This window comes from Lachnospira sp. CLA-JM-H23, from assembly GCF_040096425.1.
Classification (GTDB): Bacteria; Bacillota; Clostridia; order Lachnospirales; family Lachnospiraceae; genus Lachnospira; species Lachnospira rogosae.
This window is the reverse complement of sequence record NZ_JBBMET010000001.1, coordinates 1-115,343: the sequence shown is the minus strand read 5'-3', so window position 1 is coordinate 115,343 and position 115,343 is coordinate 1. Positions and strand designations below refer to the sequence as shown.

Genomic DNA, 115,343 nt, shown 5'->3' with positions numbered 1-115,343 from the left:
AAGCTGTGGGAAGAATGATACGAATAATCCCATCTTAAATATGTTCTTCTCACACTCATACTTTCCCTGATATACATCAATTGCATATGATACAGACTGGAATGTAAAGAACGATATTCCAAGTGGCAGTCCCATTCCAAGAAGACCTATTGGTTCTTTACCTATAAGTCCAAGTACGGAATTAATATTCTCTATTGCAAAATTACTATATTTTACAACTGCTAACATTCCAAAATCCAAAAGAAGTATAAGGAACAACACCCATCTTTTCTTTCTTCTAAGGCTTTCTTTATAAGCCTTCTTATCTTCTCTTGAAAGTGTTTCTTTATTATCTTTTAAATATCTGTCACCTGTATTCTGTATATTTTGAAGCCAAATGCCTCCGAAATATATAGTTACAGTTGCAAATACCATAAATAAAGAAGCTTTAATACTAAATGTAAAATAATATATATAACTTAATATAAGAAGCCATATCCACTGTACATTCTTGGGAAGAACATAATAAACAACTATTCCAGCTAATAAAAATACAAAAAAGGCTACTGTTGTGAATGACATTTATTGTTCCTCCATCTCTTTATACATCTCATCAAAGGTATTATAAAAATACTTTGTTTCATCTAATGTTCCGTTAAAATGTCCTTTTAACACTTCTGCTAATACTTCTGAATATTCTTCTGCAAGTTCTCCACCCATATGACCTTCTTTATCTCCATAATCAAGATCACTTCTGTCAAGAACTGATAATCTGGCTTTGTTAAAATTATAATAAGGTACATTCTGTTCTTCAAAGAACTGTGAAAGTACATCATTAACAGTTCCCATTCCAAGCTTCTGCATAACGCTTGGTGTTATTGGTGATGTAACACATATAAGCTCAATACCATTATCATCACAGAACTTCTTTATCTGCTTGAACTTGGTTACAGCCACCTCTGAAAGACCATCATTCTCTCTGCCTACCCAGCCATCAACATAAGCATCACCACCAGGCTTAAGTCCGCTTACCTCACGATAGAAAAATCCCTTTCCAATATATGGGCCATTGGCATCTGGTACCTCTATTGAGTAGATATCCGCATCCTTATATTCCTGCGAACGCTTCTGTGAAATATTAGTCTTTACTGATGATGGAGTACAAAGATATACATTTCTCTTCGTAAATGCATTCCTAACATCAAGATTAAGCATATTCTCTGCCATATACTTCCACTTTACTGGTGATGACCAGCTAAGCTGGTTGTATATGAATGGTTCCTGAAAATATCCTTCTGCCTGAGGTTCCATCCAATACTGGTAATCCACATCAAATATAAGTGTCTTAATCTTCTTACTGCGGCACGCTTCCTGTAACACATAATAAGAATCCTTTACCATCTCACCAGGTATTGCAAGACTGAATGAATTCGTGTCGTTAACATCATCTATCTTCTGCGGGTCAATTGCACTTCTTGCATGCGATGCACCTAATACAAGTGTATCTATATCCTCATCTGAATTCTGGAAATATGTAAGCACATATCTTACATATCCTGTCTGTGCAAACGCGTAATCAAATATTGCTACCAGTACAACAAGCCCAACAATAAATCCAGCCACTCTTATCCATGGCACTGCCCTTTTCATAATTATTCTTATCTCCTCATCTTAAATGTGTAATTCCCACTTGTGTGGAATTCTTGTAACGCCAACATCTGTTATATTAGATACAACCTCAAACTTAAGAGCCTGCTTATAATAATCAACAGGTATACCCTCTCCATATTCAATAGTTATATCTACCCAGTAATTACCAGGTATAAGATTAAGATCTTCAAGTTCTACCTTATATCTTCCGTCTTTATCAATGTCAAAATTCTCTATTCTGTCTATTCTTGTATTAGTACCATAGCACCAGAGAGCATCATTTCTGAATATACCAAATCCAAATACTGCATCTGTAACTTTATTATCAACGTGATAACCAAGATCAAGTATAACTTTCTCTCCTGTCTTGAATATTCTGCTCTCCTCGCCAGCCTCATTATACATATGAATATCTGTAAATCTTGCGTCTTCACTTCCGTATCTTGAATTAACCTTCGCACGCTCTTTCTTGATACGTTCTTCTTCTTTCTTCTTCTCCATCTGCTCACGTTCAAGCTTTGCCTGACGTAGCTGCTCTTTCTCAGCCTGTTCCATTCTCTCCTGATTCATATAGTCAAGATATTTAAGATGGACATCTTTTGGAGTTCCTTCCGCTTCTATAAGACCATTTTTTATCCATATAGAACGGTCACATATCTGCTCAATCTGACCTAATGAATGAGATACAATAACGATAGTTGTTCCCTCAGCCTTAATCTCTCTTAGCTTATTGAAACATTTTGCCTGATAGTTAGCATCACCAACGGCAAGGATTTCATCAATAAGAAGAATATCAGCATCTACATTGATAGCAACTGCAAAAGCAAGTCGCATATACATTCCTGAAGAATAAGTTCTTACTGGATTATCTATGAAATCTTCAAGTTCTGAAAATGCTATAATATCATCAAGTCTTGCATCTATCTCTTTCTTGGTAAGTCCGAATATAGAAGCATTAGTATATATATTCTCTCTTCCGCTCATATCCGGGTGAAAACCTGCTCCAAGCTCTATAAGGCTTGATACTCTTCCACGCATCTCAATTGTTCCTGAGTCAGGGTATATAATCTTAGTAAGCATTTTAAGTGTTGTACTTTTACCACAGCCATTCTTACCTACTAAACCTATAGCCTCACCTCTCTTAACATTAAAGCTTATACCATTAAGAACATGTCTTTTCTCATATCTGTTGCGCTTCCAGAAAAGCATTTTTTCCTTAAGTTCGCTTCCCTTATCATAATACACTTTAAAATCTTTAGTTATATTTTTTACTTCAATTGCATTATCTTTATCCATCATAATCCTCATTTCTGCTTATATATCTAATTGTCTATACTATTCTAATTAGAATTCTTCTGCAAAACCTCTCTGAAGCTTCTTAAACAGAACTTCTCCGACAACTATAAATACAATACCTATTATTAATGCAAGAGCCAGCGAACCAAGTTCTGGAACTTGTCCATAATAAATAATCTGTCTGTATATTTTAATAATAGGTGTCATAGGATTTAAGTTAAATATTAAAATAAGCCAGTCACCAGCACCAGAATTCTCTACCATATCAACGCCATACATTACCGGTGTCATATACTGGAGTGCCATAACAAATATTCCAAGAATATACTGTAAATCCCTGAGATATACTGTAAGTGATGATACTATAAGTGCAATACCAAGACAAAGTACATACTCTACAACCATAACAACAGGAAGACATAATAATGCAAGTGGATTAATACCTCTTCCTGATACAATAACAACTATAAATACAACAACAAATGTAAGTATCATATTAACAAATGCACTTGTAACTGTTGATATTGGAAGAACCTCTCTTGGGAAGTATATCTTTTTAACCATATCCTTCTCTTTTAATATACTTGCCGCACCGTCAGTTACACTTGATGAAAAGAACATCCAAGGCACAAGTGCCACGAAAAGAAACAGATAATACTGTTCATAGCTTGCCCTCATTATTATTGAGAACACAATTGTATACACAATAAGCTGTAATAAAGGGTTGACAAATGTCCAAAGAAATCCAAGAACCGAACCCTTATATCTTCCTCTTAAGTCTTTTCTTACAAGACTTATAATCATTTCCCTATATTCATATAATTCTTTAATATGTTGCATCAGAAATTTCTCCTCTATATCTAAATCCTGCATATTATAATAACAATCATTTTCTTTGTCAAACGAATAATTTAAAACCCTTAAGACTTTGAATGAATCTGTCTTAAACGCTCACTCACAATATCCGCTGAACGTTTGTATGCAAGATGTTCTCTGGCATATGCTTGTCCATTAACTACCTTGGTGTTGTAATACTCTTTGTCTTCATAGAGCCTTACCATATAATCAGCAGCTTCATCAATGTGTGCATCTGCCCACACATTGCCCTTCTTAAATACATCATAGTCCTTATCAAGTTCTATCATATCGTATCCAACCATACACGCCGTATGATCATTCATAAACTCTGTATTACCCGACCACGCCGTTGCTATAACCGGTGTTCCAAGATACATAGCCTCCGCCATTACAAGCCCGAAGCCCTCTGAGCGGTGAAGTGATACATATACATCTACGTCTTTAAGAAGAGAATTAACTTCTGTCTTATTAATCTGTCCACACATAAAGTAAATATTATCTTCTTTATCTACAATAGAGCTTATAATCTTCTCATCGTCTGCTGAAAGCTCTGACTCACTTATCTTAATTACAAGACCTACATCCTTATACTTGTTCTTAGTTGCTTCATCTTTCAGGAATGCCTGCTTAAATGCTTTAATAGCTGCCAATGGATTCTTTCTTTCCATAACACTTCCACTATTAAACATTATTAAAAACAGGAACTTGTCTTCTGGAAGATTAAAATGCTTCCTGCCATACTGTGCACTTGCAACAGGTTCTATACAATGTGGAACCGTAACCACAGGCTTGTCAGTATATTTCTTAAGTGTATTAGTAACAAAATCCGATGGTGTCCACACTTCATCGACAAGCTTAAATGCCGGAAGCCATTCCTCTGGAAATGTCTCTAATTCCCACGCCCAGTAACCTATATTATATCTGTAATCCCATACATCTTTGCCAAGGCTTAAATATGCTACCATAAACTCACTTGCATTAACATGTATTATGTTAACATCATATGGAAGCTGTGTTGTAAGCCTGCTGTCATACATATCATTGGTTCTTGAGCCTCCCGGTGGAACAAAGAAATCCCTTATAACGTGTGGCTCATTATTCTCATCAAGCAGACTGCACATAATACGTGCACTCTGTCCTAATCCATTATCCCCCTTTATATTGCCTATTATATTAGCACCTTCCTTGTATCGTCCCGGTACATACTTTTCTATAGTATCTGCCGACAGCTTTTCTGTTGCATTATTAATAATTCCCGCCTTCAGCTTACTTAGCAGTTTCATCGGAAGCACTTTTACAAGAACTGGCCTTAACGCTTCACCTGCATTTAAAAATAATTTGGATAACGCCATTGTATACCTCTATTCTTCTATAATTTAATAATCTGCCTATCATTATACTGTTATAAATAACATTCCCATTATAATAGATATTTAATCGCGTAAATTGCAATAGCTGTATAATTTTACCACATTATTAATATAATTACCATATATCTTTACATATAAATAATCCTGCATCTTTAGTAATCTTAAAAGGCTTCCTTGCAAGCTTATTTCTTATAAATGCTTTAAAATCGGAATATCTGTCAAGAAGATACTGGTTCTGGTTGCCGTGGCAGGAAAGAATATATTCAATAAGCGGCTCTGCTTTATCAACTAACAGGTGATCATTATATTTTCTGACATCTACATTATTAAAATGCTTAATCAATATATCCTCTCCATTATCCAGCCCGAATTTATCATACAGATTATCCGCAGCAAGAACAATTCTTTTATCAAACTCTGTTACAAGATCACTAATCTCTTTCATGTGCGAAGCCCCATAAGTTGCACATATAAATACTCCACCCGGTTTTAACACTCTTTTGACTTCTTTTAGAACGCTTTCTATATTATCACAGTAAAATAATACATGATTAGCAAGAACTATATCGAAATAATTATTCCTATAAGGAATATCCGCACAGTCAAATGTATTAAACTTAAATGATACAGACTGTCCTGTCTTATGTGCAGTACTATCCGCCCCATTCTCGTTAGCATATTCCGCTTCTATATTTCTTCTTGCATCATTCACCATACCATCGGATATATCGCTTAAGAACACCTGTAGCCCTGAAAGTTCTCTTACATTATTCTTATTATCAACCCACAGTCTTCCATCACCACAGCCTATCTCCAGAATACGCTGTCCGGTCTGTATATTGCTCTGTTCATATATCCAGTTAAACCAACCCTGCTTATTAACTGAATATTCTGCATGAAGATTAATTCTTGCGGTTATATTTCCAGCATTAAGATACTGTGTCTTTAAAGTGCTTTCCATATTAGTAAGGTGGATAAGCGAAAGCATATTGCTCCAATCCACTAATTTGTTATTTTTAAATGTATCTATCGTGTCTTCAATTGCATTCTTTACAAGCTCCATCTGTGCTATTTTGTCCTGAATAAGCTTAAACTGCAAATTAAGCGAATTAAGAAGAATGTTATAATCTGAATCACCTATAGTCATATTTCTTATATCCTCAAGTGAAAACCCCAGATACTTAAACAACAATATCTGCTGCAGCCTCGTAAAATCTGAATCCGTATAAAACCTCACTCCGTCCTCTGTAAGCAGTGACGGCTTTAAAATATTCTGTTTATCATAATATCTTATAGTTCTTACTGTGACATTTGCTTTCTTGGCAAACTCACCAGAAGAATAATAACCTTCTTTATGCATAACTTCCTCTTTTCTTTATGGTATATTTTACTGTAATCATACCTGAAATTCTGTTTAAAAACTTATTGCAAATCCTATTTGAAAGCTTATTTGAAATTATATTTTAAGGACTATTAAAATCCTATTTGAAGATCTGTTTGAAACCATAAAAATCATAAATAATGATAAAATTTCTTCTTGTATCACAAAAAATACTTGAAGATAACGTTACGTCACCTTTTATTATATATATATCAAAACAAAAAGCAAATATCAATTTACTAAAAAACTATAATCTGCTTAGTAAGCACTAATCTGCTAAACAGGTATTAATTTATTTAAAACACACTATTTATTAAGAAAAGAGGAATGACTATGAAAGGTATTATTCTCGCTGGTGGTTCTGGCACACGCCTTTATCCACTCACAATGGTAACAAGTAAACAGCTTCTTCCTATATACGATAAGCCTATGATATATTATCCTATGTCAGTTCTTATGACTGCTGGAATTCGTGATATTCTTATAATATCTACTCGACAGGATACACCTAGATTCAAAGAGCTTCTCGGTGACGGAAGCCAGTTCGGTGTTAATCTTTCTTATGCTGTACAGCCATCACCTGACGGACTTGCACAGGCTTTCATTATCGGTGAGGAATTCATCGGCGATGACACTGTTGCTATGGTTCTTGGCGATAACATATTCGCTGGCAACGGACTTAAGGAACGTCTCAAAAATGCTGTTAAAAACGCTGAAGAAGGCATAGGTGCTACAGTATTTGGTTACTACGTTGATGACCCTGAAAGATTTGGTATTGTAGAATTTAACGAAGCCGGCAAGGCTATATCTATAGAAGAAAAGCCAGCTAAGCCTAAGAGCAATTACTGTGTAACAGGTCTTTACTTCTATGATAACAAGGTTGTAGAGTATGCGAAGAATTTAAAGCCATCTGCAAGAGGTGAGCTTGAAATAACAGACCTTAACCGTATATATCTTGAGAACAACAACCTCAATGTAGAACTTTTAGGTCAGGGCTTTACCTGGCTTGACACTGGTACTCACGAAAGCCTTGTTGAAGCTACTAACTTCGTTAAGACAATTGAAACACATCAGCACCGTAAAATAGCCTGCCTTGAAGAGATAGCTTATCTTAACGGCTGGATAACTAAAGAGGACGTACTTAAGACTTATGAAGTCTTAAAGAAAAACCAGTACGGACAGTATTTAAAAGATGTGCTTGACGGCAAATATATTGACGTACTTCATAGCTAGAATATATTATCATTTGGTGTGTAGCGCACACTGCACCATTTTAATTATTAATATGTGCACAGAAACGAGGATTATATATGAATATTATTGTTACCGGCGGTGCCGGATTTATCGGAAGCAACTTCATTTTCCATATGTTAAAGAAATATCCAGATTACAGAATTATCTGTCTTGACTGCCTTACATATGCGGGCAATCTCTCAACACTTGCTCCTGTAATGGATAATCCTAACTTCAGATTTGTTAAGGAAAGTATTACTGACAGAGAATCTGTATACAAGCTTTTTGAAGAAGAACACCCAGATATGGTTGTAAACTTTGCCGCCGAGTCACACGTTGATCGTTCTATCGAGAACCCGGAAGTATTCCTTGACACTAACATCAAAGGTACTGCTGTTCTTATGGATGCATGCAGAAAGTACGGAATTAAGCGTTATCATCAGGTATCTACTGATGAAGTATATGGTGACCTTCCACTTGACAGACCTGACCTTTTCTTCACAGAGGAAACACCTATACATACATCAAGCCCATACAGCTCATCAAAAGCTGGTGCTGACCTTTTAGTATTAGCTTACCACAGAACTTATGGACTTCCTGTAACTATAAGCAGATGTTCTAACAACTACGGACCATACCACTTCCCAGAAAAGCTTATTCCTCTTATGATTGCCAATGCTCTTAATGATAAGCCACTTCCTGTATATGGTGAAGGTCTTAATGTCCGTGACTGGCTTTATGTTGAAGACCACTGCAAGGCTATTGACCTTATCATTCACAAAGGACGTGTCGGTGAAGTATACAATGTCGGTGGACATAATGAAAAGAGAAATATTGACATCGTTAAGCTTATCTGTAAAGAACTTGGCAAGCCAGAATCACTTATCGTTCACGTTGGCGACCGTAAGGGACACGATATGCGTTATGCTATCGACCCTTCTAAAATCCACAACGAACTTGGCTGGTTACCAGAAACTAAGTTTGAAGACGGCATAAAGAAGACAATCCAGTGGTATCTTGACAACAAGGAATGGTGGGAAACTATCATCTCAGGCGAATACCAGAACTACTATGAGAAAATGTATTCTAACCGATAATTAATATATTTTTATATACAACCTGACAATTTATTTTTATCTGTCAGGTGGCAGTATTTTTAGATTAATCAAAGAAAGGTAATAACTATGGGACAGATTAAAGTAACTCCTTGCGATATTGAAGGACTTTATATAATAGAACCTACTGTTCACGGCGATAACCGCGGATATTTTATGGAAACTTACAATCAGAATGATATGCACGAAGCCGGTCTTGATATGGTATTTGTTCAGGATAACCAGTCACGCTCTGTTAAGGGTGTTCTTCGTGGCTTACACTTCCAGAAAGAATTTCCTCAGGGAAAGCTTGTACGTGTAATCAAAGGAAGCGTATTTGATGTTGCTGTTGACCTTCGTGCAGGTTCTAAGACATACGGCAAATGGTTTGGCGTAGAACTTACAGAAGAGAACAAGAAGCAGTTCTATATAAGCGAAGGCTTTGCACACGGCTTCCTCGTATTAAGTGACGAAGCTGAGTTCTGCTACAAAGTAACTGACTTCTATCATCCTGGTGATGAGGGCGGTCTTGCGTGGAACGACCCAAGCATTGGCATTGAATGGCCACAGGTTACAGGCAAATATCCAGGCAGTGCTGACCCATCTGGATACAAGCTTGAAGACGGAACCCCACTTAATTTCAGCGAGAAAGATACCAAGTGGGAGACACTTGAGAATACATTCAAGTTCAAATAAAATAAAAAATGCGGAAACACTCTACTATATCGGTGTTTCCGCATTTTCACTATCAACCCATAAAGCAATACCTTTCACCCTTTTTTAACTGAACTGCAACGCATTTACTTTCATTTTCCTCACCAATATACGCCTTATTATTAAGCACAAGATTAAAGCTTGTGTCCCGTAATGCAGTTAAGTCTGCTTTTACATTTCTCTTATCAACATCCCAGCTTAAATAATCAACTCTCACACCAGCGCGTGTTAAAAGTCCGCTTATATTTCCTGCTGGTATATTACTGCTTAATGCAGGAAGCAGTTCTACCGTATTCTTATCCGAATACACTAGCATTTCATTAATAATTCCAGCTATTCCATATAATGTATCTGTGCAGGCGACACCCTTAGCCCTGTTCGTATTATGGTCGGTAAATAATGTTGAATAAAATATATCGCTATGCACAAGCATATTTAATATATTATACACTTCCTCTGAATTCTTAAGCCTTGCCTCAACAAGTGCCTTATGAATCCAGCCGTGTGATGCCGTGTCATCTTTTCCGGAATTCTCCTTATTACGGTTTAATATAGCCTGTCGGCAGGCGTTGGCAAGCTTATTATTATGCTGTGTCTGATATGCCGGCCATGCACAATAAAGATGGCTTATATGCCTGTGGGCATTATTTTCCTGATACTCTTTCATAGCCCACTCTCTTATTGCACCGCTTTCATCATATTGATAATCCGGAAGCTCATTATTTAACTTTTCAGCCTTCTTAATTCTTTCCTTGTATCCTTCATTCTGAAGTTCATTTTCCATATCAATATACATAGCTATAATATCTTTTGCCGCAGCTATATCCATTGAAGCATTGGCTGTTATTGCACTCTTATAGCCAAGCGGCTTGTTCTCTGGTGAAAATGACGGAATTATAAGATACTTCTCACCAGTAAACAAATGTGTCTTACCCTTTTCATATCTTGCATTGCCCTCAATATCTGTGAAGTACTCAGGTGTGCAAAGCTGCTCCCAGAAATTATAAGTTTTTTGAAGAAGCGGCATAAGAATATCTTTCTTTACATTAAAGACCTCTTTGTTATACTGCTTTATTATCTTTTGATCAGTTGTTGTAATTGACACATCACCATAGCAGTCAACCCATTCTGCTATAGGAAGTATCATCCAGCTTGCACCCGTATTCCAATACTGGAACGGATAGTTAATGTCATACTCAACCATCATTGCCCTCTGTCCGTCAGTATTGATAGGTGCTAACAGGGCATTTTTCATTCCATATACCTTTTTAGCATTAATCTCCCAGTCTTTAAGCTGTCTTAATACGAACCAAATATACCCAACGCCAGCTTCATACATATTGCCGCTGTTAATTCCCGATACCTGAATATTAACATTAGCATCCATGGTATACGCATTACGCCACATCAGATTCCACTCTCCAACACCTGGTCCATTAAGCCTTGGTGCTGTATAGCCAGCCCCTGACATAAGCCCATATCTTGCATTATTATATATTCTTTCAAGAAGCGGAATAAGAATATCTGGAACTTCTTTCTGCTTATCTAGAAGCTCCTCATTAGCTACCATATTATATATATTGTACCTATCTTCATTATCAGCTATTGTGCATTTACTATTCTCATCAACTTTAGAGACATTATCACAATATTTCTTTTCTTTATCATTTTTATTAGATATACAATCAGTATTATCGTATAAATATAATGATACCCTGTTATATCTTTCAGCACTTTTAATACTATGTTCTTTGATTGCAGCATCATAGAAAATTTCTTTATTATTAAAAAACACTTTATCAGCTGTGCCTAAACTATCATTTACCTTTGCAAAACATTTTCTAATAAGCTCTGTATCAAATATACTGCCACTCTCACATTCTGACTGGAAATCTTCAAGCCTGCCAAGCTTATCTGTCCAATCAAGATATGTTATAAGAATAATCTTGTTCGATTTATTCAATTGAATAATTGGTACTATATTATCTATACAGGTATATGCCTTGTCTGATTTATTCAATTCTATCATATTGACTATACCATCTGTAATAAATCTGGTTGCACCTGCAAACCCTCCATTTGCAAGCTCACTTCCCTCAAATGAAGGATAATGTGCCACAACACCAACTATATCATCTTTAACAAAACGCGAATACTTCATTCCTCTCTCTGAGGTTGCCTGTTTATTCTTATCCATACCAAACTTATGCATTGCCTCAAAATCATCAACTGAAATATTAACGATAAAATCCTTCGCTCCTGTAATCTCTGTAATAACAACATCATCAGTCAAGGATGCAAAAGTTCTTTTAGTTATAGTTCTTCCATCTGCCTTATATTTAACAACAATCTCAGACCTGTTAAAATCTGTATATCGTTCATAATCCGTAATATTTATATCATCATTTCGTGTCATATGATGGTGTTTTGCAGCTTCTGATATTAATGCGTTAGTATCTGTTATATCAGCACTCCTGCATAATTCCACCCTGAGCTGGTGTCCTGGATGATGACAATACATATTGGTACGTTTTCTGTTGTGTATATCCCAGGTATCGTCCATATTAATTACTGACTGCCTTGCCTCATCCAGCTGTCCTCCAACCTCTAAAGGCACATATCTTGGCTCTTCTGACGGCATAATATACTCAACATTCTGGAATATAAAGCTGTCATTTAAAGGTGCACACGATGTAATTACCCCTATGTGTCCATCTGCCGCTGACATACCATCGTGCCACGCAACATCATACATACCATATTCCTCATATGGTATAATTTCTTTATATATTTTTGAATATGACCAGTTATTATCTCCCATAATTACCCTCATTTCTGTATACATTAATCTACAAACATAATTATATTATAATGTATAATTCTCATCTGGATTGATTAAAAGCTTTACCCCTATGTTAAATACACCATCTCCATTTTCCGCAAATAACGAGAACAATGTACCCGTAAATGTCATTGTCCGCGTACCCTCCGTGCTAAGTCCTGCATTAAGTCCTGAACCTATCTGCCTGTATGCCACCCTTGCACCAAGATTAGCAGTGTCAGCTATTGCATAAGAAAATGTATACTTTTCCCTGTCTGTATCTATTTTTATCAAAAGCTTTGAATTCATATCTTCATTATTAATGGGAATTCTTTCAAGCTCAACACCCATATCGTGTATATGTTTATAAAATCCTATATACCTGCCATTATCATCATTGCCTATGTATATCTCATAATGATAATCGTTATTGTAATATGCCGCAACGCCACATCTTTTTGCATTACATCTGGCTATATCAAGACATGCATATAAAGTTGTCGTGAATTCCGGCTGTTTAAATGACACAATTGTTGGCGATTTGCCAGCCGTGTTAAGTGTTATATCTGTTCCCTTAAGTGTAAGCACAGCATTTTTATTATCATATATATACTTTGACGTATCAGGATTTCTTGTATATTGAAGCCTTTTATCAAGCAATTCATCTGTAAAATCTATATCCACACTGTGGTCTGCGTACAGAATTGGCTGTCCGGACTGCTTATCAATACGGATATTGGCAGAACTCTCTTCACAATCAAGTCCAGGCAGTGGTGCATCCATTACAAGCTCAATTGTTCCATTGCCATTATAACCAACAACCGGCCAGCCATTTTCCCACTTTACTGGTGCAAGAAATGTTTCTCTCCCAAGATTATGAAGCAAAGCATGGCTGAATCTTCTTATTCCAAGAAACACAAGCCACCAGTTACCATTCTCATCCTCTAATAAATCCGCATGTCCTGTCGCCTGAATCTCTGATTTCTTATATTCCTTATGAGATATAACAGGATTATCCGGACAAGCCTCATATGGGCCATATACATTATGCGAACGTTGAATTGTTTCACGGTGTGCATATTCCGTTCCGCCTTCTGCTATCATAAGATAATACCAGCCATCCTTCTTATAAATATGTGGACCTTCCGGACACTGTCCACCACAACCTTCACTTATAAGCTTCTTCTCAGATAATATCACACCTGTAAGCGGATTTATCTCAAATGCAACAATTCCACGTACACCGTCAATTATTCCCGTTGAACAATAATAACATTTGTCATCATCATCAAAGAATAATGATGGGTCAATTCCCCCCTGGTCAATCCACGCTGGCTCAGACCATTCGCTGTTAATATCTTCTGTATGAACAACAAAATTACCTTTATCAGTAACATTTGTTGTTATCATATAAAACATACCTTTATGATATCGTATCGTTGGTGCATATATTCCTCCCGAATTACGACAGTCCTCAAGTTCTAACTGTGAACGCCTGTCCAGACAATATCCTGTAAGCTCCCAGTTAACCAAATTCTTACTATGATATACAGGCACTCCTGGGAAGAATTCAAATGTGGAATTCACAATATAATAATCACTTCCTACACGGCATATGCTTGGATCAGGATTATATCCCGGAATAATTGGATTTTTAAATAACATATGGCACCTCCGACTTTTATAAACTTATTTTATAAATGTATATTATAATTATTATTGTATTATTTCAAGGTGAAATATCGCTGTTTCATATTATTTTACAGAAATAATGCCTATAAATATTCAAAACGAAACAATCAATATAATATTATAAAGACAGCATTAATCTGACAAAAAATGTAATTATTATATAAAAGCTATCTGTGTCGGAAGAACCATAAATGTATCATTGAAATATCAAATTATATATATTATAATGGGGGTTAGTATTCTAGGCACTTAAATAACAATATACATCAGGAGGTACTTATGCCTATCAAAATCAAAAGAGAAGTTCCCGAAATGGAACGAAACAATCGTGTAGCTATGCTAGCACACTTAATAGAAGTGCTTGTTATCAGCCTTCTTGTTTTTATGCAGACAGCAGTTGGTATAACATCATTCGCCTACGCAATTATTATCTTTGCTATCGGAATGGCACCTGTGATTGCTGAATTTATTTTCTGGAACAAGAACCACGAAACTAATGCAATCAAGCACTTAGTAGCTATAGGATATGCTGTTTTCTATACCTGCAACATATTTACAACAACAAGTATTACTATGTATGCCTTTGCACTTCCTATGGTATTTATTGTTTCATTATATAACGAATTCCGTCTTATGTTTCTTGTCAATTTTGGCGTAGTTATTGAAAATATTATCACTATTATTATCGGTGCAAGAACTGGCAGAATGGGCTATCTTGGAACTGATGCCGCCGTTATACAGCTCATAATTGTATTAATAACTGGTATATATGCCTGTATGCTTGCTCTTGCAACTAAAGCTAATGCAGACCAGAAGATTAATAACATTTCTAAATCAAAAGAGCAGAGTGATGAGCTTCTTAGTCAGATATCAGAAATGTCTGCTACAATGCAGAATGGTATTTCTGAAGTATATGCTGATTTAGAAAAGTTACAGGAATCTTCAAAGATCACACAATCAACTATGTCTGACGTATCCAACGGTGCAACTGATACAGCCAATGCCGTACAGAACCAGCTTACACAGACAGATGCAATTCAGAAAAAAGTTGAACTTGTAGATATGTCCGCTAATGAAATCTCTGCAAGTATGGCAGAAACCCTTGATATCCTTACACAGAGCAGTAAAGATATTGAGCATCTTGTTACTACAGTTGATATATCTGTTAAGAACGGAGAAATGGTTGCTGATAAGCTTACTTACCTTAACAACCATATTTCACAGATGCATTCTATTATTGTTATGATTGAGGAGATTGCTTCCCAGACAGAACTCTTAGCATTAAATGCAAGTATTGAAGCCGCAAGAGCTGGTGAAGCTGGAAAAGGTTTCTCCGTTGTTGCTTCTGAGATTTCCAAAATGGCAACACAGACAGGTGATGCAACTGAGAATATAACAAAGCTTATACATAATATGTCATCAGCTATTGAAGATGTTGTATCAGTTATCTACACTATGATAGACGGAATTAATACTGAAAAGTCTTCTACTGAGAATACAGCCAAAAGCTTTGATAATATTCAGACTAATACATATACTGTCCGTGATAATGTTTCAAGACTTTCATCAAGTATTGATGAACTCAAACAGGCTAACAGCGTAATTGTTGACTCTATACAGACAATATCAGCTGTATCTGAACAGCTCTCTGCACACGCTGCTGAAACCACTAATACAGAAGATGCCAATATGAAGATTCTTGAATCAATCAATACAAGAATGCATAGTCTTATAGACACTATTAAGCACAATAATCAATAATCAACATATTACAAAATACCCTGTTATGTAAGAATAAACTTGTTGGAGTTAATCCTTACATAACAGGGTATTTTATATTATATAATATTCTTTAATTATTCCGTCTGCATTCATTGATTGAAGCTGTCATAAGCTCCCTGCTGTTAATAACTTCTGTCACAGAATACCGGTGTTTCAATATATTTCTTAATATCTGTAACTGCATTTTTACCAAAATGTGCCAATGCCCACATAAGCTTCATAACAACCGCTTCTGTCGTCATATCAGCGGCTATAATAACATTTTCTTTAGCCAGCTTCTTTCCCACCTCATATATATCAAGATCAACACCCTCATAATTGCACTGTGTTGTCACAACAACTGCAACACCAGCCTCTATAAGCTTGTGAATTTCCTCTACAATATTGTTATCTATATTCGGAATTCCACCAATCCCAAAGCTTTCAATAACAACACCTTTATAGTGTCCCTTAATAAATTCAAATATCTTATTATCTATTCCCGGAAACAGCTTAATAAGCATCACATCTGAACATAACTCCGGCTCTATTCCGCTGTTATCAGACTTATTATAGTCACCCTGCACAGCCTCATTATGTGTTATCCTGCTATGCTTAATATGTGCAACAACTGGATAATTAACACTCTCAAATGCATCATAACTGCGTGTCTTAACCTTTCTTGCATGTGCACCATTAATTATGCACCCATCAAATGCCACATATACACCAGCCCTTCCCTCACACGCATATATTATCGCATCTGATAAATTCTTCTTCGCATCTGTATATTCTGCTTCCATTGGCAGTTGTGATCCAGTTATAACAACAGGCTTATTAAAGTTCTTCAGCATATATACAAGTGCCGCAGCAGTATAACCCATTGTATCCGTTCCGTGTGCCACGACAAATCCATCATAATTATCCCTGTATTCTTTTATTGCCTTTGCAATATTCATCATAAGTTCAGGATTCATATTGGTACTGTCGATATTCATTATTGAAATTCCTGAAAGCTTACATTTTTCTTTAATATGCGGTATATATGAAAGCAGTTCGTTGACATTAGCTGATGGTGTAAGCCCTTCATCAGAGGACGAACAGGCTATTGTTCCGCCAGTAGCTATTAATAATATATTCTTCACGCCAGTTCTCCTTATCTCCTGCCGCCCATTCCGCAGCTTATGCCTGAATTATCATCAGGAATTTCAGAAATGTATCTTGCTGTAAATGCTGCATTGACCTCTGAAATCTCCTTAACTCCGTCAATATAATCACGGAAGAATTCCATAAGATCTATTCCACTGCTCTCACAGCCCTCACTTTCCTCCCACTGCTTAACAAGCTCTATTCTCTCTGATTTAGTTGTATCCTTAATTAATGTACTTTTCATACTACTCCTCTTTCCTGCACATATATTTTATTTATCAGTATGTTCCCCGATGAGCTTTTCCATCCAGACCATATTGTACCATCTTTTAAATTTATATCCGCAGTCATAGAATTCTCCTACAAGCCTGTATCCTTGATGACTATGGAACTCTATGCTGTTTCTGTTAAGGTATTCATCTTCTTTCTTAGGGCAGGCTATACAGGCGTACATATTAAGAAAGCCATCTTTCCTTAACTCATCTTCTAATGTCTTATGAAGTATTCCACCAATGCCCATATGCTTCATATTATTATCAACATATATAGATGTTTCTACACATCTGCTGTATGCTTCTCTTTCGTGGAACATTCCAGCATACGCATAACCAACGATTGTGCCATTATTCAACGCTACAATATATGGATACTTTTCAAGTGTATGTCTGATTCTTTCAATAAATTCTTCCAATGTTGGTACATCATATTCAAATGTTATTGCTGTATTCTCTACATATGGTGCATATATCTCAAGAAGTCTTTTTGCATCTTCAGGCACAGCATAGCGTGTTGTTATCCCATTTGACAATTCACCTTTTGACCGTATATCATCTATCGCTTTATTTAATTCCTGCATATTATCTTACGCCTCTTTTTCATACTTATAAACTTATATAACATTTTATTGTTCTTTTCCTATTATAATCTTTATAAGTTCTTTATCAATCATAAGCGTCTTATTCCAAGGGTTAATTATAATGCCGCTAATCTCATCAACCTGCAAAGCTGAATTCAACAGCTTATCTATATCTGTTAAAAACGTCGATTTAATGTTATCTGCACCTTTTAATTCTTCATCAAAGCTTGTGTAAGCTATCCACCACATCTGTCCGTCTTCTGTCTTTATAACCTTCAAATTAAGCTTACCATCTGGCAATGGCGGCTCTACTGCTATTATCAGCTGACCTTTATCATTCATTCTGTGCCTTACTATAGACAATGCTCTTACAAGATTTTCCTCTGTCGGTTCTTTCTGTATGTTAACAATTGCTTCTTCTATTTTGTCATTACCAATTAATGAAACATCTATCTGCTCTTTATTCCCTGACATGTGCTTTCTCCATTCTGTTTACATTCGTTATTAAAATGCTATATCAACATACCATTAGAATGTGGGCAAGTCAACTTTAATCAGGCAGCCTGGTAAAGTATGTTTATTTATATATTCTTATCAAGTGCCCTGAACACATCACCCATCGCACAATTAAACTCTATGTCTTTATTCATATCCAGCTTGAAATCCAACGGCTCTTTATTCATTACGACAAGATGCTTTCCAGCAAATTCCCATACAAGTCCTGCCGCTGGATATACCTTTAATGATGTTCCTGCCACTATTAACATATCAGCCTTTCTTATAGCCTCCACCGCACTCTCATATGCACCTGCTGGAAGCTGTTCACCATACAAAGTCACATCTGGTCGTATCATATGGTTACACTCAACACATCTTGGAATTGCTTCCCTGCTCTCAAATATATAATCTGCCGGATACTTTTTACCGCATTTTTCACAATAATTTCTTGTAGTTGCACCGTGAAGTTCAATCACATTAGTGCTTCCAGCCATCTGATGAAGTCCATCAATATTCTGTGTAATAATCTTATCCAGCTTTCCAAGCTTCTCTAATCTGGCAAGCATATAATGCGTTATATTAGGCTTTACATTTCTTGCATCCATTTTCTGTCTGTAAAATTCAAAAAATACCTTAGGCTTATGATGAAGACACTCTTCACTGAGCAGATATTCTGGCTCATACATATCAAATTCAACATCGTGCTGGTTATATAAGCCGTCCTTACTACGAAAATCTGGTATTCCAGACTCTGTCGATACCCCAGCACCTCCAAAGAATACTATGCTATTACACTCATTAATAAAATCTGTAAGCTTGTTTATTTTATTATCAAATTCATTATCATAACCCATAATAAACCTCTTTTCCAAATACATTACTGTATCACAACTCTGTCCTGCACTAACGGATTTTGTCTGTGCTCATCTGTTATTATAATCATTCATTCCGCAGTGTACGTATAAGAACGCTTAGCTAATCTAGCTTATAGGACAGTCTTTTATATGACAGTATACCACATTTCCTGTGCTTATCCACTTGATTTTTTTAATTCATTCACAATACACTTGACTTTAAGCTGACTCTAAGTGTTAATATAACAATATAATAATCAGCTAAATAATCGGACAGGAATTAAGTAATAGCGTGAAAATAATTTTCATACCAGGGATTTGTGTCTGTGCGCACCTGACACAAACCCGATATGCGCAAAAATGTGTGCAGAAATGAGGATATTATGACAATCAAAGAAGTAAGCCAGAAATATAATATTTCACAAGATACACTACGATACTACGAACGTGTTGGTCTTATACCAACTGTTGCCCGCACTTCCGGCGGCATAAGAAATTACACAGAAAATGACCTTGGCTGGGTTGAAAATGCCATCTGTATGCGTAATGCTGGAGTTCCTATTGAAGCACTTATTGAATATGTGAAACTCTATCAGGAAGGCGATGAAACATTTGAAGCAAGAAGACAGCTTTTACAGGAACAGCTTGATGCCCTTAAAGAACAGCATGCACAGATTGAAGCAACTATGAAACGTCTGAAATATAAAATTTCAAGATATGAAAACGCCGTAAAAACTGGTGTATTAAGCTGGGATGACTGTCCTGAAGATATAAATATCAAACATAGCTGATATAAGCTTATACAGCATATAATTTAATCAATATTCGGCATATTACACGACAAAAGAGGGTTTCTGACTACAGAACCCTCTTTTTATTTACGGCAGTTAAAGCATTATATTTCAACCAATATAACATTTCATACCAAATGTATTGACAGTATATAATATATTATGATATATAATACTACGACTGGCATACTACGACTAACGTAGTATGCCAGTCGTAGTATTTTTTTTGGAGGTTTTATGGCTGGTATAAGTAGTGACATTATCAGAGGTTACAACGACACTATGATACTCTATCTTCTATTAGACAAACCATCATATGGATATGAAATATCTAAGCAGATTAAAGCTCTATCCAATGAAAAGTATATTATGAAAGAAACAACTCTCTACTCTGCATTTACACGAATGGAAAAGAATGGATATATAACTTCATTCCCTGGTGTAGGTGACAATGGTGGAAAGAAAAGAACTTACTACAGCATAACTGATGCCGGAAGAGAGTATTACAAAGCCCGCTGTGAAGAATGGGCACTTACCAAAGAAGTCGTTGAACAATTTATTAAGAAGGAGAATTAACTTATGGAAACAATCAAAAGTTATCTTGAAACTATGTTCGCCAATATGCCGAACACTCCTGAAGTTCTTCGTGCCAAGCAGGAACTATGGGGAATGATGGAAGACAAATACAATGAGCTGATATCAGAAGGTTTAAGTGAGAATGAAGCTGTTGGAACTGTTATATCTGAATTCGGCAATCTTGATGAACTTTCCGAAACACTCGGACTTAACAGACAACAGTACAATACACCTTCTGATAACAGAAGATGTCTTTCGATAGAAGAAATCAAGAAATACATAAGAGCTTACATTGTGAAAAGTATTCTCATTGCAATCGGCGTATTTTTATGTATTATAAGCCCTATATTTCCAATTATTGGAGATATGATTGGAATTACCTTTATTGAAAACATTATGGTAGCTGTTATGTTGACAGTAATTGCGATTGCAGTCGGATTTTTCGTATTATCAGGTATTATGCTTAAGCAATTTGATGATATCAAATACAAACAATGCCGCGTTGACTACCAGTCTGCCTCATATATTCAGAATGAATGTGACCATATGCGTACAATTCATTCGCTGTGTCTAAGCATTGGTGTTGCATTATGTGTCATGAGCGTTATACCTCCAATAATAATTGATGCACTTAACTTTGAAATTCTTGACGACCTTGGTGGTGCCGGAGTATTATGTTTTGTCGGCATTGGTGTGTTCTTAATTGTATATCAGGCAAATGCTTCAAAAGCCTATAAAGTGCTTCTATCACTTAACAACCCTGACACAATAGCTGGCAATTATGCCAAACCAGCTAATAAGTCTGTTGAATATATTAATCCTACAGCCACCGCTATTATGTCCGTATACTGGTCAACAGTAAGCTGTATTTACCTTTCTATCAGCTTTTTAACATTCTACTGGCACATAACCTGGGTTATATGGCCTATTGCCGGGGTAATCTATGCTTTATTAAAAAATGTTTTAAGAAAATAATATGAGGGTCTAAGATAGGAGAACACTATGAATAAAAGAATTTATCTTATTATCATATATATAATAACCGCTTTATGTATAATAGCTGGTATATTAGGAAATATATTTAATGCCGCACCATTCAACCGATTAACCGCTTCCTCTTCTGGAAACAATTGCGATTTCTACGAAGAATTAAAAGCATTTTCTAATATTACAATCGATGGCACTGTAGCTCATATCAATATTGTAAAAGACGATACTTACAGCTTCAAATATGAGGGCGGAGAGCGTTTTAAAGCTACTGCTGTTGTTAACGGCAGTACTCTTAATGTGACACAATCTACAGAACATTTCCTTGGTAATATTAAAAATGCAGATTGTACAATAACAATAGGAATACCCGAAAATGCGTCTATAAGCGACCTGCATTTATCTTCTAATGTAGGAAATGTTAAAATCGACTCTATAGATATTGGTTATTTAACAGCTTCATTAAATATGGGTAACTTTAAAGCTTCTAACAGCAATATTGAAAAGATTAACGCAGAGATTAATATGGGTAACTGCAAATTTGATAACTGCACATATAAGTCAGCAATTATTAATGTAGATATGGGTAATTTAACCATCCGTATGCCTGAGAATAAAGATTGTGGTTACGACCTTAGTGTAGATATGGGTAACATCACATTATATAATAATAAATGCTCCAACACATACACTAATAATCTTAGTTCCTCTACTCTGCTAAAAGCCACTGTAAATATGGGAAATATATCAATTAATAATTAGTAATAAAAGCTGCCGTATGAAACATTTTATACAATATATAGAAGCTATTGAACTCTATATACTGTAAAAATATGTCTTCTACGACAGCTTTTTATTAACTTCAATAATTATTGCCTAACAAATTGCCAGACGAATTTACTACAAAATGTCAATTAGAAATTAAGGTCAATCTCAATTCCTTTAATATCTTCATTAACCATATTATTATTCTTCATAAGCTGCTCAACCTGCTGCTGTGCTTCTGATAAATGGTCTACAGCCTGACTATTAATTGAATTATCAAGCTCAAGCTTGTCTGCCTGTTGTTCATTTTCAAGAAGCTCTTTCTCTTCCTGACGTTTCTTCTTGGCTTCATCAATCTGCTCTTGCTTCTTTTCCTTCTCTTCTTCTGCTTTCTTAGCTTCTTCCTGCTGTTCCTTCATATTATCATCTATATTCTGCTTACCTTCATTAACAAGCATACCAAATATATCTTTATCAGCAGCTTCAATAATACTGTCTGCCGCATCTCCTGCTTTTAACATATCCTGAGATTTAAGCTGCTCTAACTTGGCATTATTGATAGACATAGTCTTATTCATTGCTTTAAGATCATTCTGGTCTATCTGAGACCTTATGGCATCTTTAGAACTGTTAATCATAAGAGCTTTCTTCTGATATTCTGTTAATGGCTCATTCTGCAATTCTTTCAATCTGTCAATTTCTTCTTTGCTAAACTTGTCATTAGATACACCATTTCTGTTATCCTGATATTTCTTTAATAATTCAAGATCCTTCTGCTCCTGTGACTCTGAATGTACGCCATATAATTCCTGCAAATCCTTCTGACTTTTATCTATATCTTTCAGCTTTGACTTTAAATCAGCATTAATATTAGCAATATCTGCTTTCTCTGACTCCATATCCTTAATACCCTGTGCTGCTTTATTATCCTTATCCCATGCATCTGAAATAAGCTTCATGGCCTGCTTTCTGGCAACCTTTCTTTTCTGGCTGATATTAAATTCCCTATCCGTCATATCGTTAAGATTACCTGCTGATATAGACTTAATATTCTTCTTAGCACCAGTCTTACTGTTCTTAATGCTAATATCTGAATTATTGACATTAATATTAATACTCAAAGCCATACATAACCCCTTTCTCTAATGAAAGAAATATATTTATCTTTCCATTGTACTTTTGCAATAATATTTTACACAGAATAATCGAACTGCTGACCTACCTTCTTTTCATCATCAGTCTTTACATCATCGTTCATATACTTCTGTGTATATTCCTGTATCTTCTGTAACAATTCTTCCATAGAAGAAGCTGTTATAGTTACTGTATCCTCATCTTCCTCTATTCCACTGTTATCATCTATCCTGCTGTCTTTCTTGTTCTCAAGACGTTCCTGTTCTTCCTTCTTCTTAGCTTTCTTTGCTTCTGCCTTTTTAGCTTCTTTTTTCTGTTCAGCTTTCTTGGCTATCCTTTCTTTCTGTGCTGCCCCTGACTTCTTAAGTACAGCAAAAAATGAAGCTGTTCCACCATCATTTACCTGCATACCGTAACCCTTAACATTAGCTCCAGTTGCGGCAATGCTCTGTCCTAGCTGTGAAAGACCACTTGCGGCATTGGCAATTATTCCTTCATACTGCTTGCGGTAATTCTCATCTTCAGCCATTCGCTCAATTTTATCCTCATCAATAAGAACAACCATATTATTAGCATTGGCATAGTTTGAAGCCTGTGCCTTTGCATATTCTTTCTGGTCCTCACTTACCAGAATAAAATTCATATTAGAATATTTCTTCTTGAGCTGGTCATAATACTTAGATGCCTTCTCACTTAATCTTGGATTGCCAATTGTCTGTCCATTTACAGCAACTTTTCCGTCTGCCTTTGTGTTATTAACTGTCGAAGTATCCTTAATAGATGCTGTGTCGCTTGTCTTCGCAGTATTGCTACCTGCATCACTCTTAGTTTTTACCTTTGAAGTGCCTGTACTGCTGTAAACATAATTCTCTGCTATTGAAGGATAACTTCCATTGTAAATTGTATTACTCATATCCACTCCTCCTTGAATGAAAAATCAATCTGTCAAAATCCGTTCTGACATTATTTACATACAATATATCGGCAAAATACTACAAAGTATAACAATACTTATAAATATTTATATTATAAAATATTCCATCTTAATTTAAGCTTAATATAATCGCAATTCCTTATAAAAAACGCACCTATCCAGACATTACTGTCTGAATAAATGCGGATTTCACATACTAATATTCTGTTAATTGATTACTTAACACTTATTTTGAATTATTTGATAGCTTTTCCATCAGAAAATGCGTTACCAACCTTTTCACCAAGTACATAATATTCATTATTAAATGGGTCAAATGTAATTGGTGCAACCTTAGCAACATCTACTTTACCATCTGTAAGTGTAGCTTCATCAACGCTTACATTAACTATCTGTCCTACAAGTCTGCATATATTCTCATCATAGCTTTTGACCTTACATTCAACACATACTGCAAGTTCATTGATAACTGGTGCATTGACATTCTCACTCTTAGTTGTTGTAAAACCGGCCTTTGAAAGCTTGTCAGGAACTGTATTAGCTGACACAATACCTACATAATCGCACTCTGCGACATGCTTGGCATCTGCCATACTTACTGTAAAAGCACCTGTCTTTAATAAATTCTTAACTGTCTTATGTCCTGCACTAAGGCAAAGAGATAACTCATCACCTTCGCTTATTCCACCCCATGCTGCGTTCATAGCATCTGCATTACCATTCTCATCATATGTTGCAATAATAAATACAGGCTGTGGATAAGTTAATGGCTTTGCTCCAAAATTCTTTCTTGACATAATATATATTCTCCTTTCGGTTCAATAAATTTATAATATATCTGATAACTGCAAAATAATATTTTACAGATAATCATCTTTGTGTTCTTTTTGAAATAACCGGGCATTCAATATCTGTATCCTCAGGATGAATCTTATCTTTTTCCATAATAAGTTCGCCAATTTCATCTGCCCTTATAATTCCTCTTGATGGGTTCATAACACTATCAATTTTTCCATTAACCTGCACATCTACATTAGAATATTCAAACGCAAGTGTAGTATTAATCAATGTACAATTCTTCATAACAAGATTATCTATATAACACATACCTTGAAGGCTTTCTATTGTACAGTTAATAAGTGTAAGATTTTTAGAATTCCAGCCAAGGTACTCTCCTGATATAAATGAGTCATATACTGTGACATTATTCGTGTTCCAGAACGCATCTTTTGACAGAAGCTTGGCATTATGGATTTCTACATTTTCAGCACCATCAAATGGATAATTACCAGCAAGCTGGAAATCCAATATCTTCATATTATGGCTGTTCATTGCAAAATAATCACCTTTGGCACTGACCTTCTGCATTGTAACATCATCGCAGTTCCACAGTGTCTCAGCCGCATTAGGCATAACCACATTCGACAATGTAATATTCTTACATCTTCTAAAATTCTTAGGAGCTTCAATTAAGGTATCTTTAATCAGCAGATTATCTGTATACCATACTCCAGCCCTTGCCATCTCTGCCCACGAACAGTTATTAGCAACTACATCTTTGCAGTACCATAATGGGTATTTCCATTGGAAGCTGCTGTTATTAAGTTCAATATTGTCCGATTCTTTCAATGGTGATTCGCCCTCGCCAAATATTGTATTACTAATTTTAATATCTTCACTATTAAACAATGAGCGTTCCCCAGTGAAATAACCATTATTTATCTCTTTCATAATTTACTCCAATTCCTATCTTTTTAACTTAAGTTGAATATATATTATATTTTAACACAAATATTTACCAACCAGTCTGATATGTTTATTAAATTATAATAAAATTATAAGAATATACCTGTGTAAATCCATTGAACAACTTGGAATCCCGTCCTGACTTACTATTCCTCATCATCAGCTATCAGCTCCATTCCAAGCCCATTAACCCAGTTCTTAATTTCTTCATCACCAGCATTATCAGAAAGCTTACCACCAGTAAGCCATACCGTATTATCCATAAGCTCGTCCGCACTTGATACACCATTAATAATATCCTGTGCCACATCATATATTACAACGATTGTCTTACCATCAAGATTAGCTTTGCCGGCAAATTCCTTTATATCATCCGATACTCTGTAATCATCAGATGTCGGATTAACAAATAAAGTATTGTACTGGCTGATATTAATATTGCTAACATCATCTGGCATATCAATAAGGTCAGCATCAACAATTTCAGCAAGCTCGCTCATAACTGTACTTTCCTTGTCCATATTAATCACAGCAATCTTTTTATCTGAACCTTCACCTGCATACTGAAATGTACAATTACTATCTGTGCAATAAGTCTTATATGCCACCTGACTTCCGCCAGCTTTCTGACTGTCATACACAACATTCTGTCCATTATATAATGCTGTCTTTGTACCAGCCAGCAAATTCTGTGGCTCATCTCTAAAAAGACTAACTGCCGCAATTACACTCACACAGGTTGTTATAATAAGTAACTTTTTTCCACCCAGTTTTTCTGACATTTCTTACTCTCCTTTTAACCTCAATAAATATTAATAATAATTCTGCTTTAACAGAACCTCTGCACCACGCCCAGCTTTCATACAGCTTAAGAATATGTATAGGAATATTATAGCGTTCTCCTGCCTCATTAATTGTCATATTCTTGCCATAACCTCTTAATTTAATTTCAATTATTACTATATCTGCTGCATTACATTTTGTATCCAATTGAATATTAATCCTTGAAGCTCACTCCAAGTCAATACAACATCTGTTACAATTCCATAATTTATTGTTCCTAATTATTTAAAATGTGTTATTATAAAACATATGTGACTATCAATTATAACTGTCCATATTATAAATATATAATTACACAGGAGATTACAATATGCCAGTATTTGATTTTAAGAATGCTTCAAAAGAATCATCTTTTGAATGTACCTATACAACATTTTCATCTGACAATAAGACAGCTTCACCAGAACACCCCATATTCGTTCTTGATAACAGTGAACATAACTGGGCTGCAGAAACTATCGGAATGTTTGCCAATCCATACAAAAAGACTGCATTTGAATTCCAGACAGATGACGGCAATATCTTAAGCAATATTATTAAGGTAGATGCAAGATTTACAAGCCTTATCAAATGGCTTGGTGAGAACCGCATTAAGGTTAAGCTTTCAGGTAAGAATGTAGAAGATGGTTATGCTGTATACAGAATAAGAGAGATTGCTTTTAACAACAGCCAGAAATTATCATCTGAAGACGGATTTTTACAGTATATGATAGAACGTCTTTTAGACAGTAGTATCGTGGCTCAGGATATTCCTGATGACGAATTAGACGAGTCAGGCGACAGTATGAAGCTTACAAGTATTACAAGCATTTCTGATTTCCTTAACTGTGCCGGAATAACTCTTCCTGATAACATAAGATTATGGGCTAGAAGAAATCTTGCAGTTGCTCGTTCAAGCGAGGTAACTCCTGAGGAGAAACGTCACGCACAGAGAGCTCTTTCAATAATGCTTAACATACAGTGGAAAAGCAACTATTTTGAATCAATCGATCCTGTTGAGGCAAGACGTATTCTTGATGAAGAACTCTTTGGTATGGAATCTGTTAAGCAGAGAATTATTGAAACTGTAATTCAGATTAACCGTACACATACACTTCCTTCATATGGAATTCTTCTTGTAGGTCCTGCTGGTACTGGTAAATCGCAGATTGCTTACCTTGTTGCAAAAATCCTTAAAATGCCTTGGACAACTCTTGATATGAGTTCTATCAATGATGCCGAACAGCTTACAGGAAGTTCAAGAATATACTCTAATGCCAAGCCTGGTATTATTATGGAAGCATTTAACAACGCTGGTGAATCTAATCTTGTATTCATAATCAACGAGCTTGATAAGGCAACTTCAAGCAACGGCAATGCGAACCCTGCCGATGTATTACTTACACTGCTTGATAACCTTGGATTTACAGATAATTATATGGAATGTCTTATTCCTACATCTGGTGTATATCCAATTGCAACTGCTAACTACAAGGAACAGATTAGTGCTCCATTGCTTTCAAGATTTGCAGTTATTGATATTCCAGATTACTCCAGAGAAGAAAAGAAGACTATATTTAAGCAGTTCTCTCTTCCTAAGGTATTAAAGAAGATTGGTCTTCACGAGAATGAATGTACTATACTTGATGAAGGACTTGATGTTGTACTTGATATATTCAAAGACACAACAGGTATCCGTGACCTTGAACAGGCTGCTGAACACCTTGCCGCACACGCACTCTATTTAATAGAAGTTGACCACGTTAAAGAGGTTGTATACAACGCAGATATGGTTAAGGAATTATTCTCTACACACCACTAATAAACTGCTGTTATAAAATGCGTGACATAGATATTAACTATGCCACGCATTTTATTATATCAACTATAAATTATAACCAGTAAATCCACTAGTTTATCACTTGTATTTTTTTACTTTTATTTTTTATCACTTATAACTTTTATTATTTTTATTTTTTATCATTTATACTTTGATACATTAGTTGAATCTACCTTTTCAAATGGTACCCATACATATAATCCGTCATCTGATATTCCTTCAATGCCACTCGTACTGCTTCCTGTTCCGAGTGCTATAGCTGCTTCTATAAGCCTCTTTCCCTGTCCGTCAGCAGACTGGTATACTGTAAATGACATTGTTCCTGCTTCTATTGCCTTACAGCCATCGCTTGTCGCATCAATACCAAGAATTAATATATTACTCTTTCCTGCTTTACGACACGCATCTACTATACCAAGTGCCATAGTATCATTGTTACATATAACAACATCACATTTCTGGTTAGTCTTTAAGAATATATTAAACATTTCCTCTGCTTTTGACTGCTCCCAGTTAGCGTGGTCTTCAAATACATAATTAATCTTCTTTCCAGAAGCGTTAAGTATCTCTTTAACAGCTTTAGTTCTTCCCTTAGTTGCTGAATGGCTTGATGGTCCTTTAATTATAGCAACATTAATCTCTGATGATGATTTTAACTTATCAAGCACATATTCTGCCTGAAACTGTCCTGCTGTGTACTCATCTGAGCCAACATACATATACTTGCCAGCTTTAAGTCTTGATTCATCTGGTGATACATTAAAGAATACAATAGGAATATCTCCTGCGAGAGCTTCAAGCTCTAATGAAGTATCCTTATCTACCATATTACAAAGAATTACATCATAATTCTCTGAAACGGCTTTCTTAATATGCTCAACCTGCTTTTCAATTGAATTATTGGCATCTAATATATCAAGCTGTGCATTATTCTCCTGTGCTGTTTCCTTTGCTTTATTAACTAACTGTGTTCTAAATGTATCAGCCTGTGCCAGTGTCATTAACATTTTTACACTGCTCTTACTGCCTGTTGAAGATGTATTAGTACCAGTGCCACAGCCGGCAACACCTAATACAAGCATTACCAGACATATTAATAAACATAACCTTTTCTTCATTCTATAACCTCTTTTCCAGATATTTTATCTTCTCTATATATGAAACTGCTGTACCTGATTAGAAAGTTGTTCTGCCGAAGCTGCTAATTCTTCTGCTGAGGTTTCCACCTGTCCACTATTTTTAGAAATATTATTAGCCTGTCCTAACATTGACTCAGATGTTGCCATAATCTCATCTGAGCTTGCAGCCTGTTCCTCACATATAGCAGCAACATTAGTAGCAACCTCATCAACACGTCCAATCTTCTCAACAACATTTGCCATAAGTTCATTGGTTGCCTTAATATTATTGAATATTGTATTAAATGTATCTACTGCTGTATGAATTAATACTGCACTGTCACCAATCTCTCCAACACTGTCCCCCGCCTGACTTACAGCGTCTTCAACAAGCTTGTTAATCTCTGTGATAAGCTGTGTAATGTGTCCTACAGACTCTGTACTGTTCTTTGCAAGTGAACCTATCTCAGAAGCAACAACTGCAAAGCCTCTTCCTGCTTCTCCTGCTCTTGCTGCTTCAATAGATGCATTAAGTGATAAGAGGTTAGTTTCATCAGCTATATCACCTATAAGCTTAATAATATCGACTATTTCCTTAGAAGCCGAGCCAACTTTATTAACAGCTTCCTCAAGACTTCTTATTGATAACTCAATATTGTTAAGTGCTTCGCTGACGTGTTCCATATCCATTCGTCCTTTTTCGGACACTTCAACTGTCTCACGCATTTTAATATCAACTGAGTCGCCATCGTTCTTAGTTTCTGCGGCAACACCTGCAAGCTGTGTAACATTTTCTGCTATCTCATTAACTGACACTGATAACTGGTCAACTGTGTCGTTAAGTTCACGCATCGACTTAGACTGTATATCTGCCGCAGTATTCATCTCGCCTGATACATTCTTGCTTGAGACTGCCTGCTCCTTTAATCGTACTGATACATCTCCAATCTGGGCTATCATCTGGCGCATAGCCTGAATAAACTTCTGTATGCTCTGTCCCATAACCGCAATCTCATCATTGCCCTTAACATTAACTGATACAGTAAAATCACCAGAAGCCATCTGTGTGATAGCTTTAGTCATATTCTTTACTGGCTTAACTACCACATTAGTCATTCTTTCAACAAGAACACAAAGAACCATTATACATATAATTCCTACAATTATCATAATAGTTCTTAAACGTATAAGCTCTGCAAGTACAATATTCTTAGGAATATATGATACTAATACCCAGTCAGTGCCATCGACCTCTTTAAATACCGTCATGTTACCGTCAATAGTTGTAAAATCATAATCATTAGAATTAAATTGGGCTGCTACCTTCTGATAATATTCACTCTGTCCGGAAGCACCAAGCTTCTGTGATATTAATGAAGATTCTCTGTCAGCAAGTATAACTCCTGTATTCTTATCAACAAGAAATGCCTCTGCATTATCCATATCAATGAAAGAATTGACAATTATAGTAATTCGGTCAAGTGTCATATCTGCTGATATTACCCTTATATTATCAGTTCCGTCATTAAGAATACCTGAAGCACTAATTACATTAACCCCCTCAGCGTTCTTATATGCCGAACCAACAGCCATATTAACCCTTGTAAGGCCTTCCTTATACCATATGCTCTGTACAGGATTGCTCTCCTTCTTAGTTGACTTATCCGCCTTTATAAGATTACCATTAGAGTCAGATACATATAAACCATCTGGATAATTATCATTATAGTTATAATATCCATCAAGAATAGCCTTTAGCTGTGTATCATCTGGGTGAAGATTTTCTATTGTGGTCTTTGCCATCTGGAAAGAAGCAAGGTTCTCACTTAACCAGGCCTCTATCTTAGATGACTGGTTACTTACCGATGACTCCAGCAGATTCTGTGAATAATCTTCAATTATCCCCGCTGATGCCTGATAAGCAATAAGCACAAGTACTGCTACGATAGCAATAACGACTGGCATTATGCTTCCCAAAAGCCTGGCTTTAATTGATATTTTCCTTTGTTTCTTCATAATTAAAAACCCCTTTCTTATGTATTCAATTGTATATAATTTTCACGCAAATACACAATATTTATTATATCACTTTACAATTATTTAACAATCTTTTTATTATAATTCACTATTGCCATTGCACATATGAACATTGGAAATGTTATGACTTCCAAAATGTTACCTGCACCCTGCACAGCATACACTAAAGCCGCCATTCCAAAGCCTGCAATTATATCCGGCACACCATGCTTTGCTGAATTGACCAATGTATGAATGAAAATAACTAATAAAATAATTACGCCGACACACCCCATCGTAACAAGCATTTGCAGCCATATGCTGTGTGCGTTATCAACTACATTTCCATATAAAATATCCCAGTGGCTGTCTGAATAATAGCTCAGATTCTTTCTAACCGTTTCCTCACCCAACCCGAATATTTTATATATAAATGGATAATTCTTATAGCCATTGATAAGATTACTCCATATGTAACCTCGTCCTGAACCCCAGTTATCTGTTATATAAAATGCTCCAATTTTATTAATATTATCACTAATCACACGGACTATGGCATATATTCCAAATCCACCTGCCATTACACAATATATTATCTGGACTATGCGGATTTTAATATTGTCAAGCAGCTTCTGCATTCTGTTATCACTAAGTACTATCAATACATATAGAAGCAATAACACTATAATTATGATATTAAATATATTATTAGTTGATATAAGCCCTGACATTATATTGCTGAGCTTCCTTACTCTATCCGGAATAATAAGCTTAATACACCCTGCAACACGTCCTGCAAGCAGAACTGCCGTAAGCGTCACTATGTATTTTTTTATTAAAGCCACCGATTTAATTGAATATGGAAACAGAATAACCAGCGGAATTACAACAGCCACAAGTGCCATATCACTGTCGCATATTATAATTCCAATTATTCCAGATATTACTGCAATATAATAGAATATTTCTTTAGCTGCTGTTTCTGCCTTGTAATATGCAGCAATTGCAATAGACAATGTAAGTCCTGTATACATTCCATATACATTAATATTTCCAAGCGTTGACATATACACTGTCTGCTCTTTTATAGTAAGATTACTGAACAAATGCAATATATCAATATTCATATAATTAAACACAGCAACAATATGTACCATAATCGAAGCCGCCAGAATTAATATTACATCTATCTCTTTAAACTCATAACACTCCGAAACTGTCCAATAAAGCAATGCCACTGCAATAAAAAATATCATACCTATATATCTTGAACCTGCACCATATAAGGCTATATTCTTATACGGAGATACAAGATAAGATATTATTGAACTGGCTATCAATAATACCGAATATATAATATGCTTCCTATTCTTTATATTGTAAATTATCTTTATATTGAAGTTTTTCTTTATATCTAAGGACTTCTTTGCCCCCGGATAATCACCAGATATAATTATTCTGAATACAACCTCATTAATAAGCATTGCAATCCAGCCAACAAGTGCAATAATAACAAAGAATACATATCTTGTCTTCGTAACATTATTAAGCTTATCTGTCATAACAAATGGGAATAACACCATCATAAGTATCACGGTAATCTTTCCTATATAATAACGCACATTCTCATATATATTCTGCTTATTCATCTTACTTCTTCCTTTATCCTGTCATCTTATTATATTTGATTATATTATTCATATCTTAATTATTTTATTTATATCTCGCACCACTATATTAAATACATATTAATATTATATTAAAATACTAAAAAATAAATATACTTAATATTAACATACATTCAGATATTAGTCATAAATATTATCCATAATTATTTTTAATATTTTCTTTTCAAGGATAAATTGTTATGGTATCATAGAAAAAATTTAATAAAAAGGAGACTCAAATGAACGAAAAGACTCAAAATCAGGAAGCTGTTCGTGATGCCCGCCAGCTCGGTATTCCTAAAATGCTTATACTTGGTATACAGCATATGTTCGCAATGTTTGGGGCAACTATACTTGTTCCAATACTTGTAGCAGGATACTTCCAGAGTGCGTGCAATGAACCTTTAACAAGAGGTCTTACAGTTTCTGTAACTTTATTCTGTGCTGGTATTGGTACACTTATATTCCATGTATGTTCCAAATTTAAAGTACCTGCATTTTTAGGCTCATCATTTGCATTCTTAGGAGGTTTCTACACAGTTGCCAACTTAAATACAGGAATATATACAGATATGAGCGCCAACGATAAAGCCGCTTATGCATGCGGTGGAATAGTTATCGCCGGTTTATTCTATCTTATTGTTGCCCTCATCTTTAAGATTGTTGGTGTCAACAGAGTTATGAGATTTCTTCCACCTGTTGTTACAGGTCCTATCATTATATGTATAGGTTTATCACTTGCTTCATCAGCTATTAACAATGCTTCTACTAACTGGCTTTTAGCCTTTGTTGCATTAGCTGTAATCGTTATATTTAATATATGGGGCAAAGGAATGTTTAAGATTATACCTATCCTTATGGGTGTAGTTATTTCCTATGTATTCGCATTAATACTTAATGCCTTTGGTGTTACTAACCCTGATGGTTCTGCAATACTTAATTTCGCTTCAGTATCATCTGCAAGCTGGGTTGGAATACCTAAGTTCCAGATATGTAAATTCGATATAACTGCTATACTTGTTATGGCTCCTATCGCAATTGCTACTATGATGGAACACGTTGGTGATATGTCAGCTATATCTGCAACTGTTGATGAGAACTTCATCGCAGAGCCAGGTCTTCACCGCACACTTATGGGTGATGGTCTTGCCACAGCATTTGCAGGTTTTCTTGGCGGTCCTGCTAACACAACTTATGGAGAAAATACTGGTGTACTTGAACTTTCAAAGGTTTATGACCCAGCAGTTATAAGAATTGCTGCTGTATTAGCTGTTATACTTTCATTCATCCCTAAGTTCTCAGCTATTATATCAACAATGCCAACTGCTATCATCGGCGGTGTATCATTTATGCTATATGGTATGATATCTGCTATCGGTGTAAGAAATGTTGTTGAAAACAGAGTTGACCTTACTAAGTCACGTAATCTTATAATCGCAGGTGTTATATTCGTATGTGGACTTGGATTTTCTGATGGTCTTACATTCACTATCGGAGAAACACATATCACACTTACAGCACTCGCTATCGCCGCTATTGCTGGTATTATCCTTAATGCAATTCTTCCTGGCAATGACTACAACTTTGGTGTTAATCCAGAAGGTGACCAGAGCCGTGGAGTATATGTAAGCAATACAGACAATAAATAATATCTATATAATAATTGGCACAGGAAAGCAATGAACCATAAATATACATTTGCTTTTTCTGTGCCATTAATACTATAAGAATTAAAAACAGCCCGCCATAATGTATCTTAATCAGGTTAAGATACATTATGACAAGCTGTTTTATATTGAATATTATTATTTAGTACCAAATATTCTATCGCCAGCATCTCCAAGACCTGGGCAGATATAAGCCTGCTCATTAAGCTGTCTGTCCAGATGTCCTACATATATCTGTACATCCGGATGTGCCTTGTGAAGCTTCTCTAAACCTTCTGGAGCAGCTATGATACACATAAATTTAATCTTCTTACCACCATGCTTTTTAATCTGGTCGATTGCATCAACAGCAGAACCACCTGTTGCAAGCATTGGATCTGTAACTACAATAAGCCTTTCCTCAATTGGATCTGGAAGCTTGCAGTAATATTCGTGTGGCTCGTGTGTTTCCTCATCTCTGTACATACCAATATGACCAACCTTAGCTGTTGGAACAAGTGCAAGTATACCAGATACCATACCAAGACCAGCTCTTAATATTGGTACAATAGCAAGCTTTCTTCCTGCTATCATTGGTGTCATACAAGTTTCAATTGGTGTCTCAACTTCAATATCTTCAAGTTCAAGGTCACCCATAGCCTCAAACCCTTCAAGCATTGCTATCTCTTCTACAAGCTTTCTGAATTCATTAGTTCCTGTCTTCTTATCGCGAAGTAATGAAATCTTGTGCTGAATAAGAGGGTGTTCAAACACTGTAATATTCTCTTCGTTTCTTAAATCCATATCATTCTCCTTGCCTGTGCGCCGTACGCATTTTGTTTCATTATTTTATATAATACCATATATGCAGTATCAGGGTCAAAAGGTATTTTCCACCTGCCATATTTTTCTTTATTTTTACAGCATATTGTGCTAAACTGTCTTATGTTTGTATTTAAACTATATTATAAATCTATGAGGAAAAAAGTTATGGCTAAAAATACATTTTCTGTAAAGAATGATATGCAGTACCTTTTCAAACCTAAGGTATCACTCTCAAAAATCGAACGTAAAAAGAAACGCCGTGCATGGGCTTTCGCTATTGGCTCTGTGCTGGTTCTTATACAGCTTGTCCTGACAGTGTTATTTTTACTAAAAATGTTTAAACTTGATATTCTTCCGTTTAAATATTTATTTATGATTAATATCATACTTATATTATTAGTACTGTATGATTTTACATCACAATTCACGAAATCACACATACTAGGAAAGCTTATATCGGTTATGCTGTCCTGCCTTATATTATTCACATATCTGTTTGCCGCCAAATTTGACTCCGTACTGGACAAACTTGGTGCTGCCAATGTTGAGATAGACATTGTTGATGTGTGCGTGCTTTCAAATGACAAGGCACAGAACTTAAATGATGCAGCTAATTACAAATTTGCCATTAATTCAACTGCAAGCAATGCCAATATCAATACCTCCATTGAAAGCATTAGTTCAGAAACCGGCAAGACAATCAAGCCAACTGAATATACTAACTGGTCTAATCTTGTTAATGCACTTTATGATAATAAAAATGTTCAGGCTATCGTTATCAATCACTCTATGATGAGTATTATATCTCAGGAATTTCCTGATTTTGAGGATAGCATAAAGATAATTAAGACTTACGAATACAAAGAAAAGGTTGAACTTGATGCCTCTAATGTAAATGTAAAACGTGATCCTTTCATTATATATGTTTCAGGTATATCAAGTGATGATGGCGAAGATACCAAGCTTGCAAGCAAGGCATTAAGTGATGTTAATATTCTTGCAGTTATCAATCCAGAAACCAAGCAGGTATTACTTGTTACTACACCTCGTGATTCCTATATTAAAATCAGTAATTCATCAGGTGTAACCGGTTATGACAAGCTTGCACATGCAGGTTCTTATGGTGTCGATAAATCTATCGAAGCCCTTGAAAATCTGTACGGAATTAATATTGACTATTATGTAAAGATTAATTTTGCTGGTTCACAGGCAGTTATTGATGCCCTCGGTGGTATTACAATTGAATCAGAGATAGAATTTACCAATGGATGGGAAGCTGCTCCTGTTTCTTACCATTTTGTTCAGGGTGCTAATGAATGTGATGGAGAAAAGGCTATTGCTTTCGCAAGAGAACGTAAAGCCTTTGCAGCTGGTGATTTCCAGCGTGGACGTAATCAGACAGCCGTTATTAAAGGTATTATTCAAAAGGCCACATCACCTGCAATACTTACACGCTACTCAGCAGTTATGGATACAGTTAGTGATATGTTCTTAACAAATATACCTTCAAGTGCAATATCTGACCTTGTAAAGTTACAGTTAAGCAACAGCACACCTTGGAATATACAGACATACAGTATATCTGGTAAGACTGATGAATATCGTCATCTTGAGGTATCTAATGTATATGGTGCTTCTATCGTACTTCCATACGAAGAAGATATAAGCACAGCAACCAAGCTTATGAATAAGGTTATCGCTGGTGAAACCTTCGATGTTGACACATACCTTAATTCAGATAACTAATAAGCTTTATTAAATAATATTTAAAATAAACACATATAAATCCCCATTGAAAGCAAACATTTCAATGGGGATTTATATGTTAAATATTAATTTGTCATAGATAATTATATGTCACTACTATAAATATAAAATTATGTCCAGTTATATGTAGTTACATAATAATATCTATATCGCACTACCTGTATCTACTATCTGGTAGGCTTCAATCTTGAACTGGTCTTCTGCACCTATTCCAACAAATCTACAGCCATACATATACTCGTCATTCTCACAAGAATCTCTGTGTAGAATTTCAACTACAACGTAAAGCTTTTCGCCATTAGCAAGAGTTATAACCGTGTCATAAAAAGAATTAACTTTAAAATCATAGCCAGACTTAAATGCTATCCCACCTTTAGATATGTCTACAACGTGAACATCAGCTTTATTTTGAATACGATCTGCGGCATTTACCCCTAGCTGATTAAGTGATACCGTTACATCTATATCTGTTCTCCTTGCTTTTCTCATCTCAGCACCCATATTACATCCATCTCCCATTCAATATAATATAAAATTGTATAATACTTGTATATATTATCACATTATTCGACATATTTCTATTATTTATAATATTTTATTACATTTTTATTAATTTTGTATAAATTAATATTTTATTGTTGTGCTAATTTTACAAGGCGTTTATTCTCGTACATATGCTTATCCGCCCTGTCAAACAATGTTCTAAGCGTACATTCTGTATAATCATCAGAAAATGCCCAGCCATACGCATAACTTATCTTAATATTCTTTCCGTGGTCGTTAAAATCCTCAACCTTTTCCTTTAACTTTTCAAGCACGCCTATAACATCTTCCTTAGGCATATCCCTGATAACTGCAACAAACTCATCTCCGCCATATCTTCCAACAAATTCCTTTGATGGTATGACATTTCTTAATATATTGGCAAAATTAACAATCAACTGGTCACCAACAGAATGTCCTAATGTGTCATTTGCAATCTTCAGATTATTAAGGTCAAACATTATACAGGCAACATTCCTGTCAAGAAATCTTAAATCGTGGAATACCTCTTCACATCTGCTCTTATTAGGAAGTCCTGTATGAGCATCCAGATATGCTTTTTGTTCAAGCACTTTATTCTTTCTTACAATTATAATTGCCTGTATCATCTGAATAATTATAAGTAAAAGCAGCCCTGCCATATCAATAACTGTAATTGTCTCTATAAAATGGATATTGTCGGCTATATCCTCTGAATATCTTTCTGCCGCAGATACTGTCTGGTCTGCAAGCGAAAAATACATCTCACTCATATCAACAATATCTGAATTATCAACTCCGTTTTCCCTTACATTATTAATCTCATTCTTAAGCTTACCCCAGTAATCAATCTGTATATCAAGCTTCTTCTGGTAGTCTGTATCGCGTAAGCTTACAAGATTATACTCACCATCTTCATACTTCAAATCTGCAAGGACATCATCAAGATATTCTATTAGCTCATCATCGGAATTACCGATAACTTCAAGCTTAACTACCCTCTGTGTTGCACCTCTCACAAGTCCTGCATAATTAATTACTCTTGCAGTTCCCTGAAGATTTTTAATCTCTACCATCATATTAGCAACCAATACAATAAGTATAATAATCAATGCACTCTGTATCATCATATTTACTGTTCTTATCTTACTGTTTTTCTTAAGATCTTTATTAACCATTATACTACCTTCTTAATCTTTATTAGCTCTCAATTAAATATTATAAGTTCTAAACATAAACTGCATTATACAATATACCTTTATACAAGGCAATAGAAGTTTATGAAAAAAGTATGAATAATTAGGGACTAAAGTACTATATCTGTACCTTAGTCCCTGTAGTATTTACTATATATTTATATTTCAAATATAGAATAATATTACATTGCTATAATATAATCAATAATAACAGCATTAAACTGCATAACTATAAGCCCCAGTCTGCCCTGCTGTCTTCCTGCTTAGAAGACACCCCCTCTGCAAGTACCTTTAATTCAAAATGTGCATTTTCTGGAATATCACCTGCATATGTGACATTATTAATCAAACGTGAGGTCATATCCCCCGGTGCAACCGGCACACTATAATAATAATATCTCTCATTATCATCAGATGAAGAATTATCCATATAGAACCAGCTTCCGGTTAAATCTTCATTATCCTGAATATCTTTATTGACATCATCTTTACTCTTTAACTCATTGGCATAAGAATAACTGACCTTGCCCCTCATATCAACAGCGGCTATATTTCCTGCAATTCCCGCCTTAATATTTTCCTTGCTGTCATCGTATATAATCATAGGTACTAACCTTACTCTCACATAAGTATCAGTTGTTGGATACTCATCCGAATCAATATTCTTTACAGCTATTTCCTTGGTTCTCGTAGTATTGTCGTCTCTAATTCTATCATAAACATCATTAATATTATCCGTAAGCTGTTCACCCATATCTTCATATATTATTATATTATCATCATTGAAGTGCTCAACTACACCTATATTAACCGCCGCACCTGCGAACTGGTTAGCCACTGTCACTGTCCTTGTATTAAGCAGGGCATAAGTAGTCCCGGCAGCAGCACCCATAAGTAATACAGTTATCCCAGCCGCCAGTGCAGTCTTTTTTAACTTTCCCATATACTTCTGACTTCCTTCCAGTTATTTTTTTTAATTATTACCTCATATGGACTTTATAAATTTTTAACCTGTAAACCATTCATAATATTACTGTATAACTATCAAGAAGCTTAATAGCTATAAGGCTCTCTCTATCTTAAAATGTATCCAAGATACGGCACATTTAATACCACTTTCCCCACAACCTTATCATAAGCTACACTTCCGCCATCTTCAGTCTCATTCGCATCACCTTTGGTGTGAAAGCTCTCTGTGTCATTATCTTTATCAATAACCCTGTGGGTGACGACTGTATTATCATTAATATAAAATGTAATAACATCACCCACCTCAATATCATCAATTGATGATTTCTCCACATATACAACACTTCCAACGTGATATTCAGGCTCCATACTTCCCGACAGCACCTTATAAGTCTTAAGTCCCATAAGCCTTGGAATATATAGAACTGCCGCTATAACCAACACAATCACCAACAAAATATCAGTGACAATTTTAATAAACCTTTTCATATTTCCCTCTCGTGCATTATCTTATAAACTTATTAACTGCTGATGCTGCATCTCTTAACCAGTTATAATTCTTCTTAATAACATTGCTAAAATCTGCCTGTGCCTTATCTCCATCAGCAGTATTTCCATAATGCAGTTTATCAAGCCCGAAGAATTCCGGTTTTGTGCCATCTATTCTCTTTCCTATAAATATATCCTCACATTCCTTATAGGAGTCATTGCCAGAATAGTTATCACTCTTTTTAATTAAGGTATATTCCGGTGTCCAGCTTTCTTCCTCTATAACACTATAAAAGCCTTTCTTTAAACCAGTCACTGTACTTGTCGCTGACAATACATCACCATTGGCATCAAATGAAGCTGTGGCATAGAATACCGTCTCTAATGCACCCTTGTTCTCTGTATTATCTTCATTCACAACACCATACTGCTCTATTCTGAATATAAATGTCTGGTTAGCTCTTATAACTTTGTTATCAATATACTGCTCATCAATATATTTAGTTATATCAAGCTGCCCCTTAACAACCTTTATTCTATAGCACGCACAATCACTGCCATAATGATCACCTGGCTCGTCATTGTTGTATATTATGCTGCTTGCTATATGTCCATCTGTATTAATAGTACACTCATCGCTATTACTTACAGGTGTTACATTATAAAATCCTTTCACATAATATACGCTGTCACTTCCTGTGCTGGCATTACTATTAATTCTGTTAATAACATCTGCCTTAGTTATAACACTTCCTAATGTTCCATTATTATCCTCATACCACTCCGTATAATAATCCTGCTCTGTTAATGCATTTCCGTCTTCACGGATATTGCCGTTAAGTTTGAACATTTCGGACATTTCATAATCTGCTGAGGTAATATTTTCTCCGTAAAATATTACATTTTCCCTGCACTTAAGAGTTCCGTTGACTTTTACATTAACCGTCGGTGTATCGAATTCCTTAATACCTCCATTGATAATTACACCAGAAGCCGAAGCATTAGTCGTGACATTATTACCACCTATATAATTGTCCTTTGCCTTTACGAATATGCTTTTCTCCCAGGTATACAGCTTACTATCAGAATACTGTACTGACTGGTTATCCCATTCTACATACAGAAGATTTCTTTCCTTATCATACTTTATATTACCGCCATTCACACTGTATGGCTGGTCAGCCGCTTTATCAGCCGTAACTATCTCGTTATTATCAGCTATAATGTCAAATCTCGAATCAATGTAATCTCTTATTATTACATTATTAATCACATCACCTTCTGCATAGCTTCCATTATTATTGCTGATACCTGTCATAAGATTAATCTTATATGTGCGGTTATCCCAATCCTCTACCCTTACCTGCTTATCAACGATAAAATCCTCTATGCTTACATTTCTTGTATTGACAATACTGCTGTTAAATACATTTTCAACCGCATAACTCTTCTTGCCGTCTATATACTGTACTTTAGTTCTTGTAACAGCAATTACATTTCCACTGTTGTCAGTGAGTGTGGCTATAGCTGTTGAACTGTCATTCTCATCAAGTACAACCTCGACATTGTATTCCTCACCTGAACCTGTGTAGCCGTCTGGTGCTGTTATTTCTTTTAAAATGTATTTTCCAACTGGAAGATTATCAAAGCTTACTATACCATTCTTATCAGATACACTTGTTTTAGTTAAAGCATTTTCCTTATTATCTTTACTTGTAATTCCAAACACTGCATTAGCAAGCCCATTACCCCTATCATCAATCTTTTTAAAATTAAGATTGCCACTATCCGCAATATCAATTCTTGCTGAATTAGGAACAATAAACTTCATATTACAGTTAGAGGCATTACCACCTCTCTCCATATAAAGAACTGTTATTGTGTGGTTAGTTGACATATTTACTTTATCCCTGCTTGCAACAGTCTGTAATTCCCTCGCTATAGGCCCTGTCTGCCAGAGGTCTACATCACCGCCACATTCAGGATGTATTCCACCAAGATCAAGAACAAGCTCACCATCGACAAATACCCACAAATCATCATCACCTGTGAACTTATATAAAAGGTCGCCTGTATAACCATTAAGCGAGAATGAAATATCATATCTCATTCCAAAATAATAGTTAGTACCCTTCTGTCCATCAGCCGCATTATAACCGCAGTCTAACACATTGGAGTCCGCATTATTTAATGGGAAGAAATTATCTCCCGCCAATGTCACATCGCCTGATGGCGAAGTTACGCTTTTTAATGTGTAAGTGCTGCTGTCATTACCATTATCCTGTTTATCAAATGTCAATTTATAATTGTTATATATTGTCTTTCCTGTCTTCTTAGCATCAGAAAATAATCCCGGCTCATCAACATTGAACAATACATTTTTATAATTTTCCTTATCAAGCCCCTCAATAATTCCCTGAGAAGCATTCATATAATCTTTCTTTATTCCACTGAATGAGCCTGTTGTCTTAATACCACCATTGTAATATATACAGGTGTTGACATTAAGGCTATTAACGTAACAATTGTGCTGGTTAGCCCTGAAGTTCTGGTCTATGGTTCCAACAGTAAGCTTTGGCTTTCCATTGTCAGCGTAATTAGATGAAGTATTAATACTTCTCTTTGGATATTCCTTATAACCCCAGCCATACACATTTCCTTTATATGGTGCAACTACATAATCATAAAATGTGCAATATCCCTCAAGCACGTTATCTGATGCCGCCAATTTACTAACACTTGGTGTATCCGCATTTCCCGTAGTATCTGTACTACCTGCCTTATCCATATTTCCTGTAGTGTCTGTACCTTCTGATGTATCTGCACTTCCTGCCTTATCATTAGAATACACCTGTATTGCATTAACATTTTTTATATTACTGCTGCCTGCTCCAAATGCTGTATACATCATTGCTGTTATAGCTGTCACACACAATAACACACACATCACAATAGAAACAATAACCTTCCTGTGCTTCCAGTTAATTCCCATGTCAGCTCCTTTCACCTTTCCATTACTACTGTATTCTTTCTATTGCGTACTCTATACTCTCATCAAGCTTTTTTACTCTAAGATTTCCTTTAATCCTTCTGACAACAACTAACGCATTGTTATAATCACACTGCGTAAGCATAATCACATACTGCCATTTATTGTACTGTGAAATCAGATCTCCTTCCCTTAATGAAGCCAGCAATGTATTCTTTATATGTGCGCTGTTCCTGCCATTTACAGTGACAAGCACAATTGTAAAAAAACAATTACTTCTCTGTCTTCTTCTAAGTTCCAATTCAAAGCTTTTCTTAAAACTATTATAATCGCAGAATAAAGCCCCCTTTAAAGCTGTCCTGCCTGCATAAAGCTCTCTTCTTACAGTCCTTATATCCGATCTGGCTGAATGTGTCATTATAAGAAGCTGGTTATATAGTTCCATTAACTTTCTTCCAGGGCTTACATTAAGCTGTTCTTTTAACAAATCCTTCACCTTCTCATAATGCCCTGCCGCTTCTGCTATTTTATTCTTAGCAATCAGTGACTTAATATAATAGAATTGTATATCTTCATCTAATCCATCTATCATTATGGCTCTATGTCCGATTTGTTCAATCCTGTCATAATCACCCTCACCATATAAATCCTGCAATACATTTTTAACAACCTCTAGATACCTTGAATGATAATACACGCTGAATGTGACAACCCAGTATTCATATGAATATTTATTAAAGAATTTCTTTTTATAAATGTCTATTGCATAAGCACTGTATGATATACGCTCTTTAATATCCGGCTCACATTCTGCCCTGTTGCACAGCTTCTCGAACTGCTCAGTATCTATAACTGTATTAACATTATCATTCCAGCAGTAGCTTCCCATTAATGTCTTTATAGGGTTGATTCCAAGCTGGCTTTTTAATACGCTTCTTGCCCTGTATACAAGATTTTTAAGTGCATTGACAGGGTCGTCACATTCACCCTCTGTCCAAAGGACATCAGATAACTCCCCGACACTCACAACATTTTCCTTATGACATATAAGATATGCCAGAAGTCTTGTCACCTTATCAGAATTGATACTCTTTTGTGAAAGCTCTTTATCTTTATAAGTGATTTTAAAATCATCTAAAAACGTAACTTTCAACTCCTGCGTATCAGTTTCTGATTTATACATTATTACTGCCTGTTCCTCTGCCTCATTACAACAACACCAGCTATTCCTGCTATGCCTGCAAGTGCCACAATTATATATAATAATATATTATTACTATCACCTGTCTTTACCGCTGTAATCACATTATTGCTTACTGTATCCTGCAAATCTGGCTGTTCTGCATTAACCGTAATCTCCAACTGTCCCTGCTTATTCATATAAGAATTGTCCATAGAACGACCATCTATATACAATACAAGCTTTATATCACAGCTCTCACCCTTACTTAATTGTGCAATCCTGACATCTTCATCAAAAAACGACTTGTCAGACTGTGTCTTACTGCTGTTACCTATAAGTTCATTATAAAAAGGCTCTGTATCTGCATTTTTATAAAGCTTAATTCCATATACTGCCGTCTGATCTCCAGTTCCTTTATCTGCAAGGTTATCAAGAACCTTTCCATTAATATAGAATTCCATATTCTCTGCTGAACTGTTGGATATCTTAATAACTGAACTTCTCTCCTCTCCTGGAAGCATATCCCTGTACTCAAGATTCTTATCAATCACTATGAATTTCTTAGCTGTTTCATCAAGTGTTATAACCGTATCATCTGCCAAGACTTTAACATATGGCACTGCAATAACAACTACGGCAGATACTACCGCCACTAATTTCTTTAAAAGCATATCTCCTCCTACCTGTCAGATACAGCTTTAAGGCTGCCATCATCACCTAATTCAGCTTCAACTCCCCATTCTGTCAGCATAGCATCACCGGCCGCAACTGTCTGGACTGCTTCTGCATCCCAATTAATATTAATAGTCTTTCCGCTGTATTTATTAGTGTTCTCAGATTTCGAATCAAAGAGTATTATTGAATCCATAAGCTCTGGTGTTCTCTCACCTGGATTTAATACCTTATTATAATATACATATACATTTTCACTATCTGTATGATTATCGGGTACTATCCAATCATCTTTATTAATCAAATTGATATTAACCCAGTTATCCTTGCTAATCTTTACACGGACATATTGTGCCTTCTCTCCACTATTAAGCACAGATACTCTCTGTTCAATAGTGTCATCTATTGTGTTAATTCCGTTAGTCTGCATATTGCCCTTATCATCAATTCCCGCACCACTTACACACAAGCTTAAGTCTAACGAAGATGTCGTAACTGTCTTATCAACGTATGCTGACACACGATTTTTCGCCATTGTCTTACCCGTGTATAAACCAGCAATAACAAGTATTGCCGTACCAACTAATATGAATCTTTTCATATACTTCCTCTCATTTCATTTAATTAAGGGGCAAATTATTAATCTGCCCCTGACATCATTACATTTATTATTATATTGGGCTGGTGTAATATATATGACAACTTTTGCTGCATATTAATAACGCTTGAATTACTTTAAGCTTTTTTCAATAGCCACATTGCCCCAGCCTGTAATATTACCAGCTTCATCAGTTACAGGTGTAAAATTATCAGACTGGATAAATTCTGCCTTAACGTTAATATTAAATGTTATTCCTGCAATCTCATTGCCCCATTCTGTTGGAATAGTAACTTTAGAGAATACTTTTGATGAATTGATTGCTCCTGTTTTATTAGAAAGTATCTCATTATAGTAATAATAACCATCCTCTGACTTAGTCCAGCCAGCACTAATATCAAGATTATTCTCAATAGCTAATGCCTGCTCCTTAGTAAGTCCCTCATAATTAATGCTCACTCTTACATAAGCATCTTCTGACTCTTTATCAAGTGTCACTGTCGGATCTTTATCAAGCACATCACCCGGCTTTACATTCGTATAATCTTTACCTGTCGTATTATCATCTCGCATATGCTCATCTGTTTCTGTCAAAGTTCCTGTAACGTGTCCTATAGTTATTACATTTGCTCTTGTATCCTTATCTGTAAAATATGCAAGTGTTCCGTAAGTCACCCCTGTAATACAAAGTATCAAAGCTGCTACACCGGCAGTTAATTTCTTCTTATTAACCATATAACCTCTTTCCTGAATAAATAAATATGATACTGTTATTGTTCAATTCCAACGATATAATACAATTTCAATAATGTAACGCAAAAAGCACTGTCCGATTTATTCAATATAATACATTTTATTAGAACTGTGCATCATCAGATGTCTTGCTGTTTACAAGCTTGATAAGTTCTGGCTGTGCCTCGTTGTAATCAGCAAATGTTGATGCCTGAACTGCAAAACCTGTAACCTTGATATTGAATGTAGGAAGTGTACCTGCACTTACAATATTACCGTCTGCATCCTTGTATACAACAGTTGGGTCGTACTGTTCCTTAGTTGTATCAATTATTGATAACTTATTGCCGTCTGCATCACACTTATAGATAGTTGTTGTCTTAGCTGCACTTGACCATTCTTCTGTTATTCCAGCATTAACTGTAACATTGTTAAATAATGCTTCTGTTGACTCTCCTGCTTCAACGGCTGTCATATATATCCACACTTCACTTCCGTCTGAATTGACTGTCGCCATTTTCCAGTTATCATTGTCGTAATCTGTAATTGAGGCATATTTTTTAAATTCTTCTGCACTCATAAGATTGCCCTTATCATCTAAATAATCAACCTTAACTGCCATATAGACAGGCTGATCTGATTCATTATTCATAACAGGATTTTTCTTTATTACATCTCCTGGAAGATAATTCTTTCCTGAATCACTGGTCCATTCTGTTTCTGTAAGTGTTGTTGTAATATTACGGCTTGAAGTAAATGTATTGGTCTTAGTTTCTGTTACTGCATTAAGATATGCTAATGTACCTCCTACTGCAAGACCTGCTGACAGTACCATAGCTGCTGCTGTTAATGTAATCTTCTTACAAGTTGTCATAATAATTAATCCTCCCTAACAATACTCATTTCCAATAACGAATTCTTCGCTTCCTCTACTGATACGCCCTCTGCCTGAACTGCATATGCCGTAACCTTGATATTAAACTCTGGTAATCTTTTAGTTGTGTTATCTGCAGTAATTTCATTGCTTAAATGCACTTTAGTAAATAAAGGCTTTGAAATATTTTCTTTAATATCTGTGTTGGCATTATCTTTATCAAGCGGCTTATTATACATATACATAAGCCGGCTTGCATATTCATCATTTTCTAAATCTGAATTGGCATTTCCAATAAATGTCCAATCTTTAGACCAGTCAATTCCTGCATTAGCAAGCTCTGAACCTCCATAAAGATATCTGTCAGCAAATTCCCTGAATGTGAGTTCGTTATTCTTATCATCAAAGAACTGAACCTTTAATGCCACATATGCACTGATACTTTCATCATTAAGGCTTACGGTTGGGTCTTTATCAATTGTCTGCCCCGGCACATATGCCTTAGCTGCTTCTTTTCCATATCTCTCCCATTGCGGTTCTGTCAGGTCAATACTTATGGATTTATCCGACGCAAATACATTGGTCTTAGTTTCTGTTACCGTCTTTAACAAAGCGTATGCAGCCATACCACTGACTGACACAACTGCAATAACAGAACACACTAACAACAGTATCTTTTGCTTACCTTTCATACAGTGCTTCCTTTCTTTATTTACTTTACTGCGGTATTATTACCCATTCTGGTCACACAAAAGTCACACAGGAAAATATTTACAAAAAAATCAGTGATAAGATTTCTCTTACCACTGATTTTTCTTACCACTGATTTCTTATACTAATTTATTCAAGTGAACTGTCACCTGTAACGTAATCAATCTTTACACCAGGCTGGACATTATAGCAGAATACATTATATGAAATTCCCTCTCCATTATCCTCAACAGACTCAGCCTCCATAAGTACTCCATCTGCAAGCAGGTTATCTCCTGTAAATATCGGTGTAACCCTGTACAGAACGTGATTATTAGTTTCTTTAATATAGTCTGCTACCATATTTTCAAATAAAAGCATACCATCAACATTAAGATATCTCGTTCCTGTTATAAGATTATTCTTGTTGGCATTCTCTGCTGTAAGCTGGTAACCTATAAGATGACATCTGTTATAAAGATATTTTCCGTCTACTATATCATATTTTACTGTATGCCAGCCTGTAGGTTTTACAGAACCTATTGAGCCACGTTTCTCTGTTGGCATTAAGTCTTTTCCTATGCTTGCATAAGCTACTGTACATCTTCCAAGCTCGTCTAACTCACCATAATACTCAAAAGAGTCCGCTGTCATATCATTTTCTGTAAAAAATGGTTCATTATTATTAACTATAACATATGGACTGTCACTGTATTCTGGTAATGTAGCACGCCAGTCCGCACTATCCGTTCCCGCCGCTAATGTATCATTCTTATCTGCGGAATTATTCTTATTGGAGGAATTACTGCCACCTGCCTTATCAGTCTGTACAGTTGTACTCTCATTCTGTGACGGGTTAATGCTGTCTGCAATATCAGCACCTGAACAGCCTGCTAAGCTTAATACTAATGATAAGACAAGAATTAATGCAGACAGTACCTTACATAGACGCTTATTTGACGTATTAATTTTTTCTTTACTTGACAATATTCTATTTAACATAACTTCACAATAATTACACCTTACTCCTTATATATATTTCTTCTGTTATTTTATCGTGGGAATTACCCTCAAATTCCGATACATTTTCCAATTGGTAATTATCAAGCATTGCTACCGGAAATGTAACGTCTGACGGATATTTTCTATTCCACTTATACACATAAATCTTACTTATGTTATCCTGTAACTCATTTATATCAACATTTTCCACAAAACAGTAATCTTGTGCCTGTGCCTCTGTATATGAATTATCTACGATAATATTATCTTTAGAAGTATCAAATAACTGACTGCTGTACTCAGACACCCATATTCTATTAGTTCCTGCAATATCAAGAATCCTCTCAATAAGCCTGATATCCTTGCTCTGTCTGCGTTTATTAAACATCATTCCGTTATTATCATCAATTGTTACAATTGCTATCATAATTCTTTATTTCTTTCCTGATATTTTCTTTAAATATTCATTCTTTAACTCATTCTGTTCCTTGAGCCTTTTAATCTCATTGTTAAGCATCTCTACATACTCATAAGCAAGCTTAACGCCACCTCTTACAGCTATATCCTCGTGCTTACTGCAATCTTCAAGCCACTGCAAGAATGACTTTTCTCTCAGGTTATTATATGTATTATCATCCTGTATAAACATACTGTGCCTCATTTCTATATTATTATTTCAAATACTATTTTCTGCATTATCCCTACAATTATTATAAGCGGTACTATTTAAGAAGCCACTCTATTTCTTCTTTATATGGTGGCTTTGTCTTCTTGTCTGAACCTTCCTCGGCAAGCCAAGGTGTCTCTAATATCTTTGGCACATCAATAAATCTTTCATCGTGTACAAGTCTGTGAAGTGTTTCATACCCGATACTTCCTTTATCAATATTGGCATGTCTGTCCTTGTGTGCTCCCAATGGATTCATACTGTCATTAATATGAAATACCGCTATCTGGTCAAGACCGATTACCTTATCAAATTCTTCAAATACTTCATCATAATGATTGACAATATCATATCCTGCATCATTAACGTGACAAGTATCAAAGCATACTCTTAATCTGTCTTTCTTATCAACACCATCATATATTGCTTTTAGTTCTTCAAATGTACGCCCAACTTCGCTGCCTTTTCCTGCCATAGTTTCAAGGGCAATATAAACATCGTCATCATTCTGGTTAAGCACTGTATTAAGACCTTTTATAACCTGTGCAATTCCTGCTTCCACCCCTGCATTAACGTGACTTCCCGGATGGAGCACCATAATGCGGCTTCTCATTGCCGCTGTACGGATTATCTCTTTTTCAAGGAATTCAACTGCGAGCTCATATGTCTCTGGCTTAACAGTATTCGCAAGGTTAATTATATAAGGAGCGTGTACCACGATTTCCTCAATTCCGTGCTGTCTTGCATATTCCCAGCCAGCTTCTATGTTAAGCTCTGATATATCTTTACGTCTGGTGTTCTGTGGTGCACCTGTGTATAACATAAATACATTAGCTCCATATGAAGCGGCTTCCTTAGCTGATGCTAAGAACATTTCTTTTCCTGCCATTCCAACGTGACAGCCTAATTTTATTTTACTCATTCTGTGAGACTCCTGTTTCTAATATTTCTTAATTTCTTATTTTTTAAGCATATAATATTATAAATTATATACTCCACCGTGCAAGTGTAAGAAATCTATGCTTTCTTACACTGTCGGGCGTTCGCCCTATAGGATAAAAAAATAAAAAAGTACTTTGTGCAAGCACAGTTCTTTTTTTATTCTTTTATCCTGCACGGCTCATTGCTTACGCACATTATAGCATAAATTATGACGGATAATATGTCAAAACCAAATTATCCAGTTGGGATATTTTATAATATTTCATTAAAAAAGAGATATTGATACGCTAATCAATATCTCTTATTATGCATATAAAATATTATTTTAATTAATTTCTCTTATCAGGCTTAAAAATCCTGTTCTTAATAATTAAAGCATTGCACCATAATCTGTTACTATAATCTGGCCTGTTATTGCTTTGGCTTCATCGCTTGCAAAGAATATAATAACATTAGCAACATCCTCTGCTGTACAAGATGGTGCTTTAATATCACTATGGTTCATCATAGCACCTATCATATCCGGGTCAAGTGCCGCTGGGTCTGTTCCCATAGTCATAGGTGTAATTATATTGCCTGGACATATGGCATTACAACGAATTCCGTCTTTCTGAAATCTTAATGCTGTATGCTTGGTAAGTCCTATAACTGCCGCCTTAGAAGCTACATATGCAGCTCCTCCACAGCCCTTCTCACCTGCTACAGAAGCTACATTTACAATTGATGCACCGCTCTTCATTCTCTTAGAAGCAGCTTTCATACAACGCATAGTTCCTTTTTCATTAGTTTCAATAATTCTATCCATATCTTCATCAAGAAATCTGTCGATTGGCTTAAGTCCCTGCTCAAGAATACCTGCATTATTAACAAGTATATCTATCTTTCCATACTTATCCATTACCTTCTGCATAAGTGCCTCTGGGTCTTCAGGCTTTGATATATCTGTTGATATAGCATATACTTCACCACCTGCCGCTGTAATCTCATCAGCAACTTCCTTTAATGCCGCCTCTCTTCTTGCTGTGATAACAACTGTAGCTCCCTCTTTTGCAAATAACTTCGCTGTAGCTGCTCCAACACCAGAGTTACCACCTGTAATAACTGCAACTTTACCATCTAAACGTCCCATAATAATCCTCCATTCTGTTCACGAATATTCTACTATATATACAATTTGCACATATCCTTTTGCATATATATGCTCGTTATGTATAATATTGTACAATTATATTATCTATTTGTAAACATTATCTGACAACTTTTTACAGATATATATAAGCCTCATTCGCTCCACGAAGCTTATATATTGCTTTCAACCATCTTACAACCGCTCTTTTGGAATATTTAAAATGTGTTCTATGACTGAGTGAAATATACTTAACATTACAGCTTTCTATCTGCCTTAACTGTTCAAGCAGAAGTCCAGCGTTATATCTTCTGAATTGCGGACCTGTTGCCGGATAAAGTGCATCACCAACATAACATATGTCTTTAACCTCCAACGCAAGACACCCCTTTGCGTGGCTTGAAGCTATTGGAAATATATGAAGCATTATATCATCATCTATATACAAATCATCTGTAACAATCTCACCCGTTCCTGTATATCTTAATGTATTCTTTCCCTGATACATATTCATAAAATGTATATCAGACACATTTTTTATATGGTCTGGGTGAAAATGTGACAGAACTATATTAATATTTTTTTCAGCCTGATTATAAGAATTAATCATTGCCGGTATATCAGAATGGCTTCCTGTATCATAAAGCCATATATTATGTCCGGTTTCTACAATTACAACTGTACACGACAACGGATTTCTTGTCGGCGTAATATAACTTATATTCTCATCTTCCCTGACTAATGATACTTTTTCAACAACTTGTGAATTCATATTACAGAATTATTCCTTTAAGATTATCTTGAATTCCTTTTGCAATCTCAGGCTTATTCATTGAATATATATGAATATTCTTAACACCATTAGCCAGCAGGTCTATAATCTGGTCTGAGGCATATATAACCCCCGCCTGTTTCATAGCATTTTCTGTATCACCATATTTATCAATAATATTCTTAAATCTTTCCGGCACATTGCAGCCTGATAATTTAACAGCATTCTTAACCTGTGCTCTCTTGGTAATAGGCATAATTCCCGGTATTATTGGAATATGTATGCCAGCTTCCCTTACCCTGTACATAAAGTTAAAGAAAATGTTATTATCAAAGAACATCTGTGTTGTAAGAAATTCACAGCCTGCCTTAACCTTTTCCTTAAGACCATTAATATCATCAAACTTATTCTTGGAATCTGGGTGTACTTCTGGATAACACGCACCACCAACACAGAAATCACCTGTCTTTTTAATCAGTTCTACAAGCTGTGAAGCGTGTTGAAATTCTGTAAATACTTCTCCGTCATAATCTTTAGGAATATCTCCGCGGAGTGCAAGAATATTTTCAATTCCAGCCTGCTTCATCTCTGTTAAAGCTGTATTAATGCTTTCTTTAGTTGCACATACACAAGTAAGATGTGCCATTGCTGGAACCTGATACTGCTTCTGGATTTCACTTGCAAGTTTAATTGTATTGCCCTTAGTGCTTCCTCCCGCTCCATATGTAACGCTCATAAAGCTTGGTTTCAATGAGGCTATATGTAAAGCTGCCTCCTTAACCATCTCAAAATCCGTGTCTTTCTTTGGTGGGAATACCTCCATTGATAATGTTTCCTGTTCCCTGTCTATAATATCTCTTATCTTCAATATCTTTTACCTGCCTCGTCTGTATCTTTACTTACTATCTGATTAATATAATTACTTTAATCAATACAATTATTTTAACTATATTAATCAATTAAATTATTTTAACCATTACAATTATTTTGATTAATATAATTATGATAACTCTATTATTTATATAATTCAATAAAATGCGCTAAAAGATTAATAATTACTATGGAAGCTTTAATTATAATGTGCTATTATATAGCCTGTTTTTCATAATACTAATTATTTATAAGGAGGTTCTATGTTTCAGTCATTCGAAGCTAAACACCCTAAGTTCTATCAGGTGTTCAGGCTTTTTATTATTACATTTGCATCAATATTATATGCGTGGAATTTGCGCTGTTTTGCTAAGACCGCAGGACTTTTCCCTGGAGGATTTTCAGGACTTTCCCTGCTTTTACAGGAAATAATCATTAAGTTCTTACATATAACTATACCTTTCAGTATATTTAATATTGCACTTAATCTTTTTCCTACTTATATTGCATTCAAATACATCGGAAAGAAATTTACCATTTACTCAATTATAGTTATATTTTTATCAAGTATATTTGTGGATATTCTTCCACCTTATGTATTCACTAATGACGTGCTTTTGATAAGCGTGTTTGGTGGAATTATCAATGGATTTGCAATAAGCTTATGCCTTAACGCTGGTGCAACAACCGGTGGTACAGATTTTATAAGCATATTCTTATCACACGAAAAAGGAATAGATGCCTGGAACTATATTCTGCTTGGAAATGTTGTAATGCTTGCTATTGCCGGTGCTATGTTTGGCTGGTCAATCGCTCTTTACTCAATCATATACCAGTTCTGTAGTACTCAGGTTATCCAGTGGTTATATAAGCGTTACAAGAAGGAAACTCTTTTTATTATCTCAGACAAGTCTGATGAAATATACCAGATTATTAAAGAAACTACTCATCACGATGCTACTCTATTCAAGGGAGTTGGCTGTTATGAAGGCAGGGAAAAGACACTTCTTTACTCTGTAATTCATTCAGAGGCAACAAGACAGCTTATACCGCTTATACGAAGTGCTGATCCTCACGCCTTTATAAATATAGTTAAAACCGAAGAACTAGATGGACGTTTTCACGATATCCCTCACGATTGATTATCTCCACTCAACATCTCCAGCTTCAGCTACAGCCTTTCTTAAGCCAGCAAGACGATTAATCGCTTCATTAAGTGTATCGTCCTGCTTGGCAAAATGAAATCTTATAAGATTATTTACATCTTCCCTAAAGAAGCTTGAACCCGGTACTGCCGCAACCCCTACATACTGTGCCAGCCATTCACAGAACTTCACATCATCTTTTACTCCAAATTCACTCACATCAACAAGCACATAATAAGCACCCTGTGGGTCTGTATATTTTAAACCAAGCTTTTCTAAACCGCCGACAAATACCTCTTTCATATGTGCATAATGTGCCGCAAGTTCATCATAATACTTGTCATCGAATTTCAATCCAACTGTTGCGGCTTCCATAAGTGGTGCGGCCGCACCTACTGTAAGAAAATCGTGTACCTTCTTAACCCTGTCGATTATTTCAGGATTAGCAATTACATATCCAAGTCTCCAGCCTGTAATAGAATATGTCTTTGACAATGAATTACATACGATAGTTCTTTCTCTCATTCCGTCAAGTGCCTGCATATATATATGTTTGTTAGGTGCGTACACAATATGCTCATACACTTCATCTGTCACAACATAGGCATCATATTTCTTTACGACATCTGCTATTGCAGTTAATTCCTCGAATGTAAATACCTTTCCACAAGGATTTGACGGATTGCACAGGATAAGTGCTTTCGCTCCCTGTTTAAAAGCATTTTCTAACTGCTCAATGCTAAATGTAAAATCTGGTGGAACAAGTGGAACATATATCGGTTCTGCTCCTGAAAGAATAGTATCTGCACCATAATTCTCGTAAAATGGTGAGAAGATTACTACCTTATCCTTAGGATTGGTAATGCTTAACATTGTCGCCATCATAGCCTCTGTACTTCCACATGTAACTACAATCTCTGATTCAGGGTCAACCTTAATTCCTGAAAAATGTTCATATTTGGCAGCTATTGCATCTCTGAAATTCTTAGCTCCCCAAGTCAAAGCATACTGATGAGGTCCTTCACTTGCAACCTCTGACAGTCTGTCTGTTATCTGCTTAGGTGGGTTAAAATCTGGAAAGCCCTGTGATAAATTCACTGCACCATATTTATTGGCTATTCTTGTCATTCTTCTTATAACAGAATCTGTAAAATCTTTCGTTCTCTCGCTTAATTCTTTCATAATCTGCTCTTTCTTCCAATTACCGGATATTTAATCTTTCCACAGTAACAAACATATATTGTACTGCCTTATCAGTATAACATACTTTTATCATATGTTAATAGTATATTACCTAGATTGTGTGCATTATTGTGCAGTTATACACTATTTTTTATATCAATAATGTATAATTACTTCTGTGCTTCTGCATATAATCTGACATATTGTTTAGAATTTCATACTATACACTTTAAGGTCAACTTTCCCATTAACTACTTCAATCCCTTCTGCCTTAAGCAGCTGCTCCTGTTGTCCTGCACCGCCAAATGCAAATGCACCCGACAGTTCTCCCTTGGAATTAACAACCCTGTAACATGGTATATTATCTGGGTCAGGATTTCTATGAAGTGCATTACCTACTGCTCTTGCCATTCCTTTATTACCAGCAAGCTCCGCTATCTGTCCATAGGTCGCAACACAGCCCTTAGGTATTTTCTTTACCGCTTCATATATCCTTTTTGTTGGATTATCAGTAACAAGCTCGTAGCTTTCCTTAATCATTGTCTTAATAGCATCATCTGGCACTGAACCATCAAGAATTATTGTGTTCCAGTTCTCCTTGTTCTGGTGCCATCCGGGAATTACCGATTTGAAAGCACTTCTCCAGTAATCTCTCCATTCTTTATCTGCCTTCACATTAAGATTAACGTATCCGTCTTTCTCATATATCCATAAAAAAGCCTTCTTGCTGCATTTAACCCTCACTAACTGCCAGTTAGTATCGCGAAAAGGTGTTTCTACATATGTATCAGGAAATGCCAAGCCATAGTCCAGTGCTTCTTTTCTGCTCTGCATAACTTTCCTCCCTCCTTATTTAATCAATGTATCTGTTGTTAATTTAAAAAAACTGTTTACAGTTCATATTATTAATAGTATTCTGCGTTGTCAGATTAAATATTTAACCTTATAACCACAGTATAACTTTTAACATACTCACTGTAAACAGTAATACATTATTTGATATATTGAACTGTTAATTATTAACTGCCTTACCTTCTGCAAAGCTGTTATTGGCAATCATACCATTTTCTATATCCAAATCTGCCTCTTTGCTGTCAAGCTTATCTGTCATTATAAATAACACAAGTCCTGCCGCAAACAATAACACTATCATAGACACACCGATATTAATGCTTCCAAATATCTGAGAAGCCGCACCTACAACCAATGTTCCCAAAAAAGAAGCTCCTTTTCCGCATATATCCATAAGTCCGAAATATTCTCCTGACCTTTCAGCCGGTATTATCTTTGCAAAATAAGAACGTGACAACGCCTGTATGCCACCCTGAAACATGCCAACAAATATAGCTAATACCCAGAACTGCCACTGGCTTTTCATAAATACTGCAAATACTGTAATTCCTATGTACGCTATTATGCAGGCAGTTATAAGACGTCCTGTGCTGTATTTTGAGGCAAGCCTTCCAAATATAATAGCAAATGGAAACGCTACAAGCTGTGTAACAAGAAGTGCCAGAAGCAGCCCCGTTGAATTAAGTCCAAGTGCTGAACCATAAGCTGTCGCCATATCTATTATTGTATACACGCCGTCAATATAGAAGAAAAATGCTACAAGGAACAAGAATATTTTCTTCTGCTTTACAACTCCACAGAGTGTATCCTTAATTCTTACAAAGCTTTCCTTTACTGCGTGTGGCTTTCTTTCAACATAATTAATCTGCTTATAATTCTTAATAAGCGGAACTGTCATTAAGAACCACCATAAAGCTACTATTACAAATGATATGAGCATTGCCGCACTCAGAGAAATTCCTATTTTATTGTATCCTAATACAAAGATAAGGCTTATAATAAATGGAATACAGCTTCCAGCATATCCGTAAGCGTATCCATTTGACGATACAATATCCATTCTTTCATCAGTTGTAACATCTGACAACATCGAATCATAAAATACAAGACTTGCAGAAAAACATACCTTAGCAATAATAAATACAACAAGAAATGATATCCACGAACCTGTAATGCCCATTGCCACACACGCAAGACAGCCAGCTATTACACAACCTGAGAATATAGGCTTTTTAAAACCTTTCGTATCTGCGAGCGTTCCAAGCACCGGTCCTAACACTGCTACAATCAGTGTCACAATAGAAGCTGCATATCCCCAGTATGCAAGATAATCTACTGATGATATTCCTGCATTTTCTGCAAGATAATTAAAATATATAGGTAATATCGTAGACACCATAAGAATAAATGCCGAATTACCAACATCATATAATATCCAGCCTTTTTCATTAGTTGTAAGCTTAAATCTGTTATTGCTTTTACCCCTCATACTGCACCTCTTTCCTTATAAAGCTTTCCACACTCTGAATATTATCCGATATACACTGTTTCTGATTATTATCACAACCTTCTATAAGAACCGAACCAAAGCTATAATTAAATGCTTTATCCAGCTCACAATCATTATTTAAAAATCCGTCGAATTTAATAATTGACTGATATGCCGTGTTCTTCGCGTGTCTGTATAACGATAACAATTTCACCGTGCTGTCATTGCACGCCTTATTCTTATGGTAATTCACAATCAAGCCGTGCATTTCCTTATAATTGCCTGATACCTTAAGTAAAAGATATATAAACCAGCGTTTTATATGCGATGGTGCAACAAGCAGATTGTTGTAGGAAATCATTCCTTCAAGTGCCTTTTTCACGTCCTGCATAGTTGTATCTGGATAAAATTCACTTATTACCTTTGCATTCTCCTCTGACGGAATAATATGCCTTACCAGCGACTGTGTTATTGGATTTTTCTTATCCATAATCATAAGTTCCCTGTCAAACTCAACTTCTATCTCGGCGTGCGATATTCCGCTTTCGTTTATCTTATCCTCAATATAACCATGACAGCTTACATCAAGTGCAAAATGGTTAAGCACCCCATAAGTGTAAGCCAGATATGGCTCTCTGTTATTCTTTCCTGATATTACTTTTCTTGCTCTCTCAAAGAATTCCTTTCCTGAATGTCTGTGCAGTTCATACCCGATACTGTTAATTGCATTGGACTTTAGTGGCTTATAATAAAATAAAATGTCCGGACCGTGTAACCCTATAAGATATAATTGTGGGTACTTTTCAACTATCTTTTTCTCATTACCGTCCAGCATTGTACGCACCTGCTGTCCCATTCTATAATGTGCATATGTTGATGGCATATCTTCCTCCCGTTATTACAAAAAAATCCAGTGATATAAATAAACCTTTAATATTGGTTCTTTATATCACTGGATTATATTACTATACTGTAAATTCCACTTCATAATCTTTTTAAATTTGTGTAAATTACTGTGTAATATTTTTAAATTTCTGACTCTCTCATTATACTATATTAAATTATTAACGAAATGTAGTATGCTATTGATTTAAAGCGGCAGTTATCTCATCATACTATGTTAAATTGTTAGTAAATCTTATAAATGCCTCTCTTCCCTTTTCATCTGTCTTGTATACACCTGCACACTCAAGCACCTGAACGAATACTTTGCCAATCTCTGATTTTATTATCTCATCAACGTTGCCCCTGGTTATATCATAATTATCTTTCCAGCTTTCAACCCATTCTGCGTGCTTTTCAATCTCGCTTATTAAGCGGATAGCTTCATTATTTAATAGTGCATTTTTTAAAATACCCATTTCCTTATCAAGACGTGCCGGAAGTATTGCCATTCCCATAACTTCAATAAGTCCGATATTCTCCTTCTTGATATGGTGAAGGTTAGCTGACGGATGGTACACACCCCAAGGACACTCCTTAGTCGTAATATTATTCCTTAATACAAGATCCATCTCGTAATTATCAGCTTTTCTTCTACATATCGGAGTTATCGTATTATGCTGTTCACCATCTGTATTGCAGTATATGAAAGCTTCTTCATCAGTGTAGCCTCTCCATTTGTATAATATATAATCGCAGGCATTAACAAGACTTTCTTTATTATTACTGCTGAGTCTTATTACCGACATAGGCCAGTTAAGAATTCCCGCCTTGACATCACCGAACTGCCCCATATCAAATGTATACACATACTCTGCCCTTGCCATAGGAAACTCATATGCACCACCCTGAAAATGGTCGTGGCTTAATATTGAACCACCTACAATCGGCAGGTCAGCATTAGAACCTAATGTGTAATGAGGAAATTTCTCTGTGAACTCGATAAGTTTCTTAAACGTACTCTTATCAATCTTCATAGGTATATGCTTGTCATTAAACACTATGCAATGTTCGTTATAATATACATATGGCGAATACTGCATATAATATTTCTCGCCGCTTAATTCAAGCGGTATAACCCTCAAATTCTGTCTTGCAGGATGTGACAGCGTACCGGCATAACCTTCATTTTCCTTACACAAAAGGCACTTTGGATAACCACTTGCCGTCATCTGTCCCTGCTTGATTATATCCTTCGGGTCTTTCTCCGGCTTTGACAGATTAATCGTTATATCTATAGTGCCATATTCTGAATTGTACTTCCATTTCTGGTCCTTCTCAATTCTGTCACAGCGTATATAATTACAGGCTTTATTAAGCTCATAGAAATAATCTGTAGCAAACTTAGGACTATTATTATAAAGCTCCTTAAAATGCTTTCTCACAACAGAAGGCATTGGAGTAAGTACACCCATTATCTTAGTGTCAAATAAATCCTTGTTAAGCTGGGTATCTTCAATAAGTCCGTCATTTATGGCTGTTTCAAGGCAGTCTGAGAGAATTTCGGCTATTCTTCTTGTGATATGCTTCTTGCTCTCAACATCACCCTTAATTGCCTCACTGTCTGTATCAAGTCCGATTTTTTCAAAGACTTCCAGCAGTCTGTTAGTTACATATATCTTGTCATCTTCTTCTATCAGTTCATTCATTAAAGCATAATTAACAAGCTCTAATATAAGACCGTCTATATCTTTCATATTATTCTGACACCTCCGCAATGTCTGATTTGTAATATCATACTTGCACCATCACCGAATATCTTATCCATATTTCTTCTGTATTCATCTACTGCATTATCTTTAACAATTGCAAGTATTGTTCCTGCAAATCCACCTCCATGAACCCTGCATACTCCATTACTGTATACACTATTATCACCTAAGAATATTTCACTCATCATAAGTCCAAGTGAAACGCCCTGATTGGCAGTATCTTTGGTTGAATATATATTTTGAAGATATTTGTAAGATGAATCACCTGACTTTGATACCAGCCTTAAGAATTCATCAATATTTCCAGATGTAAGAGCATTTACTTCATTTTCTACTCTCTCATTTTCCTCTATAAAATGAACTGCTCTTAGTATGCACCTGTCACCGAACTTCTCCTGTAGTTCTTTAAAATTATCAAGTATATCCTTTAATGTAATGCCACGAAGAACCTCCTGTCTGAAGTAACCGGCAACCGCGTTCATCTCCTGACGGATATCTGCATAATCATCTGTCAAATCCTTGTGTGAGCCTTTAGTATCAGTTATACACAGGCTGTAGCCGAATTTTTTAATATCCACATCAAGCTTATTAACAACTGGATTTTCCTTATTATTAAAGTCAATATAGACCATATTGCCAACCGAACACGCCATCTGATCCATAAGTCCACAAGGCTTGCCAAAATACTCATTCTCTGCCATCTGTCCGATAACTGCAATATCTTCTGCTGATACTTTTCCAGCATTATAAATATGTGACTGTATTGTTCCTATAAGTGTTTCAAATGCCGCAGATGATGAAAGCCCTGCTCCCATAGGCACATCACTTGTTATAAACGCATCAAATGCTCCTGTCTTAAAACCTTTTTTCTTAAAGCCGGCAGTCACACCTTTAACAAGTGCCTTAGTTGTTGAGTATTCTTCCTTGTTAATATCCGTGTCCGATAATGACACTTGTATCATTGGATAATCGTCTGACACAATTCTTATAATTCCGGCATTAACACCACTATGCCCAGATAAACTGCCTTCCTCTGACACACTCTCCTTGGAATTCACTGGTCTTACCACTGCGATAATATCCAGATTAACAGAAGCTGCAAGAACTTTTCCATTCTGGTGGTCTGTGTGGTTACCGCCAATCTCACTTCTTCCCGGTGCACTGAATATAAACACATCTCCTTCACCATATAACTGTGTGAAGCGGTTCAGAGCATTAATATATCTTTTCCTCTGGTATTCAAGCTGGCTTTCATCAATATATAGATCCTTTAATATATTATCAATACCGCCCGAACTAATTATGTCACTGCTTATCATCTTCTACCTCTTCCATAAAGTATAATCTTGCTGCAAAATCTTGAAAAAATCGGACATTCTCATTATAGCCTGTTGCACTGAATGCCTGCTTTAACTTGACACCCGAATACATAAGTGTATCTCCATAAGCTATGTAATCTTCTGTTTCACCATCCATTTTCTTAAGCTTTGACAGTATATCCTGTAACATAGAACCCTGCTTGATATGTATTGGCGATACCATATTAACAAGCTCACCGAATTCTTTAATGTCATATTGAAGCTTTCTGTTGTAAAAATGGTATTTCTTAGCTTCATCAAGACCTTTAGCCCTGTAACAGGCATACTGTGTGTTAGGTATAACGTGTTTTTGCATAATTAATCCGACAGCTTTCTTCTTATCCGTTGATACTACTGTCCATTCTGCCATATTGCCTTTACCATTATTTAATACACTGGCATTACCTGCATTTTCTTCTTCAAAGCTTTCTGTTCTGTAAAATGTACCAGTAAAGAATACATTTCTTAACTTCTTGTACAGTTCAATCTGACATTTCACAGCATTTAATTCCTCTTTATTCATATCACACATATTACATTCATAGCCAAGAAGCCCAAATGCTGCAACTGCAAATCTGCTCTCTAACGGCATATTTCTTAATGTCTGATGATTAGGGCTTGCCGATACGTGGGCTGAAATACACGATAACGGATAACCATAGCTGTAATTATACTGAATCTGTGCCCTGCAAAGCGCATCTGTATTATCACTTGCCCATATCTGCGGAAAATAGCATAACATTCCCAGATCAAATCTGTTGCCGCCTGCCGCACAGCCCTCAAATAATATGTCAGGAAATCTATTAGTAAGCTCTTTCATACATCTGTACAAGCCGCACACATATCTATGCGATACTTCCTTCTGCCTGTCAGGTGGCAGATTTTTAGAATAATAATCACTGAATATTCTGTTCATATCCCATTTTACATAAGATATATCTGCTGATGAGAACACCTCACTCATCTTCTCAATTATATAGTCCTGAACAGCTTCATAGGTCAAATCAAGAATTCTCTGATTCCGTCCCTCTGAATGTTCTACATCTGGTATTTCAATTACCCATTCAGGGTGTGCCTCATATAATCTGCTGTTCACACTCACCATCTCAGGCTCAACCCATATTCCAAATTTAAGCCCGGATTCTTTTATCTTATCAGCGATGCCAGCTATTCCATTTGGAAGCTTTCTGCTATTCGGTGTCCAGTCGCCTAATGAACTTGTGTCGTCATTTCTCTCGCCAAACCAGCCATCATCCATAACGAACAGTTCAACACCTGTATCCTTAGCCGCCTTTGCAAGCTTCACAAGCTTTCTTTCATTAATATTAAAATATGCCGCTTCCCAGCTATTAATAAGAACTGGTCTTTCCTTGTCGCGCCAGCTTCCACGCACAATATGCTTTCTTACAAACTCGTGCATATTATGACTCATCCTGTTATAGCCTTTGTATGAATAGGTAAGCACTGCCTCTGGAGCTTCAAAGCATTTTCCTGCTTCAATAATATAAGAAAATGTAGCTGGATTAATTCCCGATACAAGCCTTAATTTACCATATGAATTAACCTGTGCCGCTTCATAATGATTGCCGCTGTATATAAGATTAAATCCATAACATTCACCATAATCTTCTGTCGTTGAACTTCTTCCTATCATAAAAAAAGGATTAGCTCTGTTTGATGATGTTCCTGTGACCGACTCATTTACATACTTACCGGCACGAATGGGTATTCTGCTTCTATTCATCTCCCTTGCCCACGCACCATTAAAAAAAGACAATTCATAATCACTCTCGTTTAAATCAAGCTGCATACTCATTAATCTTTCAAGCCTTACGCTCTCATTTCCTGAATTAACAAGCTTGGCACTTCTTGTTATAATGTCACATTTTTCATATACATAATAATGAAGCTCCAATGTGAGATTATAATTCCTGTCCTTAAGATAGATGACGAGCTGTTCAACCTCTCCATTATCATCATAAGACCCCGGAAGCGTATCGTATTCTTCCTTGCCCTGTATAATCTCTGCCCTGTCAAACACCATATCCGTTGTACTGCTTCCATTAGGATATGTGACTTCGATAAAAGGCTCTCTTATATCGCCTTTTCCCAATGATGACATTTCAAGGCACACATCTTCCAGCGAATAAGACGAATAATCTTTATTGTATACATTAGTATTACCCGGAATAAATGTATGCTTCTCTGTCATCACAGCCTCATTGGCGTGTAACTTTCTTCCATAATACAAATGCTCCAACTGCCCGCTTCCAAGCACGGCAAACGCATAAGATGTATTGTCAGTATCAAGCACATACATATTATTATTAATCGTTATCATTAATGGCTCTCCTTAATTCTTTCCGATATCTCTTCCATTTTCTGCTCTGTTAAAATGTACTTTCTGTGGAAGTAAAATACTGCAATAAGCAGACCTATTACCGGAATTACTGTCATTGTCATTCTAAGTCCTACTACCGAACCACCAGCCACAGCATCTGTCACCACATCTGTATTACTGCTTAACCTGCATACTGAAAGGCATATTGACACAACTAATGCGGCTATACCTGAAGCAAGCTTTACAACAAATGTCTGCATTGAAAATATAACGCTCTCATCTCTTCGCTTATTCTTAAATTCGCCATAGTCAACCGTATTCGCCAGAAATATAGTCGTTAAGACTAATAACATTCCATTTGCTGCAAATATGAAAAATGCTGGAATAAATAAAATAAACACACTCGACATTGATGTGAATATAAGAATAAATAAAACTATATAACCAGCAATAGCCATAACAAAGCTTACATAAAATATCTTTATTGTGTTCAAAAACTTTCTAAGAAGCGGAAACAATACCATCATTGATAATATCTGTATTGCACCACCAAATGTATTAAATAGTGTATAGCCGTTGTACCAGTCTGCACCGCCAAAATCATATTTAAAGAAATATATGACAAGGTTAGAAGTTATGTACACAGATGTATTAATAAGAACAATTGTTATAACTACTGTAACAGCCTGATCATTCTGAAAAAGTGCCTTGAACATCTGCTTTACTGATACTGTTTCAACATCAACTGTTGATTTTTCCCTAATATTAAAGCAGGTAATAAGTATTGCAGCAAAGAACAGTATTGATATTATAAGTGCAAACCATTTAAAACCTGCATATTCATTGCCCTTTCCAAGCATATATACACACTGCATTGTAATAATTGTAACAAGTGCTGAACCTACACCTGCACAGGAACGTGCCATTGTTGACATATTCTCTCTTTCCTTGCCGCCCTCTGTAAATGCTGGTATCATTGACCAATAAGGAATATCCATCATTGTGTAAGTAACGCCCCACAAAACGTAAGTTACTGCGGCATAAGCAACAAGTCCGCCGCCATCAAGTGTTGGTGGTGCAGAAAACATCAGAAACAATACAACAGCATTAAGCAATGTTCCAATAAACAGCCATGGTCTGAACTTTCCCCATCTGGTTCTTGTCTTTGCAACAACTACACCCATTATAGGGTCGTTAAATGCATCAAATACTCGTGCCGCAAGAAGTATAATCCCCATTGCTATCGCACTAACCCCAAGTATATCCTGATAATAATACAGAATATAACTTGCACAAAACATATAAACCATATCTTTGCCAACTGCACCTATGCCATAAGATGCCATTTCTTTCTTATTAAGCCCCATACGCTACCTCTTTTCTTTCTATATGTCTGATTTCTTCATATTTTTTAAGTGTCTGATTACTGCACGCCGTATTAAATGTCTGATTTCTTCATATTCACTGCTAATTTGACAGCCTCATATGCACCATTATATATACCCATCTGTTTATTCTTCTTTATGTTCTTACACATATCTATAATGTATGTATCATCTTCCATAAACAGCTTTATCATCTGTAAAGTATGAGGTATATCCCTGCACTCAAGTGTTCCGTCACCTATCTCTGCTGAATGGACTGCACCCCACTGTTCGTGTCCGCCAACTCGCTTTATAAATAACTTTGGCACTGGATAGAATGCTAATTCACTTGGTTTGGTAACAAGCACATCTGCACTTCTCATCAAAAGGTTAGTACAATACACTGCCTCAAATATATTCTTATGATAAAAGCCGTGGATACCTGTTATATTATCAGATGTGTCTTCACTTGAATTATCTGCTGTAATATTCTTAGAATTATCATCTCCATTGTTATCTGTCACTACATCAGAATTGTTTATCTGGCTGGCTGATAATGCCTTCGTGGCAAATGCCTTCGTATCTTTCCAGTTGTCAAAATGCTCAGTTGCCAGTTCTCTCATCTGTGGGATATCTCTTATAAGTTCGTCCCATACATTTTTATAATCACCAACATTAACGTATAACACTGCCTTATTCTTCTTAATATAAGGAATAAGGTATTTAATTATATGGGCAAATATCTCTTTCTGTGCACCTGCACCACCAATTGTAAGCAGAAATCTCATAGGCTTTCCGTTCTGTTTTCTTGCTATTCTTGCATTGCAGTCAGCCTCAATATTAGTTACAAGCTCGTGGTCGATATAATGTCCTGTGTATACAAGACTATCTGCTGGCATTTCATTTAACACCTTAATGCCGGACATTCCATTAAGTATCCTGTAACCCTGATAAGCATAATGTGTCTGGACTGTATGAATACTTCCTTCTGACAAATGCAATGCCATTGGCCAGTTATCCGGTATTGCATTAACAACATTTTTCATACCTGCGTGTACTGCCGCCTGTGCCGGCCATACATGAGTTGCAATAACCGGAATATTCTTAGGAACATTCTTATATACAGGTGCCATAAGCTCTGCATTCTTCTGGTCTGAAGCGTTATAGGAAAGCTTCCTGAAACCCTCGTAATTCATTGGTTCCCACACCAGTCTGTTAAACAGCCTGCTCTTTTGTGATAACCTTGAACCAAGCGAATACAGGTCGTTCTGCGCCCTTATAACTTTAGTACAGGTTGTATTATCGTAAGAATTAAGATCCATCCAGTAAGGAACATATCCAAGTGCATTAGCTGCTGAAGCAATCGCCATTGATATTCTGTAATGTCCAAAACCCATTCTTATATTGCCAACTATAATACCTTTATCAGTATCAAATTCTTCTTTATTACCGTTAGATACGCTTGCAGGCTTATCTGCAACCCTCACATCATACACGCCAAGCATATCACCTATGTATTTGTTCTTCTTTATTGTCACCTTATAGTCGGCATTGCTGTCATCACCATATTTTCTTGCGTATTTTTTTTGGAATTAATAGCTTTTCTATATGCCTTTCTATCAATTTCATTGTTAAATATAACCTTTGATTTGTCCTGCATTATATATTCCTCCTTTTTATTTTCAATGACTTTCCTTAACTGCCACGCCATCTAATAATATTCCCACAATCTCATCAAGTCCCTGTGTATATGTCATTCCTGCCCTTATAAGAATGTCTCTTTGGAAAAATTGTTCTATTGATGCCTCCATCATCATCTTAAACATCAATACATTAACCGGTCTTATCACTTCTTCCTCAATCCCCTGTTCCAAAAGCTTAATCGTTGTCTCCCATCCATTCTCCAGACGTTCTTCAACGTGTCTGTATATCTCCGGGAATTTGTCCTTTAACATATATAATTGTCTTAAATCAATATCTTTATAACTCTCAGGCATAACTCCAAGAATACGTCTTATCTTCTCAATTGTTGATAATGTATTATCTTCAATTATCTCTGATTCGCTCTCTTTAATCGTGTCAAACAGATAATCTACCATCTCCATAAACAGAGTGTTCTTATCTTTAAAAATTGTATATATTGTCTTCTTACTCATTGCAAGAATAGATGCAATATCGTCCATTGTAAATTTAAGGCCTTTTTGATTAAATGCCTGTATCGTTGCCTGTAAAATCTTCTCTTTATTATTCATAATGCTCCTTTTAATGTTGTGTATCAGTGACGCTTATAAAACAAAAAATCAAGGAAACTATTTCTTCTGTTTTAGTTTCCTTGATTGTATCACATTATTTTATTGGGTACAATTGCTATTTTTGTATAATAATTTCGAATATTTTTAGTAGTATTGTACAATTTATTGTATATTTTGCAATATAGACCGATATATTTTTAACACAATAACGCATATAATTGAAAATATCTGAATATTATCATCTCTATTTCCTATATCTTTTAAATCTTCTTTTGATATAAATGGATTACGCTTATGACATTTAACAAAATTAGCTAACGGATCAATATGATCTGCCTCACCCGCATTATTCTGCCAATTATCACCGTACGTTTTCTTAGCATCACTTTATTTTTTCTTAACTAATCCAGTTTTTTCTGTAATGTACTGATCAATTTCTCAATAACAATTGGTTTGGTTAAGAATCCATCCATACCGCATTCCAGTGCTTTTTTCTGTCCTCATCAAATGCATTTGCAGTCATGGCAAAAATGTTGATTCCAGCCAGTACCGGATCATTCAGAGCGCGTATCTGCCTGAATCTGGCCAATAGCAGTCATCAAGGTATCTCTGATATCTGACATGAACATTGGTTTTGCACAGAAAGCAGTCTACAATATTTTTTATTACTTCCTCATTAGGTGGAACTCACCATAAATCATACATTTTCATTGTTTCTCTATCTCGATATTCATGCTTCTCATAGTATCCAATCAGCTTGCCACTATCTCTAAGTGCCACCATATATACATCTTTATTCTGCTTCTCATTATGAAATGTATACACAATATTATGGCTTTCGTCCTGTGCAAACCATTCTGTCACCTGTCTTATCTTTTCCTGTGATTCCTTATTATGACATTCCAGCAAGCTTCTGCCAATCAGCTTGTCTCCGCCACGCTTTCCATAATTAACAACCGCAGCAGGATTCATATATATTATTTCATGATTAAGATTGCATATAACGACTGCGGCTCTATCCTGATCTATGATACTTTTAAAATAACTTATATTAATCTCATTATGGTTCAATCTACTTTTTAACTCCAAAATATCATGCTTTATTTGTTCAATGACTATCTTAAATTCCTCATCGCTTTTTCCAGTTGGATCTTCAAGTCCCCAATTATCATCAAATGGTCTGCCTATAAATGGACACCCTACATTACATCCCATTGATATTGCAATATCCGGATCTGGAATATCACTAACCAGCTTACTGAACTGTCCTTCTGCTTCCATATCCATATTATATAATTCCTTCATAATACGGACAGCATCCTGATTAATCTGTGGTTTTGTTTCTGTACCCGCCGAATAACTTTGAAACACATCTGATGCCAGATGTCTTCCAAAAGCCTCAGCAATCTGACTTCTACATGAATTATGAACACAAATAAAAGCTACTTTTACATTACTCATAAAATGGACACCTCTCCTTTATACATTGCTCATTAAAATCTGTGAATCCACATTGCATTTGTTCATATTGCAATGTTACTCCATAATGAGCATTCACATAATCAATACCATTCTTAAATGCTATCATTGCATCTCTCTTGCAGCATCTTGGTCCGTTTATGGTTCCTAATTCTCCAATTGCTTTCGAGGTAAACTGCATATGATTTCCCCATGTTCCATCCGTTGAAAGCGGACCTGTTCCGTCGATGATTGCAAGTGCAGCACCTATAGATGTGATTGCTCCGCATATTCCCCATAAACCGCACATTGCCCCCGGCATCCTAAGTCCCTCTGCCATCAACCTGTCCAATGCCTGTTCTAAGTCAATCTCTCCTCCTGCGTTTTTGTAGGCTACAAGCAAACTTGCACCATCTAATATATGGTGTTCCGGTCCATGAATACTGACATATTCCTTCTTTGCTATCTGTTTAAAAATAACAACCGGATTTGTTCCCTGTTCTTTCTTTATATCTTTTACAATCAGTTCTGCTTTTTCTCTTACTGTCATAGAAAACTTCCTTTCGTCTTATTTACAATTTTTACAAGTATTAACAGGATTCCCCCTCTAACAACAGCTATCTTTTTTGTCACAGCATGACTCACACGTCAAACTGCCAATAGAATCTTTGAATTCTATTAAAGTTTCACAATTCAAGGAATAATGGTGCCATTTGCCTTCTTTCCGGTCATTAACCAACCCACACTCCACCAGTATTTTCATATGATGAGATAATGTAGGCTGAGTAATACTAAATCTTTCCAAAAGCCTGCATCCGCATTTTTCTCCATTTGACAACATCTGCACTATTTCCAGCCTGTTTGAATCTCCAAGTGCCTTGCATATTAAAGAAACATCCGCTAATCTCATTTCATTCACCTCGTATTGATAATTATCTATGTATAAAATTAGCATATACATAGATGAATGTCAATGTATTTTCGTGAAATAAAGTTCTACATTTTCATGTACAGCTTTACACCTTTAATTCCTTTGAATTTATATCTATAATTTCAACATTCATATAATCTAAGAACCTATTGATAAATAAGCATCCGCGGAAGGATTTTAAATTTTAATTTTTTTGATTATATGGAAACAGCAGATAAATATTTTTGCTGTTTCTATTTCTATATAATTTTTAATTATTTTTTTCGTGATCTTATTAATGGATAATTTTTGTTATCCATCACCTAAATCATATCACATATATAATTTAATACCACTCTAATTATAACTAAATTTGCTCAGACCAATAACTCCTATTTCCATCTACTCAATCCCCATCACATATCCAAACATATACCATCAATAAATCCTATTCACAATAAAATAACTGTTTCGTACTCTTAGGTTTATCAGGAATACTCATTTTTAATATTCCTCTTTCAACTAATGGCATAACATATTTTTTCATAACATATGACACTGAATTTATACCTAAATAATGACAAATTTCATTTCTTGTTCTAGGTGTCTTACAGAATATAATTAAATTTTTCTCTTCGCTGCTTTCAATCATTTTATTATATTCATTTTCTTTGTATTTATATAATTTAACTATAAAGCAGCCCCTTTCGTCCAAGAATTCTGGTTCAGGTAAATTATATTCACGCATTGCCCTTCTTATAGTAGGAATACCTGAATATCTATTTTCTGTAATTTTCAACACCTCTAGTTCTGATGCAATTATTGGATTTCTCGTGTCTGATTGTACTTTTCCCAATTGGTCTATTCTTATTCTTCCATATATTCCATCTGGATTTCTAATCTCTATTCTATTTTCAAACATAATAATCTGTATAGGCATGCCTTCTGTATGAATACTATAATCACGATGCACTAATGCATTAAGGATAGCTTCCCTAATAGCTATAATTGGATAATCTGTACGGTCTTTACGTTTTCCTGTTTCAGAGTCAACTATTATATACAAGAAACTTAAATTATATTCATTAATTTAATATAATTTCATCTTTATAGCCAAGCTAACTAATCAAACAACTTAAATATTTCAGTTGTTAAGAATCCAGTATCATTCTCAAAGCAACTTTAGATGTGATATTCATAAAGTGGGAATAATCAACTTTTGCATAGGAACATGCGTGGTAAAAGGTATTGAGGGATTTTGTGGTAATCCCAGACAAAAAGTGCTGATATAAAAATCGAATGGAATGTACAGATTCCAATGTTAGTATTGATAAAACGAGTAAAAACAAAGTATCTGCTGTTGGAGCAGAAAAAGTTTCAAAATAAAATGTTTTAGAGCAAACTCATTATACATCAGAAAGCCCTGTACGATATTTTTTTATGAAAAAGTTGTAAAGTGGTGTAAAGATTAATGATCTTTGTATTGGCACCGAAAATATATTTATTTCTCCGCGGCTTTTCTTCCAGGATGGGAGAGTGCCGCGGAGAATTTTTTGCGAAGAAAGAATTGTTATAGCTTTTGTAATTCCGGGAAAACCTTTATCTAAGAAAAAAATACAATATTAACATGAATATCATGAATATAATATTGGAGGCTGTGAATATTCCCAAATATTTCCCTCTCAGATTCCTGTTTTCTTTTGCAATATATTTGAAACTTATCAGGCTTGCCATGGATGCAATCAGAGTGCCGAGACCTCCAATATTGGTTCCGACAATTAAAGCCCGGTAATTATCTGTAAAGCCGGATAAAAGAAGCGCAACGGGAACATTGCTCATAATCTGACTGGCAAGAACAGCAGTAAGTGTTTCCCTTCCTGCCATGATTCTTTCCAGAAAACTGCTGAATTGCGGAATCCTTCCAAGGTTGCCGATAAAAATAAATAATGCGATAAAGGTGGCAAGCAGGGAGTAATCCACCCTGCTTATATTTTCCCTGTTTCTTAGCAGCATATATATAAGAACCAATACAAGAGGAATCTGGTATGGAATGATACGTGCAACAGTGAGCAGGCAGATTGTAAATAAGATCATGTAAGCGGCCAGGTATTCCATGTTAAGTTCTTTTCTGTCAGAGAATCCCAAAAGAGTTTTATCTTTTTCTAAACCGCATACGTGAGGTGCTTTGGCAGCGGCTACCTGTATCCATATCAGAAGAAGGATAAGTGCTGTGGCGGAATATGGAAGCATCAGGGTTATTAATTCTGCCGCGGACATCCCTGCTCTGGCATATAGATAAAGGTTCTGCGGATTTCCGATTGGTGTGAGCATGCTTCCGAGATTAGCAGCGATTGTCTGCATGGCTACTATTTTAAGAAACCAGTAATTGCCCAGTTCCTTTGGCAGTTTATGCACTATGATCAGTGCAAGAGGAACAAAAGTAATCAATGCCACATCATTGGTGATCACCATTGACAGGAAGAAACATAAGAGTACCAACAGCCTGATCACACCCACAGTTCCCGATGTTCCCATCAGCAATTTTTGAGCAAGTATATCAAAAACACCAACAGCCTTCAAACCAGCTACAATTGCCATCAAACAGAAGAGGAGCCCGAGAGTCCTGAAATCGATATAAGTAAAATAAGCCTTATCCGGTCTGACCCAGAACATAGAAAGAAGCGCCAGGATCACTGCAATTGACAAAACGGTTTCTTTCCTGAAAAAAACATATAATTTTTGTAACATCAATATTTCCTTTCCGGTCTGATACGACTGCGTATAAGTATATCACAGAAACATCCAGAAAAAAAGAATATCATTTTGTATTGTGGATTGTGTTTGCGATTACTGCCTCATTCCTGTATAACACCACTTTACAACTTTTTCATAAAAAAATATCGTACAGGAGTTTCGTTTTGAATTAAGTCAGGGCATTCGTTTTGTGATAATCAATAATTACCTTGCCTTTTATACGATTGATGAAGAAAAACAGACTGTAATCATCGTTTGTTTTCTCTATCAGAAAAGTAACTGGACTTCCATTCTTCGACAGATTTTTCCCCTCATTTAATCATTACAGCAGTCACCAAATTCTCGTGCAAGCATGGATTTTGGCTCGTTGCTCACATAAATTCAAAAATGCAGTACAATCATCTCAGATTGTACTGCATTTTTTGAATACAGGTGGCTTTTTAATTTTTTGTTATAACTTAATGTAACTTATCACCAGTAAACATACAACTTAAAGCCACTTTTATCCCATTTAATTTTCAAGCAATTATACTATTCGTATGATTACATTCTGTCATGGAATGTTCTAGAAATAACATCCATCTGCTGTTCCTTTGTAAGGTCGATGAACTTAACAGCATAACCAGATACACGGATTGTAAAGTTAGCATATTCTGGCTTTTCTGGGTGTTCCATAGCATCAAGTAACTTATCCTTACCGAATACGTTAACATTGAGGTGATGAGCACCCTGATCGAAGTATCCATCCATAACATTAACAAGGTTGTTAATTCTTTCTTCTTCGTTATGTCCTAAAGCGTCTGGGTTCATTGTCTGTGTATTAGAAATACCATCTAATGCCCACTCGTAAGGAAGCTTTGTAAGTGAGTTAAGTGAAGCAAGAAGACCATTCTGCTCTGCACCATAACTTGGGTTAGCACCAGGAGCAAGTGGAGTACCAGCCTTACGTCCATCAGGCATAGCACCTGTGTACTTACCATATACTACGTTAGAAGTAATTGTAAGGATAGATGTTGTTGGCTCTGAATTTCTGTAAGTATGTCTCTTCTTAATCTTCTCAAGGAATGTCTTAAGTAACCATACAGCAATATCATCAGCTCTGTCATCATCGTTACCATACTTAGGGAAGTCGCCTTCGATTTCGTAATCTACAACGATACCTGTCTCATCACGTACTGTCTTAACCTTTGCATACTTAATAGCTGAAAGTGAATCTACAACGTGTGAGAATCCAGCGATACCAGTAGCAAATGTTCTCTTAACATCTGTATCAATAAGAGCCATCTCAGCAGCTTCATAGTAATACTTATCATGCATATACTGGATAAGGTTAAGTGTATTAACATAAAGATCAGCTAACCAATCCATCATAGCATCGAACTTATCAACAACTTCATCATAATCAAGATATTCTGAAGTAACTGGCTTGTAAGCAGGACCAACCTGTTCTCTGTTCTTAACATCTACACCACCATTGATAGCGTAAAGTAAGCACTTAGCAAGGTTTGCTCTAGCTCCGAAGAACTGCATTTCCTTACCTGTCTGTGTAGCAGATACACAGCAGCAGATTGAATAATCATCGCCCCATGTTACCTTCATAACATCATCGTTCTCATACTGGATTGAAGATGTATCAACAGAAATCTTAGCAGCATACTTCTTGAAGCTTTCTGGAAGTCTTGAAGAATAAAGTACTGTAAGGTTTGGTTCTGGTGAAGGTCCCATGTTCTCAAGTGTATGAAGGAATCTGAAGTCGTTCTTTGTAACCATTGAACGTCCATCGATACCTGTACCACCAACTTCAAGAGTAGCCCATGTAGGATCTCCTGAGAATAATTCGTTGTATGATGTAATTCTTGCGAACTTAACCATTCTACACTTCATAACGAAATGATCAATAAGTTCCTGAGCTTCCTTCTCTGTAAGAGTACCAGCTTCAAGATCTCTCTGAATATAGATATCAAGGAATGTAGATACACGACCTACAGACATAGCAGCACCATTCTGTGTCTTGATAGCTGCAAGATATCCAAAGTATAACCACTGAACAGCTTCCTTAGCATTAGTAGCTGGCTTGCTGATATCATAACCATAGCTTTCAGCCATCTTCTTCATACCTGCAAGTGCCTTGTACTGATCAGATATTTCTTCTCTTAAACGGATAACGTCATCAGTCATTGTTCCACAACCACAGTTAGCGTGATCCTTCTTCTTTTCTTCCATAAGGAAGTCGATACCGTAAAGAGCAACTCTTCTGTAGTCACCTACGATACGTCCACGTCCATAAGTATCTGGAAGACCTGTGATGATGTGGCTGTGACGAGCCTTTCTCATCTCTGGTGTATAAGCATCGAATACACCCTGGTTATGTGTCTTATGATATTCTGTGAAGATCTTATGAAGTTCTGGATCTGGTTCATAACCATAGTTCTTGCATGATTCTTCTGCCATCTTGATACCACCATAAGGCATAAATGCTCTCTTAAGTGGCTTATCTGTCTGAAGACCAACTACCTGTTCAAGCTCCTTCATAGATTCATCTATATATCCAGGACCATAAGCTGTAAGACCAGCAACAACTTTTGTTTCCATATCAAGTACGCCGCCCTTAGCTCTTTCTTCCTTCTGTAATTCCTGAAGTCTTCCCCAAAGCTTGTTAGTAGCTTCTGTAGGTCCTTCAAGGAAACTTTCATCTCCATCATATGGCTTGTAATTGTTCTGAACGAAATCTCTTACATTGATCTCTTCTTTCCAAAGTCTGCCTTTGAAACCATTCCACTGATCAAAATTTACCATTATTGGTTCCTCCTTAATAAAATAACTGTTAATTTGTATAATAGTTTGTATATTGTATACAAAACTCTCAAAAATATAAAGCGAAATGTTAATTTCTTAACTATCTCTCGCAAGGGTATATTAACACCCCTGTCAATTAATTTCAATACATTTTTTAGTTGTTTTTAGTTTTATACAATGACGGCTTAAATTAACATTTTCTTCCAAATTATGTGTCTTTACAGCGGCAGATTATTGTTTATCACGACATTTTATAATAAAATGATTTTTCCTAAAATCAATTTCTCCATTTTTCTTCATACGGCTTAATTCTGCTGACATTGCACTCCTGTCAACTGAAAGATAATCAGCCAACTGCTGCCTGTTAAATGGTATATCGAACTCATCACTCCCACATTTGGCGGCTCTTGCTGATAAATATGACAATACTTTCTCCTTAGTGCTTCGTTTGGATAAATGTGTAATCTTCTCGTTCATAACCACACACCTGTCAGCAAGCATATATATAAGATTATGAATAAGATTACTGTGGAACTGGCACGATGAACTACATACCGTCATAACCTTGTATGTGTCAAGAAATGCAACTATACATTTATCTGCCGCAACAACCTCTACATTGGATGTCTTGTCGTTACTGCATGCATATGCCTCTCCGAATATTTCACCCGCTGACACATATGTCATAATATGCCTGTTGCCCCAGTAATCAGCCTTTTCTATGCTCACATTGCCCTGAATCACCATACCTATTTTGGATATTTTATCGCCTTCATTAAATATAACTTCTTCTTTGTCATACTCGCGAAATGTTATCTCAAGGCATTTGCTCATTCCATTAGCCTCGTCTGGTTCTATACCGCTAAACAGCCTGCTCTTTTGTATAACTCCCATATAATCCTGTGAAATGTCATATAATATTCTGCCCATATTCTTCAATCCTATTCTTCTCTATATTATTCATAAAATAATCTATAAAATCTACGGTGTCTATTCGCAGCCGCTTCCTTTTCTTTTGCACTCATTTGCCAATCTCTATCTTTTCGCACTATTAACTTAATATACTACACACCTGTACTATAACCTAGCATATCCTACACTCACGAATTCGTGCTTCCGCACTCTTTATCCTGTTTCACAGGATATTCGTTCGTTAATGGTGCAAGAAAAGTAAATGTCTGCTTCGCAGCCGCTTCCTTTTCTTTTGCACTCATTACATTATAATCTTATTTTTGTTGTATTTACAACATACTTTATTAATATTTAATATTATACTTACCAGGTAGTTAAGATATAATTCAAACTAATCAGCCAGCTATGAAAATATGGCTGAAAATAACCACAACATATACTTATTAAGACATTTTAGCGGGTCTGCAGGATAGAATCCTGTTTCACAGGATTCTCCACCTATGGCGGAACACTTTAGTGGCATCTACATTACCGCCGTATGGTGAATCTGCCCAGAGGGCTTTTTATTTAACAGGAATTTTTATCAGAATTTTCTATTAAATAAAAATACTACTATAAATAGGAGGATTTATTTGATTATGATAAGAAAGATTATAGAAATTAATGAAGAACTCTGCAACGGCTGTGGCTTATGTGCACACGCCTGTCACGAGGGAGCTATTGGAATTGTTGACGGAAAGGCTAAGCTTTTAAGAGATGATTATTGTGACGGTTTTGGCGACTGTCTGCCAGCCTGCCCTATGAATGCAATTCGTTTTATTGAGCGTGAAGCTCCTGAATATAATGAAGCTGAAGTACTTGCTAACAAAGCGGCAAGTGGAAACCAGATTAACAACTGGCCTGTACAGATTAAGCTTGTATCTCCTTTTGCACCATGCTTTAATGGAGCTGACCTTCTTATTGCAGCAGATTGTACAGCTTATGCCTACAGTACATTCCACCACGATTTTATGCGTAACCACATAACACTTATCGGATGTCCAAAGCTTGATATGGTTGACTATTCTGAGAAATTAACCGAGATATTCAAGAATAATAACATAAAGAGCATAACTGTAACACGTATGACTGTACCTTGCTGTGGTGGATTGCAGTATGCAGTTGAAAAGGCTGTAGCTGACAGCGGCAAGACAATTCCTGTAAGAGTTGTAACTATTGGTACTGATGGCAACCGTGTTAATTAATTTTTCTGTAATGCTTAGTGATATAGTACAACTATAAAAATACAGGTGACGACTATATCATTTTCCCATATCAATAAAATATATTAACCATAACTCTGCCTCTGCAAATGTATAATATCGAAATGCTTTTCCAGGTTTATAATATAAGATTGTCACACGAAACTTATATTTTAATATGCTGACATTACTCAGGACTTTTATATTTCTATGTTCTATATAATGCCAGCATATAATTTCTTGTAACAGTCTTTAATTATTTTTTATTCTCCTATATTCCCAATTATATCCCTCAATGGCACATTTTCTGCCTCACATATGCTCTTAATAGTTTCATATTCAGGATATCTCTTAACTTTGCCATTAGGAAGCGTACACACCTTTACGTCAATTTCACCATATGGTGTACTGACTTTTTCAATTTTTCTTGGAAGAATTGTTCTCTTCATTGCACAACGTCTTATTCCTATTGTCGTTGTTTCCTCAAATATGATATTTTCCATAGTCGTAATATCTTCCTTGCAGCATATTACAACAAGCTCATATGCAGGTCTGTTCTTTTTCATATATATAGGAAGAAAATGCACTTCTCTTGCACCCGCCTTATACAGGCGCTCCATAGTGTATCCTAATATCTCTGACGAACAGTCATCAATATCCGTTTCCAGCTTATATATTAAGTCAGCATTTTCGTCTAAGCTTTCACTATTACTCTCAATAAGCATTGCCCTTAATACTCCCGGAAGCTCATACTCTCTCTTGCCTGCACCATATCCAGTCTTCTTTATTGTAAAATGCTGTGGAAGTGCTGTATCTGTTCTTACAGCCGCTACAATCGCCGCTCCCGTTGGCGTTACAAGTTCGCCTTTAATATTGGTATTGCTTAATTCTATATTATAAGCTGATGTTATATTAAGAACCGCTGGCACTGGTACTGGAATTATTCCGTGCTGGCACCTTATTGTTCCAGTTCCCTCGCTGATACCTGGAACATACACCCTGTCTATATGCAGGTTATCGAAGCATACAGCAAACGCCACTATATCCACAATCGAGTCTACTGCACCAACCTCGTGAAAATGAACATTTTCAATATCTGTAGCGTGTGCCTTGGCTTCTGCTTCTGCTAATATTCTGAATATTTTCTTAGCAAGCTTTTCTGCATTCTCAGTAAGCTGTGTCTGCTCTATAATAGAATATATTTCTTTCAGCCCCCTGTGGCTGTGATGTGCTGAATGAGTATGCGAATGTACATTTTCAAAATTGTGCGTATGCCCTTCGCCATTAAGATGTCCATACAGATATTCCATATCGTGGTCGTGGTTCTCGTGTCCGCTGTCCAGCACTACATTAAAATCACACGAATCTATACCATTCTTTTTAACTCTTGTTATCTTAACCTCATAACCTGTCAGAGGCATAGTTGCAAGTGTTTTTAACAAATATTCTTTATCCGCTCCGGCATCAAGAAGTGCCGCAACAGACATATCTCCGCTTATTCCTGAATAACATTCAAGATATAATTCTCTCATATATGTATAACCTCATTTCTTAGCAAATGTAGTAAAAAGGCAAGCATCATTCATCTAGATAATAAATCTGATGCTGTGCCTGCCCTTTCCTTGTTTACGATATAATATGACTACTTCGTAGTCACTTAGAAGTTTCTTCGAAACTTCGTATGCGTTGAAAAACAACGCAGAAATTATGATATAATATGACTACTTCGTAGTCACTTAGAAGTTTCTTCGAAACTTCGTATGCGTTGAAGAACAACGCAGAAATTATGATATAATATGACTACTTCGTAGTCACTTAGAAGTTTCTTCGAAACTTCAGATGCGTTGAAGAACAACGCAGAAATTATGATATAATATGACTACTTCGTAGTCACTTAGAAGTTTCTTCGAAACTTCAGATGCGCTGAAAAGCTGCACAAATAGTTAACATTTATTTACTGGCCTATGAATTCCATAACCTGTTCTTCACCTATAAAGCCTATATTAGTTGCAGCAACTTCTCCGTTCTTAAATAAAAGAAGGGTTGGTATTGAAGCTACCTTATACTGTAATGCAAGATTAAGTTCCTTATCTGTATCAATCTTACATATCTTTACATCGTCCTGCTTTGCCGCTACTTCCTCAAGGACTGGTGCAAGCATCTGGCAAGGTCCACACCATGTTGCCCAGAAATCTACAAGCACTGGCTTATCCGACTCAAGTACCTCCTGTTTAAATGTTGCTTCTGTAACGTGAATAATCTCCATAATTATCTCCTTTCGTTTTTCTTTTCAATCTCCATATGATATAATATTTTATTCAATGTCCACGACTTGTTAGTCTTAGTCATAACAGCCTTGTAATCGACATTAAGATTGTTGTTTCTGATACCAAATAAAAGCTTGTCCAGATGTTTCTGTGTAACATCACAGAATATAACTATGCTTTTATCTTTATTAATAAATGGCATAATATCATCAGTTCTGTAATCCTGACTATATGCCAGTACATTTTCTAATGTATCTGAAAGCTTAGTATTGTCAATAACTATGCTTTTTATTCGCATATTAGCCGCCATTGTTATAATCTTTCTGGCATCAGCTACATTATATATTATAATCTTTTCCATATACAATCCTCATTATCCAAACATTTTATTTAATTAATACAATTCCTAAAATCACCAGCAGCCCGGAACTCACATTAAAATCACTTAATCATTCTCTTAATTTCATTCAGTTCTTCCTCGTGCTTTCTTGAAATAGCACCCGGATTACGTTTCATAATTCTGAATACGCTCTTGTAGTTTCTTCCAGTATCAGCCTTAAGATTTACCTTTTCATTTTCAAGTGTTTCTAAAAGCTGGTTAGCCGCCTTCTCGTCCATAATCTTATTCTTAAGACTCTCTTTAACAGCCTCTGTCATTCTCTGTAAGGTTGCAAGCTTAACACCTTTTCTTTCATTCATATCATTCTCGAATGAAATTCTACCCTTAAGCTTACCCACTGAACCTGCCTTATTCATAACACTTGCTTTACCTTCAGCGAATTTTTCTTTCATTTTATTATAATCATCTTCAACAAATGCTGAGGCAACCTCAAGTCTTTTGGCAAGAATTCTTATCTGTTCATTACTATTAGCAAGCTTTTCAATTGCAGCCTTCAAATCCATAGCTTCATTGAATGACTGTGTAAAGTCAACTGCCATAGCTATTGTCAAGACAAATGCTATTATGTCCGTAATTGTATCTGGAAGCATATATACAATGCCCTCTATAGGTCTGTGTACAATTCTTACAAGAAGAACAGAGAACACACCCCAGCCTAATGATACGAACAGACATATATGTCCCATTAAATTTAATGGCTGATTACTGTAATCCCAGTATCTTACGCCGAACATTTTCTCCATACAATATCCTGTAACAAATTCAAGTATTGTTGATGATATCATTCCAAACAGGAATATTAAAGCTATATTATCCCTTACTCCTATAGTACTTACCAATATTACCATTGCACCTGAACCATATATTGGAAGTGCTGGTCCATGAAGAAATCCCCTGTTTACCCACTTTCCTTTTCTGGCTGATACATAACAACATTCCCATACCCAACCAAAGAAACAATATATATAAAAGAATAATAACCACTGCGATACAGTATATGCCTGCATTGTAGCCTCCATTTCTATTAATTACAACATAATAATTACAATATAAAATATGTAACATTTTACCACTTATAATTATTAATTACAAACAGCCAAGCCTTAAAAAACTTGTTATTTATACTTTTTTAATATTCTGACATTCCGCTTTCTTAGGTTATATATATTTCCTGTTATATAAAAGTAAATTCCTGCCAGTACCTTATAGCACCCGACAGGAATTCACCTTTAACTTTGGTATGAATTTAGTTCCACATAAGATTTCTGAACTTTTGTTTGAATTTTTTACTACATATTAGTTCTGTTCCCTCTCTTAATATTATCGAATTAACCGTCATACTACTCACATTCATACAATTAACTATCTCCGACTCATTAATGTACTCAAACCCATATTTCCCCAATAAATTATATACATCCTTCATCTTCCCATAAAATCTATCACTGGCATTATTCGTATGAATCATAATAATTCTGTTGGCACAGCTTATATAGTTGATTTCATCAATTCTGATGCGTACTACTTTAATGCTATTACCATATATTAATACTCTGGTATCCTCATTAAGAACCATCTTATATGTGTTCATATTCCGTCCCTCTCCTTATCTTTAGTGATGCGGTGAAATCGGAACTGCCATATATAATTTTATTACAATTCATATATGACGTAAACAGCCTTATATGCAATATTTATCTTATGCAAATGTATACAAGGTAAGCCACATATGATACAAGCATAACTGCACCATGCCAGTTGACAAGCTTTTTCTTTGACCACGCGAATATCCATACAACCACACTCATAACAACAAGAATAGCAATGTCGATAAGATTTTCTGTTACAAATGCTACAGGACTTATTGCCCCAGCAACACCCAATACAAGAAGAATATTAAAAATGTTAGAGCCGATGACATTTCCCAATGCCATATCCACTTCATTCTTCTTAGCCGCAACGATTGATGTAACAAGCTCTGGAAGACTTGTTCCTAGTGCAACTATTGTAAGTCCGATAAGATTCTGGCTTATACCAAATCCAGTTGCAATTGTGGAAGCTCCATCAACAACAAAATCACCACCGAACTTAATAGCTACTGCTCCACCAATAATGTATACAATACACTGCCATACTGGAAGAATTTTTATCTCTTCATCAACCTCTTCTTCAAGTTCTTTATTAAGTGCCTCGTTACGTGCATTTTTAGCTGATACAATCATCAAGCAAAGGTAAACTGCGAATATTACAAGAAATACTATTCCGTCAATTCTTCCAAGTGTCATTCCAACAGCACCAAGTGCCGCAAGAAGAATGGCACATATGATAGAAAATGGAAATTCTTTCTTTAAAGTATCTTTTGATACCGCCAATGGTGTAAATAATGCACATACACCACACACAACCATAAGGTTAAATATATTAGAACCTATTACATTACTTACAGCTAAAGCATTATTATTGTTAAGTGAAGCTGTAACACTAACTGCACATTCTGGCAGACTTGTACCCATAGCTACAATTGTAAGTCCGATTATCATTGAAGGTACTTTTAATCTTTTCGCAACTGACGAACTTCCGTCAACAAAGAAATCTGCTCCCTTTATAAGAAGCACAAAACCTATAATAAGCAGTAATAATGCCAATAACATTTCTTTCATATATTAATCCTCATTTCTTACTTAATTATAATATTATAACTAAAGTATTCCCAAACCGTCAAGTAATATCTTAATTCCTATAAGAATAAGAATAATCCCTCCACAAAGTTCTGCTTTAGACTGATATTTATCACCAAATATACTTCCAATTTTAACACCTGCCGCTGAACAGACAAATGTAATACAGCCTATAAATAATACCGCTGGAAGAATGGCAACCTTAAGGAATGCTAATGACACGCCTACTGCAAGTGCATCAATACTTGTTGCAATTGCAAGTAATAACATACTCTTAAATCCCATATCATTGCTGACATTTTCTTCTTCCCCTAATGACTCCTTAATCATATTACCACCAATTGCAAGAAGAAGTGCAAATGCAACCCAGTGTGAATATCTGGTAACCATATCGGCAAACAGACTTCCGAGATAATAGCCAATAAGCGGCATCAATGCCTGAAATCCACCAAACCACGCACCGGCAATGCACATATGCTTAGGCTTTATCTTTCCAAGCGACAAGCCCTTACATATAGATACAGCAAAAGCATCCATTGAAAGTCCTACTGCCAGTATAAATAATTCAACAATACTCATTTCTTAATTGTCCTCATTTCTATATTTTATCTGTTGCTCCAAGAAAGATTATAACCAATTGTCATATCATATATAATAATTGATGTTTTAACGAAAACGAATTCCAGTTATATAAAAAAGACCCGCAGACAGTACTGATACTGTCCACGAGTCTCATCATTTAAAGTAATACCGGGCTTATAAGCCATTATGTCGATATAACTGCATATATAAATATGCCGATTACTCCCTCTAGGAATTAGCTTATTGATAATTTATCATCAATAGTCTGATTTTGCAATGTTTTTTTTCGCATACATATTTATCAGAGTTATAAAATTCCAGCAATAATATATGTAATTAATGCCGCAATCCATGCTACAACACACTGAATAACTACAACATATGCTGCCCATTTACCTCCAAGTTCTTTTTTAACTGAGGCAATTGCCGCAACACAAGGTGTATACAAAAGACAGAACACAAGAAATGACATTGCACCCGCAGCTGATATAACAGATACCATCTCTATCGTACTTCCAAATAGAATTGATATCGTAGATACTACACTTTCCTTTGCCATTACGCCTGTAAGTATAGCTGTTACAAGTCTCCAGTCTCCAAATCCTAATGGTTTAAACAACGGAGTAATCATACCTGCTAATACAGCAAGTATACTCTGTCTTGAATCTGCCACAACGTTAAGCCTTATATCAAAATTCTGCATAAACCATATAAGTATTGTTGCAATAAATATAATAGAAAATGCTTTCTGTAAGAAATCCTTTGCCTTTTCCCATAACAAATGTACCACATTCTTAGCACCAGGCATTCTGTAATTAGGAAGCTCCATAACAAATGGAACTGGTTCTCCCTTAAATAATGTCTTTTTAAATATAAACGCCATAATTATTCCAACAATAATTCCTATAAAATACATACCTATCATAACAAGCGCTGCATAATGTGGGAAAAATGCTGCTGAGAAAAAGGCATATATAGGTACTTTTGCTGAACAACTCATAAATGGTGTTAAAAGAACTGTCATCCTACGGTCTCTTTCAGATGAAAGTGTACGGCTTGCCATAACTCCTGGAACACTACATCCAAAACCAATTAACATAGGCACTATACTTCTTCCTGATAATCCAAGTTTACGTAAGAGCTTATCCATAATAAATGCGACTCTTGCCATATAACCGCTATCTTCAAGAATTGATAAAAAGAAGAATAATGTTACGATTATCGGAAGAAAGCTTAATACACTACCAACCCCATTGAATATTCCATCTATGATAAGTGCATGCAATACCGAATTAACATTCATTGCTGTCAGAAGATTATCAACCCCATTTGTAACAAATGTAATTAAAATATCAAGTACATTGGAGAGTGCCGCACCTATAACATTAAATGTAAGATAAAACACAAGTCCCATAATTGCTATAAACATTGGGATACCTGTATATTTACCAGTAAGAAGCTTATCAATCTTCTGGCTTCGTATTCTTTCCTTACTTTCTCTTGGCTTTACAACCGTATTCTTACAGACATCTTCAATATAAGCAAATCTCATATCTGCTATAGCTGAGGCTCTATCCATTCCACATTCTTCTTCCATCTGTACTATAATGTGTTCAATCATTTCTTTTTCATTCTGCTCAAGTTCAAGATGCTTAAGTACAAGTGAATCCCCCTCAACAACCTTGGAGGCTGCAAATCTTTCAGGGTATCCTGCTTTGTCTGCATGGTCACTTATAAGCGACATAATGCCATGTATACATCTATGAACCGCACTGTCCTTGGAACAAAAATCTGATATCTGTGGTTTTTCCTGATATTTTGCAACGTGAATGGCATGACTTACCAGTTCTTCTATGCCCTCACCTTTAGCCGCTGATATTGGTATAACCGGAACTCCAAGCAATTCCTCAATTGCGTTAATTCTTACAGAACCTCCATTGACTCTTACCTCATCCATCATATTAAGTGCAATTACCATAGGAATTCCTAATTCCATAAGCTGCATTGACAGATAAAGGTTTCTTTCAATATTAGTAGCATCTAATATATTAATAATACCTTTAGGTTTGTCCATAAGCAGAAATTCCCTTGTTACTATTTCTTCACTGCTATATGGTGACATTGAATATATTCCTGGCAAATCTGTTATAAGTGTATCAGGATAACCTTTTATAACTCCGTCTTTTCTATCAACTGTAACACCTGGAAAATTACCTATATGCTGATTGGAGCCTGTTAATACATTAAAAAGGGTTGTTTTTCCACAATTCTGGTTGCCTACAAGTGCAAATGTCAGCTTTTCATCATCTGGAAGAGGATTTTCATTTTCCTTATCGTGATACCTGCCTCCTTCACCAAATCCCGGATGTTCCTTTACTATACTATTCATTTTAACATTTTCCACAGCTTTATTATCAATACAATAAGGCTCACTTACCTCTATCTGTTCTGCATCTGAAAGTCTTATGGTAAGCTCATAGCTATGAATTCTTAATTCAACAGGGTCACCCATAGGAGCATATTTTATAACTGTAACTTCTGCACCCTGAATAAGTCCCATATCCAGAAAATGTTGTCTTAATGCACCATCTCCACCTACTTTTAATATTGTAGCACTTTTACCTGCTGGCAAATCTTTTATTGTCACAATCGTACCTCCTGTTATATATTCGAAATGTATCTTATTCGGCTAAATATTATCTTTAACTTGTTAAATTTGTATTATCCTGTCTGCTTATTATGTCACTTCTATGCGTAATTCCTGTTATTCTGTCATATAGCATATTTCTTGTGCTGCTAAACAGACACAATAATAAATCAAATGCCATATATATTGTAATTAAAATACATATCACACATCCTGCTGTAACTGCCCATAATTTTACCCCTTCAAGTTCAATCGCCATACGATAAAAGTTATACGCATATAGTAATGAGGGTACACTTATTGTATATATTATAAAATATCTTATAAACAGCTTATACATTTTTATATGTGGAACTTTATTAATATTAAGAACAGTATCTTTGCAGTCTATAAGACGTATATTAACCAGTGCCTTGCCTATTGTCCGCCCTCTTGTAAGCTTTGTCACAAGTGTGAACACAATAACGATATACAGCGATAAAATAACTACATATCTCACATCATATACCGAACCCAGCACCATTTTCCTGGTAATTATATGCTCGTGCCAAAGCAACAGCATAGCCGCCAGCACTGGAATCATTATAATTACCATATCAATTATCCACGCAACACCTCTCCTGAATTCAGATACAATCTGCCCTCTCTTATATGCAGCCTCATCAAGTCTATCCCTTTTCGGAAGCATAAACACTATAAGCGGTGTGCATACATAACCTAATACTCCACCTAATGTATTACATATAAGGTCATCAACCTCAAAATACCTATATGGATATCTGTATATTCCATACAGTCCTGAAATCTGTGTCAATTCAAAGAACAGGCTGTACCCAAATGAAAATATAAGCACCTGCCACCAGGGTCTTTTAAAATAATATCTAAGATATACTCCAAACGGAAATAACAGCAGTATATTAAATGCAGCCTGCCAGAAATCAAAACATTTAAACAGGTTAACATATGTAGATGGCTGTGACAAAGTGACATTAGCTGTAGCTATAATTCTCCTTATTGCATCAAACGGAACAAGCAGGACACTCGCAGTATCTGGTGTAACCGAGCTTCTTGGAGGAAGTGGAAGCACTGTCATAAAATATGATGTCAGCATATAGAATATAAATGTATATACAATCCCCGTTCTAAGTATAAGGATTGAACCATATTTGTGATACTCATATAATATGTAAGGTATTGTAAATATTACAGCAAGTATAGGAAACACATAGCAGGCTGATATTATTGGTTTTAAATATACTTCCATTAACTGACTCCTTGTTATCTTATTAAATATGCTTTAGTAATTATCAAATATCCGAATAAGTTTAACACGCATATTGGCTCTTATCAATATTTTTTATCAATAACCGGTGTAAAGTGAAATTTATAAAAATTTGTTGTAAATTAGATAATTCACAGTTGACAGTATCTCTATGCAATGAGAGAATACTAACTGAAACAGAATTATAATCACAACATATTATTAATTCTAAGAAAAAATAAAGTGAACGGATATAAGAATTTTACAGATTTTTTATACATATATTTATGATACAATATCCGTATCCGATTGGAGGAATAATGTTAGAGATTTTAAAAGCGATACTTTTTGGTATTGTCGAAGGTATCACTGAATGGCTTCCTATAAGCAGCACAGGACATATGATACTTTTAAATGAAATTATGCCATTAAAAGTATCTGATGCATTCTATAGTATGTTTGAGGTAGTTATCCAGCTTGGTGCTATTATGGCAGTTGTTATACTATTCTGGAACAAGTTATGGCCATTTGGAAAGAACAATAATAAAGAACCACTCTCATCTGAGGGTGCAGGTGCTTATATCAAGTGTGATATATTCAAGCTCTGGTTTCACATTCTTGTTTCGTGCATACCTGCCGCAATTGTCGGCGTATTATTTGATGAAAAGCTTGAAGAACTTTTCTATAACTACACAACTGTAGCTATTATGCTTATACTCTTTGGTATTGCATTTATTATTGTAGAGACTATGCACCACGGCAAGAAAGCCAAGGTCAGAACTATTGAAGGCATTGATTATAAGCTTGCTGCATATATAGGTCTTTTTCAGCTTATCGCTGCTATATTCCCTGGAACATCACGTTCAGGTGCAACTATTGTCGGTGCTCTAATTCTTGGTGTTTCAAGAACTGTTGCTGCTGAGTATACATTTTTCCTTGCAGTACCTGTTATGTTCGGAGCAAGCCTTCTTAAGGGTGTTAAGTTCCTTCTTCATAACTCAATGACTTCACAGGAAGGAATAATTCTCCTTGTTGGTATGCTTGTAGCTTTCGTTGTATCTCTTTTCGTTATCAGATTTCTTATGGGATACATTAAGAAACACGATTTCAAGGTGTTCGGATGGTACAGAATTGTACTTGGTATAATCGTGCTGATATGCGGATTTGTAGGCGTTATTGGTTAATCAGACGCTTATAATACTTATTATATAATTTCAATTAATAAAATCTGGATTTTATGATTAACTCACATAACGGTATGTTAATCGTAAAACCCAGATTTTTTTATTCACAGTCCTATATTATATCTATACTTTTTTAACATATTACTTCTTTAATCTTCATATTCACCCTGTAAATATACCATATCTTGTATAAAGAATATAAAGCACGATTATCTGAATAACAAGTATAACTGGTACACCCAGTGTGAATTTAATATGCCTTGTCTTATGTCTTATTGTATACATAGCAAGTAGTGCCGCTGGAGAACCACCTATAACTGCTAAGAATATAAGCGTCTTTTCAGGTATTCTCCAAAGATGATGTACTGCTTTATATTTATCCAGTGCATATATAACAAATGTTATTATATTGATTAAAATAAGCCATTCTATAAATGTATCTCTCATAGCTTAAGATGCTTCTGCCTCCTCAAACTGTGAGTTATAAAGGTCAGCATAGAAACCACCCTTAGCAAGTAATTCTTCGTGATTGCCCTGCTCTACGATATCTCCTTCTTTCATAACAAGTATAATATCAGCATCCTTTATAGTTGATAATCTGTGGGCAATTACGAAGCTCGTTCTGCCCTTCATAAGATTATCCATAGCATTCTGTATCTGAATCTCTGTTCTTGTATCTACAGAACTTGTCGCCTCATCAAGGATAAGGATTGGGTTGTCAGCAAGAATAGCTCTTGCAATAGTAAGAAGCTGCTTCTGTCCCTGTGACACATTACTTGCATCCTCATTAAGTTCCATATTATATCCACCCGGAAGAGTCTCTATAAAATGATGTGCGTGTGCTGCCTTAGCCGCAGCGATTACTTCTTCATCAGTAGCATCAAGCTTTCCATATCTGATATTTTCCATAATAGTATCTTTATAAAGCCATGTATCCTGAAGAACCATTCCAAATGCATCTCTTAATTCACGTCTGTTAAAGTCCTTGATATTATGTCCGTCAATAAGGATTTCTCCTGAATTAACATCATAAAATCTCATAAGAAGCTTAACCATTGTAGTCTTACCTGCACCAGTTGGACCAACGATAGCAACCTTCTGTCCTGGCTTAACATTGGCACAGAAATCCTTAATAATAATCTGGTCTTCCTTATATCCGAACTTAACGTGCTTAAACTCAACTTCACCTCTGATATTATCTGTAGGTACTGGATTGGCAGCTATCTGTTCTTCTTCCTCTTCTTCAAGGAATTCAAATACTCTCTCAGAAGCTGCTGCCATAGACTGTACTTGATTAATAACCTGTGCAATCTGTGTTATTGGCTGTGTGAAGTTCTTAACATACTGTATAAATGCCTGAATATCACCAATTGTGATAACTCCATTGATAGCAAGCATACCACCTGAAAGTGCAACACCTGCATAACCAAGGTTACCAACAAACATCATAATAGGCTGCATCATTCCTGAGAAGAACTGTGACTTCCAGGCTGATGAATATAATACAGCATTAGTCTTGTCAAATGTATCCACCATATCCTTCTCTTTATTGAACGACTTAACAACCATATGTCCGCCATATGTTTCTTCTATCTGTCCATTAATATGTCCAAGATATTCCTGCTGTGTCTTAAAGTAACTCTGTGACTTCTTAACAACAAATGATACAAGACCAACGGATATTGGAAGAATAACTATCGCAATAATTGTCATAAGTGGTGAAATGCTTAACATCATTACAAGAACACCTATCATTGTAGCAACTGATGTAATAATTGTTGTTATACTCTGGTTAAGACCCATTCCTAATGTATCAACATCGTTAGTTATTCTTGAAAGAACTTCTCCGTATGTCCTGCTCTCAAAATACTTCATAGGCATACGGTTAATCTTCTCTGATATCTCTTTACGAAGTCTGTAGCACACCTTCTGTGAAACACCTGTCATTATCCAGCCCTGAATAAAGCTGAATATTGCACTGCACGCATACAGACAGAGTACAATTATAAGAATTCTTCCAATATATGAGAAATCAATTCCACCAGTTCCTGTAATCTTTTTCATAAGGCCTTCTGAAAGACCTGTTGTTGCCTTACCTAATACCTTAGGTCCTATTACTGTAAATACTGTAGAAGCCGCCGCCATAATCATAACTGCCAATATAGCAATCTTATATCTGCCAATATACTGCATAAGCTTGCTTATTGAGCCTTTAAAATTCTTGGCTTTTTCTGCAGGAGCCATACCGCCTCCTGGACCTCTTCGTCTTGGAGTCTGCTTATATGAGTTATTATCTGCCATAATTATGCTTCCTCCTTTCCGTCAATTCCCAGTTCCTTAGCTGACATCTGAGATTTGGCTATCTGCTGGTATACCTCACAATTCTTCAGAAGTTCCTCGTGAGTACCCTTTCCTACTATCTTACCTTCATCCATAACTAAAATCTGGTCCGCGTGAAGTATTGTGCTTATTCTCTGTGCAACTATGATAACTGTACTGTCTGTAACCTTAGAAGCAAGTGCCTTTCTAAGTGCCGCATCTGTCTTTAAATCGAGTGCTGAAAAGCTGTCATCAAATATAAATATCTTAGGATTCTTAGCAATAGCCCTTGCAATTGAAAGTCTTTGCTTCTGTCCACCAGATACATTAGTTCCACCCTGTGCGATTGGACTTTCATATTTTGCTGACTTAGTTTCAATAAATTCAGTTGCCTGTGCAATCTCAGCTGCTTCCTTTACTATATCCATGGAAGCCTCTGGTGCACCGAATTTGATATTAGACTCAATAGTACCTGAGAATAATATTCCCTTCTGTGGTACATAACCAAGTTCATCTCTTAATTCCTTCATTGAGATATTCTTGATATTCTCACCATCAAGAGTTATTGAACCTTCTGTTGCATCATAAAGTCTTGGAATAAGATTAACAAGTGTAGACTTTCCACATCCTGTACTTCCTATAATAGCTGTTGTCTTCCCCGGTTCAGCCACAAAATTGATATCTTCAAGAGCATTTTCATTAGCACCCGGATACTTAAAGTTAACGTGGTCAAATACTAAAAGTCCTTTAGGATTGCTTATACTCTTAGGTGACTCTGCATCTGTTATTGATGACTTTGTATTAATAACTTCATCTATACGGTCTGCTGCTACAATCGCTCTTGGAAGCATAATTGACAACATTGTAAGCATAAGGAATGACATTACAATCTGCATAGCATATGTAATAAATGCTGTCATTGAACCTACCTGCATAACACCGCTGTCAATTCTGTGAGCTCCTACCCATACAATACCTACTGAGAGACAGTTCATTATAAGCATCATAACCGGCATCATAAATGTCATTACCCTGTTAGTAAAAAGCATTGTCTTTGTAAGCTCTTTATTAGCCTTATCAAATCTTTCTTCTTCCTTCTTCTCTCTACCGAATGCACGGATAACAGAAAGACCTGTAAGTATCTCTCTTGATACAAGATTGACATTATCAACAAGCTTCTGCATAAGCTTGAACTTAGGCATTGCAACTGCCATAAGTAAAAGTACAAAGCCAATAATTACAAGAACTGCAAGGGCTATTACCCATTCCATTCCAGCACCTGTTGACATTACCTTTATAACTCCACCGATACCAATAATAGGTGCATAAAGAACCATTCTTAATATAAGAACACATACGAGCTGTATCTGCTGTACATCATTAGTTGTACGTGTGATAAGTGAAGCTGTTGAGAACTTATCAAGCTCTGCATTAGAAAAGCTCATTACATTCTTATATACTTTTCCTCTTAAATCACGTCCAACTCCAGCACCAACCCTTGATGCAAAGAATGCAACACATACAGTACATACCGCAATAAGAAGTGCCATTCCTACCATCTTAGCACCAGATATCCAAAGGTATCTTTTCTGTATGGCCTTCATATCCATTCCAGCCTTTGCATCCATTGACTTAGCGTAAGCCTTTCCCATTGAAGATATAAGGGTTGAACCCATTGTATCAAATGTTGACTGGAATTCATCTCTCATAGATATAAACGTATCTTTAGACATTGCACCATTATCATACATTGCCTTGAATATAATTCTCATATCTACACATTCTGTTGGAACTTCATTACCATCAGCATCTTCAATATCCTTAGTAAATGTTTCAAGTTCCACACCCATTCTCTTTCCAAGGTCTGCAACTGAAACATTCTCAAGTTCAGATACATCAACGCCCATCTGTGCCGCCATCTGCTGTTTGAACTGTGTGACTGTAACTGATGACATCTGATTATTAATAATCAGTGCCATAGCAAGTGTATCATCATATTCATCTAACCTTTTATCATTATTTTCTGTACGGACATATAAGTCATCCTGTTCCTCAAAACATTTCTCCCATATGCTTATCTCTTCGTCCGTCATAAACATCTTCGCTATATCATATTCATCTTTAGTAATCTTCTCTGGAATACTATGTCCTATACCACCATTCTGGATACCAACATCAATAATATTCGATGTGTACTGTGGAAGTGCAAGATCACAATTCGCCTGCAACACAAGTAACAACAGAATAATTATTATTGATTTCCAGTATGGGGCAATACTTTTCAATATTCTGCTCATAATTCTTCCTTTCTATTAAACTCTTCATAAACTATATCTCTTCAAATCAGGCAATAACATAAAGTAGTCTGCCACGATATTTTCTTATTTTATCATTATTGAGAAAATATGTAAATTAAGGAAATAAGAAGCATTTATTAATACTTTATAAACATTGTATACAATTTTATCCAATCTATGTATTGCCCTGTATTATCAAGTATGATATTATACGCGTGAGCGTTATTCGGATGAAAATGTATCAGCTGCCAGTAATTATTATCACCTGTAATCATTGGTATTTATAGTTTATAATTATTGGATTATTTATTTAATTATTTCAAGGAAGTTTTTTAATGGTAGAAGAAAGAATTGATGTGCGACCTCAATTGGCGTGTAACAAGATTTTATTCTGAACTTTTACTTTTAAATATGCTGAATTAATATTCTGATTTCATTTTGATTGATATACAATATAGTATATCAATTTATACCAGTCTGTATATCTACATTATTTATGTACTTACACTAATATGAGATATTTTTGGTATCTGTATACACTTATTCGTGTTTATCCAATCTGTCATAACGCTACAATTAAAAATGTCTGAAAGACAGGATTGCCGTTTTATCAGACGAAAAGGAGATTTTATGAATAACAACCAGACAAGTGCAGTTAATAATACTGCCAACAAAACTTTTACAACCAAATATATGGTTGAACTTGCCGCTATGATAGCGATTATTATCATTATGGCTTTTACTCCACTTGGATACATTAAACTTCCAGGTCTTACTATCACATTTTTGACAATTCCAGTAGCTGTTGGTGCTATAATTCTTGGCCCTGTTGGCGGACTTATATGTGGTCTTACTTTCGGTCTTACAAGCCTCTATCAGGCAGTAACTGGCGGCTCTGTATTTACATTTGCATTATTTAATATCAGCCCTGTATTCACTATTATTCTTACAGTTGTTCCAAGAACACTTGAGGGACTTCTTACAGGACTTATATTCAAGGTACTTCATAATATCCGCAGTGTACAGAAGGTATCTTACTACATCGCAAGCCTTGCCTGCCCACTTCTTAACACACTGCTCTTTATGAGTACACTTGTTGCACTTTTCTATAGAACTGATTTTATTCAGACTTATGTAACTAAATTCGCTGCAAGCAATCCATTTACTTTCGTTATCGCATTTGTCGGAACACAGGGTGCAATTGAAGCTGTTGTATGCTTTGTTGTCGCAAGTATTCTTTCAAGAACACTTTATGCTGTACTTGTAAAAAATGCTTAAAACTATATAAACCAAGGGAGTTATAGGAATAATATTCCTATAACTCCCTTATTACATATGTATTCTTTCCATTAATCTTAGCATCATACATTGCATTATCTGCTTCTTTTAACAGCTTGGCATAATCAAAGCTTCCACCTATCGCAGTTACAATACCTATACTACAAGGAACAGACATATTCTTTAGCAAATCGCCTCTTGTATAACCCTTGTTAAGAATATCATAGACCTTCTTTACTTTCCTATCAAGTTCCTCTTTACTTATATCCCCTTCATAACCAAATACAAATTCATCTCCGCCATTTCGTCCAACTTCACCTTTAAAATTCTCCTTTAATGTATTGGCAACAAATTTGATTACATTATCGCCTTCCTGATGTCCATAATTAGTATTGTAATCTTTAAAATCATCAATATCAAGAAATCCAACACTTATACGCACTTTTTTATCAGTTGCACTCTGAACCATAGCAAGCATTTTCTGCTCAATCGCTTTTTTATTATTAATTCCAGTAAGCGGATCACACTCAGCAAGTTCTCTTAAATGTCTTTGCCTTTCCTTTTCCTGAATATTCTCATCTTCTATATGTGTGAGAAGTCCATTAATTTCATCGGAAAGCTGGTTCATCTCAACACTATTTGATTTAGGCAGTCTCTTTGAATAGTCCTGTGTAGCCTTGATATCATTAAACACATTCATTATCTGTTCTATTGGTGCTAATACATTCTTTGTAATAAATATCTGCACAATAAATATAGCAAGGACAAAGAATACAAACGCAAGACATAACATAACTGTGTATGACCTGCCTCATAACTTTCACTTGAGGCTACTACCCTGAAATCCTTGTCCAATATAGATATACTTGCAACAAACACTCCATATTTCTTTCGTTCCTTCAACACATTGTTAATATACTCTAAATCAACTTTACCTGCATCATAAGGACTTGGCTCTCCTACACTTTCTTTGATTGCCGCCTGTGTCATAGCATAATTAGCAACCATCTCCATTTCGGACTTCCTGTCCTCACAGAAATTCTTAATATTAATTCTCTGATTCTCACTCACCGTCGCAAGATTGCACTCTGTCATATCGTCAATCTTCCTATTCGTCTGGTAAATTGAAAATCCACCAAAAATGCTTAGTGGAAGCAGGATAAACAAAAGTAATATTCCTAATATTCTGTTCTTTAATTTCATCATCATTGGTATCACCCCTTAACACTGGTTAATAACCAGACAGACATATTATCATTACTTTCAATATACCCTTGACAGATGATAAAATCAATTAATTTGTTATTTTTCAAGCTCACGGGAAAGATTTACCATCTCAATAGCACCCTCTGCACATTCAAATCCCTTATTACCTGCCTTTGTTCCTGCTCTCTCAATTGCCTGTTCAATTGTATCTGTAGTAAGCACTCCGAACATCACTGGAATATCTGTATTAAGTGATACATTAGCTATTCCTTTAGAAACCTCCGCACAAACATAATCATAATGGCTTGTAGCTCCTCTTATAACTGCACCAAGACATATCACTGCATCATATTTTCCGCTCTTTGCCATTTTAGAAGCAATAAGTGGTATTTCAAATGCACCAGGAACCCACGCAAGGTCTATATTGTCATCGCTTACTCCGTGTCTTATAAGTCCGTCCTGTGCACCTGCAACCAGCTTTGATACAATAAATTCATTAAATCTTGCCGCTACAATACCTACTCTTGTTCCATTGTCTACTAATTTTCCTTCTAATACTCTCATAACTATTAATCTCCTCGTCTTTTTAATTTAATTTCATTACAATTTTCATAAATCATCAATACTGCTATATGTCGGATTTTTTCAACTTTCAATCATATGAAATCTATAACATATGACCCATTCTTATCTTCTTAGTGTTAAGATAAAATCCATCATAAGCTGTCTTTTCCATTTTAATTGGAACTCTTTCACTTATCTTCATTCCAAAATCAGATAACTGGTATACCTTATCCGGATTGTTGGTAAGCAGACGTAATGTCTTAGCACCCAGATCCTTTAATATCTGTGCTCCAATGTAGTATTCTCTCATATCTCCTGGAAATCCAAGGGCAAGATTAGCATCAAGCGTATCCATTCCTTCGTCCTGAAGTGCATATGCCTTAAGCTTATTAACAAGACCTATGCCTCTGCCTTCCTGCCGCATATATAGCAGTATTCCTCTGCCTTCCTCATTAATCTGTGTCATAGCCGCCGCAAACTGCTGTCCGCAGTCACATTTTAATGAACCAAAAGCATCACCTGTAAGACACTCTGAATGAACCCTGCACAAAAGGTCTTCTCCATTACCAACATCACCTTTTACTAAAGCAACGTGATGTTCTCCATTTAATTTATTAATGTAACAATGTGCAACAAATTCTCCATATTTTGTAGGCATTTTAGTTACTGCCACACACTCTACAAGCTTTTCGTTGCATTTTCTGTATTCCTGAATTGCCTTTATTGTTATGAATTTTAAATTCCATTTTCTGGCAAGTTCAATGAGGTCGTTCTTTCTCATCATTGTGCCATCATCTTTCATAATCTCACAGCATAAGCCACATTCTTTAAGTCCTGCAATCCTCATCAAATCAACTGTTGCTTCTGTGTGTCCGTTTCTTTCAAGAACTCCATTCTTCCTTGCAATAAGTGGAAAATTGTGTCCCGGTCTTCTAAAGTCCTCCGGCTTGGCATCATCACTTACTACCATTCTTGTTGTATAGGCTCTTTCTTTTGCAGATATTCCTGTAGTTGTATCAACATGGTCTATTGATACTGTAAATGCTGTTTCGTGGTTATCTGTATTGTCTGCTACCATATGTGGGAAATATAGCTTTTTGCTTATCTCCTCACTCATTGGCATACATATAAGACCTTTTCCATATGTTGCCATAAAATTAACATTTTCTGTTGTTGCAAACTCAGCGGCACATATGAAATCACCTTCATTCTCCCTGTCCTCATCATCTGTAACAAGTATAATCTTACCTGCTTTCAAATCTTCAACTGCCTCTTCTACTGTGTTAAACTCAAACATATATCCTCCTTTTTAAAATCCATATTTACCAAGAAACTCTCTTGTTATCCCTGATGTATTCTGTCTTTGTGATGACTGTGCTTTTACTGACACATCCTGCCTTGTGGATATCTCGCCCAGTCCATCCGCTGTTACATCAAGACTTTCGCCTGTCTGTAACAATCTTTTTATGTATTTCCCTACAATATCATTCTCAAGATTGACACAATCGTTGATTCTACGCTGTGATAATGTTGTCACCTGCCTTGTATGGGGAATTACAGATACTTTAAAACTATCATCATTAACCCCTGCTACAGTAAGGCTTATTCCATCAATTGTTATTGAACCTTTTGGAACTATTAACTGCATAATCTCTTTACCTGCATTAATTGTGTACCAGACAGCGTTATCATCCTTGCTTATCTTTGTTATTCTGCCAACACCATCTATATGTCCACTTACTATATGTCCGCCAAATCTGCCATTAGCTGGCATTGCTCTTTCAAGATTAACAGCCATTCCTGCCCGCAGATTTCCAAGTGATGACTTATTAATAGTTTCGTGCATAACATCTGCACTGAACTGTTTACTGCCAATTGACGTTACTGTCAGGCACACGCCACTAACTGCTATACTGTCACCTATATTGGTTCCCCCAAGAATATCTGATGCACTTATAGTTATAATCTGAGAAAATGCGTGTCTTTGAACAGATACTATATGTCCGATTTCTTCAACAATTCCTGTAAACAATTATATACACCTCACTTTCCCCTCAATTAATATATCCTTTCCCAATCTTGTAACCGTATAATCATCAAGCTCATATGCTTTATCGGGAGTATCAACACCAATTCCACCTACCGGTGAAAGAGCATTTACACCACCCAATACTTTAGGTGCTATATAAGCCTGTATTCTGTCGACCATACCACTTGCCAGAACACTCCAGTTGAGTGTTGCTCCACCCTCGCACACAATACTGTCTATACCAAGCTGTCCCAGCTTTATTATGAGTTCTTTTATATCTATATGAGAATTATTATCACTATCATTTTTATTGACATATATAAGTTTACAGCCTGCCTCAGTGTATTTCCTACACTTATCATCTTCTTTACAACTTGTCGCTATATATGTTGTGTACTGCTTCGCACTCTGTACAATATTACAATCAAACGGTATCCTGAGATTAGTATCACATATTACTCTTGCCGGCTGGTTGATATTAACAATATCTTTACTGCGGCACGTCAACATCGGATTGTCCTTTATAACTGTTTCAACGCCAACCATTACAGCTGAATATCTATGCCTGTCCATATGTACTTTATTTCTTGCTGTTTCCCCTGTTATCCATTGTGACAATCCTGTATGCGTTGCAATCTTTCCGTCCAGGGACTGTGCATACTTTAATATCACATATGGCTTTTTTTCTTTTATGTAATTAAAAAATACATAATTAAGGCTTTTACATTCCTCACTACACACAAGCTTGTCATCAACAGTTATGTTATGTTCTCTTAAAATATCCACGCCTTTCCCTGCAACTAATGGGTTAGGGTCATAAGAACCTATCACCACTCTTTTTATTCCCGCCTCAATAATTGCATTAACACAGGGTGGCTGTTTGCCATAATGACAGCATGGCTCAAGTGTCACATATATCGTTGCACCACTCACATCCTCATTTGCACTGGCAAGCGCTTCTCTCTCTGCGTGAAGTCCACCATATTTCTTATGGTACCCTTCTCCTATTATCCTGCCGTCTTTAACAATAACTGCACCGACAAGCGGATTAGGATTAGTCCAGCCTGTTCCTTTCTTAGCCAGCTCAACAGCCCTTAGCATATATTCTTCATCTGTCATTTCCATAATATTACCCGCCTTCTTTCTCTAATAAATGTATATAATGGGTTTTCATTCTTAAAATATCAATTAAAAAAGCCCTGAGAATAATCTTCCCAGGGCTTAAATAACTATATAATACATATTCTGCAAATATCAATAGCTAATACAGTTATAATAGCTTAATAATATTATTATCATAATACATTATCTTAATATATGCTTAACAACGATTATCTAATTAAATATATCAACTTTACTTCTTCCATCCAGACTGTAACTGTCGGCACTGGAATTCCACCAGTTCGTGCATAATGCTCGCGGGCTTTACCGCCGGTAGGGAATGACACCCTGCCCTGAAGTATTATTTAATTCTTTTATAAAATAGCACAATAGAACTAATAATTCAATAGTCTTTTGAACATTAATTTACAACATTTAATTTATAACATTAATTTTACAGCTTATATTTTATAATTTAAAATCTCTGCTGTCTAACACAATAGTGAATGGTCCGTCATTTTCAAGACTCACTTTCATATCCGCACCGAATTCACCCGTTTCTACCTTCGCAACTCTTTCCCTGCACAGTGCTACGAATTTCTCGTATAACTCATTGGCAAGATCTGGCTCACAGGCGTGTACAAAGCTTGGTCTGTTGCCTTTCCTGCAATCTGCATATAATGTGAACTGACTGACAATAAGCATTTCTCCACCTACATCATTAATTGAGAGATTAGTCTTTCCATTCTCATCTGCGAATATTCTCATTTTGCATATTTTATCAGCAAATGGCACAAGCATATCCTCTGTGTCACCTTCGCCTGCACCAAACAGTATAAGATAACCTTTGCCTATACTTCCTATAACATTACCATCAACTTTTACACTTGCTGAATTAACTCTTTGTATAACGAATTTCATTATATCTCTCCATTTTAACAGTACTTAACCGTATTTCTAAAATATTATTTTTATATTTGCTAAACATCCGCTTAACTATACGATCTGTTCTATTTAACTCTGTACTTTCTCTTATCCGCTAACATTTCCTTTATTACCACTGGATGAAATAATAATAACATTGGAAATAATTCAAGTCGTCCTGCAAGCATATCAAATATGATAACTATCTTACTTAATATGCCGAAATGTCCAAAGTTATGTGTTGGACCTGCAAGTTCAAGACCTGGTCCAATGTTATTAATTGTAGCCGCTACCGCTGTAAAGTTAGTTGTCAGATCTTTTCCTTCTAATGAAACAAGGAATACTGATACAACAAATGTTAATATAAATGTTATCATATACACATTTACAGAACGTATAACCTCGTGTTCAACCGGTTTTCCTTCAACCTTAATCTTCTTTACGCTTCTAGGGTGGATATAAGAGTTAAGCTCTTTAATAATTGTCTTAATAAGTATTACAAATCTTGAAACCTTAATACCACCGCCTGTACTTCCCGCACATGCACCAACAAACATAAGCAATACAAGTATTGTTTTTGATGTCTGTGGCCACAAGTTAAAGTCTGTCGTTGAAAATCCTGTTGTCGTTATAATTGAACCAACCTGAAATGCCGACTTGGTAATTGCATCCCATACACCAGAACACATAGAATAAATATTAATTGTGATAGCTGTAATTGCTGCTAATATTATTCCAAAATATACCCTTACTTCTTCCATACTAAGTGCTTTCTTAATACTTCCAAAGAACAGCAGATAGTAAGCATTAAAGTTCACACCAAACAGTATCATAAATATCGTGACAATCCACTGTATAGCCACAGAATAACTGCCTATACTGTCATTTTTAATACCAAAACCACCTGTACCAGCTGTTGCAAATGATGTATTAACCGCATCAAACACCGGCATCTTAGCCATAACAAGTATTATGAATTCCAGTAATGTAAGTCCAAAATATATAATATAAAGTATTCTTGCTGTATGTCTTACCTTAGGTACAAGCTTACCAACTGATGGTCCCGGACTTTCTGCCCTCATAAGATTAATATTAGAACCACCACTGAGTGGCACAATCGCAATAATAAATACAAGAACACCCATACCACCTATCCAGTGTGTAAAGCTTCTCCACATAATACTGCAATGTGACAGGCTCTCAACGTCACTTAATATACTAGCACCAGTCGTTGTAAAACCTGAAACTGTTTCAAATAAAGCATCAATAAACGATGGAATCTCTCCAGTTATCATAAATGGAAATGAACCTACAATTCCCATAAGTATCCAGCTTAAAGATGTCGCTATACAGCCCTCTTTAAGATATATAATATAATCTTTAGGCTTCCTTATTGTCAGAAGCATACCTGCAATAAGACTTAATACTGCTACAATTACATACGCAATTCCCTGACTTTCGTGATATATAAGTGCAACAAGACAAGGAAGTGCCATAAGCACTCCCTCTGTTTTAAGTATGCAACCCAGAATGTATATAATCATTGTTCTATTCATATCTATTTTACCTGCTTACACCTATCTTACAATATCATCAATACCTGTAAATCCTGTATTCTTAGTTACTATCATTACTGTATCGCCGTCTTCAATCTCATCATTACCTGTAGGAATGATAATATGTCCATTGTGGTTGATAAATGAGATAAGGACATCTTTCTTTAACTTCAGATCCTTAATAGGTACTCCAGATACCTTTGAATTCTCCTCAACAATGAATTCAATTGCCTCAACCCTTGAATCAAACATATGATAAAGAGTCTCTATATTACTGCCCATTGAATTCTTCTTGGCTCTTACATATGCAATAATTGCTTCTGATGTAATATATTTAGGATATACAAGGCTTCCAAGATCAAGATTATTAATAACCTGCTTATAATTAACCCTGTTAATCTTAGTTACAACCTTAGCCTTTGATACCTGCTTTGCATAAAGTGTCAGCATAATATTTTCTTCATCTATTCCTGTAAGTGGAATGAATGACTGAACTGTTTCTATGCCTTCTTCCTTCAATATATCCGGGTCTGTGCCGTCACCATTAATAATTATAGCTTTAGGAAGCTTAACACTTAAGCTTTCACAGTTCTCTTTTTCCTTTTCAATAATCTTTACTGAGATGCCCATATTAAGAAGTTCTTTAGCAAGATAATATGCTGCCTTGCTTGCACCTATAATCATAGTATCCTTAACCTGCCTGGTTGCTAAGCCTATCTGCTTAAGAAAATCTCTTGCAATATGACGTTCTGAAACAAATGAAACTACATCGCCTGACTGAAGCACGAAATCACCGTTAGGCATATATACTTCTCCGTTTCTTTCAACTGCACATATAAGAATATCATTAGTAATATTCTTACCAAGATAAGCTAAGCTAAGGCCATTCAGAAGATTACCCTCTGGTACTTTGAATTTGACAAGCTCTGCCTGTCCATGTGCAAATGAATTAACCTCAAGTGCAGTTGGAAGATATAATATACGTGCAACCTCTCTTGCCGCTTCAAGCTCAGGATTTATTATAAGGGCAAGACCTAACTTCTCTCTTAAATAGCCTGTTTCCTCACTGTAATCCGGTGTACGGACTCTTGCTATTGCTGCACATTTGCCAACTCTCTTGGCTACTGTACAACATAAAAGGTTAAGCTCGTCCGAATCTGTAACCGCAATAATAAGATCTGTTTCTTCAATACCAGCTTCCATCTGTGTTGAATAGCTTGCTCCGTTACCTACAAGTCCCATAACATCATAGATATTGGTAATATCCTGTATCTTCTCTGCTTTCTTATCTATAACAGTTATATCATGTCCTTCTTTACTTAACTGGTCAACAAGATTCGCACCTACCTTGCCACAGCCTACTATTATGATTTTTAAGCCATTTTCCTTCTTACCTAATCCAAACATAATATCTCCATTCGTGCCTTTTCAAAGTACGCCCATCATGGCTAAGCACTTATCTCCATTCTCTAATTATAAAGCCTTCTTTATTGCCTCAAAGAGGTCATCATATTCTTCAAATGCTTCAAGCTGTGGATAATCTGCCTTAATCTGGTCAGTTGTTCTGAATAGGAAACCTGCCTTACTAGCCTGAATCATACCTAAATCGTTGTGGCTGTCACCACTGGCAATTGTTTCAAAGCCAACAGACTGAAGTGCTTTAACTGTTGAAAGCTTAGACTGTTCACAACGCATTTTAAAGCCTGTAATTGTTCCGTCCTTAGCTACTTCAAGAGTATTACAGAATATAGTCGGCCAGCCGAGCTTCTTCATAAGAGGTGCTGCAAACTGTGTAAATGTATCACTAATAATAATAACCTGTGTTGTTTCTCTTAACTTATCAAGGAATTCCTTAGCTCCTGGAAGTGGATCTATCTTTGCAATAGTTTCCTGTATCTCTTTAAGTCCAAGACCGTGTTCCTTAAGAATTCCAAGTCTCCAGTTCATAAGCTTGTCATAATCTGGTTCGTCTCTTGTTGTTCTTGTAAGCTCTGGAATACCGCTTTCCTTTGCAAATGCAATCCAGATTTCTGGAACTAATACTCCTTCAAGATCTAAACATACTATATTCATACTCATATTTGCCCTCATTTCCGTGTAGTATACACATTTTCTAAATAATATCAAGATTGGATTATAACACAATAATCTTAATTGGTGAACACCTTTTAACATATAAGCTTACAATATAAGCTTTATTTGGCTAGTTTTGCTATAAGCTCAAGATTGTCCGGTATATGTATGTGCTGTGGACAATTCTTCTCACATCTGTGACATTTAATGCAGTCTGAAGCCTTTCCCTTATTATATATAAGCCTCTGATAATACATATTGGAAAAATTGTCATTAATGCAATAATTATTATAAAGTGCAAACAGTCCTGGAATATTAATATTCTTAGGACATACCTCCATACAATATCCACAGGAAGTACAAGGAATTGCTGTTCTTTTGTTAATTATTGCTACAACCTCTTTAAGAAGCTCCTTTTCCTTATCGTTAAGCGGCTGAGGTCTTGCCATAATCTTAGTATTGTCAAGCACCTGCTCACAATTGCTCATTCCACTAAGCACCATAAACACACCATCAAGATTAGCTGCAAACCTTAAAGCATACGAAGCTGGCGAGGCTTCCTTGTTATATTCCCTTAAAATATTCTCTGCTTCCTTTGGAAGATTCGCCAGTGTCCCGCCCTTAACAGACTCCATTACAGCTATTGGCTTATTATGCCTTCTTGCTGTTTCATAACATAACCTTGACTGGATAATATCATTTTCCCAATCAAGATAATTAATCTGAAGCTGAACAAAATCAACTTCCGGGTGATTGGTTAATATCATATCAAGGAACTGTGCATCATCGTGAAATGAGAATCCGAAATTCTTAATCTTACCCTCGGCTTTCATCTTCTTAGCGAATTCAAATCCACCCCACTTGTCCGTATTATAATATCTGTCCCTGCCCATATTGTGCATAAGGTAGTAATCAAAATATCCAACGCCTGTCTTTTCAAGCTGTTTATTAAAATATAACGGATACTCCTCACCTGATTTTATAAGCACTGTAGGCATTTTATCGGCAAATACATACTTGTCCCTGTCATATCTGTCAACCAAAGCTTCCTTTAACGCTGTTTCTGACATCTGGTCGTGATACGGAAATGCAGTATCAAAATATGTAAATCCTGCTTCCATATATATATCAACCATACGCTTTAACTCGTCCATATCAATTGACTGTTTATCATCTGGATTGATTAACGGAAGCCTCATCGCTCCAAATCCGAATCTATTCATTGTAATTCTCTCCTGATTGTTAATTCTCTTTTGATATTTTATTTTCTTATACTATTTATCTTTTCTTATTTTACTTAATTCTATTGTGCTGTTATTGCTATAAATAACCGTATATACAACCACAATATTAGTCAACTCTCTTATTGCCCCAGAAGAATAATGCAACTGTTCCAGGTCCTGTGTGGCTTCCTATTGTTGTACCTATATTATTAATCTCCACCCTGCCGTTAAGCTTAGGGAATTTCTCCTCTATAAGCTTTGCAACAGCTTCTGCATCTTTTCTGCACGCTGACATTGATATGTAGCATTTTCCATCGTAATCAAGTCCATTTTCGGCATTATTAACCATCTTATCAACAGTTGCTGCAATAACCTTCTTCTTAGTACGGATTTTCTCTCTAGGTATAAGCTTTCCCTCAAAATTAACATTGAGCAGCGGGCATATATTAAGAAGATTACCCACGAAACCTGACACCTTTGACACTCTTCCACCTTTTATAAAAAATGTAAGATCTGTCGTAAAGAACCAGTGATTAACCTTTAATCTGTTCTCAATAACCCAGTCCTTTAACTCATCTATACCCATACCTTCATCTTTTAAATCAGCAACCTTATCCATAAGCAGCCCGTATCCGGATGAAGCCGCAAGTGAATCAATTACATATATCTTTCTGTCTGGATATTTCTCTTTAAGTGTTTCCGCCGCTATATTAGCAGAATTAATTGTTCCGGATATGCCTGATGAAAGTGTAAGATGAAGTATATCTTTTCCTTCTTTTAAGAATTCTTCAAAATATGCCTCATATTCATCCACATTTATCTGTGATGTCTTAGTATCAGCACCTTCTGACATAGCCTTATAGAAATCATCCAAATTCATTGTCTTCCCTAAATCATCCATATAAGCTGCTCCGTCCAGCTCATAATGGAAGCATATGTAATGTATATCTCTCTTATTAAAATGTTCCTCTGTTAAATCTGCTGTAGAACAACACGAAATAATATAATCACTCATAACTAAGCCTCCATACATATTATAAATATTTGTATACACAGTAATTTTATTATATATCATATCTTATGTCCATTGATTTATTATAATTAATCTGATATTATTATTCTTAATAAACATTTGATTAATTATAAGGTCAGTAACCATAAACCTGCCTTATTTAACGAGGATAAATATATGCTTACATATTCTTTTAATAATAGAAACAAAAAAAGCCTTTACGAATACCTGTACACCTGTATTAAAGATGATATTATATCCGGCAAATTAACACCCGATACAAAGCTCCCTTCCAAAAGAGATTTTGCCAAAAATCACGGAATAAGCGTCGTAACTGTTGAAAATGCCTACGGACAGCTTCTTGCAGAAGGCTACATATATTCACTTCCTAAGAAGGGATTTTATGTATCGGAGATTAATAATAATTACAATACCACAGGTAATCATTCTTTTAAGAATACCGCTTTCAATAATATTTCAAGCAGTAACCAGCCTTACAATGTGAATAATAATGCTCGTGCTTCCCTGGAAAATACTGGTGCTCCCCTGGAAAATGCAGCTGTCAACCTTGTATACAGCCACACCCCTAAAGATAATTTTCCATTTTCAGTATGGGCAAAACTTATGCGTCAGGTACTTACATATGAGGGCGATGATGCACTCAATGTTCCACCCACAGGTGGCGTTATGAAACTGCGCCGTGCCATTGCACATCATCTATATGAATTCAGGGGAATTACAGTAAATCCTGAGCAGATTATTATTGGTGCTGGAACTGAATATTTATATGGGCTTATCGTTCAGCTTCTTGGACGTGACCTTGCCTACGGACTTGAAAATCCAAGTTCCAGAAAAATCGTAAATATATACCGCTCATTAGGTGTCAAGGTCAACGCACTTGATATGGATGATGAAGGTGTAATACCTGACAGCATTGGACTTGCGAATTCCCAGATAATACAGATATCTCCGTCACACCATTTTCCTACTGGTATAGTTACATCTATAAGCAGAAGATATGGTCTGTTACAATGGGCTAACAACTCGCACGGCAGATACATAATAGAGGACGACTACGACAGTGAATTCCGACTTCAGGGAAAGCCAATACCATCACTCTTTTCAATCGATGCCACAGACAAGGTAATATATTTTAATACATTTACAAAAAGCCTTGCCTCAACTATAAGAATTAGTTATATGGTTCTTCCTGTGCCGCTCCTTGAACGCTTCAAACAGCAGCTTGGCTTCTATGCCTGTACAGTATCTAACTTTGAACAATATACTCTGGCACATTTTATTGAAGACGGCTTTCTTGATAAACACATTAACCGTATGCGCAATCACTACCGTGACATAAGGGATAATCTTATAGGTCTGCTTATGAAAAGCAGTATCAAAGACCGTATTAATATATACGAGGAAAATTCGGGACTGCATTTTCTCCTAAAATACGACACAGAATTAACTGATGAGCAGCTAAAGCAAAAAGCCAGCAAGAAAGGACTTCTCATATCATTTCTTTCTGACTATATAACTGGAAACAGCTATTCACCTGATAATTATTCGCATATAGCAATTGTCAACTACTCTGGAATATCTATGGACGATGTCGCTATTACGGCAAAATTGCTTGAGGAAATATGCTTATAAATAATTACTTAATGCAATACATATTGGTGGAAGAAATCTAATAATAATAAATATTCTCTTATAAAAATAATGGTGTCACACGAATGAACTATTCACTGCCTTACTAACATTAAATAATTCATTTTATGTGACACCTTGTTATTATTCAGAATAAAACCTATAACATCCACGTCCCGAGTTCTTGGCTTCATATAACGCTTTATCTGCACACTGGTACATATTATAATAATGCAAACCACAATTAACAGATAAGCTTATTCCCATACTTACGCTTATCTTATAACCATCGTACTCATCTGTTACATAATTAAATATTCTCTTCACGATATCTTCGATATTATCGCTGTCTTTATATTCAATATATACAACGAACTCATCGCCTCCATACCTTATCGCTATATCCTGATCTTCCCTTGTACATTCTGCTAATCTCTTGGCAACATATTGTATAACACAGTCGCCAAAATAATGACCATATGTATCATTAACTAATTTAAACGAGTCTATATCAAATATAACAAATGCCGAATACATATGGGCGCTGTTATCAATCCTGCTCTTTATAAGCAATTCTCCAGTAACGTGATTATAAAGACCTGTAAGCAGGTCAAGTGATGCCTGCTTTTCCAGACGTTGTTTCAAATATTCCTGTCTATATCTTTCTGTAACATTTCTTAAGCTTATAATTCCTAAAATATCATCTGTAAGCTTGTCCTTTGACAGATATATAGACTTATCAATCCACATCTCCGTATCCTGTGTATCCATTGTCCTGTAATCAATAGATACAATAGTATTACCATTATTAAATAGTTCAATAATCTTCTTTGACGTTGCAAGCTTTAAATAATCTTCAATTGTATCCTTGGAAACCCTTTTCTGCCACCTTCTGCAATATTCATCATAAGAACTAGATGTACTAATACCTACTGTATCGAGTGCGCTATACATTTTATTATTCTTTCGCTGATATATGCCATTTTCTATTGTATCTTTTGAAAAATTAACCTGATACATAACAATTGACTCTGACATAAGTGCGTCTTTATACTGCTCTGTTGTCTGCAAAAGCTTTCTAAGTTCAGCATTTTTACGCTTTATTATCTCATAATATTCATATCTGTGTGATACATCACGTTCTGTCACTGTTATCTGGTTAAATGTCTTATCATACATAAGTGTCACTAATATACACTTATATTTACCATCATACATAAGTCTTACATCAAGCTTTTTCTTAAATTCATCGTTACTGCCAAAGCCTTTAACTGCCTCTACTGATATTAAATCTAACAGCCTGCCTCTGTCCTCATAATGACATCTGTCAACCATTCTCTGAACCCACTGTTCTAACTCTACATTACCGTCTTTCTTAAACTTATTACCCCTATTATAAATACACAGAACACTATCATTATCAATATCAATCTGATAAATCCCCTCATATTGGGTTGACAGCATTGTAAGTATTCTGTCTTCCAGCTCTAAATCATTCTCCATTGAAGTTCTCCATTCCAGCACTGTACACCAACAGCACTTGTTTAACTTGCAAAAAACAAGCTTTTATTCTTCATTATTATTCGACCATTTTCTACGAAACTCTTAATTGAATATACAATATCACATATTGGAGAAAATGTCACGCTGGCATTTAATGTTTTAATGGGACTTACTATAGAATTTTATAACATTAAATTTCCTATTATATAAAAACTGCCGCCAGTGTAATACTGACGGCAGTAATAATACCTTATTAATCTATTGATTAATATAAGCTATCCAATTAACTGTACCATTAATTCTGATACTGTATACTACTCATATACCAGCTTATGATTAACCGAAGTATCTCTTTAAAAGACCTTCAAAGGCCTTACCATGTCTAGCCTCATCCCTAGCCATCTCATGAACTGTGTCGTGGATTGCATCAAGATTAGCAGCCTTAGCTCTCTTAGCAAGGTCAACCTTACCTGCTGTAGCTCCATTTTCAGCTTCTACTCTCATCTCAAGGTTCTTCTTAGTGCTGTCTGTTACAACTTCACCGAGAAGCTCTGCGAACTTAGCTGCGTGTTCAGCTTCTTCCCAAGCTGCCTTTTCATAGTAAAGACCTACTTCTGGATAACCTTCTCTGTGAGCAACTCTAGCCATAGCAAGATACATACCAACCTCTGAACATTCACCATTGAAGTTAGCTCTTAAATCTTCAATAATATCTTCGCTTACTCCCTTAGCAACTCCTACAACGTGCTCAGCAGCCCATACCTTGTCATCTCCCTGAGCTAAGAACTTGTCTGCTGGTGCCTTACATACTGGACAGACATAATCTGCTGGAAGTGACTCTCCTTCATAAACATAACCGCATACTGTACATACATACTTCATAATCTTAATCTCCTTTTCTTGTTTAATTTATTAAAAATAGTAATTATTACTGTTTGTGAGTTTAATATAACACTGTTTATTTCCTTTGTCAAGCAAAATAGTAATAATTCCTATTAATATTTTTACTTATCTATACACTCAGGACATTCTCCATAGAAGAATGTCACATTTCCCCGGATTGTACCATCAAAATTCTTTGCCGCCGCTTCATTAAAATTCTTCTCAACTTCCCGTGAGTCAAAGTTCAAATCCATAACTTTGCCACAATTGACACATTGAAAATGGTAGTGTGGGTTCACGTTGCCGTCAAAATGCACCGAACCATCACTACACGGCACTTTCATAGCCATTCCATTGTCTACAAGGAATGTAAGATTTCTGTATACAGTTCCAAGACTTATGTTAGGAAACTCTTTACTGACATTATCATACACAACCTCTGCCGTAGGGTGGTCTTTTCTTGACATCAAAAAGCTCCTGATTGCATCTCTTTGTCTGCTTCTTTTTACTGTTGCCATATTGTAACTCCTCTATTCAAATTACATTAAATTAATATTGTCATTATATACTGTTACTTGTTTAATATTTTATATGTACATAATATCCATTTGATAAATCACGCTCATTATTGGATTTAAATCAAAAATGATACACCAATAATAGTAACAACTACTAATATTAGTGTATCATTTTCTATCAAAAAGTCAACTTATTTTTACTATATTATTTTTATAATATTATTATGCAAGCTTTGTTTTTATTTATGCCTTCATCATTCCAGACATAATACAGCTTCCCTTTGCACCACACTCTTGTACTTCCTGCCTGCGGCTGCCATCTATGTTAATTCCACCAATGGCATATACTGGAATATTAACATTTTCGCATACTGCTTTCAGAAATTCCAGGCCTCTTGGTGGAACACCTCTTTTACAATCCGTACTATATATATGTCCTGCCGTAATGTATGAAGCACCAAGTTCTGCCGCTTCGACAGCTTCCTGAACGGAATGGATTGAACAACCTTTTATAGCTACATTACTATCTTTAAGCTGACTATGATATTTTCTTAGATTATCAATTGACAAATGTATAGCATTAATGCCAGTCTTTTCTGCCACTGCAACATAAGTATGCAATATCAGTCTTACGTTATATTTCTTACAGACCGAATACACATCTGCAGCAAGTGCAGCATATTCAGCATCACTTAGATCCTTCTCTCTTAGAATAACAGCTGCTGGATAAAGCTTGCATACTCTTTCTATCTGTTCTAAAAATGGTCTGTCACAAAGCCTGCGGTTAGTAATTGCAATCACGTCCTGCATAATTCCTAATCTCCTTAATCTTAATCAGCCACAGTATATATAGTCACTCATAACTGGCTGAAGTCCGATTTTTACAAGGTCATCATATACCTGCTTAACATCTCTTCCGTCTGATATTTCAAACTGCTCATCGCCTCTGTCTTTTTCTTCAATATCTTCTGAATGGCTTCCTATGCCCGTACTTACACCTGCTGATATTTTAGTTGCCGCTATATTCATAAGATTATCACGCACACGTGCACACTCTCTTGTAGATACTGTTATACTGGCAAATGGCATAAATAATCTGTATGCTGTTACAACCTGCAATAACTGTGCTTCGTGTACATCTTTAGGATTAATTCTGTCATTATTGATTATTGGACGTAATCTTGGACAAGAAAATGCTATCTCTGCCTGTGGGTATTTGCGCTGTAATAAATATGCGTGCATACCTGTAGCAAAAGCATCTTTTCTGAAATCATCAAGTCCTAAAAGTGCAGCAAAACCAACTCCTCTCATACCTCCCTTTAATGCACGTTCCTGTGCATTAAGCCTGTATGGGAATACTCTCTTATGTCCTGCAAGATGAAGTGTCTCATATTTGTCTGAATTGTAGGTTTCCTGAAATACAGTTACATAGTCAGCACCACATTTATGAAGATAAGCATACTCATCTGAATTCATAGGATATACTTCAAGTCCAACAACCTTGAAATATTTTCTTGCTATTTTACAGGCTTCTCCTATGTATTCCACACTTGACATTTTCTTACTTTCACCTGTAAGAATAAGTATCTCCTGCAAGCCTGACCTTGCAATTGCTTCCATCTCTTCTTCTATTTCCTGTGCATTAAGTTTGGCTCTCTTAATCTTGTTGTGGCAGTTAAAACCACAGTATATACAGTAATTCTCGCAGTAATTAGCAATATATATAGGTGTAAAAAAGCATATAGAATTACCAAAATGTCTTTCTTTCTCATCCTTGGCTGCCTCTGCCATCTGTTCAAGATATGGAAGTGCAGCTGGTGATAAAAGAGCAGCAAAATCCTCTGGTGTCCTGTTGCTTTTATTGATAGCATTAAGAACATCCTTTGCTGTATATTTATCGTAGTCATAATTGTTCATAGCATCTATAACTTTTTGCTGTATATCTGACTCAAGTACTTCCATATCTGGAAGATATTCCATATGGTTAGTTCTGTTTTTCTTCAAATCTTCTCTTATTTCATCACTCAATATACTTTCATTGATGTGCATATCTTTGCTGTCGCTCATAATTATCCTCGTTTCTGTAATCTATTGCATTATTATTCGTGTATATAGCCCGTTAATGGAGATGATGCACTTGCACCGTCCTTCTTTACTCTTCCAAGGCCTGAAAGATAAGCTTCACGTCCTGCATTTATTGCATTCTTAAATGCTGATGCCATCGCTGGAATATCTCCTGCTGTCGCTATAGCTGTATTAGCCATCACCGCAGCTGCACCCATTTCCATAACTTCACATGCCTGTGATGGACGACCTATACCTGCATCTACAATAATTGGAAGGTCAATTTCGTCAATAAGTATCTGTATAAAATCTTTAGTGCATACACCTCTGTTAGAACCAATTGGTGCTGCAAGCGGCATAATACAGGCAGCTCCTGCATTCTGCATATCTCTTGCTGCATTAAGGTCTGGATACATATATGGCATTACTACAAAGCCTTCTTTGGCAAGTATCTCTGTTGCTTTAGCTGTTTCGTAGTTGTCTGGAAGAAGATATTTAGTATCTCTTATAACTTCTATCTTAACCATATCACTGTGGCATAATTCTCTTGAAAGTCTTGCAATTCTTACAGCTTCTTCTGCATTTCTTGCACCTGATGTGTTAGGGAGAAGCTTTACATTTTCTGGAATATAATCAAGAATATTGGCAATTCCGCCATCGTTGGCTCTTCTTAGTGCAAGTGTTACTATCTGTGCTTCTGCCTGTTTTACGGCGGCGTCTATTAATTCAAGGGAATATTTTCCTGAGCCTAAGATAAATCTTGATGTAAATTCGTATTTTCCTAATTTGAATGTGTCGTTGTTGTTCATTGTTTTGTCCTCTTTTCTTTTTGGTTATTTATTGGTAAGGGTTGTTGGGTGGGGTGGGGTTAATAACGGAAGGTTATTGACCGCCGCCCATAAATGTCAGGATTTCTAAGGTGTCATCGGGTGACAGGGTTGTGGTGGGGTAGGAGTCTTTCGGGATTATGACCTCGTTGAGTTCGACTACTACATGGATCGGGTTGTAGTTGTGGGTGGTGAGGAAGGTGGTGATTGGGGTTGATGTAGGGATTTGGGTGGGTTTGCCGTTGAATTTTATTGTTATCATTGCTGGTCCTTCTTTCTTTGGGGATTGAGAGAGTGAATTTTTTTTGGAGGACGGACGACATTTGGAAGCCTTGCTTCCTCTGTCTGGGAGTTGCTGACTGAGGGAGGGGGAATTAGCCTTGTCGGACGACATTTGGAAGCTTTGCTTCCTCTGTCTGCGGGTCGCTGACGTGGGAGGGGGAATTAGCTTTGTCGG

General features: G+C 35.9%; 103 protein-coding genes, 5 pseudogenes and 1 riboswitch (1 of these 109 running past the window's edge). Of the genes and pseudogenes, 17 read left to right on the top strand and 91 right to left on the bottom strand.

All coding sequences use genetic code 11. From position 1 onward, the window contains the following. The 6 genes from WMO42_RS00540 to WMO42_RS00515 all read right to left on the bottom strand — a co-directional run. Window positions 1-561 carry the 5' portion of an MBOAT family O-acyltransferase gene (locus tag WMO42_RS00540; protein ID WP_349191284.1) on the bottom strand. 1,023 nt of this gene lie to the left of the window's left edge, so only the first 561 of its 1,584 coding nucleotides appear in the window; the start codon lies at window positions 559-561; its stop codon lies off the left edge, out of view. After that, complete coding sequence (locus WMO42_RS00535; RefSeq protein ID WP_022502969.1) at window positions 562-1,629, bottom strand: hypothetical protein; 1,068 nt, start codon at window positions 1,627-1,629, stop codon at window positions 562-564. A gap of 21 nt (window positions 1,630-1,650) precedes the next feature. After that, complete coding sequence (locus WMO42_RS00530; protein ID WP_349171911.1) at window positions 1,651-2,928, bottom strand: ABC transporter ATP-binding protein; 1,278 nt, start codon at window positions 2,926-2,928, stop codon at window positions 1,651-1,653. Window positions 2,929-2,973: 45 nt separating this feature from the next. Then, window positions 2,974-3,765 (bottom strand): ABC transporter permease, encoded by a 792-nt coding sequence (locus WMO42_RS00525; protein ID WP_022502971.1) that lies wholly within the window; start codon window positions 3,763-3,765, stop codon window positions 2,974-2,976. A gap of 80 nt (window positions 3,766-3,845) precedes the next feature. Then, window positions 3,846-5,135 (bottom strand): glycosyltransferase family 4 protein, encoded by a 1,290-nt coding sequence (locus tag WMO42_RS00520; RefSeq protein ID WP_022502972.1) that lies wholly within the window; start codon window positions 5,133-5,135, stop codon window positions 3,846-3,848. 133 nt (window positions 5,136-5,268) lie between these two features. Further along, window positions 5,269-6,513 (bottom strand): MerR family transcriptional regulator, encoded by a 1,245-nt coding sequence (locus WMO42_RS00515; protein ID WP_349191281.1) that lies wholly within the window; start codon window positions 6,511-6,513, stop codon window positions 5,269-5,271. Window positions 6,514-6,867: 354 nt separating this feature from the next. Between WMO42_RS00515 and rfbA the strand changes: the two genes are divergently transcribed. The 3 genes from rfbA (at window position 6,868) to rfbC (ending at window position 9,557) form a co-directional block, all read left to right on the top strand. Next, window positions 6,868-7,767, top strand: a complete 900-nt coding sequence (gene rfbA / locus WMO42_RS00510) for a glucose-1-phosphate thymidylyltransferase RfbA (RefSeq protein WP_055306398.1) — start codon at window positions 6,868-6,870, stop codon at window positions 7,765-7,767. Window positions 7,768-7,844: 77 nt separating this feature from the next. Continuing rightward, on the top strand, window positions 7,845-8,864 hold the full coding sequence (gene rfbB / locus WMO42_RS00505; RefSeq protein WP_116443622.1) for a dTDP-glucose 4,6-dehydratase: 1,020 nt from the start codon (window positions 7,845-7,847) through the stop codon (window positions 8,862-8,864). An 87-nt stretch (window positions 8,865-8,951) separates the two neighbouring features. Further along, window positions 8,952-9,557, top strand: a complete 606-nt coding sequence (gene rfbC, locus WMO42_RS00500; protein ID WP_022502976.1) for a dTDP-4-dehydrorhamnose 3,5-epimerase — start codon at window positions 8,952-8,954, stop codon at window positions 9,555-9,557. A gap of 52 nt (window positions 9,558-9,609) precedes the next feature. On the opposite strand, the gene WMO42_RS00495 is transcribed toward rfbC, so the two are convergent. Both WMO42_RS00495 and WMO42_RS00490 read right to left on the bottom strand, forming a co-directional pair. Next, window positions 9,610-12,396: a glycoside hydrolase family 95-like protein gene (locus WMO42_RS00495; RefSeq protein ID WP_349191280.1), complete on the bottom strand. Its 2,787-nt coding sequence runs from the start codon at window positions 12,394-12,396 to the stop codon at window positions 9,610-9,612. A 45-nt stretch (window positions 12,397-12,441) separates the two neighbouring features. After that, window positions 12,442-14,061, bottom strand: a complete 1,620-nt coding sequence (locus WMO42_RS00490) for a family 43 glycosylhydrolase (protein WP_349191278.1) — start codon at window positions 14,059-14,061, stop codon at window positions 12,442-12,444. Window positions 14,062-14,367: 306 nt separating this feature from the next. On the opposite strand from WMO42_RS00490, the gene WMO42_RS00485 reads away from it, so the two are divergent. Then, the gene (locus WMO42_RS00485; protein WP_055175666.1) at window positions 14,368-15,849 is read left to right on the top strand and encodes a methyl-accepting chemotaxis protein; all 1,482 of its coding nucleotides are present in this window, start codon (window positions 14,368-14,370) and stop codon (window positions 15,847-15,849) included. A 143-nt stretch (window positions 15,850-15,992) separates the two neighbouring features. Here WMO42_RS00485 and WMO42_RS00480 read toward each other — a convergent pair whose 3' ends face one another. From WMO42_RS00480 to WMO42_RS00460, 5 genes are all read right to left on the bottom strand, one after another. Next, window positions 15,993-16,994, bottom strand: a complete 1,002-nt coding sequence (locus WMO42_RS00480) for an asparaginase (RefSeq protein ID WP_349153618.1) — start codon at window positions 16,992-16,994, stop codon at window positions 15,993-15,995. Window positions 16,995-17,005: 11 nt separating this feature from the next. Next, a complete protein-coding gene (locus tag WMO42_RS00475) occupies window positions 17,006-17,242 on the bottom strand; it encodes a hypothetical protein (protein WP_055175670.1) in 237 nt (78 codons plus the stop codon). 27 nt (window positions 17,243-17,269) lie between these two features. Next, window positions 17,270-17,854, bottom strand: coding sequence for a GNAT family N-acetyltransferase (locus WMO42_RS00470; protein WP_082421601.1), 585 nt, complete (start codon window positions 17,852-17,854; stop codon window positions 17,270-17,272). Between the two features lie 45 nt (window positions 17,855-17,899). Further along, window positions 17,900-18,328 (bottom strand): SseB family protein, encoded by a 429-nt coding sequence (locus WMO42_RS00465; protein WP_055175674.1) that lies wholly within the window; start codon window positions 18,326-18,328, stop codon window positions 17,900-17,902. 107 nt (window positions 18,329-18,435) lie between these two features. Next, the gene (locus tag WMO42_RS00460; RefSeq protein ID WP_090139581.1) at window positions 18,436-19,206 is read right to left on the bottom strand and encodes an NAD-dependent protein deacylase; all 771 of its coding nucleotides are present in this window, start codon (window positions 19,204-19,206) and stop codon (window positions 18,436-18,438) included. A 383-nt stretch (window positions 19,207-19,589) separates the two neighbouring features. Here WMO42_RS00460 and WMO42_RS00455 point away from each other — a divergent pair, with 383 nt between their 5' ends. The 4 genes from WMO42_RS00455 to WMO42_RS00440 all read left to right on the top strand — a co-directional run bounded on the left by WMO42_RS00455 (window position 19,590) and on the right by WMO42_RS00440 (window position 22,322). Beyond that, window positions 19,590-19,997 carry a MerR family transcriptional regulator gene (locus WMO42_RS00455; RefSeq protein ID WP_022502985.1) on the top strand — a complete coding sequence of 136 codons (408 nt, stop codon included), beginning with the start codon at window positions 19,590-19,592 and terminating at the stop codon, window positions 19,995-19,997. A 237-nt stretch (window positions 19,998-20,234) separates the two neighbouring features. Next, on the top strand, window positions 20,235-20,573 hold the full coding sequence (locus WMO42_RS00450) for a PadR family transcriptional regulator (protein ID WP_022502986.1): 339 nt from the start codon (window positions 20,235-20,237) through the stop codon (window positions 20,571-20,573). A gap of 3 nt (window positions 20,574-20,576) precedes the next feature. Next, a complete protein-coding gene (locus tag WMO42_RS00445; protein ID WP_349191275.1) occupies window positions 20,577-21,548 on the top strand; it encodes a permease prefix domain 1-containing protein in 972 nt (323 codons plus the stop codon). A 27-nt stretch (window positions 21,549-21,575) separates the two neighbouring features. Continuing rightward, on the top strand, window positions 21,576-22,322 hold the full coding sequence (locus WMO42_RS00440) for a DUF4097 family beta strand repeat-containing protein (RefSeq protein WP_055306391.1): 747 nt from the start codon (window positions 21,576-21,578) through the stop codon (window positions 22,320-22,322). Between the two features lie 152 nt (window positions 22,323-22,474). On the opposite strand, the gene WMO42_RS00435 is transcribed toward WMO42_RS00440, so the two are convergent. The 6 genes from WMO42_RS00435 to WMO42_RS00410 form a co-directional block, all read right to left on the bottom strand. Further along, entirely contained in the window at window positions 22,475-23,452 is a 978-nt protein-coding gene (locus WMO42_RS00435) for a hypothetical protein (RefSeq protein ID WP_055175688.1), read from the bottom strand. Between the two features lie 65 nt (window positions 23,453-23,517). Next, the gene (locus WMO42_RS00430; RefSeq protein ID WP_022502990.1) at window positions 23,518-24,372 is read right to left on the bottom strand and encodes a DUF6033 family protein; all 855 of its coding nucleotides are present in this window, start codon (window positions 24,370-24,372) and stop codon (window positions 23,518-23,520) included. A 257-nt stretch (window positions 24,373-24,629) separates the two neighbouring features. Then, entirely contained in the window at window positions 24,630-25,190 is a 561-nt protein-coding gene (locus WMO42_RS00425) for a flavin reductase (protein WP_055175692.1), read from the bottom strand. A gap of 73 nt (window positions 25,191-25,263) precedes the next feature. Continuing rightward, window positions 25,264-26,124, bottom strand: a complete 861-nt coding sequence (locus WMO42_RS00420; RefSeq protein ID WP_349191272.1) for a DUF3737 family protein — start codon at window positions 26,122-26,124, stop codon at window positions 25,264-25,266. A 161-nt stretch (window positions 26,125-26,285) separates the two neighbouring features. Further along, window positions 26,286-26,921, bottom strand: coding sequence for a hypothetical protein (locus tag WMO42_RS00415; protein WP_349191271.1), 636 nt, complete (start codon window positions 26,919-26,921; stop codon window positions 26,286-26,288). Beyond that, a complete protein-coding gene (locus tag WMO42_RS00410) occupies window positions 26,851-27,129 on the bottom strand; it encodes a hypothetical protein (RefSeq protein ID WP_349191269.1) in 279 nt (92 codons plus the stop codon). The genes WMO42_RS00415 and WMO42_RS00410 overlap by 71 nt, the downstream gene beginning before the upstream one ends. Window positions 27,130-27,292: 163 nt before the next feature. Here WMO42_RS00410 and WMO42_RS00405 point away from each other — a divergent pair, with 163 nt between their 5' ends. Continuing rightward, entirely contained in the window at window positions 27,293-28,783 is a 1,491-nt protein-coding gene (locus WMO42_RS00405) for an AAA family ATPase (protein ID WP_055175703.1), read from the top strand. A gap of 158 nt (window positions 28,784-28,941) precedes the next feature. Here WMO42_RS00405 and WMO42_RS00400 read toward each other — a convergent pair whose 3' ends face one another. The 3 genes from WMO42_RS00400 to WMO42_RS00390 all read right to left on the bottom strand — a co-directional run bounded on the left by WMO42_RS00400 (window position 28,942) and on the right by WMO42_RS00390 (window position 33,584). After that, window positions 28,942-29,919 (bottom strand): sugar ABC transporter substrate-binding protein, encoded by a 978-nt coding sequence (locus WMO42_RS00400; RefSeq protein WP_349191267.1) that lies wholly within the window; start codon window positions 29,917-29,919, stop codon window positions 28,942-28,944. A 33-nt stretch (window positions 29,920-29,952) separates the two neighbouring features. Then, the gene (locus tag WMO42_RS00395; RefSeq protein ID WP_090139588.1) at window positions 29,953-31,935 is read right to left on the bottom strand and encodes a methyl-accepting chemotaxis protein; all 1,983 of its coding nucleotides are present in this window, start codon (window positions 31,933-31,935) and stop codon (window positions 29,953-29,955) included. A gap of 80 nt (window positions 31,936-32,015) precedes the next feature. Beyond that, entirely contained in the window at window positions 32,016-33,584 is a 1,569-nt protein-coding gene (locus WMO42_RS00390; protein WP_349191265.1) for an O-antigen ligase family protein, read from the bottom strand. 257 nt (window positions 33,585-33,841) lie between these two features. Between WMO42_RS00390 and WMO42_RS00385 the strand changes: the two genes are divergently transcribed. Further along, window positions 33,842-35,251, top strand: coding sequence for a uracil-xanthine permease family protein (locus WMO42_RS00385; RefSeq protein ID WP_090139592.1), 1,410 nt, complete (start codon window positions 33,842-33,844; stop codon window positions 35,249-35,251). 156 nt (window positions 35,252-35,407) lie between these two features. Here the strand turns inward: WMO42_RS00385 and upp are convergent, their stop codons facing one another. Continuing rightward, window positions 35,408-36,052 carry a uracil phosphoribosyltransferase gene (gene upp / locus WMO42_RS00380; RefSeq protein WP_022502998.1) on the bottom strand — a complete coding sequence of 215 codons (645 nt, stop codon included), beginning with the start codon at window positions 36,050-36,052 and terminating at the stop codon, window positions 35,408-35,410. A 186-nt stretch (window positions 36,053-36,238) separates the two neighbouring features. Between upp and WMO42_RS00375 the strand changes: the two genes are divergently transcribed. Next, window positions 36,239-37,819, top strand: a complete 1,581-nt coding sequence (locus tag WMO42_RS00375) for an LCP family protein (protein WP_022502999.1) — start codon at window positions 36,239-36,241, stop codon at window positions 37,817-37,819. Between the two features lie 165 nt (window positions 37,820-37,984). On the opposite strand, the gene WMO42_RS00370 is transcribed toward WMO42_RS00375, so the two are convergent. From WMO42_RS00370 to metF, 18 genes and pseudogenes are all read right to left on the bottom strand, one after another. Then, on the bottom strand, window positions 37,985-38,341 hold the full coding sequence (locus WMO42_RS00370) for a PilZ domain-containing protein (protein WP_022503000.1): 357 nt from the start codon (window positions 38,339-38,341) through the stop codon (window positions 37,985-37,987). Between the two features lie 131 nt (window positions 38,342-38,472). Next, window positions 38,473-39,540: a GGDEF domain-containing protein gene (locus WMO42_RS00365; protein WP_349191262.1), complete on the bottom strand. Its 1,068-nt coding sequence runs from the start codon at window positions 39,538-39,540 to the stop codon at window positions 38,473-38,475. Between the two features lie 247 nt (window positions 39,541-39,787). After that, window positions 39,788-40,501, bottom strand: a complete 714-nt coding sequence (locus WMO42_RS00360) for a hypothetical protein (protein WP_349191260.1) — start codon at window positions 40,499-40,501, stop codon at window positions 39,788-39,790. Between the two features lie 131 nt (window positions 40,502-40,632). Beyond that, on the bottom strand, window positions 40,633-41,016 hold the full coding sequence (locus tag WMO42_RS00355) for a signal peptidase I (RefSeq protein ID WP_022503003.1): 384 nt from the start codon (window positions 41,014-41,016) through the stop codon (window positions 40,633-40,635). Window positions 41,017-41,032: 16 nt separating this feature from the next. After that, a complete protein-coding gene (locus WMO42_RS00350; protein WP_349191257.1) occupies window positions 41,033-44,008 on the bottom strand; it encodes a SpaA isopeptide-forming pilin-related protein in 2,976 nt (991 codons plus the stop codon). A 25-nt stretch (window positions 44,009-44,033) separates the two neighbouring features. After that, a complete protein-coding gene (locus tag WMO42_RS00345; RefSeq protein WP_022503005.1) occupies window positions 44,034-45,188 on the bottom strand; it encodes a BTAD domain-containing putative transcriptional regulator in 1,155 nt (384 codons plus the stop codon). 2 nt (window positions 45,189-45,190) lie between these two features. Then, window positions 45,191-45,859, bottom strand: a complete 669-nt coding sequence (locus tag WMO42_RS00340) for an LPXTG cell wall anchor domain-containing protein (RefSeq protein WP_349191255.1) — start codon at window positions 45,857-45,859, stop codon at window positions 45,191-45,193. An 8-nt stretch (window positions 45,860-45,867) separates the two neighbouring features. Continuing rightward, window positions 45,868-46,461: a hypothetical protein gene (locus WMO42_RS00335; protein WP_055175741.1), complete on the bottom strand. Its 594-nt coding sequence runs from the start codon at window positions 46,459-46,461 to the stop codon at window positions 45,868-45,870. Window positions 46,462-46,590: 129 nt separating this feature from the next. Continuing rightward, a complete protein-coding gene (locus WMO42_RS00330; protein WP_022503008.1) occupies window positions 46,591-47,193 on the bottom strand; it encodes a TasA family protein in 603 nt (200 codons plus the stop codon). A 121-nt stretch (window positions 47,194-47,314) separates the two neighbouring features. After that, window positions 47,315-48,064: a SipW-dependent-type signal peptide-containing protein gene (locus WMO42_RS00325; protein ID WP_349191253.1), complete on the bottom strand. Its 750-nt coding sequence runs from the start codon at window positions 48,062-48,064 to the stop codon at window positions 47,315-47,317. A gap of 5 nt (window positions 48,065-48,069) precedes the next feature. After that, window positions 48,070-48,756 (bottom strand): hypothetical protein, encoded by a 687-nt coding sequence (locus tag WMO42_RS00320; protein WP_349191251.1) that lies wholly within the window; start codon window positions 48,754-48,756, stop codon window positions 48,070-48,072. 160 nt (window positions 48,757-48,916) lie between these two features. Next, window positions 48,917-49,756, bottom strand: a pseudogene (locus tag WMO42_RS00315) (DNA/RNA non-specific endonuclease); the annotation flags it as partial. A 13-nt stretch (window positions 49,757-49,769) separates the two neighbouring features. After that, complete coding sequence (locus WMO42_RS00310) at window positions 49,770-50,183, bottom strand: hypothetical protein (RefSeq protein ID WP_349191249.1); 414 nt, start codon at window positions 50,181-50,183, stop codon at window positions 49,770-49,772. Window positions 50,184-50,189: 6 nt separating this feature from the next. Further along, window positions 50,190-50,405: a hypothetical protein gene (locus WMO42_RS00305; RefSeq protein ID WP_349171929.1), complete on the bottom strand. Its 216-nt coding sequence runs from the start codon at window positions 50,403-50,405 to the stop codon at window positions 50,190-50,192. 73 nt (window positions 50,406-50,478) lie between these two features. Beyond that, the gene (locus tag WMO42_RS00300) at window positions 50,479-51,345 is read right to left on the bottom strand and encodes a deoxyribonuclease IV (RefSeq protein WP_055306377.1); all 867 of its coding nucleotides are present in this window, start codon (window positions 51,343-51,345) and stop codon (window positions 50,479-50,481) included. A gap of 390 nt (window positions 51,346-51,735) precedes the next feature. Beyond that, window positions 51,736-52,494: an SDR family oxidoreductase gene (locus WMO42_RS00295; protein WP_090139599.1), complete on the bottom strand. Its 759-nt coding sequence runs from the start codon at window positions 52,492-52,494 to the stop codon at window positions 51,736-51,738. A 133-nt stretch (window positions 52,495-52,627) separates the two neighbouring features. Further along, complete coding sequence (locus tag WMO42_RS00290; RefSeq protein WP_349191248.1) at window positions 52,628-53,263, bottom strand: MBL fold metallo-hydrolase; 636 nt, start codon at window positions 53,261-53,263, stop codon at window positions 52,628-52,630. 1 nt (window position 53,264) lies between these two features. Beyond that, a complete protein-coding gene (gene metF / locus WMO42_RS00285; RefSeq protein ID WP_022503017.1) occupies window positions 53,265-54,131 on the bottom strand; it encodes a methylenetetrahydrofolate reductase [NAD(P)H] in 867 nt (288 codons plus the stop codon). Window positions 54,132-54,396: 265 nt separating this feature from the next. Here metF and WMO42_RS00280 point away from each other — a divergent pair, with 265 nt between their 5' ends. Continuing rightward, on the top strand, window positions 54,397-55,275 hold the full coding sequence (locus tag WMO42_RS00280) for a YitT family protein (RefSeq protein ID WP_022503018.1): 879 nt from the start codon (window positions 54,397-54,399) through the stop codon (window positions 55,273-55,275). Here the strand turns inward: WMO42_RS00280 and WMO42_RS00275 are convergent, their stop codons facing one another. The 17 genes and pseudogenes from WMO42_RS00275 to WMO42_RS00195 form a co-directional block, all read right to left on the bottom strand. After that, window positions 55,276-56,460 carry an aminotransferase class I/II-fold pyridoxal phosphate-dependent enzyme gene (locus tag WMO42_RS00275; RefSeq protein WP_055175755.1) on the bottom strand — a complete coding sequence of 395 codons (1,185 nt, stop codon included), beginning with the start codon at window positions 56,458-56,460 and terminating at the stop codon, window positions 55,276-55,278. Window positions 56,461-56,667: 207 nt separating this feature from the next. Then, window positions 56,668-57,294, bottom strand: coding sequence for a methylated-DNA--[protein]-cysteine S-methyltransferase (locus tag WMO42_RS00270; protein ID WP_349191246.1), 627 nt, complete (start codon window positions 57,292-57,294; stop codon window positions 56,668-56,670). 178 nt (window positions 57,295-57,472) lie between these two features. Beyond that, on the bottom strand, window positions 57,473-58,801 hold the full coding sequence (locus tag WMO42_RS00265) for an MFS transporter (RefSeq protein ID WP_349191245.1): 1,329 nt from the start codon (window positions 58,799-58,801) through the stop codon (window positions 57,473-57,475). Beyond that, window positions 58,791-59,684, bottom strand: a complete 894-nt coding sequence (locus tag WMO42_RS00260) for a zinc dependent phospholipase C family protein (protein ID WP_022503022.1) — start codon at window positions 59,682-59,684, stop codon at window positions 58,791-58,793. Before WMO42_RS00260 ends, WMO42_RS00265 begins: the two co-directional genes overlap by 11 nt. Window positions 59,685-59,916: 232 nt before the next feature. After that, window positions 59,917-61,440: a UDP-glucose--hexose-1-phosphate uridylyltransferase gene (locus WMO42_RS00255; RefSeq protein WP_349191243.1), complete on the bottom strand. Its 1,524-nt coding sequence runs from the start codon at window positions 61,438-61,440 to the stop codon at window positions 59,917-59,919. Further along, window positions 61,437-62,774, bottom strand: a complete 1,338-nt coding sequence (locus WMO42_RS00250) for a galactokinase family protein (protein WP_349191242.1) — start codon at window positions 62,772-62,774, stop codon at window positions 61,437-61,439. Before WMO42_RS00250 ends, WMO42_RS00255 begins: the two co-directional genes overlap by 4 nt. Further along, window positions 62,761-65,154: an alpha-galactosidase gene (locus WMO42_RS00245; protein ID WP_349191240.1), complete on the bottom strand. Its 2,394-nt coding sequence runs from the start codon at window positions 65,152-65,154 to the stop codon at window positions 62,761-62,763. Before WMO42_RS00245 ends, WMO42_RS00250 begins: the two co-directional genes overlap by 14 nt. Continuing rightward, the gene (locus tag WMO42_RS00240) at window positions 65,154-66,521 is read right to left on the bottom strand and encodes a glycoside-pentoside-hexuronide (GPH):cation symporter (protein WP_116443597.1); all 1,368 of its coding nucleotides are present in this window, start codon (window positions 66,519-66,521) and stop codon (window positions 65,154-65,156) included. The genes WMO42_RS00245 and WMO42_RS00240 overlap by 1 nt, the downstream gene beginning before the upstream one ends. Window positions 66,522-66,592: 71 nt before the next feature. Continuing rightward, window positions 66,593-68,178: pseudogene (locus WMO42_RS00235) on the bottom strand (hypothetical protein). 22 nt (window positions 68,179-68,200) lie between these two features. Beyond that, the gene (locus tag WMO42_RS00230; RefSeq protein WP_022503028.1) at window positions 68,201-68,770 is read right to left on the bottom strand and encodes a TetR/AcrR family transcriptional regulator; all 570 of its coding nucleotides are present in this window, start codon (window positions 68,768-68,770) and stop codon (window positions 68,201-68,203) included. Between the two features lie 401 nt (window positions 68,771-69,171). After that, window positions 69,172-69,420 (bottom strand): annotated as a pseudogene (locus tag WMO42_RS00225) (hypothetical protein); the annotation flags it as partial. A gap of 37 nt (window positions 69,421-69,457) precedes the next feature. Beyond that, window positions 69,458-69,841 (bottom strand): PAS domain-containing protein, encoded by a 384-nt coding sequence (locus tag WMO42_RS00220; protein ID WP_278320336.1) that lies wholly within the window; start codon window positions 69,839-69,841, stop codon window positions 69,458-69,460. Continuing rightward, a pseudogene (locus WMO42_RS00215) lies at window positions 69,839-70,231 on the bottom strand (arsenate reductase ArsC); the annotation flags it as partial. The pseudogene WMO42_RS00215 and the gene WMO42_RS00220, both read right to left, overlap by 3 nt. Next, window positions 70,224-70,778, bottom strand: a complete 555-nt coding sequence (locus WMO42_RS00210) for a DUF5714 domain-containing protein (RefSeq protein ID WP_055306364.1) — start codon at window positions 70,776-70,778, stop codon at window positions 70,224-70,226. The gene WMO42_RS00210 and the pseudogene WMO42_RS00215, both read right to left, overlap by 8 nt. A 57-nt stretch (window positions 70,779-70,835) precedes the next feature. Beyond that, window positions 70,836-71,138, bottom strand: a complete 303-nt coding sequence (locus WMO42_RS00205) for a metalloregulator ArsR/SmtB family transcription factor (RefSeq protein ID WP_082437091.1) — start codon at window positions 71,136-71,138, stop codon at window positions 70,836-70,838. A gap of 448 nt (window positions 71,139-71,586) precedes the next feature. Next, window positions 71,587-72,078 carry an ATP-binding protein gene (locus tag WMO42_RS00200; RefSeq protein ID WP_278320335.1) on the bottom strand — a complete coding sequence of 164 codons (492 nt, stop codon included), beginning with the start codon at window positions 72,076-72,078 and terminating at the stop codon, window positions 71,587-71,589. A gap of 659 nt (window positions 72,079-72,737) precedes the next feature. Next, the gene (locus WMO42_RS00195; protein WP_055306363.1) at window positions 72,738-73,886 is read right to left on the bottom strand and encodes an SLC13 family permease; all 1,149 of its coding nucleotides are present in this window, start codon (window positions 73,884-73,886) and stop codon (window positions 72,738-72,740) included. 178 nt (window positions 73,887-74,064) lie between these two features. On the opposite strand from WMO42_RS00195, the pseudogene WMO42_RS00190 reads away from it, so the two are divergent. Continuing rightward, window positions 74,065-74,211 (top strand): annotated as a pseudogene (locus WMO42_RS00190) (type II toxin-antitoxin system RelE/ParE family toxin); the annotation flags it as partial. A 224-nt stretch (window positions 74,212-74,435) separates the two neighbouring features. Here the strand turns inward: WMO42_RS00190 and pflB are convergent. Then, window positions 74,436-76,688 carry a formate C-acetyltransferase gene (pflB, locus tag WMO42_RS00185; protein WP_055175785.1) on the bottom strand — a complete coding sequence of 751 codons (2,253 nt, stop codon included), beginning with the start codon at window positions 76,686-76,688 and terminating at the stop codon, window positions 74,436-74,438. A 231-nt stretch (window positions 76,689-76,919) separates the two neighbouring features. Then, on the bottom strand, window positions 76,920-77,618 hold the full coding sequence (locus tag WMO42_RS00180; protein WP_349191239.1) for a Crp/Fnr family transcriptional regulator: 699 nt from the start codon (window positions 77,616-77,618) through the stop codon (window positions 76,920-76,922). A 620-nt stretch (window positions 77,619-78,238) separates the two neighbouring features. Here WMO42_RS00180 and WMO42_RS00175 point away from each other — a divergent pair. Then, entirely contained in the window at window positions 78,239-78,844 is a 606-nt protein-coding gene (locus WMO42_RS00175; protein WP_022501838.1) for a 4Fe-4S binding protein, read from the top strand. Between the two features lie 260 nt (window positions 78,845-79,104). Here the strand turns inward: WMO42_RS00175 and larC are convergent, their stop codons facing one another. The 9 genes from larC to WMO42_RS00130 form a co-directional block, all read right to left on the bottom strand. Beyond that, complete coding sequence (gene larC, locus WMO42_RS00170) at window positions 79,105-80,373, bottom strand: nickel pincer cofactor biosynthesis protein LarC (protein ID WP_022501839.1); 1,269 nt, start codon at window positions 80,371-80,373, stop codon at window positions 79,105-79,107. A gap of 422 nt (window positions 80,374-80,795) precedes the next feature. Then, entirely contained in the window at window positions 80,796-81,107 is a 312-nt protein-coding gene (gene trxA / locus WMO42_RS00165) for a thioredoxin (RefSeq protein WP_055175797.1), read from the bottom strand. Window positions 81,108-81,109: 2 nt separating this feature from the next. Then, window positions 81,110-81,469 (bottom strand): DUF3783 domain-containing protein, encoded by a 360-nt coding sequence (locus WMO42_RS00160; RefSeq protein ID WP_022501848.1) that lies wholly within the window; start codon window positions 81,467-81,469, stop codon window positions 81,110-81,112. An 80-nt stretch (window positions 81,470-81,549) separates the two neighbouring features. Then, window positions 81,550-82,515 carry a membrane protein gene (locus WMO42_RS00155; RefSeq protein WP_022501849.1) on the bottom strand — a complete coding sequence of 322 codons (966 nt, stop codon included), beginning with the start codon at window positions 82,513-82,515 and terminating at the stop codon, window positions 81,550-81,552. A 239-nt stretch (window positions 82,516-82,754) separates the two neighbouring features. Then, on the bottom strand, window positions 82,755-83,099 hold the full coding sequence (locus WMO42_RS00150; RefSeq protein WP_022501850.1) for a LytTR family DNA-binding domain-containing protein: 345 nt from the start codon (window positions 83,097-83,099) through the stop codon (window positions 82,755-82,757). A gap of 103 nt (window positions 83,100-83,202) precedes the next feature. Then, window positions 83,203-84,168, bottom strand: coding sequence for a calcium/sodium antiporter (locus WMO42_RS00145; RefSeq protein ID WP_022501851.1), 966 nt, complete (start codon window positions 84,166-84,168; stop codon window positions 83,203-83,205). Between the two features lie 39 nt (window positions 84,169-84,207). Continuing rightward, the gene (locus WMO42_RS00140) at window positions 84,208-84,765 is read right to left on the bottom strand and encodes a manganese efflux pump MntP family protein (RefSeq protein WP_022501852.1); all 558 of its coding nucleotides are present in this window, start codon (window positions 84,763-84,765) and stop codon (window positions 84,208-84,210) included. A 310-nt stretch (window positions 84,766-85,075) separates the two neighbouring features. Further along, window positions 85,076-87,415, bottom strand: coding sequence for a ferrous iron transport protein B (gene feoB, locus WMO42_RS00135; protein WP_022501853.1), 2,340 nt, complete (start codon window positions 87,413-87,415; stop codon window positions 85,076-85,078). A gap of 55 nt (window positions 87,416-87,470) precedes the next feature. Then, a complete protein-coding gene (locus WMO42_RS00130; RefSeq protein ID WP_090139670.1) occupies window positions 87,471-88,679 on the bottom strand; it encodes a VanZ family protein in 1,209 nt (402 codons plus the stop codon). 317 nt (window positions 88,680-88,996) lie between these two features. Between WMO42_RS00130 and WMO42_RS00125 the strand changes: the two genes are divergently transcribed. Then, entirely contained in the window at window positions 88,997-89,860 is an 864-nt protein-coding gene (locus WMO42_RS00125) for an undecaprenyl-diphosphate phosphatase (protein ID WP_022501855.1), read from the top strand. A 162-nt stretch (window positions 89,861-90,022) separates the two neighbouring features. Here the strand turns inward: WMO42_RS00125 and WMO42_RS00120 are convergent, their stop codons facing one another. Genes WMO42_RS00120 through WMO42_RS00110 form a run of 3 tightly spaced genes read right to left on the bottom strand, consistent with a single transcriptional unit; the run spans window position 90,023 to window position 94,476 of the window. Continuing rightward, a complete protein-coding gene (locus WMO42_RS00120; protein WP_090139675.1) occupies window positions 90,023-90,307 on the bottom strand; it encodes a DUF1294 domain-containing protein in 285 nt (94 codons plus the stop codon). A 3-nt stretch (window positions 90,308-90,310) separates the two neighbouring features. After that, entirely contained in the window at window positions 90,311-92,161 is a 1,851-nt protein-coding gene (locus WMO42_RS00115; protein WP_055306360.1) for an ABC transporter ATP-binding protein, read from the bottom strand. Between the two features lie 2 nt (window positions 92,162-92,163). Continuing rightward, complete coding sequence (locus tag WMO42_RS00110) at window positions 92,164-94,476, bottom strand: ABC transporter ATP-binding protein (protein ID WP_022501858.1); 2,313 nt, start codon at window positions 94,474-94,476, stop codon at window positions 92,164-92,166. A 630-nt stretch (window positions 94,477-95,106) separates the two neighbouring features. Here WMO42_RS00110 and WMO42_RS00105 point away from each other — a divergent pair. After that, the gene (locus tag WMO42_RS00105; RefSeq protein WP_055306359.1) at window positions 95,107-95,754 is read left to right on the top strand and encodes an ECF transporter S component; all 648 of its coding nucleotides are present in this window, start codon (window positions 95,107-95,109) and stop codon (window positions 95,752-95,754) included. A 37-nt stretch (window positions 95,755-95,791) separates the two neighbouring features. Here WMO42_RS00105 and WMO42_RS00100 read toward each other — a convergent pair whose 3' ends face one another. The 12 genes from WMO42_RS00100 to WMO42_RS00045 form a co-directional block, all read right to left on the bottom strand. Beyond that, window positions 95,792-96,547, bottom strand: coding sequence for a GGDEF domain-containing protein (locus tag WMO42_RS00100; RefSeq protein ID WP_022501860.1), 756 nt, complete (start codon window positions 96,545-96,547; stop codon window positions 95,792-95,794). Further along, on the bottom strand, window positions 96,472-96,963 hold the full coding sequence (locus tag WMO42_RS00095; protein ID WP_055175815.1) for a hypothetical protein: 492 nt from the start codon (window positions 96,961-96,963) through the stop codon (window positions 96,472-96,474). Before WMO42_RS00095 ends, WMO42_RS00100 begins: the two co-directional genes overlap by 76 nt. 93 nt (window positions 96,964-97,056) lie before the next feature. Then, window positions 97,057-97,524, bottom strand: a complete 468-nt coding sequence (ribE, locus tag WMO42_RS00090) for a 6,7-dimethyl-8-ribityllumazine synthase (protein WP_022501861.1) — start codon at window positions 97,522-97,524, stop codon at window positions 97,057-97,059. A gap of 103 nt (window positions 97,525-97,627) precedes the next feature. Continuing rightward, window positions 97,628-98,821 (bottom strand): bifunctional 3,4-dihydroxy-2-butanone-4-phosphate synthase/GTP cyclohydrolase II, encoded by a 1,194-nt coding sequence (locus WMO42_RS00085; RefSeq protein ID WP_022501862.1) that lies wholly within the window; start codon window positions 98,819-98,821, stop codon window positions 97,628-97,630. 12 nt (window positions 98,822-98,833) lie between these two features. After that, window positions 98,834-99,556, bottom strand: coding sequence for a riboflavin synthase (locus WMO42_RS00080; protein WP_055306356.1), 723 nt, complete (start codon window positions 99,554-99,556; stop codon window positions 98,834-98,836). Beyond that, complete coding sequence (gene ribD / locus WMO42_RS00075) at window positions 99,557-100,678, bottom strand: bifunctional diaminohydroxyphosphoribosylaminopyrimidine deaminase/5-amino-6-(5-phosphoribosylamino)uracil reductase RibD (RefSeq protein WP_349191233.1); 1,122 nt, start codon at window positions 100,676-100,678, stop codon at window positions 99,557-99,559. A gap of 226 nt (window positions 100,679-100,904) precedes the next feature. Further along, window positions 100,905-101,019, bottom strand: a riboswitch (FMN riboswitch). A gap of 103 nt (window positions 101,020-101,122) precedes the next feature. Then, a complete protein-coding gene (gene dtd / locus WMO42_RS00070) occupies window positions 101,123-101,575 on the bottom strand; it encodes a D-aminoacyl-tRNA deacylase (protein ID WP_055175825.1) in 453 nt (150 codons plus the stop codon). An 89-nt stretch (window positions 101,576-101,664) separates the two neighbouring features. Continuing rightward, on the bottom strand, window positions 101,665-103,134 hold the full coding sequence (locus WMO42_RS00065; RefSeq protein ID WP_055306355.1) for a TrkH family potassium uptake protein: 1,470 nt from the start codon (window positions 103,132-103,134) through the stop codon (window positions 101,665-101,667). 21 nt (window positions 103,135-103,155) lie between these two features. Then, on the bottom strand, window positions 103,156-104,541 hold the full coding sequence (gene trkA / locus WMO42_RS00060; protein ID WP_349191232.1) for a Trk system potassium transporter TrkA: 1,386 nt from the start codon (window positions 104,539-104,541) through the stop codon (window positions 103,156-103,158). A 66-nt stretch (window positions 104,542-104,607) separates the two neighbouring features. Next, the gene (gene thrH, locus WMO42_RS00055) at window positions 104,608-105,207 is read right to left on the bottom strand and encodes a bifunctional phosphoserine phosphatase/homoserine phosphotransferase ThrH (protein WP_055175941.1); all 600 of its coding nucleotides are present in this window, start codon (window positions 105,205-105,207) and stop codon (window positions 104,608-104,610) included. Window positions 105,208-105,329: 122 nt separating this feature from the next. Continuing rightward, the gene (locus tag WMO42_RS00050; protein ID WP_318255728.1) at window positions 105,330-106,430 is read right to left on the bottom strand and encodes an aldo/keto reductase; all 1,101 of its coding nucleotides are present in this window, start codon (window positions 106,428-106,430) and stop codon (window positions 105,330-105,332) included. A 127-nt stretch (window positions 106,431-106,557) separates the two neighbouring features. Beyond that, entirely contained in the window at window positions 106,558-107,445 is an 888-nt protein-coding gene (locus tag WMO42_RS00045) for a DegV family protein (RefSeq protein WP_349191230.1), read from the bottom strand. A 174-nt stretch (window positions 107,446-107,619) separates the two neighbouring features. Between WMO42_RS00045 and WMO42_RS00040 the strand changes: the two genes are divergently transcribed. Further along, window positions 107,620-109,095, top strand: coding sequence for a PLP-dependent aminotransferase family protein (locus WMO42_RS00040; protein ID WP_055306352.1), 1,476 nt, complete (start codon window positions 107,620-107,622; stop codon window positions 109,093-109,095). A 141-nt stretch (window positions 109,096-109,236) separates the two neighbouring features. Here the strand turns inward: WMO42_RS00040 and WMO42_RS00035 are convergent, their stop codons facing one another. The 7 genes from WMO42_RS00035 to thiS form a co-directional block, all read right to left on the bottom strand. After that, window positions 109,237-110,595, bottom strand: coding sequence for a GGDEF domain-containing protein (locus tag WMO42_RS00035; RefSeq protein ID WP_349191229.1), 1,359 nt, complete (start codon window positions 110,593-110,595; stop codon window positions 109,237-109,239). Window positions 110,596-110,931: 336 nt separating this feature from the next. Next, window positions 110,932-111,480: a rubredoxin-like domain-containing protein gene (locus tag WMO42_RS00030; protein WP_055175846.1), complete on the bottom strand. Its 549-nt coding sequence runs from the start codon at window positions 111,478-111,480 to the stop codon at window positions 110,932-110,934. A 119-nt stretch (window positions 111,481-111,599) separates the two neighbouring features. Continuing rightward, window positions 111,600-111,995 carry a transcriptional repressor gene (locus WMO42_RS00025; protein ID WP_055175849.1) on the bottom strand — a complete coding sequence of 132 codons (396 nt, stop codon included), beginning with the start codon at window positions 111,993-111,995 and terminating at the stop codon, window positions 111,600-111,602. Between the two features lie 243 nt (window positions 111,996-112,238). Beyond that, a complete protein-coding gene (locus tag WMO42_RS00020; RefSeq protein ID WP_022501875.1) occupies window positions 112,239-112,805 on the bottom strand; it encodes a thiamine phosphate synthase in 567 nt (188 codons plus the stop codon). A 24-nt stretch (window positions 112,806-112,829) separates the two neighbouring features. Beyond that, a complete protein-coding gene (gene thiH, locus WMO42_RS00015) occupies window positions 112,830-114,062 on the bottom strand; it encodes a 2-iminoacetate synthase ThiH (protein WP_022501876.1) in 1,233 nt (410 codons plus the stop codon). A 32-nt stretch (window positions 114,063-114,094) separates the two neighbouring features. Continuing rightward, complete coding sequence (locus WMO42_RS00010; RefSeq protein ID WP_022501877.1) at window positions 114,095-114,868, bottom strand: thiazole synthase; 774 nt, start codon at window positions 114,866-114,868, stop codon at window positions 114,095-114,097. A 73-nt stretch (window positions 114,869-114,941) separates the two neighbouring features. Beyond that, window positions 114,942-115,148 carry a sulfur carrier protein ThiS gene (gene thiS, locus WMO42_RS00005; RefSeq protein ID WP_116443582.1) on the bottom strand — a complete coding sequence of 69 codons (207 nt, stop codon included), beginning with the start codon at window positions 115,146-115,148 and terminating at the stop codon, window positions 114,942-114,944. Window positions 115,149-115,343 lie beyond the last annotated feature (195 nt).

Coding starts and splice junctions, on each gene's coding strand:
- WMO42_RS00535 (WP_022502969.1), bottom strand. CDS start 1,629: ATGAAAAGGGCAGTGCCATGGATAAGAGTGGCTGGATTTATTGTTGGG.
- WMO42_RS00530 (WP_349171911.1), bottom strand. CDS start 2,928: ATGATGGATAAAGATAATGCAATTGAAGTAAAAAATATAACTAAAGAT.
- WMO42_RS00525 (WP_022502971.1), bottom strand. CDS start 3,765: ATGCAACATATTAAAGAATTATATGAATATAGGGAAATGATTATAAGT.
- WMO42_RS00520 (WP_022502972.1), bottom strand. CDS start 5,135: ATGGCGTTATCCAAATTATTTTTAAATGCAGGTGAAGCGTTAAGGCCA.
- WMO42_RS00515 (WP_349191281.1), bottom strand. CDS start 6,513: ATGCATAAAGAAGGTTATTATTCTTCTGGTGAGTTTGCCAAGAAAGCA.
- rfbA (WP_055306398.1), top strand. CDS start 6,868: ATGAAAGGTATTATTCTCGCTGGTGGTTCTGGCACACGCCTTTATCCA.
- rfbB (WP_116443622.1), top strand. CDS start 7,845: ATGAATATTATTGTTACCGGCGGTGCCGGATTTATCGGAAGCAACTTC.
- rfbC (WP_022502976.1), top strand. CDS start 8,952: ATGGGACAGATTAAAGTAACTCCTTGCGATATTGAAGGACTTTATATA.
- WMO42_RS00495 (WP_349191280.1), bottom strand. CDS start 12,396: ATGGGAGATAATAACTGGTCATATTCAAAAATATATAAAGAAATTATA.
- WMO42_RS00490 (WP_349191278.1), bottom strand. CDS start 14,061: ATGTTATTTAAAAATCCAATTATTCCGGGATATAATCCTGATCCAAGC.
- WMO42_RS00485 (WP_055175666.1), top strand. CDS start 14,368: ATGCCTATCAAAATCAAAAGAGAAGTTCCCGAAATGGAACGAAACAAT.
- WMO42_RS00475 (WP_055175670.1), bottom strand. CDS start 17,242: ATGAAAAGTACATTAATTAAGGATACAACTAAATCAGAGAGAATAGAG.
- WMO42_RS00470 (WP_082421601.1), bottom strand. CDS start 17,854: ATGCAGGAATTAAATAAAGCGATAGATGATATACGGTCAAAAGGTGAA.
- WMO42_RS00465 (WP_055175674.1), bottom strand. CDS start 18,328: ATGTCAGGGAATAAAGAGCAGATAGATGTTTCATTAATTGGTAATGAC.
- WMO42_RS00460 (WP_090139581.1), bottom strand. CDS start 19,206: ATGGGTTATGATAATGAATTTGATAATAAAATAAACAAGCTTACAGAT.
- WMO42_RS00455 (WP_022502985.1), top strand. CDS start 19,590: ATGACAATCAAAGAAGTAAGCCAGAAATATAATATTTCACAAGATACA.
- WMO42_RS00450 (WP_022502986.1), top strand. CDS start 20,235: ATGGCTGGTATAAGTAGTGACATTATCAGAGGTTACAACGACACTATG.
- WMO42_RS00445 (WP_349191275.1), top strand. CDS start 20,577: ATGGAAACAATCAAAAGTTATCTTGAAACTATGTTCGCCAATATGCCG.
- WMO42_RS00440 (WP_055306391.1), top strand. CDS start 21,576: ATGAATAAAAGAATTTATCTTATTATCATATATATAATAACCGCTTTA.
- WMO42_RS00435 (WP_055175688.1), bottom strand. CDS start 23,452: ATGGCTTTGAGTATTAATATTAATGTCAATAATTCAGATATTAGCATT.
- WMO42_RS00430 (WP_022502990.1), bottom strand. CDS start 24,372: ATGAGTAATACAATTTACAATGGAAGTTATCCTTCAATAGCAGAGAAT.
- WMO42_RS00425 (WP_055175692.1), bottom strand. CDS start 25,190: ATGTCAAGAAAGAATTTTGGAGCAAAGCCATTAACTTATCCACAGCCT.
- WMO42_RS00420 (WP_349191272.1), bottom strand. CDS start 26,124: ATGAAAGAGATAAATAATGGTTATTTCACTGGGGAACGCTCATTGTTT.
- WMO42_RS00415 (WP_349191271.1), bottom strand. CDS start 26,921: ATGTCAGAAAAACTGGGTGGAAAAAAGTTACTTATTATAACAACCTGT.
- WMO42_RS00405 (WP_055175703.1), top strand. CDS start 27,293: ATGCCAGTATTTGATTTTAAGAATGCTTCAAAAGAATCATCTTTTGAA.
- WMO42_RS00400 (WP_349191267.1), bottom strand. CDS start 29,919: ATGAAGAAAAGGTTATGTTTATTAATATGTCTGGTAATGCTTGTATTA.
- WMO42_RS00395 (WP_090139588.1), bottom strand. CDS start 31,935: ATGAAGAAACAAAGGAAAATATCAATTAAAGCCAGGCTTTTGGGAAGC.
- WMO42_RS00390 (WP_349191265.1), bottom strand. CDS start 33,584: ATGAATAAGCAGAATATATATGAGAATGTGCGTTATTATATAGGAAAG.
- WMO42_RS00385 (WP_090139592.1), top strand. CDS start 33,842: ATGAACGAAAAGACTCAAAATCAGGAAGCTGTTCGTGATGCCCGCCAG.
- upp (WP_022502998.1), bottom strand. CDS start 36,052: ATGGATTTAAGAAACGAAGAGAATATTACAGTGTTTGAACACCCTCTT.
- WMO42_RS00375 (WP_022502999.1), top strand. CDS start 36,239: ATGGCTAAAAATACATTTTCTGTAAAGAATGATATGCAGTACCTTTTC.
- WMO42_RS00370 (WP_022503000.1), bottom strand. CDS start 38,341: ATGGGTGCTGAGATGAGAAAAGCAAGGAGAACAGATATAGATGTAACG.
- WMO42_RS00365 (WP_349191262.1), bottom strand. CDS start 39,540: ATGGTTAATAAAGATCTTAAGAAAAACAGTAAGATAAGAACAGTAAAT.
- WMO42_RS00360 (WP_349191260.1), bottom strand. CDS start 40,501: ATGGGAAAGTTAAAAAAGACTGCACTGGCGGCTGGGATAACTGTATTA.
- WMO42_RS00355 (WP_022503003.1), bottom strand. CDS start 41,016: ATGAAAAGGTTTATTAAAATTGTCACTGATATTTTGTTGGTGATTGTG.
- WMO42_RS00350 (WP_349191257.1), bottom strand. CDS start 44,008: ATGGGAATTAACTGGAAGCACAGGAAGGTTATTGTTTCTATTGTGATG.
- WMO42_RS00345 (WP_022503005.1), bottom strand. CDS start 45,188: ATGTATAAATCAGAAACTGATACGCAGGAGTTGAAAGTTACGTTTTTA.
- WMO42_RS00340 (WP_349191255.1), bottom strand. CDS start 45,859: ATGCTTTTAAAGAAATTAGTGGCGGTAGTATCTGCCGTAGTTGTTATT.
- WMO42_RS00335 (WP_055175741.1), bottom strand. CDS start 46,461: ATGAAAAGATTCATATTAGTTGGTACGGCAATACTTGTTATTGCTGGT.
- WMO42_RS00330 (WP_022503008.1), bottom strand. CDS start 47,193: ATGGTTAATAAGAAGAAATTAACTGCCGGTGTAGCAGCTTTGATACTT.
- WMO42_RS00325 (WP_349191253.1), bottom strand. CDS start 48,064: ATGACAACTTGTAAGAAGATTACATTAACAGCAGCAGCTATGGTACTG.
- WMO42_RS00320 (WP_349191251.1), bottom strand. CDS start 48,756: ATGAAAGGTAAGCAAAAGATACTGTTGTTAGTGTGTTCTGTTATTGCA.
- WMO42_RS00310 (WP_349191249.1), bottom strand. CDS start 50,183: ATGATAGCAATTGTAACAATTGATGATAATAACGGAATGATGTTTAAT.
- WMO42_RS00305 (WP_349171929.1), bottom strand. CDS start 50,405: ATGTTTATACAGGATGATAATACATATAATAACCTGAGAGAAAAGTCA.
- WMO42_RS00300 (WP_055306377.1), bottom strand. CDS start 51,345: ATGAGTAAAATAAAATTAGGCTGTCACGTTGGAATGGCAGGAAAAGAA.
- WMO42_RS00295 (WP_090139599.1), bottom strand. CDS start 52,494: ATGGGACGTTTAGATGGTAAAGTTGCAGTTATTACAGGTGGTAACTCT.
- WMO42_RS00290 (WP_349191248.1), bottom strand. CDS start 53,263: ATGAATTCACAAGTTGTTGAAAAAGTATCATTAGTCAGGGAAGATGAG.
- WMO42_RS00280 (WP_022503018.1), top strand. CDS start 54,397: ATGTTTCAGTCATTCGAAGCTAAACACCCTAAGTTCTATCAGGTGTTC.
- WMO42_RS00275 (WP_055175755.1), bottom strand. CDS start 56,460: ATGAAAGAATTAAGCGAGAGAACGAAAGATTTTACAGATTCTGTTATA.
- WMO42_RS00270 (WP_349191246.1), bottom strand. CDS start 57,294: ATGCAGAGCAGAAAAGAAGCACTGGACTATGGCTTGGCATTTCCTGAT.
- WMO42_RS00265 (WP_349191245.1), bottom strand. CDS start 58,801: ATGAGGGGTAAAAGCAATAACAGATTTAAGCTTACAACTAATGAAAAA.
- WMO42_RS00260 (WP_022503022.1), bottom strand. CDS start 59,684: ATGCCATCAACATATGCACATTATAGAATGGGACAGCAGGTGCGTACA.
- WMO42_RS00255 (WP_349191243.1), bottom strand. CDS start 61,440: ATGAAAGATATAGACGGTCTTATATTAGAGCTTGTTAATTATGCTTTA.
- WMO42_RS00250 (WP_349191242.1), bottom strand. CDS start 62,774: ATGATAAGCAGTGACATAATTAGTTCGGGCGGTATTGATAATATATTA.
- WMO42_RS00245 (WP_349191240.1), bottom strand. CDS start 65,154: ATGATAACGATTAATAATAATATGTATGTGCTTGATACTGACAATACA.
- WMO42_RS00240 (WP_116443597.1), bottom strand. CDS start 66,521: ATGGGGCTTAATAAGAAAGAAATGGCATCTTATGGCATAGGTGCAGTT.
- WMO42_RS00230 (WP_022503028.1), bottom strand. CDS start 68,770: ATGAATAATAAAGAGAAGATTTTACAGGCAACGATACAGGCATTTAAT.
- WMO42_RS00210 (WP_055306364.1), bottom strand. CDS start 70,778: ATGACAGTAAGAGAAAAAGCAGAACTGATTGTAAAAGATATAAAGAAA.
- WMO42_RS00205 (WP_082437091.1), bottom strand. CDS start 71,138: ATGAGATTAGCGGATGTTTCTTTAATATGCAAGGCACTTGGAGATTCA.
- WMO42_RS00200 (WP_278320335.1), bottom strand. CDS start 72,078: ATGCCTATACAGATTATTATGTTTGAAAATAGAATAGAGATTAGAAAT.
- WMO42_RS00195 (WP_055306363.1), bottom strand. CDS start 73,886: ATGTTACAAAAATTATATGTTTTTTTCAGGAAAGAAACCGTTTTGTCA.
- pflB (WP_055175785.1), bottom strand. CDS start 76,688: ATGGTAAATTTTGATCAGTGGAATGGTTTCAAAGGCAGACTTTGGAAA.
- WMO42_RS00180 (WP_349191239.1), bottom strand. CDS start 77,618: ATGGGCAGAATATTATATGACATTTCACAGGATTATATGGGAGTTATA.
- WMO42_RS00175 (WP_022501838.1), top strand. CDS start 78,239: ATGATAAGAAAGATTATAGAAATTAATGAAGAACTCTGCAACGGCTGT.
- larC (WP_022501839.1), bottom strand. CDS start 80,373: ATGAGAGAATTATATCTTGAATGTTATTCAGGAATAAGCGGAGATATG.
- trxA (WP_055175797.1), bottom strand. CDS start 81,107: ATGGAGATTATTCACGTTACAGAAGCAACATTTAAACAGGAGGTACTT.
- WMO42_RS00160 (WP_022501848.1), bottom strand. CDS start 81,469: ATGGAAAAGATTATAATATATAATGTAGCTGATGCCAGAAAGATTATA.
- WMO42_RS00155 (WP_022501849.1), bottom strand. CDS start 82,515: ATGCAGGCATATACTGTATCGCAGTGGTTATTATTCTTTTATATATAT.
- WMO42_RS00150 (WP_022501850.1), bottom strand. CDS start 83,099: ATGAACACATATAAGATGGTTCTTAATGAGGATACCAGAGTATTAATA.
- WMO42_RS00145 (WP_022501851.1), bottom strand. CDS start 84,168: ATGAAAGAAATGTTATTGGCATTATTACTGCTTATTATAGGTTTTGTG.
- WMO42_RS00140 (WP_022501852.1), bottom strand. CDS start 84,765: ATGAGTATTGTTGAATTATTTATACTGGCAGTAGGACTTTCAATGGAT.
- WMO42_RS00130 (WP_090139670.1), bottom strand. CDS start 88,679: ATGGAAGTATATTTAAAACCAATAATATCAGCCTGCTATGTGTTTCCT.
- WMO42_RS00125 (WP_022501855.1), top strand. CDS start 88,997: ATGTTAGAGATTTTAAAAGCGATACTTTTTGGTATTGTCGAAGGTATC.
- WMO42_RS00120 (WP_090139675.1), bottom strand. CDS start 90,307: ATGAGAGATACATTTATAGAATGGCTTATTTTAATCAATATAATAACA.
- WMO42_RS00115 (WP_055306360.1), bottom strand. CDS start 92,161: ATGGCAGATAATAACTCATATAAGCAGACTCCAAGACGAAGAGGTCCA.
- WMO42_RS00110 (WP_022501858.1), bottom strand. CDS start 94,476: ATGAGCAGAATATTGAAAAGTATTGCCCCATACTGGAAATCAATAATA.
- WMO42_RS00105 (WP_055306359.1), top strand. CDS start 95,107: ATGAATAACAACCAGACAAGTGCAGTTAATAATACTGCCAACAAAACT.
- WMO42_RS00100 (WP_022501860.1), bottom strand. CDS start 96,547: ATGTTATGTCTTGCGTTTGTATTCTTTGTCCTTGCTATATTTATTGTG.
- WMO42_RS00095 (WP_055175815.1), bottom strand. CDS start 96,963: ATGATGATGAAATTAAAGAACAGAATATTAGGAATATTACTTTTGTTT.
- ribE (WP_022501861.1), bottom strand. CDS start 97,524: ATGAGAGTATTAGAAGGAAAATTAGTAGACAATGGAACAAGAGTAGGT.
- WMO42_RS00085 (WP_022501862.1), bottom strand. CDS start 98,821: ATGTTTGAGTTTAACACAGTAGAAGAGGCAGTTGAAGATTTGAAAGCA.
- ribD (WP_349191233.1), bottom strand. CDS start 100,678: ATGGAAATGACAGATGAAGAATATATGCTAAGGGCTGTTGAGCTGGCT.
- dtd (WP_055175825.1), bottom strand. CDS start 101,575: ATGAAATTCGTTATACAAAGAGTTAATTCAGCAAGTGTAAAAGTTGAT.
- WMO42_RS00065 (WP_055306355.1), bottom strand. CDS start 103,134: ATGAATAGAACAATGATTATATACATTCTGGGTTGCATACTTAAAACA.
- trkA (WP_349191232.1), bottom strand. CDS start 104,541: ATGTTTGGATTAGGTAAGAAGGAAAATGGCTTAAAAATCATAATAGTA.
- thrH (WP_055175941.1), bottom strand. CDS start 105,207: ATGAATATAGTATGTTTAGATCTTGAAGGAGTATTAGTTCCAGAAATC.
- WMO42_RS00050 (WP_318255728.1), bottom strand. CDS start 106,430: ATGAATAGATTCGGATTTGGAGCGATGAGGCTTCCGTTAATCAATCCA.
- WMO42_RS00045 (WP_349191230.1), bottom strand. CDS start 107,445: ATGAGTGATTATATTATTTCGTGTTGTTCTACAGCAGATTTAACAGAG.
- WMO42_RS00040 (WP_055306352.1), top strand. CDS start 107,620: ATGCTTACATATTCTTTTAATAATAGAAACAAAAAAAGCCTTTACGAA.
- WMO42_RS00035 (WP_349191229.1), bottom strand. CDS start 110,595: ATGGAGAATGATTTAGAGCTGGAAGACAGAATACTTACAATGCTGTCA.
- WMO42_RS00025 (WP_055175849.1), bottom strand. CDS start 111,995: ATGGCAACAGTAAAAAGAAGCAGACAAAGAGATGCAATCAGGAGCTTT.
- WMO42_RS00020 (WP_022501875.1), bottom strand. CDS start 112,805: ATGCAGGACGTGATTGCAATTACTAACCGCAGGCTTTGTGACAGACCA.
- thiH (WP_022501876.1), bottom strand. CDS start 114,062: ATGAGCGACAGCAAAGATATGCACATCAATGAAAGTATATTGAGTGAT.
- WMO42_RS00010 (WP_022501877.1), bottom strand. CDS start 114,868: ATGAACAACAACGACACATTCAAATTAGGAAAATACGAATTTACATCA.
- thiS (WP_116443582.1), bottom strand. CDS start 115,148: ATGATAACAATAAAATTCAACGGCAAACCCACCCAAATCCCTACATCA.